Annotated in this window: 99 protein-coding genes, 1 pseudogene and 1 riboswitch (2 of these 101 running past the window's edge); of the genes and pseudogenes, 60 read left to right on the top strand and 40 right to left on the bottom strand. The window is 63.0% G+C overall.

The features are described from left to right. Nucleotides 1–422, bottom strand: partial view of an alkyl hydroperoxide reductase subunit C gene (ahpC, locus tag MJ606_RS07550; protein ID WP_243048874.1) — the 5' portion only. It extends 142 nt beyond the left edge of the window; 422 of the gene's 564 nt are visible here — the first part of the coding sequence; it begins with the start codon at nt 420–422; the stop codon falls past the left edge of the window. Nucleotides 423–615: 193 nt separating this feature from the next. Continuing rightward, a riboswitch (cobalamin riboswitch) is annotated at nt 616–850 on the top strand. Between the two features lie 208 nt (nt 851–1,058). On the opposite strand from ahpC, the gene metE reads away from it, so the two are divergent. The 12 genes from metE to MJ606_RS07490 all read left to right on the top strand — a co-directional run bounded on the left by metE (nt 1,059) and on the right by MJ606_RS07490 (nt 15,067). Beyond that, the gene (gene metE / locus MJ606_RS07545) at nt 1,059–3,350 is read left to right on the top strand and encodes a 5-methyltetrahydropteroyltriglutamate--homocysteine S-methyltransferase (protein ID WP_243048873.1); all 2,292 of its coding nucleotides are present in this window, start codon (nt 1,059–1,061) and stop codon (nt 3,348–3,350) included. 264 nt (nt 3,351–3,614) lie between these two features. Continuing rightward, nucleotides 3,615–5,924 carry a TonB-dependent hemoglobin/transferrin/lactoferrin family receptor gene (locus MJ606_RS07540; RefSeq protein ID WP_243048872.1) on the top strand — a complete coding sequence of 770 codons (2,310 nt, stop codon included), beginning with the start codon at nt 3,615–3,617 and terminating at the stop codon, nt 5,922–5,924. Nucleotides 5,925–5,937: 13 nt separating this feature from the next. Next, on the top strand, nt 5,938–7,026 hold the full coding sequence (locus MJ606_RS07535) for a ChuX/HutX family heme-like substrate-binding protein (protein WP_243048871.1): 1,089 nt from the start codon (nt 5,938–5,940) through the stop codon (nt 7,024–7,026). Then, nucleotides 7,019–7,876, top strand: coding sequence for an ABC transporter substrate-binding protein (locus MJ606_RS07530; protein ID WP_243048870.1), 858 nt, complete (start codon nt 7,019–7,021; stop codon nt 7,874–7,876). Before MJ606_RS07535 ends, MJ606_RS07530 begins: the two co-directional genes overlap by 8 nt. Further along, nucleotides 7,873–8,934, top strand: a complete 1,062-nt coding sequence (locus MJ606_RS07525; RefSeq protein ID WP_243048869.1) for an iron ABC transporter permease — start codon at nt 7,873–7,875, stop codon at nt 8,932–8,934. The genes MJ606_RS07530 and MJ606_RS07525 overlap by 4 nt, the downstream gene beginning before the upstream one ends. Continuing rightward, nucleotides 8,931–9,749, top strand: a complete 819-nt coding sequence (locus MJ606_RS07520) for a heme ABC transporter ATP-binding protein (RefSeq protein ID WP_243048868.1) — start codon at nt 8,931–8,933, stop codon at nt 9,747–9,749. The genes MJ606_RS07525 and MJ606_RS07520 overlap by 4 nt, the downstream gene beginning before the upstream one ends. 77 nt (nt 9,750–9,826) lie before the next feature. Continuing rightward, nucleotides 9,827–11,029 (top strand): molybdopterin molybdotransferase MoeA, encoded by a 1,203-nt coding sequence (locus MJ606_RS07515; protein ID WP_243048867.1) that lies wholly within the window; start codon nt 9,827–9,829, stop codon nt 11,027–11,029. 1 nt (nt 11,030) lies between these two features. Beyond that, entirely contained in the window at nt 11,031–12,086 is a 1,056-nt protein-coding gene (gene moaA / locus MJ606_RS07510) for a GTP 3',8-cyclase MoaA (RefSeq protein WP_243048866.1), read from the top strand. 101 nt (nt 12,087–12,187) lie between these two features. After that, nucleotides 12,188–12,688, top strand: a complete 501-nt coding sequence (gene moaC / locus MJ606_RS07505; protein WP_343214802.1) for a cyclic pyranopterin monophosphate synthase MoaC — start codon at nt 12,188–12,190, stop codon at nt 12,686–12,688. Next, a complete protein-coding gene (locus MJ606_RS07500) occupies nt 12,685–13,278 on the top strand; it encodes an NTP transferase domain-containing protein (RefSeq protein WP_243048865.1) in 594 nt (197 codons plus the stop codon). Before moaC ends, MJ606_RS07500 begins: the two co-directional genes overlap by 4 nt. Beyond that, nucleotides 13,275–13,517: a MoaD/ThiS family protein gene (locus tag MJ606_RS07495; RefSeq protein ID WP_243048864.1), complete on the top strand. Its 243-nt coding sequence runs from the start codon at nt 13,275–13,277 to the stop codon at nt 13,515–13,517. The genes MJ606_RS07500 and MJ606_RS07495 overlap by 4 nt, the downstream gene beginning before the upstream one ends. Next, a complete protein-coding gene (locus MJ606_RS07490) occupies nt 13,514–15,067 on the top strand; it encodes a ThiF family adenylyltransferase (protein ID WP_243048863.1) in 1,554 nt (517 codons plus the stop codon). The genes MJ606_RS07495 and MJ606_RS07490 overlap by 4 nt, the downstream gene beginning before the upstream one ends. Before the next feature lie 6 nt (nt 15,068–15,073). On the opposite strand, the gene MJ606_RS07485 is transcribed toward MJ606_RS07490, so the two are convergent. The 6 genes from MJ606_RS07485 to MJ606_RS07460 all read right to left on the bottom strand — a co-directional run bounded on the left by MJ606_RS07485 (nt 15,074) and on the right by MJ606_RS07460 (nt 21,914). After that, the gene (locus MJ606_RS07485; RefSeq protein ID WP_243048862.1) at nt 15,074–15,682 is read right to left on the bottom strand and encodes a nucleotidyltransferase family protein; all 609 of its coding nucleotides are present in this window, start codon (nt 15,680–15,682) and stop codon (nt 15,074–15,076) included. Further along, on the bottom strand, nt 15,679–16,773 hold the full coding sequence (locus MJ606_RS07480) for an XdhC/CoxI family protein (protein WP_243048861.1): 1,095 nt from the start codon (nt 16,771–16,773) through the stop codon (nt 15,679–15,681). The genes MJ606_RS07485 and MJ606_RS07480 overlap by 4 nt, the downstream gene beginning before the upstream one ends. 37 nt (nt 16,774–16,810) lie before the next feature. Beyond that, nucleotides 16,811–19,114: a molybdopterin cofactor-binding domain-containing protein gene (locus MJ606_RS07475; protein ID WP_243048860.1), complete on the bottom strand. Its 2,304-nt coding sequence runs from the start codon at nt 19,112–19,114 to the stop codon at nt 16,811–16,813. Continuing rightward, a complete protein-coding gene (locus MJ606_RS07470) occupies nt 19,107–19,580 on the bottom strand; it encodes a (2Fe-2S)-binding protein (protein ID WP_243048859.1) in 474 nt (157 codons plus the stop codon). The genes MJ606_RS07475 and MJ606_RS07470 overlap by 8 nt, the downstream gene beginning before the upstream one ends. 38 nt (nt 19,581–19,618) lie before the next feature. Next, on the bottom strand, nt 19,619–20,929 hold the full coding sequence (locus MJ606_RS07465) for a cytochrome c (RefSeq protein ID WP_243048858.1): 1,311 nt from the start codon (nt 20,927–20,929) through the stop codon (nt 19,619–19,621). Nucleotides 20,930–21,134: 205 nt separating this feature from the next. Beyond that, on the bottom strand, nt 21,135–21,914 hold the full coding sequence (locus tag MJ606_RS07460; protein ID WP_243048857.1) for a LytTR family DNA-binding domain-containing protein: 780 nt from the start codon (nt 21,912–21,914) through the stop codon (nt 21,135–21,137). Between the two features lie 233 nt (nt 21,915–22,147). On the opposite strand from MJ606_RS07460, the gene MJ606_RS07455 reads away from it, so the two are divergent. From MJ606_RS07455 to MJ606_RS07405, 11 genes are all read left to right on the top strand, one after another. Next, nucleotides 22,148–22,747 carry an OmpW family outer membrane protein gene (locus MJ606_RS07455; protein WP_243048856.1) on the top strand — a complete coding sequence of 200 codons (600 nt, stop codon included), beginning with the start codon at nt 22,148–22,150 and terminating at the stop codon, nt 22,745–22,747. A 198-nt stretch (nt 22,748–22,945) separates the two neighbouring features. Further along, nucleotides 22,946–23,815 carry a xanthine dehydrogenase family protein subunit M gene (locus tag MJ606_RS07450; protein WP_243048855.1) on the top strand — a complete coding sequence of 290 codons (870 nt, stop codon included), beginning with the start codon at nt 22,946–22,948 and terminating at the stop codon, nt 23,813–23,815. Nucleotides 23,816–23,834: 19 nt separating this feature from the next. Continuing rightward, entirely contained in the window at nt 23,835–24,374 is a 540-nt protein-coding gene (locus tag MJ606_RS07445; protein WP_243048854.1) for a (2Fe-2S)-binding protein, read from the top strand. Nucleotides 24,375–24,395: 21 nt separating this feature from the next. Further along, nucleotides 24,396–26,804 (top strand): aerobic carbon-monoxide dehydrogenase large subunit, encoded by a 2,409-nt coding sequence (locus tag MJ606_RS07440; RefSeq protein ID WP_243048853.1) that lies wholly within the window; start codon nt 24,396–24,398, stop codon nt 26,802–26,804. A gap of 3 nt (nt 26,805–26,807) precedes the next feature. Further along, nucleotides 26,808–27,434 carry an SRPBCC family protein gene (locus MJ606_RS07435; RefSeq protein ID WP_243048852.1) on the top strand — a complete coding sequence of 209 codons (627 nt, stop codon included), beginning with the start codon at nt 26,808–26,810 and terminating at the stop codon, nt 27,432–27,434. A 26-nt stretch (nt 27,435–27,460) separates the two neighbouring features. Then, the gene (locus tag MJ606_RS07430) at nt 27,461–28,339 is read left to right on the top strand and encodes a MoxR family ATPase (protein ID WP_243048851.1); all 879 of its coding nucleotides are present in this window, start codon (nt 27,461–27,463) and stop codon (nt 28,337–28,339) included. Next, nucleotides 28,333–29,529, top strand: a complete 1,197-nt coding sequence (locus MJ606_RS07425; RefSeq protein WP_243048850.1) for a VWA domain-containing protein — start codon at nt 28,333–28,335, stop codon at nt 29,527–29,529. Before MJ606_RS07430 ends, MJ606_RS07425 begins: the two co-directional genes overlap by 7 nt. 9 nt (nt 29,530–29,538) lie before the next feature. Next, nucleotides 29,539–30,573 (top strand): XdhC family protein, encoded by a 1,035-nt coding sequence (locus tag MJ606_RS07420; RefSeq protein ID WP_243048849.1) that lies wholly within the window; start codon nt 29,539–29,541, stop codon nt 30,571–30,573. Beyond that, the gene (locus tag MJ606_RS07415; RefSeq protein ID WP_243048848.1) at nt 30,570–31,214 is read left to right on the top strand and encodes a nucleotidyltransferase family protein; all 645 of its coding nucleotides are present in this window, start codon (nt 30,570–30,572) and stop codon (nt 31,212–31,214) included. The genes MJ606_RS07420 and MJ606_RS07415 overlap by 4 nt, the downstream gene beginning before the upstream one ends. A gap of 107 nt (nt 31,215–31,321) precedes the next feature. Continuing rightward, complete coding sequence (locus MJ606_RS07410) at nt 31,322–32,116, top strand: TOBE domain-containing protein (protein ID WP_243048847.1); 795 nt, start codon at nt 31,322–31,324, stop codon at nt 32,114–32,116. A gap of 151 nt (nt 32,117–32,267) precedes the next feature. Then, the gene (locus MJ606_RS07405) at nt 32,268–33,596 is read left to right on the top strand and encodes a hypothetical protein (protein WP_243048846.1); all 1,329 of its coding nucleotides are present in this window, start codon (nt 32,268–32,270) and stop codon (nt 33,594–33,596) included. Nucleotides 33,597–33,661: 65 nt separating this feature from the next. Here the strand turns inward: MJ606_RS07405 and MJ606_RS07400 are convergent, their stop codons facing one another. Next, complete coding sequence (locus tag MJ606_RS07400; RefSeq protein WP_243048845.1) at nt 33,662–34,306, bottom strand: 2OG-Fe dioxygenase family protein; 645 nt, start codon at nt 34,304–34,306, stop codon at nt 33,662–33,664. Between the two features lie 179 nt (nt 34,307–34,485). Continuing rightward, the gene (locus MJ606_RS07395; RefSeq protein WP_243048844.1) at nt 34,486–35,631 is read right to left on the bottom strand and encodes an NADH:flavin oxidoreductase/NADH oxidase; all 1,146 of its coding nucleotides are present in this window, start codon (nt 35,629–35,631) and stop codon (nt 34,486–34,488) included. Nucleotides 35,632–35,874: 243 nt separating this feature from the next. Between MJ606_RS07395 and poxB the strand changes: the two genes are divergently transcribed. Continuing rightward, nucleotides 35,875–37,596 (top strand): ubiquinone-dependent pyruvate dehydrogenase, encoded by a 1,722-nt coding sequence (poxB, locus tag MJ606_RS07390; RefSeq protein ID WP_243048843.1) that lies wholly within the window; start codon nt 35,875–35,877, stop codon nt 37,594–37,596. Nucleotides 37,597–37,909: 313 nt separating this feature from the next. Continuing rightward, nucleotides 37,910–38,587, top strand: a complete 678-nt coding sequence (locus tag MJ606_RS07385) for a molecular chaperone (RefSeq protein WP_243048842.1) — start codon at nt 37,910–37,912, stop codon at nt 38,585–38,587. An 85-nt stretch (nt 38,588–38,672) separates the two neighbouring features. Here MJ606_RS07385 and MJ606_RS07380 read toward each other — a convergent pair whose 3' ends face one another. Further along, nucleotides 38,673–39,005: a hypothetical protein gene (locus tag MJ606_RS07380; protein WP_243048841.1), complete on the bottom strand. Its 333-nt coding sequence runs from the start codon at nt 39,003–39,005 to the stop codon at nt 38,673–38,675. A 380-nt stretch (nt 39,006–39,385) separates the two neighbouring features. On the opposite strand from MJ606_RS07380, the gene MJ606_RS07375 reads away from it, so the two are divergent. The 7 genes from MJ606_RS07375 (at nt 39,386) to MJ606_RS07345 (ending at nt 50,406) form a co-directional block, all read left to right on the top strand. Next, on the top strand, nt 39,386–41,023 hold the full coding sequence (locus tag MJ606_RS07375) for a Na+/H+ antiporter (protein ID WP_243048840.1): 1,638 nt from the start codon (nt 39,386–39,388) through the stop codon (nt 41,021–41,023). 441 nt (nt 41,024–41,464) lie between these two features. After that, complete coding sequence (locus MJ606_RS07370; protein ID WP_243048839.1) at nt 41,465–42,010, top strand: fimbrial protein; 546 nt, start codon at nt 41,465–41,467, stop codon at nt 42,008–42,010. A 133-nt stretch (nt 42,011–42,143) separates the two neighbouring features. Then, nucleotides 42,144–42,893 carry a fimbria/pilus periplasmic chaperone gene (locus MJ606_RS07365; RefSeq protein WP_243048838.1) on the top strand — a complete coding sequence of 250 codons (750 nt, stop codon included), beginning with the start codon at nt 42,144–42,146 and terminating at the stop codon, nt 42,891–42,893. Between the two features lie 201 nt (nt 42,894–43,094). Further along, entirely contained in the window at nt 43,095–45,782 is a 2,688-nt protein-coding gene (locus MJ606_RS07360) for a fimbria/pilus outer membrane usher protein (RefSeq protein WP_243048837.1), read from the top strand. A gap of 155 nt (nt 45,783–45,937) precedes the next feature. Then, nucleotides 45,938–46,915, top strand: coding sequence for a fimbrial protein (locus tag MJ606_RS07355; RefSeq protein ID WP_243048836.1), 978 nt, complete (start codon nt 45,938–45,940; stop codon nt 46,913–46,915). A 194-nt stretch (nt 46,916–47,109) separates the two neighbouring features. Continuing rightward, complete coding sequence (locus tag MJ606_RS07350; protein WP_243048835.1) at nt 47,110–48,171, top strand: fimbrial protein; 1,062 nt, start codon at nt 47,110–47,112, stop codon at nt 48,169–48,171. Between the two features lie 1,890 nt (nt 48,172–50,061). Continuing rightward, on the top strand, nt 50,062–50,406 hold the full coding sequence (locus MJ606_RS07345; protein WP_243048834.1) for a hypothetical protein: 345 nt from the start codon (nt 50,062–50,064) through the stop codon (nt 50,404–50,406). 136 nt (nt 50,407–50,542) lie between these two features. On the opposite strand, the gene MJ606_RS07340 is transcribed toward MJ606_RS07345, so the two are convergent. Further along, on the bottom strand, nt 50,543–51,751 hold the full coding sequence (locus tag MJ606_RS07340) for a M23 family metallopeptidase (RefSeq protein ID WP_243048833.1): 1,209 nt from the start codon (nt 51,749–51,751) through the stop codon (nt 50,543–50,545). Nucleotides 51,752–52,103: 352 nt separating this feature from the next. Between MJ606_RS07340 and MJ606_RS07335 the strand changes: the two genes are divergently transcribed. The 4 genes from MJ606_RS07335 to MJ606_RS07320 all read left to right on the top strand — a co-directional run bounded on the left by MJ606_RS07335 (nt 52,104) and on the right by MJ606_RS07320 (nt 57,659). Next, complete coding sequence (locus tag MJ606_RS07335) at nt 52,104–53,378, top strand: serine hydrolase (RefSeq protein WP_243048832.1); 1,275 nt, start codon at nt 52,104–52,106, stop codon at nt 53,376–53,378. Nucleotides 53,379–53,875: 497 nt separating this feature from the next. Continuing rightward, complete coding sequence (locus MJ606_RS07330) at nt 53,876–54,829, top strand: hypothetical protein (RefSeq protein WP_243048831.1); 954 nt, start codon at nt 53,876–53,878, stop codon at nt 54,827–54,829. A gap of 128 nt (nt 54,830–54,957) precedes the next feature. After that, nucleotides 54,958–55,671 (top strand): DUF4124 domain-containing protein, encoded by a 714-nt coding sequence (locus MJ606_RS07325; RefSeq protein WP_243049190.1) that lies wholly within the window; start codon nt 54,958–54,960, stop codon nt 55,669–55,671. Between the two features lie 905 nt (nt 55,672–56,576). Further along, nucleotides 56,577–57,659: a fimbrial protein gene (locus MJ606_RS07320; RefSeq protein ID WP_243048830.1), complete on the top strand. Its 1,083-nt coding sequence runs from the start codon at nt 56,577–56,579 to the stop codon at nt 57,657–57,659. Nucleotides 57,660–57,731: 72 nt separating this feature from the next. On the opposite strand, the gene MJ606_RS07315 is transcribed toward MJ606_RS07320, so the two are convergent. The 3 genes from MJ606_RS07315 to MJ606_RS07305 all read right to left on the bottom strand — a co-directional run bounded on the left by MJ606_RS07315 (nt 57,732) and on the right by MJ606_RS07305 (nt 60,266). After that, nucleotides 57,732–58,196: a hypothetical protein gene (locus MJ606_RS07315; protein ID WP_243048829.1), complete on the bottom strand. Its 465-nt coding sequence runs from the start codon at nt 58,194–58,196 to the stop codon at nt 57,732–57,734. Between the two features lie 672 nt (nt 58,197–58,868). Continuing rightward, nucleotides 58,869–59,090 (bottom strand): TonB-dependent receptor, encoded by a 222-nt coding sequence (locus tag MJ606_RS07310; protein WP_243048828.1) that lies wholly within the window; start codon nt 59,088–59,090, stop codon nt 58,869–58,871. Nucleotides 59,091–59,225: 135 nt separating this feature from the next. Next, nucleotides 59,226–60,266 (bottom strand): LysR family transcriptional regulator, encoded by a 1,041-nt coding sequence (locus tag MJ606_RS07305; RefSeq protein ID WP_243048827.1) that lies wholly within the window; start codon nt 60,264–60,266, stop codon nt 59,226–59,228. Between the two features lie 22 nt (nt 60,267–60,288). Between MJ606_RS07305 and MJ606_RS07300 the strand changes: the two genes are divergently transcribed. Then, nucleotides 60,289–60,849: a lipocalin-like domain-containing protein gene (locus tag MJ606_RS07300; protein ID WP_243048826.1), complete on the top strand. Its 561-nt coding sequence runs from the start codon at nt 60,289–60,291 to the stop codon at nt 60,847–60,849. A gap of 190 nt (nt 60,850–61,039) precedes the next feature. Here the strand turns inward: MJ606_RS07300 and MJ606_RS07295 are convergent, their stop codons facing one another. From MJ606_RS07295 to MJ606_RS07285, 3 genes and pseudogenes are all read right to left on the bottom strand, one after another. Next, nucleotides 61,040–61,438, bottom strand: a complete 399-nt coding sequence (locus MJ606_RS07295) for a VOC family protein (protein ID WP_243048825.1) — start codon at nt 61,436–61,438, stop codon at nt 61,040–61,042. Between the two features lie 144 nt (nt 61,439–61,582). Next, a pseudogene (locus MJ606_RS07290) lies at nt 61,583–61,910 on the bottom strand (IS5/IS1182 family transposase); the annotation flags it as partial. Nucleotides 61,911–61,985: 75 nt separating this feature from the next. After that, nucleotides 61,986–62,651, bottom strand: coding sequence for a TetR/AcrR family transcriptional regulator (locus tag MJ606_RS07285; RefSeq protein WP_243048824.1), 666 nt, complete (start codon nt 62,649–62,651; stop codon nt 61,986–61,988). 125 nt (nt 62,652–62,776) lie between these two features. Between MJ606_RS07285 and MJ606_RS07280 the strand changes: the two genes are divergently transcribed. From MJ606_RS07280 to MJ606_RS07270, 3 genes are all read left to right on the top strand, one after another. Further along, nucleotides 62,777–63,556 carry a class II aldolase/adducin family protein gene (locus MJ606_RS07280; protein ID WP_243048823.1) on the top strand — a complete coding sequence of 260 codons (780 nt, stop codon included), beginning with the start codon at nt 62,777–62,779 and terminating at the stop codon, nt 63,554–63,556. A gap of 39 nt (nt 63,557–63,595) precedes the next feature. Beyond that, the gene (locus tag MJ606_RS07275; protein ID WP_243048822.1) at nt 63,596–64,192 is read left to right on the top strand and encodes an HD domain-containing protein; all 597 of its coding nucleotides are present in this window, start codon (nt 63,596–63,598) and stop codon (nt 64,190–64,192) included. Between the two features lie 449 nt (nt 64,193–64,641). Then, nucleotides 64,642–65,127, top strand: coding sequence for a hypothetical protein (locus tag MJ606_RS07270; RefSeq protein WP_243048821.1), 486 nt, complete (start codon nt 64,642–64,644; stop codon nt 65,125–65,127). Nucleotides 65,128–65,168: 41 nt separating this feature from the next. Here MJ606_RS07270 and MJ606_RS07265 read toward each other — a convergent pair whose 3' ends face one another. The 5 genes from MJ606_RS07265 to bla all read right to left on the bottom strand — a co-directional run bounded on the left by MJ606_RS07265 (nt 65,169) and on the right by bla (nt 70,595). After that, on the bottom strand, nt 65,169–66,179 hold the full coding sequence (locus MJ606_RS07265; protein ID WP_243048820.1) for a hypothetical protein: 1,011 nt from the start codon (nt 66,177–66,179) through the stop codon (nt 65,169–65,171). 467 nt (nt 66,180–66,646) lie between these two features. After that, nucleotides 66,647–66,976 carry a nucleotide pyrophosphohydrolase gene (locus MJ606_RS07260; protein ID WP_243048819.1) on the bottom strand — a complete coding sequence of 110 codons (330 nt, stop codon included), beginning with the start codon at nt 66,974–66,976 and terminating at the stop codon, nt 66,647–66,649. Between the two features lie 189 nt (nt 66,977–67,165). Next, complete coding sequence (locus MJ606_RS07255; RefSeq protein ID WP_243048818.1) at nt 67,166–67,936, bottom strand: TIGR00266 family protein; 771 nt, start codon at nt 67,934–67,936, stop codon at nt 67,166–67,168. Nucleotides 67,937–68,117: 181 nt separating this feature from the next. Beyond that, complete coding sequence (locus MJ606_RS07250; RefSeq protein WP_243048817.1) at nt 68,118–69,191, bottom strand: hypothetical protein; 1,074 nt, start codon at nt 69,189–69,191, stop codon at nt 68,118–68,120. Nucleotides 69,192–69,710: 519 nt separating this feature from the next. After that, the gene (bla, locus tag MJ606_RS07245; protein WP_243048816.1) at nt 69,711–70,595 is read right to left on the bottom strand and encodes a subclass B3 metallo-beta-lactamase; all 885 of its coding nucleotides are present in this window, start codon (nt 70,593–70,595) and stop codon (nt 69,711–69,713) included. 866 nt (nt 70,596–71,461) lie between these two features. Here bla and MJ606_RS07240 point away from each other — a divergent pair. Together MJ606_RS07240 and MJ606_RS07235 are read left to right on the top strand one after the other, a co-directional pair. Beyond that, nucleotides 71,462–74,149, top strand: coding sequence for an ATP-binding protein (locus tag MJ606_RS07240; RefSeq protein ID WP_243048815.1), 2,688 nt, complete (start codon nt 71,462–71,464; stop codon nt 74,147–74,149). A 53-nt stretch (nt 74,150–74,202) separates the two neighbouring features. Further along, nucleotides 74,203–77,598, top strand: coding sequence for a hybrid sensor histidine kinase/response regulator (locus tag MJ606_RS07235; RefSeq protein WP_243048814.1), 3,396 nt, complete (start codon nt 74,203–74,205; stop codon nt 77,596–77,598). A 36-nt stretch (nt 77,599–77,634) separates the two neighbouring features. Here MJ606_RS07235 and MJ606_RS18395 read toward each other — a convergent pair whose 3' ends face one another. Beyond that, entirely contained in the window at nt 77,635–78,303 is a 669-nt protein-coding gene (locus MJ606_RS18395) for a response regulator transcription factor (RefSeq protein ID WP_243048813.1), read from the bottom strand. A gap of 137 nt (nt 78,304–78,440) precedes the next feature. On the opposite strand from MJ606_RS18395, the gene MJ606_RS07225 reads away from it, so the two are divergent. Further along, entirely contained in the window at nt 78,441–79,130 is a 690-nt protein-coding gene (locus MJ606_RS07225) for a response regulator transcription factor (protein ID WP_243048812.1), read from the top strand. 646 nt (nt 79,131–79,776) lie between these two features. After that, on the top strand, nt 79,777–80,001 hold the full coding sequence (locus MJ606_RS07220) for a hypothetical protein (protein WP_243048811.1): 225 nt from the start codon (nt 79,777–79,779) through the stop codon (nt 79,999–80,001). A gap of 233 nt (nt 80,002–80,234) precedes the next feature. Here the strand turns inward: MJ606_RS07220 and MJ606_RS07215 are convergent, their stop codons facing one another. After that, nucleotides 80,235–81,416: a linear amide C-N hydrolase gene (locus MJ606_RS07215; protein ID WP_243048810.1), complete on the bottom strand. Its 1,182-nt coding sequence runs from the start codon at nt 81,414–81,416 to the stop codon at nt 80,235–80,237. Between the two features lie 281 nt (nt 81,417–81,697). On the opposite strand from MJ606_RS07215, the gene MJ606_RS07210 reads away from it, so the two are divergent. Beyond that, the gene (locus tag MJ606_RS07210) at nt 81,698–82,462 is read left to right on the top strand and encodes a hypothetical protein (RefSeq protein ID WP_243048809.1); all 765 of its coding nucleotides are present in this window, start codon (nt 81,698–81,700) and stop codon (nt 82,460–82,462) included. Between the two features lie 330 nt (nt 82,463–82,792). Here MJ606_RS07210 and MJ606_RS07205 read toward each other — a convergent pair whose 3' ends face one another. From MJ606_RS07205 to MJ606_RS07195, 3 genes are all read right to left on the bottom strand, one after another. Next, entirely contained in the window at nt 82,793–83,626 is an 834-nt protein-coding gene (locus tag MJ606_RS07205) for a hypothetical protein (protein WP_243048808.1), read from the bottom strand. Nucleotides 83,627–83,764: 138 nt separating this feature from the next. Further along, nucleotides 83,765–84,544, bottom strand: coding sequence for an EAL domain-containing protein (locus MJ606_RS07200; protein ID WP_243048807.1), 780 nt, complete (start codon nt 84,542–84,544; stop codon nt 83,765–83,767). Nucleotides 84,545–84,821: 277 nt separating this feature from the next. Then, on the bottom strand, nt 84,822–85,607 hold the full coding sequence (locus MJ606_RS07195) for an alpha/beta hydrolase (RefSeq protein WP_243048806.1): 786 nt from the start codon (nt 85,605–85,607) through the stop codon (nt 84,822–84,824). Nucleotides 85,608–85,750: 143 nt separating this feature from the next. On the opposite strand from MJ606_RS07195, the gene MJ606_RS07190 reads away from it, so the two are divergent. Continuing rightward, nucleotides 85,751–86,176 (top strand): helix-turn-helix transcriptional regulator, encoded by a 426-nt coding sequence (locus tag MJ606_RS07190; RefSeq protein ID WP_243048805.1) that lies wholly within the window; start codon nt 85,751–85,753, stop codon nt 86,174–86,176. Here MJ606_RS07190 and MJ606_RS07185 read toward each other — a convergent pair. The 4 genes from MJ606_RS07185 to MJ606_RS18285 all read right to left on the bottom strand — a co-directional run bounded on the left by MJ606_RS07185 (nt 86,173) and on the right by MJ606_RS18285 (nt 89,611). Continuing rightward, entirely contained in the window at nt 86,173–87,372 is a 1,200-nt protein-coding gene (locus MJ606_RS07185; protein ID WP_279236718.1) for an MFS transporter, read from the bottom strand. The genes MJ606_RS07190 and MJ606_RS07185 overlap by 4 nt on opposite strands. A gap of 296 nt (nt 87,373–87,668) precedes the next feature. Beyond that, a complete protein-coding gene (locus MJ606_RS07180; RefSeq protein WP_243048803.1) occupies nt 87,669–88,427 on the bottom strand; it encodes an SDR family NAD(P)-dependent oxidoreductase in 759 nt (252 codons plus the stop codon). A 16-nt stretch (nt 88,428–88,443) separates the two neighbouring features. Next, entirely contained in the window at nt 88,444–88,845 is a 402-nt protein-coding gene (locus tag MJ606_RS07175) for a nuclear transport factor 2 family protein (protein ID WP_243048802.1), read from the bottom strand. Between the two features lie 22 nt (nt 88,846–88,867). After that, nucleotides 88,868–89,611 carry an alcohol dehydrogenase catalytic domain-containing protein gene (locus tag MJ606_RS18285; RefSeq protein ID WP_279236717.1) on the bottom strand — a complete coding sequence of 248 codons (744 nt, stop codon included), beginning with the start codon at nt 89,609–89,611 and terminating at the stop codon, nt 88,868–88,870. A 142-nt stretch (nt 89,612–89,753) separates the two neighbouring features. Here MJ606_RS18285 and MJ606_RS07160 point away from each other — a divergent pair, with 142 nt between their 5' ends. Further along, nucleotides 89,754–90,386 carry a TetR family transcriptional regulator gene (locus MJ606_RS07160; protein WP_243048801.1) on the top strand — a complete coding sequence of 211 codons (633 nt, stop codon included), beginning with the start codon at nt 89,754–89,756 and terminating at the stop codon, nt 90,384–90,386. A 5-nt stretch (nt 90,387–90,391) separates the two neighbouring features. On the opposite strand, the gene MJ606_RS07155 is transcribed toward MJ606_RS07160, so the two are convergent. Next, on the bottom strand, nt 90,392–91,288 hold the full coding sequence (locus MJ606_RS07155; protein WP_243048800.1) for a LysR substrate-binding domain-containing protein: 897 nt from the start codon (nt 91,286–91,288) through the stop codon (nt 90,392–90,394). Nucleotides 91,289–91,468: 180 nt separating this feature from the next. Here MJ606_RS07155 and MJ606_RS07150 point away from each other — a divergent pair, with 180 nt between their 5' ends. The 13 genes from MJ606_RS07150 to MJ606_RS07090 all read left to right on the top strand — a co-directional run bounded on the left by MJ606_RS07150 (nt 91,469) and on the right by MJ606_RS07090 (nt 104,254). Then, on the top strand, nt 91,469–92,317 hold the full coding sequence (locus MJ606_RS07150) for an alpha/beta hydrolase (protein WP_243048799.1): 849 nt from the start codon (nt 91,469–91,471) through the stop codon (nt 92,315–92,317). Nucleotides 92,318–92,389: 72 nt separating this feature from the next. Beyond that, a complete protein-coding gene (locus tag MJ606_RS07145) occupies nt 92,390–92,788 on the top strand; it encodes a DUF427 domain-containing protein (protein ID WP_243048795.1) in 399 nt (132 codons plus the stop codon). Nucleotides 92,789–92,826: 38 nt separating this feature from the next. Beyond that, nucleotides 92,827–93,573 (top strand): SDR family oxidoreductase, encoded by a 747-nt coding sequence (locus MJ606_RS07140; protein WP_243048793.1) that lies wholly within the window; start codon nt 92,827–92,829, stop codon nt 93,571–93,573. Nucleotides 93,574–93,649: 76 nt separating this feature from the next. Then, complete coding sequence (locus MJ606_RS07135) at nt 93,650–94,774, top strand: alkene reductase (protein ID WP_243048792.1); 1,125 nt, start codon at nt 93,650–93,652, stop codon at nt 94,772–94,774. A gap of 20 nt (nt 94,775–94,794) precedes the next feature. Next, entirely contained in the window at nt 94,795–97,038 is a 2,244-nt protein-coding gene (gene egtB, locus MJ606_RS07130; protein WP_243048790.1) for an ergothioneine biosynthesis protein EgtB, read from the top strand. 108 nt (nt 97,039–97,146) lie between these two features. Further along, entirely contained in the window at nt 97,147–99,150 is a 2,004-nt protein-coding gene (locus tag MJ606_RS07125) for a M13 family metallopeptidase (protein WP_243048789.1), read from the top strand. A 68-nt stretch (nt 99,151–99,218) separates the two neighbouring features. Beyond that, entirely contained in the window at nt 99,219–99,713 is a 495-nt protein-coding gene (locus tag MJ606_RS07120) for a DUF3237 domain-containing protein (protein WP_243048788.1), read from the top strand. Between the two features lie 39 nt (nt 99,714–99,752). After that, nucleotides 99,753–100,973, top strand: a complete 1,221-nt coding sequence (locus tag MJ606_RS07115) for an MFS transporter (protein WP_243048786.1) — start codon at nt 99,753–99,755, stop codon at nt 100,971–100,973. 367 nt (nt 100,974–101,340) lie between these two features. Then, nucleotides 101,341–101,523 (top strand): hypothetical protein, encoded by a 183-nt coding sequence (locus tag MJ606_RS07110; RefSeq protein ID WP_243048784.1) that lies wholly within the window; start codon nt 101,341–101,343, stop codon nt 101,521–101,523. Between the two features lie 179 nt (nt 101,524–101,702). After that, on the top strand, nt 101,703–102,338 hold the full coding sequence (locus tag MJ606_RS07105; protein WP_279236716.1) for a response regulator transcription factor: 636 nt from the start codon (nt 101,703–101,705) through the stop codon (nt 102,336–102,338). A 170-nt stretch (nt 102,339–102,508) separates the two neighbouring features. Then, a complete protein-coding gene (locus tag MJ606_RS07100; protein ID WP_243048783.1) occupies nt 102,509–102,898 on the top strand; it encodes a tautomerase family protein in 390 nt (129 codons plus the stop codon). A gap of 91 nt (nt 102,899–102,989) precedes the next feature. Next, on the top strand, nt 102,990–103,844 hold the full coding sequence (locus MJ606_RS07095) for an alpha/beta hydrolase (protein WP_243048781.1): 855 nt from the start codon (nt 102,990–102,992) through the stop codon (nt 103,842–103,844). 122 nt (nt 103,845–103,966) lie between these two features. Then, complete coding sequence (locus MJ606_RS07090; protein ID WP_243048774.1) at nt 103,967–104,254, top strand: alpha/beta hydrolase; 288 nt, start codon at nt 103,967–103,969, stop codon at nt 104,252–104,254. Between the two features lie 94 nt (nt 104,255–104,348). On the opposite strand, the gene MJ606_RS07085 is transcribed toward MJ606_RS07090, so the two are convergent. The 8 genes from MJ606_RS07085 to arsH all read right to left on the bottom strand — a co-directional run. Next, the gene (locus MJ606_RS07085) at nt 104,349–105,842 is read right to left on the bottom strand and encodes an MFS transporter (protein WP_243048773.1); all 1,494 of its coding nucleotides are present in this window, start codon (nt 105,840–105,842) and stop codon (nt 104,349–104,351) included. Nucleotides 105,843–105,880: 38 nt separating this feature from the next. Continuing rightward, nucleotides 105,881–106,720: a GDSL-type esterase/lipase family protein gene (locus MJ606_RS07080; protein ID WP_243048770.1), complete on the bottom strand. Its 840-nt coding sequence runs from the start codon at nt 106,718–106,720 to the stop codon at nt 105,881–105,883. A gap of 122 nt (nt 106,721–106,842) precedes the next feature. Then, nucleotides 106,843–108,078, bottom strand: a complete 1,236-nt coding sequence (locus MJ606_RS07075) for a family 1 glycosylhydrolase (protein WP_243048766.1) — start codon at nt 108,076–108,078, stop codon at nt 106,843–106,845. Continuing rightward, a complete protein-coding gene (locus MJ606_RS07070) occupies nt 108,075–108,782 on the bottom strand; it encodes a TetR/AcrR family transcriptional regulator (RefSeq protein ID WP_243048765.1) in 708 nt (235 codons plus the stop codon). Before MJ606_RS07070 ends, MJ606_RS07075 begins: the two co-directional genes overlap by 4 nt. A 78-nt stretch (nt 108,783–108,860) precedes the next feature. Beyond that, nucleotides 108,861–111,257, bottom strand: coding sequence for a TonB-dependent receptor (locus tag MJ606_RS07065; protein ID WP_243048760.1), 2,397 nt, complete (start codon nt 111,255–111,257; stop codon nt 108,861–108,863). Nucleotides 111,258–111,314: 57 nt separating this feature from the next. Then, the gene (locus tag MJ606_RS07060) at nt 111,315–114,275 is read right to left on the bottom strand and encodes a Tn3 family transposase (RefSeq protein ID WP_243048759.1); all 2,961 of its coding nucleotides are present in this window, start codon (nt 114,273–114,275) and stop codon (nt 111,315–111,317) included. A 192-nt stretch (nt 114,276–114,467) separates the two neighbouring features. Next, nucleotides 114,468–114,887 carry an arsenate reductase (glutaredoxin) gene (arsC, locus tag MJ606_RS07055; protein WP_243048758.1) on the bottom strand — a complete coding sequence of 140 codons (420 nt, stop codon included), beginning with the start codon at nt 114,885–114,887 and terminating at the stop codon, nt 114,468–114,470. Between the two features lie 11 nt (nt 114,888–114,898). Then, nucleotides 114,899–115,343 carry the 3' portion of an arsenical resistance protein ArsH gene (gene arsH / locus MJ606_RS07050; RefSeq protein WP_243048757.1) on the bottom strand. Its footprint extends 383 nt past the window's final position, so the window shows 445 of its 828 coding nt (coding positions 384–828); the start codon falls outside the window, past its right edge; its stop codon occupies nt 114,899–114,901.

Genomic DNA, 115,343 nt, shown 5'->3' with positions numbered 1-115,343 from the left:
ATGCCGTTGTCGTGGATTTCGCACAGCTTGATCTGGCCTTCCGGGTTGATCAGGAAGGTGCCGCGCAGGGCCAGGCCTTCTTCCTCGATCATCACGTCGAAGTTGCGGGTGATGGCGCCGGTCGGGTCGCCGATCATGGTGTAGTTCACCTTCTTGATCGCGTCCGAGGTGTCGTGCCACGCCTTGTGGGCGAAATGGGTGTCGGTCGAGACCGAGTAGATCTCCACGCCCAGCTTCTGGAATTCGGCGTAATGGTCAGCCAGGTCTTCCAGTTCGGTCGGGCACACGAAGGTGAAGTCGGCGGGGTAGAACACCACCACGGACCACTTGCCCTTCAGCGTGGCGTCGGTCACTTCGACAAACTGGCCTTCCTTGAAGGCCTGCGCCTTGAACGGCTTGATTTGGGTATTGATCAGCGACATCGATAGGTTTCCGTCTGTTGTGGTTGGTGGAGAGCAAAGAGTAAAGCTTCCATCGCGATAGGGCCAATTGATTGTTAGCATGAACATCATTGGCTTTGACTATCAATAGGTGGCCAGCGGCGCCCGGGGCCGGCCTTCCTGAAGCGTAAACCGCCCACACGACCATTGCTTGACGGCGGTCACCGTGGAGCGGCAAACTCGTGCCGCCGACGGTATCCATCTCTTTATCTCGATAAAGGGATGGATTTAAAAGGGAAGCCGGTGCGGCCCTCTGGGCCTATTCCGGCGCTGCCCCGCAGCGGTGTGTGGAAACGACCTTCGTCATCAGCACTGGCCCGAACGGCCGGGAAGCGGCGAACAGTAGGCGAGGTGCCAGTGGCATCTCATGTCCACGAGCCCGAAGACCTGCCCCGGCCAGGGCGATCCATGCCCTGCCTGACCTGGCGCTTCCGCGGGGAAGCGGCTGGAACTCGCGTCGCGCATCGGCCGTGACGCGCGGCTCCGTGCGCGTCCCCGTGGCAGTTCCGGTTCGCCCGCGGGGGCGAAGGTCGCTGGCGTGGCGGCAGGTGGCAGGCATGCCCCGGCCGTGCGCGGTTCCTTCGTTCCTCATTCATCACGAATCGAGGAATTGCATTCATGACTACCGTTACCAACCTGGGCTTCCCCCGCATGGGGGCCAAGCGCGAACTCAAGCAGGCCCTGGAAGCCTTCTGGCGTGGCGAGGTTTCGCCACAGCAACTGCAGGACACCGCGCGGCACCTGCGTGAGCGTCACTGGCGCCTGCAGCGCGAGGCCGGCGCCGAGGTGGTGCCGTGCAACGACTTCTCGCTGTACGACCATGTGCTCGACACCGCTTTCCTGTTCGACGCCATTCCGGATCGCTATCGCGTCCTGGCCGATGCCGACGCGCTGGCCGGTTATTTCGCGCTTGCGCGCGGCACCCAGCGCGATGGCTTCGACCTGCAGGCGCTGGAGATGACCAAGTGGTTCGACACCAACTATCACTACCTCGTGCCGGAGCTGACGCAGGGGCAGGTGTTCCGCCTGCGTGGCGACAAGCCGGTCGCGGAATTCCTTGAAGCGAAGGCGCTGGGGTTGCAGGCCCGGCCGGTACTGCTGGGGCCGGTGAGCTTCCTGCTGCTGTCCAAGACCGTGGATGGCAGCGATCGGCTCGCGCTGCTCGATCGCCTGCTTCCCGTCTATGTCGAGCTGCTCGGCAAGCTGAAGCAGGCCGGCGCCGAGTGGGTGCAGATCGACGAACCGTGCCTGGTGCTCGACCAGGATGGCGATGACCACGATGCCTATCGCAAGGCCTATGCCGCCTTCGCCGCCGCCGGGCGGCCCAGGCTGTTGCTCACCACGTACTTCGGTGCGACGGGTGACAACCTGGCCCTGGTGAACACGCTTCCCGTCGATGGTTTGCACATCGACCTGGTGCGTGCGCCCGGCCAGCTCGACGCCGTGCTCGACGCGCTGCCGCCCGAGCGGGTGCTGTCGCTGGGCCTGGTGGACGGGCGCAATATCTGGCGCACCGATCTCGACCGCGCCATGGCCCTGGCGCGCCGCGTGCAGGACCGCATCGGCAACCGGCGCATGCAACTGGCGCCATCCTGTTCATTGCTGCACGTGCCCGTCGATGCTGCGCTGGAAACGGCATTGCCGTCGGATCTGCGCAGCTGGCTGGCGTTTGCGCGGCAGAAGCTGGAAGAGCTGCGCCTATTGTCCCACGCGTTGAAGGGATTGATGCCGGCCTATACCGAACTGGACCGGGCACGCGAAGTCATCGAGGCGCGGCGTGCCTCGGGCAAGGTGCATCGCGCCGAGGTCGCCGCACGTGTCGCGGCCATCGACGGCAGCGCGGTGCGGCGCCACTCCGGGTACCCGGCACGACAGCGGGCGCAGCAGGCGCGCTTGAAGCTGCCTTTGTTTCCCACCACCACCATCGGCTCGTTCCCGCAGACCCGCGACGTGCGCGAGGCGCGTGCGCGCCACAAGTCGGGCAAGCTTCCCGTCGAGGGCTACGACGCCTTCATCGCCGCCGAAACCGAACGCTGCGTGCGCTTCCAGGAAGCGCTGGGCATCGATGTGCTGGTGCACGGCGAATTCGAGCGCAACGACATGGTGGAGTACTTCGGCGAGCAGCTCGACGGCTTCGCCTTCACCCGGCACGGCTGGGTGCAAAGCTACGGCTCGCGTTGCGTCAAGCCGCCCATCATCTATGGCGATGTCCAGCGCCCGGCGCCGATGACGGTGCGCTGGTCGCAGTACGCCCAGTCGCTTACCGAGCGTCCCATGAAGGGCATGCTGACCGGGCCGGTGACGGTGTTGCAGTGGTCGTTCGTCCGCGATGACCAGCCGCGCTCGGTGACGTGCCGCCAGATCGCCTTGGCCTTGCGCGACGAAGTGCTGGATCTGGAGGCCGCCGGTATCGGCGTGATCCAGATCGACGAGCCGGCGCTGCGCGAGGGCTTGCCGCTGCGGCGCCAGGACTGGCGCGCCTATCTCGACTGGGCGGTGGAGTGCTTCCGCATCACCTCCGCGGGCGTGGCGGACGATACCCAGATCCACACCCATATGTGCTATTCGGAATTCAACGACATCATCGATGCGGTGGTGGCGATGGACGCCGACGTGATCTCCATCGAAACCTCGCGCTCGCGCATGGAACTGCTCGATGCGTTCGTAAAGTTCCATTACCCGAACCAGATCGGCCCGGGCGTCTACGATATCCATTCGCCGCGCGTGCCTGACGTCGGCGAAATGGTGGCGTTGCTGCGCAAGGCGAGGGCAGTGCTCAAGCCCGAGCAGCTGTGGGTGAATCCGGATTGCGGCTTGAAGACGCGCGGCTGGCCGGAGACGCACGCGGCCTTGCAGGCGATGGTGGAGGCCGCACGCATCCTGCGCTACGAGGCGACTGTCACCGCATGATGCGTGGCGTGACGCGCGCCGGCCGTCGGTGGAGCGATGGCTGGCGCGCGACATGTCCGCTCGGACGCGCACCGCGCCGCAGGTTTTCGGCGGCACGGCTATGGACTTCGCAAAAACAAATGAGATACATTCGCATTTAGTTGACGGCCGGGGAGGTATGCGGCCGCCATCATCTCCACATCGGCCGCCAGCTCGGGCATGCAGTAACGCCCCCCTTTGCCAGCCAGCCGCGTGATCCCACGCTTGGCAAAGGAATGGTTTCCCATGTTGCGCATGTTGCGATTGACCCCGTTGGCCGCCGTGATCGGCGCGCTGCTGACCCTGCCTGTCCTGGCCGCCGAAGCGGCCGCCCCGCTTGCCGCCGATAACGCGACCGACCTGCCGCGCGTGCAGGTCACCGCCCTGGTGCCCACCGTACAGCTGAACACGCCCGGCACCGTGTCGGTGATCGATCGGGTGCAGATGGATCGTCATCTGGTGCTCAATATCCGCGACCTGGTGCAGTACGAGCCGGGCGTGTCGGTGATCGGCACCGCCGGCCGCTTCGGGCTGGACAGCTTCAATATCCGCGGCCTGTCCGGCAACCGTACGCGCATCGAGATCGATGGCGTGTCGATGCCCGCCTCGTTCGGCGCCGATGTCGCCGGCGGCAGTTTCCGCGCGGGGCGCAATTTCATCGACCTGGACGACATCAAGCAGGTGGAGATCCAGCGCGGCCCGGCCTCGGTGCTGTATCCCTCCGACGCGCTGGGCGGCGTGGTGAGCCTGACCACCAAGGATCCCACGGACTACCTGCGCGACGGCCGCGACCGCTACGTGTCGTTCAAGCAGCAATACGACGGCAGCGATCGCAGCCTTTCATCCACCGCCACCATGGCCGGCGGCGATGCGCGCAACGGCGTGCTGTTCGTGTTCAATCATCGCGAAGGGCATGAAACCGGCAACGAAGGCGATGTCGGCGGCACCGGCGCCACGCGCACGCGGCCCGACCCGCTCACCTATGGGCTGGACAGCTTCCTCGGCAAGTACGTGCATACCGCCGACAGCGGCCGCGTCGATCGCGTGACGGTGGACGGTTCGCAGACGCGCACGCGCACCGACTCGCTTTCCAATCTCTCGCCCAGCGTCCATTACTACGAGTCGCAGGACGAGGACATGCGCGTGCGGGCCAGCGTGGGCCAGTGGTTCCCGCAGCTCAACGGCGTGCTGGCCGATACGCTGGACTGGAACGCGTACTGGCAGAAGAGCCGCACGCGCACCAACACGCAGACCGAAACCGCCACGGTGGCGCGCTTTTTCGAAAGCCTGCCGCTGCAGGAGAAGGTCGCCGGCGGCAAGCTGGTCGCGGTGAAGCAGCTGGGCGAGGGCAGCGACGTCACCCAGGCCATCAGCTACGGCGTGGAGCTGTCGCGCACCGATGCGCAGTCCTATGCCGGCGGCTATGGCATCAGCAAGCGTACGGGCGCCACCGGCAGCAACAAGGCGTTCCTGCCCGGCAACTACCCGTTGCACCTGATTCCCGACAGCACCACCGACCGCTATTCGGCCTTCGGCCAGGACGAGATCGGCCTGCTGGATGGACGTCTCGCCATCACGCCCGGCGTGCGCGTGGATCGCTACGAGTACAAACCGCAGCAGGACGCGCTCTATGCCGCCTACAACCCGGGCTATGTGCGCGAGAACTACGAGAAGACCCACGCCTCGCCCAAGCTCGGCGTGCTGTGGCATTTCAACCAGACCCTGAGCGCGTACATCGATTACACGCAGGGTTTCCGGCCGCCGCTGTACAGCGAGATTGCCGGCGCCTGGAACGAGCAGCCGATCCCCGGTTTCAACATCGCCTTCCTGCCCAACGACAAGCTGAAGGCGGAAACCAGTCGCGGCATCGAGCTGGGCCTGCGCGGCAAGGGCGACGCGGGTTGGTTCAATGTGGCCACCTACTACAACCGTTATCGCGATTTCATCTGGTCGGGTTATGCGCTGAGTCCCTCGCAGGTGCCCAGTTGGGTGCAGGTGATGCCGGGCATGAACCTGTTCTACCAGGCGGTGAATGCGCCCAAGGCCTATATCAAGGGCGCCGAAGCCAGCGGTGCGCTGCGGCTGGGGCGTTTCAGCGACGCGCTGGATGGTTGGTCGTTGAAGGGCAGTGCGGCGGTGACCACCGGGCGGCTGATCCAGCCGGGCGATAGCGGCTACAGCCCGCTCAACACGGTGGACCCGGCCAAGCTGGTGCTCGGCGTGGGCTACGACGCCACGAACTGGGGCGCCGAGTTGATCGGTACCGCCGTGCGTCGGCACACCCAGTTGAGCGATCCCACCGCATTCCGCCCGGCCGGCTACGGCACGCTGGATCTCTACGCGCACTACACGCCCATCGACAACCTCGAACTGTATGCGGGGGTGAGCAACCTCACCGATCGCAAGTACTGGGACTGGGGCAACTTGAACGGTGGCGCGCTGGGCAACCTGGTCACTGGCAATGGCCTCAACGATGCCGGCACCGGCGGCATTCCCGCCGATCGCCTCACCATGCCCGGCCGCACCTTCAGTGTCGCCGCCAAGATCGCCTTCTGAAGGGAGCGCCCTCATGTTGAACGACAACCCGACCGTATCCGCACCTGCCCAGTCCTTGCCCGAATTGCTGGAAGCCTGGCGACGCCTGCGCGAGGACGAGCCCGCCTTGCGCGCGCGTGACCTGGCCGAGCGGCTTGGCGTAAGCGAAGGCGAACTGGTGGCCAGCCGCTGCGGCGATGGCGTGACCCGGCTCGACGGCCCCTGGCCCGCGCTGATCCAGGCGCTGCCCGAGCTGGGACATGTCATGGTGCTCACGCGCAACGACAGTTGCGTGCACGAAAAGAAAGGCAGCTTCGCGCACATCGAGATCGCTGGCGCGATGGGCCTGGTGCTCAACGATGCGATCGACCTGCGCCTGTTCCTCAAGCATTGGGTGTTCGGCTTTGCGGTGCGCGAGGAATCGCGCGGGCGCTGGCTGCAGAGCCTGCAGTTCTTCGACGGTGACGGTTGCGCCGTGCACAAGGTCTATCTCACCGAGCGCAGCCACCACGATGCCTGGTCGGGGCTGGTGGGGCGCTTCGCTGCGGCGGTGCAGTCGCCGCTGCTGGCCATCCAGGCGGTGGCCGATCCATTGCCGTTGCAGCTGGGCGACGAGGCCGTGGATGTGGCCGCGCTGCGCGATCGATGGCGCCATCTGCGCGACCCCCACGATTTCTTCGCCATGCTGAAAAAACACCAGGTCACCCGCACGCAGGCTTTGCGTCTGGCGGGCCGCGAGTTCGCTCGACCGGTGCCGAACAGCGCCATGCGCACGGTGCTGGAATCGGCGGCGCAGAGCGGCTTGCCGATCATGGTCTTCGTGGGTTCGGCGGGCGTGGTGCAGATCCACACCGGCCCGGTCCGGCACATCAAGGTGATGGGGCCGTGGCTCAACGTGCTCGACGAGGATTTCAACCTGCATCTGCGCGAGGACCACGTCGCCACCAGCTGGGTCGTGCGCAAGCCATCGCCCGAGGGTCATGTCACCTCGCTGGAGCTGTATGACGCGGGCGGACGACAGATCGCCCAGGTGTTCGGCAAGCGCAAGCCCGGCATCCCCGAACTGGAGGCCTGGCGCGCGCTCGCCGATGGCCTGCCGGATGCGGAGGTGCATCATGCATAGGCCGGCACGACGTTGGCTGGCCGGCGCGATGGTCGCGCTGGCTTCCATCAGTGTTGCCGCGGAGGCGCCGCCACCGCGCGTGGTGGCGCTCGGTGGCGACATCACCGAAATCGTCTATGCGCTGGATGCGCAACAGGACCTGGTCGGCGTGGACAGCACCAGCCTGTGGCCGGCGGCGGCCCGGCAACTGCCGGATGTCGGCTATGTGCGCCAGCTCGCGGCCGAAGGCGTGCTGGCCTTGCGGCCGCAGTTGATCCTGGCCACCCGCGATGCGGGGCCGCCGTCGGTGATCGCGCAACTGCGCGCGGCCGGCGTGCGCGTCGAAACCATGCCCACCACGCATACGCCGGCCGCGGTGGTGGCCAAGGTGCGGCAGGTCGGCCAGCTGTTGGGTCGCGAGACGGCCGCGAATGCGCTGGCGCGCCATCTCGACGATGACTACGCGGCCCTGGCCAAGACGGTGGCGGCGATGCCGCGTCATCCGCGCGTGGTGTTCCTGCTGTCGGCCGGTTCCGGCAGCCCCATGGCGGCCGGGCGGGATACCGCCGCCGACAGCGCCATCGCCTTGGCGGGTGGTGCGAATGCGGCGGCGGACTTCAGCGGCTACAAGGCGGTGTCGCCCGAATCGCTGGCGGCGTTGGCGCCGGAGGTGATCGTGCTGATGCGCGAGCGTTCCGAGGCACTCGGTGGCGTCGATGGCGTGCTCAAGTTGCCCGGCGTGGCGCTGACCCCGGCGGGACGTGCGCGGCGCATCGAGTTTGTCGACGGCCAGGCCTTGCTCGGTTTTGGCCCGCGCAACGCCGAGCACGAGCGCGAGTTGCAGCGCACGCTGGCCGCCGCGCAGCCATGAGCAGCGTGGCGTTGCCGCAACCTCGCGTGATGGCCGGTCGCTCCCTGGCCCTGGGCGGTTTGACCCTGTTGCTGCTGGCGATGGCCGTTATCGGCATGGCCAGCGGCGCCATGCACCTGGGTGCGGGGGACGTAGTAGGTGCCTTGCTGCGCTGGCTGGCGGGCCGGCCAGCGCAAGGCGATGACGCGGTGGTGTTGATGTTGCGCCTGCCGCGCGTGCTGATGGCCACCCTGGTGGGCGCGTCGCTCGCCTGCAGTGGCGCCACCATGCAGGGGCTGTTTCGCAACCCGCTGGTGGAGCCGGGGCTGGTGGGCGTTTCGGCGGGCGCGGCGCTGGGGGCAATCGGCATGATCGTGCTCGGCAGCGGCCTGTTGGCCAGCGTGCCCGGAATATGGGGTTCGTTCGGCATTGCCGGGGCGTCGTTTGCGGGCGGCTTGCTGGCCACTTTGCTGGTGTACCTGTGCGGTCATCGGCGCCCCGGCGTGGCCACCTTGCTGCTGGCCGGCGTCGCCATCAATGCGGTCGCCATGGCGGGCGTGGGCCTGCTCACCTGCGTGGCCAACGAGCACCAGCTGCGTGACCTCAGCTTCTGGACGCTGGGCAGCCTCGGTGGCAGCGACTGGACCCGGCTCGCCGCCGTCGCCCCGTTGATGCTGGCGCCGCTATTGCTGTTGCCGCGTCACGCGCGGGCGTTGAATGCGCTGCTGCTCGGTGAGCGCGAAGCGGCGCTGCTGGGCTTTGATCCCATCCGGCTGCGACGACAACTGATTGCGCTGGTGGCGCTGGCGACCAGCGCCGCGGTGGCGATGTGCGGCGTGATCGGTTTCGTCGGCCTGCTGGTGCCGCATGTGCTGCGCATGATCTGGGGCCCCGACCATCGACTGTTGCTGCCGGCATCCGCCTTGGCGGGTGCCTCGCTGTTGATCGGCGCCGACGCCGTGGCGCGCGTGGTGGTGGCGCCCACCGAACTGCCGATCGGCATCATCACCGCCTTGCTCGGCGGCCCGTTCTTCCTGTGGCTGCTGTTGCGGCTGCGACTTGCGGAGGTGTCACCATGAATCTGGCCTTGGATTGGCTGTCGCCGCCGAGCGCCCACGCGTTTGCGCTCGAAGCGCGGGACGTGCACCTCAGCTATGGCGGCAGGCGTGTGTTGCAGGCGGTGAACCTGGCCGCCCGCCCGGGACGCCTGCTGGCCTTGATCGGCCCCAACGGCGCCGGCAAGAGCAGCCTGCTCAGCGTGATGGCGGGCCTGTGCCGCCCTTCGCTGGGCGAGGTGAGGCTGGATGGCAAGCCGCTGGCCGACTGGCCCGCGCACGAGCTGGCACGCCGGCGCGCGATGCTGTCGCAAAAGGTCCGGTTGGGCTTTGCGTTCCGCGTGGAAGAAGTGGTGATGCTGGGGCGAAGCCCGCACGGCGGGACGCCACGGGACCCGGATCGGCGCATCGTGGAGGCCGCCCTGCATGCGGCCCACGTCCATCACCTGGCTGGCCGCAATTACCTGGAGTTGTCGGGCGGCGAGCAGCAGCGCGTGCAACTGGCCCGCGTGCTGGCGCAGGTGTGGGAATGCGGCCCCGGGCCGGGCTGGCTGTTGCTGGACGAACCGGAGGCCGGCCTGGATGTCGCTCATCAGCACGAGATGTTGCGTCACGCGAAGGGCATGGCCGGGCAGGGTTATGGGGTCATCGTGGTGCTGCACGACCTGAATCTCGCCGCCCGCTATGCCGATGACGTGGCCTTGCTCGCACAGGGGCGCCTGGTTTGTCATGGCCAGCCCACCCATGCACTCGATACCAGCGTGCTCTCGCGCGTCTACGGCATGGCGCTGTGCCGCACGGCGACGGTGGATGGCCGCTGGCTGATCCATCCGGGTTGAATGCGCAACGCCTCGGGCGTTGTTAAGGGCGCGGGCTGTCACCATAATCCCGGGCGAAGCCACCCGCCGGCAGGCCCATGACCGAATTGATCAGCGTCGCTGAAGCCCAAGCCCGGATTGCCGCGCACATGCCGTCATTCGGCAGTGAAACGGTACCGCTGGCCGAGGCCGCTGGCCGCATCCTCCGCCAACCCCTGCATGCCGAGCACGATCATCCGCCGTTCGATCGCGTGATGATGGACGGCATTGCCGTGCGCTGGCAGGCGCCGCTACCGCGTGCGTTTGCGCTGGCCGGCACCCAGCTGGCGGGCATGGCGGTGCAGTCGCTGCAACCCGGCGATGTCTGCCTGGAAGTCACCACCGGCGCCATGGTTCCGCTGGGCTGCGATTGCGTGATCCCGGTGGAGCAGACCCGGCGCGACGGCAACCGCTACCTGCTCGCGGACGACTACCAGCCCCTGCAAGGCCAGTTCATCCATGCCCGTGGTTCGGATTGCGTGGCCGGTGCGCTGCTGCTCGAATCCGGCACCCGCATCGGCGCGCCGGAAATGGCGTTGCTGGCGGCCAATGGCGTGGCGCGGGTGACGGTGGGCGCCATGCCTTCCATCGCCATCGTTTCCACCGGCGATGAGCTGGTGGCGGTGGATGCGCCGCTGGGCGAGGGGCAGATTCGCCGCTCCAACGACGTTGCCATGGCGGCCGCGCTGCGCCTGCACGGTTTCGACCGGGTGGTGTTGAAGCATGTCGCCGACGATGCGGCGATGACGCGGGACATGCTGGCCGATCTGCTGGAAAGCCACGACGTATTGATCCTTTCCGGCGGCGTCTCGATGGGGCAGCGCGACTACGTGCCCGCCGCGCTGGATGCGCTGGGGGTGCAGCGGGTGTTCCATCGCATCGCCCAGAAGCCCGGCAAGCCCATGTGGTTCGGCGTGGGGGCGCGGCGGCAGGCGGTGTTTGCGCTGCCGGGCAACCCGGTATCGGCCCTGGTTTGCGCCGTCCGTTATGTCCGGCCGGCGCTGCTGGCGTCGATGGGCAAGGCCGTCGAACCAGGGGAAGTCGTCTGCCTGGATGCCCCTGCCGACACCCATCCCACGCTGACCTGTTTCGTGCCCGTCCATGTTCAGACCGACCCCTCGGGCCGCCTGCTGGCCCATCCGGTGCCGTCGCGTACCTCGGGCGATTTCTCGTCCCTGCCGTGCACGCACGGGGTGGTGGAGCTGTCGCCCGATGCCAGCCAGGCGCACGCCGGTACCGTGGCATCGTTGTATCGTTGGTGACATGACCGCCTTGCACGCTCTTGCCGATTCGACCGCCGTGTCGCTGCCGCCGCTCGATCAGCGTGGCCGGCCGCTGCACGACCTGCGCATCTCGGTGATGGATCGCTGCAATTTCCGCTGCCCTTATTGCATGCCCGAGGCGAAGTACGGCGAACACTTCACCTTTTTGCGCAACGATGAGCGCCTCAGTTTCGACGAGATCGAGCGGCTATGCCGGCTGGCCGCGACGCTGGGCGTGAGCAAGCTGCGCCTGACCGGCGGCGAGCCGCTGCTGCGCCCGCATCTGGCCGGGCTGGTGGCCCGGCTGCGGCGGCTCGATGGCATCACCGACCTGGCCATGACCACCAATGGCGTGTTGCTGGCGCGCCATGCGCAGGAGTTGCGCGACGCCGGGCTCGACCGCATCACGGTAAGTCTGGATACGCTCGATCCGGCGCTGTTCCACCGCATGAGCGGCGGGCGCGGCGCGCTGGACGACGTGATGGCCGGCATCGAGGCCGCGCAGGCGGTCGGCTTTCCGCAAGGCGTCAAGCTCAATACCGTGGTGCAGCGTGGCGTGAACGAGCACACCGTAACCGACCTGGTCGAGCGCTTTCGTGGCACCGGCATCGTGGTGCGTTTCATCGAATACATGGATGTCGGCAACCGCAACGACTGGAGCCCCGACGCCGTGGTGTCGTCGCGCGAGCTGGTCGAGCAGATCGATGCGCGCTGGCCGTTGCATGCGGTGCCGCCGCAGTATCCGGGCGAGGTGGCGTCGCGCTACCGGTTCCTCGATGGCGCCGGCGAGATCGGCATGATCTCCTCCGTCAGCCAGCCGTTCTGTGGGGGCTGTTCGCGGGCGCGTCTGTCCTCCGAAGGCGTGCTGTACACCTGCCTGTTTGCCACCGACGGCACGGATTTCCGTACGCCGCTGCGCAGCGGCGTGAGTGACGATGCCCTGGCGGCGCAACTGCGCGAGGTCTGGCTGCGTCGCGGCGACCGTTACAGCGAGGAGCGTGCGGAGCGGCGCAGCAGGCACCCGCACAAGATCGAAATGCACTACATCGGCGGCTAGAGGGTGTCCCCGTCCGTCATCCCCGTGGACGGTTTCTTAATGCTACTCGCGGCCATCCGGCCGATAATCGGCATGACAACATCACCACCCTGGAGTCTTTTGTGACCGCCCCCCAAGCCACGCTCTCGCACGTCGACGATACGCAGCAGCCGCGCATGGTCGATGTGGGCGCCAAGCCCGCGACCCATCGCACGGCGCAGGCGCAGGCGCGGGTGACGTTTCCCGCCGAGGTGGCGCAGGCGCTGCATGCAGCCGGTTACGTCACGCCCAAGGGCGCGGTGCTCACCGTGGCGCATATCGCCGGCGTGATGGGAGCCAAGGCGACGTCGCAACTGATTCCGCTTTGTCATCCGTTGAGCATCGATCGCTGCGACATCGCCATCCGCATGGAGCACAACGACGCGCTGATCGATTGCACGGTGTCGTGTCGCGGCAGCACAGGCGTGGAGATGGAAGCGCTTACCGGCGCCAGCATCGCCGCGTTGACCATTTACGACATGTGCAAGGCGCTTTCGCACGACATTGTCATCGGCGAGATACGTCTGGTGAAGAAGACCGGTGGCAAGCACGACATCGGCGCTGCCGCACGGGAGTCGGCATGAGCGTTGCTCCGCTTTACGGCTTGTTGTTGAGCGGCGGCGCCAGTCAGCGCATGCGCCAGGACAAGGCCGCGCTGGCCTATCGCGGCGAGCCGCAACTGCTGCGCGCCTGGCGCCTGCTGGGGGCGGTGACCGGGCAGGCCTTCGTCTCGGTGCGCGACGGCCAGCGCGACGATCCGCTGCGCGGTGCCCTGCCGCAGATCGTGGACAGCTACGATGCGATCGGCCCCGCGGCCGGCATCCTTTCCGCGCAGGATCGATATCCGGAGGTGGCGTGGCTGGTGCTTGCCTGCGATCTCCCGCTGCTCGATGCCGCTACCTTGCAGCAGTTGATCGCCGCCCGTGACGCAAGCGCCGACGCCACCGCGTTCACCAGCCGTCACGATGGCTTGCCGGAACCGTTGTGCGCGATCTGGGAGCCTTCGAGCCACGCACTATTGAAGCAGCGCTACGAGGCCGGCAGCTATTGCCCGCGCAAGGCGCTGATCCAGTCGCGTACCGTGCTGCTGCCAGCGCCTGGCGCCGCGCTGGACAACGTCAACACGCCAGAGGAACGTGAAGCGATGCAACAGCGCCTGGAGTCCCTGGCATGACGGTGGTGAACCTTCAGTATTACGCCCAATTGCGCGAGCAGGCCGGTGTCGGCAGCGAACAGGTGAGCACGGCGGCGACATCCTTGCGCGAGCTGTACGACGAACTGCGCGTGCGCCGTGGTTTCTCGCTGGCTGCCGATGCCCTCAAGGTGGCCGTCAACGCCCAGTTCAGTGCCTGGGATCGCCCGTTGCGCGACGGCGATACCATCGTCTTCATTCCGCCGGTGGCGGGTGGATGATGCGCTTCAGTCTCTCCAGCGATGCCGTCGATACGGCCGGTTTGCACGCGGCGCTACAGCATCCCGGCAGTGGCGGTTTCTGCGCCTTCGAGGGCTGGGTGCGCAACAGCAACGATGGCCGCGAAGTCGATGGGCTCGAATACGAGGCCTATGCCGAGCTGGCCCTGGCCGAGGGCGAGCGCATCCTCGATGAGGCCATCGCGCGCTACGGCGTCACCGATGCGCGCTGCGTGCATCGCAGCGGGCACCTGAAGGTGGGCGAGCTGGCGGTGTGGGTGGGGGTGTCCGCGGCCCATCGCGACGAGGCGTTCCGCGCCTGTCGCTACATCATCGACGAGATCAAGCACCGGCTGCCGATCTGGAAGAAAGAGCATTACCTCACCGGCGAATCGAACTGGGTGGCCTGTACCCATGTGTATCGCGAGCACGAACACGAGCACCATCATCACCACCAGCACGCCGTCCCCTTCACGCCGGACTATTCGCGACAGCTGCGCCTGCGCGAAGTAGGCGAGGCGGGGCAGGTCAGGCTGGCTGCGGCACGCGTACTGGTGATTGGCGCCGGTGGGCTGGGGTGTCCGGTATTGAGCTATCTGGCGGGTGCCGGCGTAGGCACGCTGGGCATCGTGGATGGCGACCGTCTCGATGCCAGCAACCTGCATCGACAGACACTGTACGACGCCCGCGACATCGGCGAGCGCAAGGTGGATCTGGCCGCGCGCCGCATCGCCGCGCTCAACCCGGCCGTCACGGTGCGGACGTGGACCGAGCCTCTGCACGCGAGCAATGCGGTGGAAGTATTCGGCCAGTTCGACCTGGTGGTCGAATGCACCGACGACATGCGCAGCCGCTATCTGAGCAGCGATGCGGCCGTGCTCAGCGGCACGCCGCTGATCCTTGCCAGCGTGTACCAGTACGAGGGTCAGTTGCAGGTGGTGGCGGCACAACCCGATGCGCCATGCCTGCGCTGCCTGTGGCCGCAGGAGCCGGCGCCGGAGGCGGTGAGCAGCTGTGTCCAGTCCGGCGTGCTCGGTCCGGTGCCAGGCGTGCTTGGCACCATGCAGGCCATGGAGGCGCTGAAGCTGTTGCTCGGCCTGCCGCATCCGGCGGGCCATGCGCTGCTGCTGGTCAATCTGTTGGATTTCACGATCCAGCATCTGCCGATCGATCCGGCCGAAGGCTGCGCGCTGCACGGCGGTTGCGTCGCGGTGGCGCGCGACGCGCTGGCCCGGTCGCTGGGCGATGACGATATCGAGCTTTCGTTCGAGCGTCTGGAGGACGCCATCGCGGCAGGTTTCCGCCTGATCGACCTGCGTGAGCCGGACGAGGTCGCGGCCGAACCGCTGCACGAGCTGCCAGCGCAACACATACCCTCGGCCCAGGTGGTCGCGCGCGCCGGCGAATTGCCCGGTGGCCGCATCCTGCTGATATGCGCCAGCGGGCGGCGCAGCGGCCATGCCGCACGCTTGCTGCGCGCGCAAGGGTTGCATCAGGTCCACTCGCTGGCGGGTGGGCTGCGCGCATCGCTGCGCGAACGGGAAAGCGGCTAGCCGCCACTAGCGGGGCGGATACCTCATTTGCTCGCGCACCTGCAGTAGATCGGCCGGCGTATCGACGTCGGTGAGGTCGCCGAAGGCGAAGGTTTCCACGCGGGTGGCTTCGCGTTCCAGCAGCGCCTGCGCGCCACGCGTGCCGGACCACGCGATCAGCGTGTCGAAGCAGTCGCTGGGAAACAGCGCGGGCGGCCCCATGGAAGCGCCATGACCGGTCGCGAGGATGCGCTCCGGCGCATCGTGGTGTCGCTGCAGCAGGCGGCCGAGCATGGCGGCGCCGACGGTGGGCTGGTCGGCCAGGCAGATCAGTACGCCCGTAGCCGACGGCAGCACGTCAAGCAGGGCGCGGATGCCGGCGGCCAGCGAGCTGCCCATGCCTTGCTGCCAGTGGTGATGATGCACGAGGTGCAGCGGCAGATCCTCCAGTACGGCCCGCACCGGCGCTGCATGCGCGCCAACCACCACCACCACGGTCGCGCCTGTCGCCAGCGCCGTGCGGGCGGCACGCCGGACCATCGGTTCGCCTTCGATGGAGGCCAGTTGCTTGATGTCGCCGTAGCGTTGACCTTCGCCTGCCGCGAGCAGCACGATGCCGGCGGATGACGCGTTCATCCGTGCAGGCTGCCGCTGCTGGTATGCAGCGGCCCGCCGCCACGACGGTGCAGCACGGCGAGAATCTCGGCGACCACCGCCAGCGCGATTTCCGTGGGCGTTTCCGAACCGATGTCGAGCCCGGCCGGCGCACGCAGGCGCAGCTCGCCGAAGCCGGCTTCCTCGCGCATGCGCAGGGCGCGTTCGCGCGAGGCGAGCGCGCCGATATAGGCCACCGGCGAATCGCGCAGCGCGGCGAGATAGGCGATGTCCTGTTCCACATTGTGTGTCATCACGATCACCGAGCTGTGCGCATCCAACGCCAGTGCGTCCCGGATGGTGGCAGGCCCGGCGCAAACGGTGGGCAGGTCCGGCGGGAGGTCCGCCGGCCGGAGGCGCTGCGGGTCCTGGTCGACCAGGGTGATGCGCCAGCCGAGCAGGTTGACCACCGGCAGCAGGGCGCGTGCGGCCGTGTTGCTGCCGATCACCACCAGTGCATGGATAGGCTCGACCGGTTCGATCAGCACATCGGCCAGGCCGCCGCGCGAAGGCAGGAGCTGCATGGTGGCGGGAGTGAAGTCGCCCGTGCCGATGGCGGCCGCGATCGCGTCGGCAAGCATGGGATCGCCGAGGCCATCGTAAAGCGTGGCCTGTCCGCAGCGCACCATGTGTGTGGGTGATACGACGGCACCATCGATGGCGAATACGGTCGCCAGCCATGCGTTGCGGCGCTGGTCCAGGCATTGGGCCAGCGCGTCGGCAAACGCCGTGGACTGCGGCGTGCTCAGCGGTTCGATCAGCACGTCCAGCTCGCCGCCGCAGCCCATTTCCATCAATACGTCCAGGCTCGATTCGGCGTTGTAGCCCACCAGTACGGGTTGGCCGGTATCGATGGCCTCCAGCGAGCGCAGCACGATGTCGCGCTGGGGGCAGCCGCCGGACAGCTCGCACACCACCTGGCCGTCGTCGTACACCAGCATGCGCGTGCCGGCGCGACGGAAGGTGGAGCCATGTGTACGCACGATGGTGGCCAGCGCGGCCGCGCGTTGTTCTTTGCCGTGCAGCTGGCGCAGCGCCTCGATCAGGATGTGCCATTCGGAAGCTGAATTCATCGATATCTCGGAAGCGGGCCTCGCACGACCTGGAAAACTAGGCTGGCTTCTTCAGCGCTTCAAGCACCGCCTCCGGTCGAATCGGAATATGCCGCACGCGTGCGCCGACGGCCGCGAAGACCGCATTGCCTATGGCCGGCGCCACTACCGTGGTGGCCGGTTCGCCCAGACCCACCGAGGCTTCGGTGCTGGGCATGAACTCCACCTGCAGCTCGGGAACGTCGGCCATGCGCAGCGGCGTATAGCTGTCCAGGTTGGTGTCGCGCACCTGGCCCTTTTGGAACTCGGTACCCTCGTGCAGCGCCATGCTCACGCCCCACAACGCCGCGCCTTCCATTTGTGCCAGGGCGCCATCGGGATGCACGATGGTGCCGGCGTCCACCACCAGCACCAGCTTTTCCACCTGGACAAGACCCTTGCCGCGATCCACCCGGACCCGCGCCACGCAGGCGACCCAGGTGGGCATGTCGCGTTCCTGGCCAAAGGTGGTGGCGATGCCCAGTCCGGTATCGGCGGGCAGGGTGCCGCCCCAGCCGCCCAGTTCGGCGGCGCGCTTGAGCACGGCCGCCTGGCGATGCGCGCCGCCCACTGCATTGGGCGAACTGCCCGCATTGGCGCCGCTGCCGTCGAGCAGGCTGAGGCGAAATTGCAACGGATCGACGCCGAGCTTGTGCGCGGCTTCGTCCATGAAACTCTCCAGCGCCCAGTTGGTCCAGCCGGGGCCGACCGAACGCAGCCAGCCGGGGCGAAACGCGCGGTTGGCCAGGTCGTTGGGGATCGCGCGCACGCGATGCGCGCCCACGTTGTACCAGTGGTCCGCGCCGGAAATGGCGAAGGGATCATAAGGCTGGCCGTTCTTGCCCTTGGGCATCAACGCCGCCGCCATCACCAGCGTGGGCCAGCCGGCGGTAGCGTCGTGCTGCATGGCAATGACCTTGCCATTGCCATCGAAGGCCATGCTTACGCGCTGCACGGACGGTGAACGGAACGAGTCGAAGCGCACGTCGTCGGCGCGGGTGAACATCAGCTTCACCGGCTTGCCCAGCGCCTTGGCGGCCAGCGCCGCCGGCACCGTGTAGTCGCCATTGAGGCGGCGCCCGAAGCCGCCGCCGAGCAGGTAGGTGCGCATCACCACCTTGTCTTCGCTCACGCCCAGCGCCTTGACCAGCGTGGGCAGGATCAGCGACTGCCACTGGTTGCCGGTGTGGATTTCCCACACGCCGTCTTTCTCGAACGCCAGCGCGTTGAGCGGCTCCAGCTGGAAATGCAGCACGCTGGCGGTGGTGTAGCTCTGTTGCAGCATGGACGCGGGCTTGGCGAAGGCCTCATCCACGCCTGCATCATCGACCACCAGCGAGCCGGCCTTGGGGTCCTTGATCAGCTTCAGCCCGTGGTCGAGCACGTCCTGTTCGGAGACGCTGGCGGTGTCGTCGTTTTGCCAGGTCACCTTGACCCGTTCAGCGGCGCGGAAGGCGGCGACGGTGGAGTCCGCCAGCACCACGACCCAGCCCGGCACGGTGTTGGAAGGATCGTCCAGCACGATGCTGCGCAGGTAGCCCTTGACCGCTTTCGCCGCCGAGTCGTCCACCGACACCACCCTGGAGCCGTTGCGGGTGGGCGGAATCTTTGGACGGCCAAACAGCATGCCTTCCACCTGGGCATCGATGCCGTAGATGGCCTTGCCGTCGGTCTTGTCGGGAATGTCGATGGCCTGCGTGTCCACGCCGACCAGGCGACGCTCCGCCGGGGGCTTGATCGGCAGCTTGGCCAGCTCGTCGGCCGAATAGCTGCGCGTGAGGTTGCCGCGCTGCACGATTTGCGCGTAGGTGATCGAGCGAGCGCCCGCACTGACCACGCTGTTGCGCGCGATGCATGCGGAGGCCGGCACGCCCAGCAGGCGGGCGCCTTCCTCGATCAAGGCGATGCGTCCTGCGGCGCCGGCCTGGCTGAGCACGGGGAAGCTCTGCCACACCGACCAGCTGCCGCCGGTGACCATGGTGCCCCACTTGGGATCGGTATCGACGTGCCGGATGCGCACCGCCGACCAGTCCGCCTCCAGCTCGTCCGCCAGGATGCGGGCCAGCGACGTACCCACGTGCTGGCCCATCTCGGCGCGGATGATGTTGACGGTGATGCTGCCGTCGACGTCGATATGCACCCATAGGTTGGGTTCATAGCGTTGCCCTGCGATCACCGATGACGGCGAGGTGGAAGGCAGCAACACCGAGGCGCGTGCAAAGGCCATCATGAAGCCGGAGCTGGCCGCACCGATGATGAAGGCGCGCCGCGAAGGCGATGCCGGGGCCAGATCCTGGTCGCGAAGCTTGCTGAACTTATTCATGGACGGTCGCGCCTTGTAGGTCCGCAGCGGCCAACTTGATCGCCTTGCGTATGCGCACATACGCCATGCAGCGGCACAGGCTGCCGCCCATCACCGCATTGATGTCGGCATCGCTGGGATTGGGAAAGTCCTTGAGCAGCGAGGCCGCCTGCATGATCTGGCCGGATTGGCAGTAACCGCACTGCGGCGCCTGTGCGGCGATCCAGGCCTTCTGCAGCGGATGCCGGCCATTCGGGTCCAGCCCCTCGATGGTGGTGATCGACTGGCCGGCAATGGCGCCCACCGGCGTGATGCACGAACGGATCGCCCGGCCGTTCAAGTGGACCGTGCAGGCGCCACACATGCCGATGCCGCAGCCGAACTTGGTGCCGGTGAGCTTGAGCGTGTCGCGAATCACCCACAGCAGCGGCGTGTCGTCATCGAGGTCGACCGTGACCGGACGTCCATTCAGTTGAAACTGGCTCATGGATCGTGACTCCGCGGATGGCGTTGACGAAAACCGGATCACTTCGACGTGTCGGGCGGGGATGGCTTGCGCAGTTCGGCCACCTTTTTCTCCAGGTCGGGCCACGGTGCCTGGTCGGTGCGGTTCTGCCGCAGCCAGTTGGCCAGCTCGGCCACCTGGGCATCGCTGAAGGAGTGCGCGAAGCCGGGCATCATCAGGCCGGGTAGGCCTTCGTCCGCATTGATGCCGTGCAGGATCACCTGGATCAACGTGGAAGGGTCCGTGCCGGTCAGTGCGCTGTTGAGGCCCAGCTCCGGGCGCACCAATAACGGCGTCGGTCCACGGTTGTAGTGGCACGAGGCACAGGCCGCGGCATAGATGGCGGCGCCTGGGGCCGTCTGTGGCAGGCTGCTTTGCGTGGCCGCCGTCATCACCTTGGCGAGTGCCGCGTCCGGGGCGGCGCCCTGGTCGCCGTGGCCCATGCGATCGGCCATGTAGACGGCGATGGCATGCACGTCCGCATCCGGCAGCTTGGACAGTCCTTGATGGATCACCTGCGACATCGATCCCGCGGCCACGCCATGCAGGGCAGTGCCACCGTTATGTAGATAGCTATATAGCTCGTCCACGTTCCAGGCGATCGGGGCCGGGTTGCTGGCGTTGAGCGGCGGCGCATACCAGCTGTCCACCACGGCGCCGCCGTAGCGGCTGCTGCCGGTGTCCTCCGCGCCCAGGGCGTTGCGCGGACTGTGGCAGGCGGAACAATGCGCGATGCCCTCGGCCAGGTAAGCGCCGCGGTCCCATTCGGGGCTCTTGCCGCTGATCGGTCCATACGCGTTGTCGCGGAAGAACAGCAGTTTCCAGCCCGCCTGCAGGGCACGCAGGTTGAGCGGGAAGGGGATGTCCGGCTGGCGCGCGGGCGCGTTCACCGGCGCACGCGTCATGAAGAACGCATACAGCGCCTTGATGTCGTCGTCGGTCACCTGGTTGAAGTGCTGATACGGAAAGGCCGGGAACAGGTGCGAGCCGTCGCGTGACACGCCATCGTGCATGGCGCGCCGGAATGCTTCTTCCGACCAGTTGCCGATGCCGGTGGCCGGATCGGGCGTGATGTTGGTGGAATAGATCGTGCCGAACGGCGTCACCATGGCATAGCCGCCGGCGTACGGCTGGCCGCCCTTGGCGGTATGGCACGTGGCGCAGTAGCCGGCGCCCGCCAATATCTCGCCCCGGGCCACCAGGTCCGGCGCGAACGCGCTGGCGACCGGCGGCGTCACGGGCGGAATGGCGCGGCGGTAGGCGAGGGCAAACAACCCCGCCACGGCCAGCACGATCAGCGTTAGCACGACCAGCACGATACGCTTGAACATGGTTCTTGAGCCCGCTCGACGTGGATACGTACGCGTGGGCCGCCGGGCCTTGCATGCCCCTGTCGCCTGCGGTTGGCGGCGGCTGCCGCAGGCAAGGCCTGGACTCTACGCCATTCAACGGCCAATTTCATGGGCGGTTGCCGGCGAAGCATGTCATGCCGGGAATAAGCAAGCCGTGATTGACCCGTGCAACGGCCGTGGGCTGCTACAGGCCCACCATTTCACGAAGTTCGCGCACATGCGTGCGACTCACCGGCACCCGCGTCAGCTCCGGACGGTCGTACACGATGTACATCAGTTCGCCATCGCGTTCGATCTCGCGCACATGGCGCAGGTTGACGATATGGCTGCGATGGCAGCGGAAGAACATGGCCGGGTCGAGGCGTTCTTCCAGGTCGCTCAGCGAGAGGTTGCTGAGGTAGCGATCGGTGGCGGTGACGATCCAGGTGTAGTGGTCGTTCGATTCCAGTCGCAGGGCGTCGTCCACCTCGATCAGCACCAGCCGGTTGGCGCGATAGACCGGAATCTTGTTCAGCCGGCGTGGCGGCTGGTGGAGGCGCGCATCGGCGAGGCTGCTTTCCTCGTGCGGCGTGGTGGTGAGTTCGGTAAGGTCGTAATAGACCATGCAGGCGCCGATGACGCCGTGGGCGTCGAACATCTTCGATACCTTGAGCAGCAGCACCCGGTCGGGAATATTGATCATCATGGTCATCGGCGGCGGCGAGCGCGCCGGGCAGCGGTCGATGTCCGCCGGGCCGTCGCCACCCAGCAGCAAGGCAATCTTGTCGCGGCTCTTGGCGGGATGCAGCCGCAGCAGGTCGATGCCGACCAGTTCTTCGCGCGATACGCCGAGCGTCTGCTCGCCGGCGGGCGCAAGCAATTGCCAGGCGACGTCGTTGAAGCCGATGACGCGGTTTTGACGGTCCACCCAGACCATGCCGAGATCGAGGCGTTGCAGTCGGTGCTGGAGTGTTTCGTTGTCCATCGCGTCCGCCTGAAGTGACGAGCCACGCGCCGTCCGCCATTGGCGCGCCGATTTCTTCCAATCGCGCTATAGGGACTCCATTGGCGAAGGCGGCATTGAATCCTGGCGGCAATTCCGCGCAGGGTTTCCTGGCATCGCCGTCCACTGGCGCAAAGCGGGATCACCAAGCGATGCCGGCTTCGCATCAGGAGATCTTACTCATGATACGGCAACGTTTCTTGTGCGTCGCATCAATGCTGGCGGTCCTCCTGCCAGCCACCGCAAGAGCCCAGGACGCAGGAACCAACGACTACCCCTGGCTGGTCAAGCTGGGTGTGCACGACGTTGATCCGAAGTCCAACAACGGCAGCCTGGCAGGCGGTGCGATTGCGGCGGACGTCGACAGTTCGGTGCGTCCCACCGTCTCGATCGAATACCTGTTTACGCCCCATATCGGTATCGAGGCGTTGGCGGCGTGGCCGTTCGAGCACGAGATCAAGCTCAACGGGGTGCGTTCCGCCAACACCAAACAGCTGCCTCCCACGTTTTCGTTGCAGTACCACTTCCTGCCGGGCAGCGTGCTGTCGCCGTATATCGGCGTTGGCGTCAATTACACGCGTTTCTTCCATATTCACGAGACCGGCCTGTTGAGCGGCGACCACCTCGACCTAGGCAGTTCCTGGGGCGTGGCCGCGCATGCCGGATTGGACTACCGCCTCAACGACCGCTGGCTGGTGGGCGTCGATGTGCGCTGGATCGACCTCGATACCCGGGTCAAGGTCAATGGCGCCCGCCTCGGCATGGTGACGATCAGCCCCTGGGTCTATGGCGCCTACGTCGGCTTTCGGTTCTGACGCCAGCATCTCGGCTACGCCATCGCCTGCGATGTGGCGAGTTGGGTCGCGCGCGGTGCTCGCGAGGCATCCATGGCCGTCGGCGCATGGTTCGCGTGCATTCGCGAAGCAGGCATTGCGGTCGTTGGGACGCTGTCGCCCCCTATCTGCAAGCCCGTGGCGTCACGGGCGGGCCATGTTGTGCGAGGAGAGGCATCGATGATCCCGCGTCTGTTCGATTACCACGCGCCAACCTCCATCGACGATGCGCTCAAGCTGCTCGGCGAGCTGGGCGAGGATGCCAAGCTGCTTGCCGGCGGTCACAGCTTGCTGCCGATGATGAAGCTGCGCTTTGCCGAACCGGGCCACCTGATCGATCTTGGCCATATCGCCAACCTCAAGGGCATACGCCTTGAAGGCAACGAACTGCGCATCGGCGCCATGACCACCGAGAATGAATTGATCTGGTCGCCGCTGCTGCAGGAACGCTGCCCGCTGCTGGTCGAGGCGGCGCGCCAGATCTCCGACCCGCAGGTGCGCTACATGGGCACCATTGGCGGCGATATCTCTCACGGTGATCCCGGCAACGACCACCCGGCGCTGATGCTGTGCCTGGGGGCGTCGTTCGTGTTGCGCAGCCCCGCCGCCGAGCGCGTGGTGCATGCCGACGATAATTTCTTTCTCGGCACCTACGCTACCGCGCTGCAGCCGGATGAGATCCTCACCGAGATCCGCATCCCGCTGCCTGCGGCGGGCAGCGGCTGGTGTTACGCCAAGCTCAAGCGCAAGACCGGCGATTTCGCCACGGCGGCGGCCGCCGTGCTGCTGCGCATGAAGGGCGACACCGTCGAGGATGTATCGATCGCCCTGACCAATGTCGCCGACACGGCGTTGAAAGCGCGCGATGCCGAGGCCTTCCTGCGCGGGAAACCACTGGACGAGCCGGCCATCGCCGAAGCGGCCCGCCTGGCCATGGCCATCTGCCAGCCGGCGGAGGACCTGCGCGGCGACGCGGACTACAAGACCGCCATGGCCGGCGAGATGACCCGACGCGCCTTGCGTACCGCCGCCATGCGCGCCGCGCATTGACCGTCTCGGGAGCCCGGACATGAGCAAGAAGATCATGGTGAGTTTCAAGCTCAACGGCCTCGACACCGATGTGGTGGTCGAGCCGCGCGAGTTGCTGATCCACACGTTGCGCGAGCGTTGCGTGCATACCGGTCCGCATATCGGTTGCGACACCTCGCACTGCGGCGCCTGCACGGTCGACATGAACGGCAAGTCGGTGAAGTCGTGCACGGTGCTCACCGTGCAGGCCGAGGGTGCCGAGCTGCTCACCATCGAAGGCATGGCACAAGGCGGCGAACTGCATGCGCTGCAGGAAGCTTTCATGCAGGAGCATGCGCTGCAATGCGGCTTCTGCACGCCGGGCATGATCACGCGCGCCTACCGGCTGCTGAAGGAAAACCCCAACCCCACCGACGAGGAAGTGCGCTACTGGATGGCGGGCAACCTGTGCCGCTGCACGGGGTACCAGAACATCGTCAAGGCCGTGCAGTACGCGGCGCGCAAGCTGCGCGGCGAGGCGGTGGAAACCTCGCACCCGCTGCTAGGCGCGGAGCAATCCACCGAGCCGGTGACGGCCTGAGCCACGACGAGGACACCGACCATGGGTCTCGAACCGAACATCGAACGACTCACCCAGCTCGAAGGCATCGGTTGCGCGCGCAAGCGCCGCGAGGACCCGCGCTTCATCCAGGGCAAGGGCACCTACGTCGATGACGTGAAGATGCCGGGCATGTGCTTCGGCGCGATGGTGCGCAGCCCGTATGCGAGCGCACGCATCAAGCGTATCGATGCTAGCCGCGCGCTGGCCTTGCCGGGCGTGATCGCGGTGATCACCGCCGAAGAACTCAAGCCGTTCAAGCTGCACTGGATGCCGACCCTGGCCGGCGACGTGCAGGCCGTGCTGGCCGACGGCAAGGTGTCGTTCCAGAACCAGGAAGTGGCCTTCGTCATCGCCGAGGATCGTTATCTCGCCGCCGACGGCGCCGACCTGGTGGAAGTGGAATACGAAGAACTGCCCGCCGTCGTCGATCCGAAAAAAGCGCTGGAACCCGACGCGCCCGCAGTGCGCGAGGATCTCGCCGGCAAGACCGATGGCGCCCATGGCGCCCGTCGCCACCACAACCACATCTTCAACTGGGAAGTGGGCGACAAGGACAAGACCGCGCGCGCGTTCGAGCAGGCCGAGGTGACGGTGAAGCAGGACATGCTGTATCCGCGCGTGCATCCGTGTCCGCTGGAAACCTGCGGCTGCGTCGCCTCCTACGACAAGGTGAAGGGTGACCTCACCGTGTACATCACCTCGCAGGCGCCGCATGTGGTGCGCACCGTGGTGGGCCTGCTGTCGAGCATTCCCGAGTCGAAGATCCGTATTATCTCGCCGGATATCGGCGGCGGTTTCGGCAACAAGGTGGGGGTGTATCCGGGCTATGTCTGCGCCATTGCCTCATCGATCGTGCTGGGCCGGCCGGTGAAATGGATCGAGTCGCGCAGCGAAAACCTCACCACCACCGCGTTCGCCCGCGATTACTGGATGACGGGCGAACTGGCCGCAACGAAAGAGGGCGTGATCAAGGCGCTGCGCGTGCATGTGTACGCCGACCACGGCGCGTTTGATGCCTGTGCCGATCCCACCAAGTGGCCGGCCGGCATGTTCCACGTCTGCACCGGCTCGTACGCCATTCCCCATGCGTTCGTGTCGGTCGATGGCGTCTACACCAACAAGTTCCCGGGTGGCGTGGCATATCGCTGTTCGTTTCGGGTCACCGAGGCGGTGTACCTGATCGAGCGCATGATCGACGTGCTGGCCCAGCGGCTGGGCATCGACAAGGCCGAAATCCGCCTGCGCAATTTCATCAGGAAGGAACAGTTTCCCTATCAGACGCCGCTTGGCCTGGAATACGACTCGGGCAACTACGAGCCGGCCCTGCGCAAGGTGATGGATGCGGTGGACTACCAGGCGCTGCGCCAGGAGCAGGCTGAGCGCCGCGCCGATCCGAATGCCGAATGGCTGATGGGCATCGGCGTCACCACCTTCACCGAGATCGTCGGGGCAGGGCCGTCCAAGATGTGCGACATCCTGGGCGTGGGCATGTTCGACTCGTGCGAGATCCGCGTGCACCCGGATGGCTCGGCCATCGCGCGCATGGGCACCATCACGCAGGGGCAGGGGCACCAGACCACCTATGCCCAGATCATCGCCACCGAGGCGGGCATTCCGGCCTCGGTGATCCAGGTGGAAGAGGGCGACACCTCCACCGCGCCCTATGGCCTGGGTACCTACGGTTCGCGTTCGACGCCGGTGGGCGGCGCGGCCACGGCGCGCTGCGCGCGGAAGATCCGCGAGAAGGCGCGCCTGATCGCGGCGCATCTGCTGGAGGTAAGCCCGGACGACCTGGCCTTCGATCTCGACCGCTTCGTCGTCAAGGGCTCGCCCGAACAGCTCAAGACCATGAAGGAAGTGGCCTGGGCCGCGTACAACAACGTACCGCCGGGCCTGGAAATGGGGCTGGAAGCGGTGGAGTACTACGACCCGCCCAACTTCACCTTCCCCTTCGGTTCCTATGTCTGCGTACTCGACATCAATCGCTACACCGGCGAAACCCGGGTGAGGCGTTTCTACGCGCTGGATGATTGCGGCACGCGCATCAACCCGATGATCATCGAGGGACAGGTGCACGGCGGCCTTACCGAAGGTTTTGCCGTGGCCATGGGCCAGCAGCTGCCTTACGACGAACAGGGCAACGTGCTTGGCGGCACCTTGATGGATTATTTCGTGCCCACCGCCGTAGAGACGCCGGTGTGGGAAACCGACTTCACCGTCACGCCCAGCCCGCATCATCCGATTGGCGCCAAGGGCGTGGCCGAGTCGCCGCACGTGGGCTCCATACCCTGCTTCTCATCCGCCGTCACGGACGCCTTCGCCCACCTGGGCGTTACCCATATGGACATGCCGCACAACGCCTACCGCATCTGGCAGCAATCGCATGCGCTTGGCCTGGACAGGCATTGAGCGATGAAGCTTGAACTGGAAAAGACCTTTCCCATGCCCGGTGGCAGCGACACCACCTGGACCTTCCTGCAGAACATCGAAGGCGTGGCGGGCTGCATGCCGGGCGCCAGGATCACCGAGCGCATCGATGAGCGCCACTACAAGGGCACCGTGTCACTGAAGGTGGGCCCGGCCAGCCTCACGTTCAAAGGCGATATCGAAGTAGTCGATATCGACACGCCCAACCGCACCGTGCACCTGGTGGGCAAAGGATCGGATTCGTCGGGAACCTCGGGTGCTTCGATGGATCTGGTGGCGCGGGTGGAAGCGGGCGACGCTCCCGGTGCCAGCCAGCTGGCAGGCAAGAGCGAGGTGTCCGTGAGCGGCAAGGCGGCGGCCTTCGGCGGGCGCATGATGGGCAGCGTCACCGAGCAGATCCTGCAGCAATTCGCGGCCAACTTCGCCGACGAAGTGCGGCGCCTGGCTGTCGCCGCCGGCCAGCCCGATGCGGCGGCTCCTTCCGGCGCACCGACTGCGCAAAGCCCCGCCGCCACGCCAAGGCCAAGCAAGGAGCTGAGCGCCTTGCGGCTGTTCTGGGGCGTGATCCGTGACTGGTTCCGTGGCCTGTTCGGCCGCAGCCGGTCGGCCTGATCGCGGACGCCCAGGCCATGGACCGCATGAGCGACGTCATCGCCCTGCAGCAACGCCTGCTGGCGCTGGGCTACGTCGCCGAGCGACCATTGGCCACCGTCCTGTTGCTGATGAACGAATTGCGCCGCCCCTTGCTGCTGGAAGGCGCCGCCGGCGTGGGCAAGACCGAAGTGGCCAAGGTACTCGCGCGCCTGCAAGCGACCGATTGCGTGCGCCTGCAATGCTACGAGGGGCTCGATGCGCATGCCGCCATGTACGAGTGGAACTACCAGCGCCAGTTGCTGGCGATACGCCTGCTGGAGCAGGACGACCGGCCGATGGCGAACAAGGAGCAGGACATCTTTTCCGAGCGCTACCTGCTCAAGCGGCCGCTGCTGGAGTCGATCACGCGCGAGCAGCCGGTGGTGCTGCTGATCGACGAGATCGACCGCGCCGACGAGGCTTTCGAAGCCTACCTGCTGGAGCTGCTTTCCGACTTCCAGCTGTCGATTCCTGAACTGGGCACCATCGCGGCGCGCTCGCGCCCGTGGGTGGTGCTCACCAGCAACGGCACGCGTGAACTGTCCGACGCGCTGCGGCGGCGCTGCCTATATCACTACCTTGAATACCCGTCGTTCGAAAAAGAACTGCTGATCGTCGAGACGCGCGTGCCGGCCGCGCCGGCCGCATTGGCACGCCAACTGGTGGAGTTCGTGCAATCGCTGCGACGGCTCGATCTGCAGCGTCGGCCGGGCATTGCCGAAACCCTGGACTGGGCCGCCGCGCTGCTGCGCCTCCACGTGGAACGGCTCGACACCGCCAGTCCCGAGGCGTTGCTGGACAGCCTTGCCGCGCTGCTGAAAACCCGCGCCGATTGTGCCGAGGTCAGTCCCGACGTGATGCGACGGCTGGTGGCGTCATGCTGACCCGTCGCGCCGATGCCAACCCTGCGGCACCGGTAACCCTGCAACGGGCGCTGTGCGTGCGCTTGACCGGCTTCGTTTCCTTCCTGCGCGCCAACGGTTTCGCGGTGGGGCTGGACGACGCTGCGTTGCTGGTCGAGGCGGCCAGTCGCATCGACCTGCTTGAACCGCAGCTGCTGCGCTGGTCGTCCCGGGCGCTGCTGTGCCGCCGTGCCGGCGATCGTTCGCGCTTTGACGAACTGTTCGATGCCTGGTTCCTGCCGCCGAACCGGCAGCGCCTGGTGGCGAGTCAGTCATCCAGCGCGGGCGTGCTGGACACGTCGCCTGCGCCGCTAGCCGGAGCCGGCGATGGCAGCGAGGGCATGCCGCAGGCCGCGGCCAATGATGCCTCCATCGGCAGCACCGATGGCGCCGCGTCGCAGCGTGGTGCCAGCAGCGAGGAGGCGCTGGAGCAGGCCGACTTCCGGCATCTGCATCAGCCCGACAGCATGCGCGCACTGGACACGCTGATGCGTCGCCTGGCCCGGCGTCTGCGCCGGTTGGCGATGCGGCGCGAACGGTCGGGTGGCATGCGCCGTATCGACTTGCGCGGAACGGCGCGACGCAGCGTTGCGCATGGCGGCGAGCCGATCGAACTGGCGTTCCGCGAGCGCCACCGTGAACGTCCGCGACTGGTACTGCTGCTTGACGTGAGCCGCTCGATGAACCTGTACAGCTTCTTCTTCCTGCGCCTGGCGCGCGCCCTGCTGGGTGCGCACTGGGACACTCACGTGTTCATCTGGCATACGCAGTTGAGCGACGTGGGCGAAGCGCTGCGCGACCCCGATCCGTGGCGCGCGCAGGAGCGCCTGCAATGGCTGTCGGCGGGCTGGGCGGGCGGCACCCGCATCGGCGATTGCCTGCGCCAGTTCGAACGCGAACACGCCTCGCTGCTGCATGCGCGTACCGCGCTGATCGTGGTCAGCGATGGCTACGACACCGGCGATGCCTCGCTGCTGGCCGGCACGCTGCGTCGCCTGCGCGGGCGCGCACGGCGGCTGGTGTGGCTCAACCCGCTGGCCGGTCGCGACGATTACCAGCCGCTGGCCCAAGGCATCGTGGCGGCCATGCCTTACCTGGATCTGCACGCACCGGCGCACGACCTGGCCAGCGTCGAGCGCGTGCTTGAGCCGTTGATCCGGGCCTTGCGATAGGAGACGGCCATGAGCACTCCTGAACTGCTCGATCTCGCGCGCGAATACCTGCGCCAGTCACGCCCGCACGCCTGGGTCACGGTGATTGCGGTGCAGCCACCCAGCTCGGCCTATGTCGGTGCGCAGGCCATCGTCGAGGCCGACGGCACCCTGCATGGCTGGGTGGGTGGCGGCTGTGTGCAGAGCGTGGTCAAGGCCACCGCCATGCGCGTCATCGCCACCGGGCATGCGCAACGGCTGCGCCTGAGCAACAGCGGCGACCCGATGGGCGATGTCGATGTGCAGCCCATGCAGTGCGCCAGCAACGGCGACGTGGAGCTGTTCATCCAGCCGGCGGCCGTTACGCCGCACCTGCGCGTGTACGGCAGTACGCCCGTGGCCCGGGCTGCCGCCTGGTTTGCGCGCGAGGTCGGCTTCGAGACGCTGATGGATTCGGCCGTGGCCGACACCGCCGAGTTTGCCGCGGCCCATGGCGTGCCTGCGGAGGCCGTGCACGTCTCCATGCTTGATCGTCCGGAATCCTATGCGCTGGTGGCCACCCAAGGGGATGGCGATGAAGCGGCGCTGGAAGACGCCCTGCAATCGTCGGCCCGTGCCGTGCTGGTGATTGCCAGCCGCCGCAAGGCCGAGCGCCTGCGCGCGGCCATGGCGTTGCGCGGCATCGGGGAAGAGCGGCTTGCCGACATGCACGCACCCGCCGGGCCGGATGTGGGCGCGATGACGCCGCATGAGATCGCGCTGGCCGCAGTGACCGGGCTGGTGGCCTTGCGGCATGGCCGGCGCGAGGCCGCCACCGGAGGCGCCTCGGCGATGGAGAAGGAAGGTTCGCCCGGTGCCGGCAAGGCGGTCGCCACCGGCTATGTGAATCCGGTATGCGGTGCCGTGGTCGATCCCGCCACGGCGCTCAGCAGCCTGACCATGGAAGGGCAGACCCACTATTTCTGCTGCACCGGGTGCCGTGCGGAGTTCGAGCGCAACCCGCGCAAGTACCTGGATATCGGCGCGCGCATGCGTCAACCCGAGCCGCAGGGCGCCGGCACATGAGTGCGGCGCCGTTCTCCGTGGTGCTGCTGGCCGCCGGGGCTTCGTCGCGGATGGCGGGGGCATTCAAGCAACTGCTGCCGCTGCCCCATGGCGATGGCGAGATGGCCGCAGTCCGTATCACCGCCAGCGCCTTGCTCGATGCCGGTCCCGAGGAAGTGGTGGTGGTGACCGGCCACCGCGGGCGCGAGGTGATGGCCGCGCTGATCGGCTTGCCGCTGAGCTTCCGCCACAACCCGCGCCATGCGGAAGGCCAGATGACATCGGTGGTCGCCGGCCTCGCGGCGCTCGCTCGCCCTTGCATGGCGGTGATGATCTGCCTCGCCGATATGGTGCTGCTCCGGGCCGATGACTACCGGGAACTGGCGCAGGCGTTCCTGGCGTTGCCGCGCGATGCCATCCTGGTGCCGTACCATGACGGCCAGCGCGGCAACCCGGTGGTGTTCGCCGCCAGCCGCGTGCCCGAGGTTCTCAGTGGACAGGTCAATCCGGGCTGCCGCCACCTGATCGAGGATCACCCGCAAGACGTCGTTCGCTACGAAGTGGGGCACGACCGCTGCACCACCGACATGGATACGCCGGACGACTACGCACGGATTCGCCGGCGCCTGGCCGGCCTTGCCTTGGCCTCGCAGGCTCCGTGAACAGGGCCGCCGTCGTGCGGCGGCTGTCGGCCCGGTCGCCTATTTCATCGACCGATGCCGCTAGACTCGGCATCAACATGATGACGTGCCGGGGAAGGGGGCGATCCATGTTCCAACTGACGGGCATGCTTTCATTGCAGGCGGGCGATCGCACGCTGGGCGGCCATGACCGCATCGAGCTGCTGGCCAAGATCGGTGAAACCGGATCGATCTCCGCTGCTGCGCGTGCCGTCGGCATGAGCTACAAAGGCGCCTGGGACGCCATCGACGCCATGAACAACCTGGCCGACGAGCCGCTGGTGGTCCGCGCCACCGGCGGGAGGTACGGCGGCGGCACCCGCTTGACGGCGTATGGCGAGCAGTTGATCAAGGCTTTCAAGCTGCTGGAGGCCGAACATCGGCGCTTCGTCGAGCAGTTCCGCACGCTGGATGAGGCATCCCTCCGCAACCTGTCACTCATGAGGCGCTTGATGATCAGGACCAGTGCACGTAACCAGTTTTCCGGCAAGGTGGTGGTCGTACGCAAAGGCACCGTCAACGATGTGGTGGAGCTGGAAATCGCCGGCGGCCAGCGCATCGTGGCCACCGTCACCTGCGAGAGCACGCAGCACCTGGGCCTGGTGCCGGGCAGGGAGGCGATGGCGCTGATCAAGGCGTCTTCCGTGCTGATCGGGCTGCCCAGTGAATCGATGCGACTGTCTGCCCGCAATCAACTGGCCGGCCGGGTAACCCGGATCACGCGTGGCGCAGTCAACGCCGAGGTGACGATCCAGCTGGATGGCGGCAGCGTCATCGTCGCCATCGTCACCAACGAAAGCATCGAGACGCTGGATCTTGAGGAAGGCGCGGCGGTGGTCGCCATCATCAAGGCATCGAGCATCATCCTGGGCACTACGGACTAACCGGACGTTGCCGGCCAGGCCTTGGCTGTTTCGCAAGTTCATGCGGGCTCGTGCGCCACCCATGTGGCAAAGTCGTATGGACGCCATTATGTAGTGACATATATAACGCCCACGGGGCCAGCCTTTTACATCACTAGGGGAGACGTCAGACATGTCAGTAAAACTTCTTGCCGCCGCCTTGGCAACGCTGCTCTGCACCTACTGCATGCAAGCCAGTGCCGACGACAACAGCTTCGATGACATCTTCACGCAGGGGCATGTCGATGGCGAGTTGCGCGCCTATGACTTCGCCCGCATCTACGACACCAACAAAACGCCTGACGCACACGCTTTCTCCCTGGCGGCATTGATCAATGCGCAGACGGGCGCATTCGCCGGTGGTTTCAGCTTCGGCGGTTCCTTCGTTACCGCCAACTCGCTGGGCACGCAGTCCGACACGGTGGCCAAGATCGACGTATCGCTGATGGGGCCGCACCAGTCGATCGGTGCCTTCAGCCAGTTGTTCGCGCAGTTCCAGCGTGACTGGGTCTTGGTGCGCGGTGGCTTCCAGTACCTCAATACGCCCTGGATGGGCGGTAATGATTCCCGTGTGATTCCCTCGTCCTACAACGCCATCCTGACCAAGTTCACGCCGGTGGATGGCTGGGATATCTATGGCATCCGCAGCTTCGACTGGAAGAGCCGTACGTCCAACGGCATGTATGCGGACAACCTCTACTACCCGAGCACCTATGACGGTGACTCGATGTATGGCAACAACGGCTCGCTACCGGCGGATGCACGTTCGGCCACGGGCACCTGGACCGGCGGCACCACGTATAGCGGCAATGGCATCAAGGCCCAGGCCTGGTACTACGACTTCATGCATTTCGCCCGCATGGGCTACGTGGAAGGCAGCTATACGCTCAAGACCGGCACGCCGTTCAATCCCTTCATTGCCGCGCAGTACGTGACCGAGAACACCGGCACCGACAACGTGTTGGTGAATACGCAGACCAAGTTGTTCGGCCTGCCGGGCACGCGCGTAAGCAACGATACCTGGGGCGCCGACCTGGGCACGTCGGTGTTCGATGGCCGTGTCGATGTGGCCTATAACAAGATGGCCTACAAGGCCGGGGCCGTGGGCGGCGGCGCGCTGATCTCGCCGTATACCACCAACTACGCTACCGACCCGCTCTACACCACCTCGATGATTCGCGGCCTGGTGGAAGAGGGCCCGGGACACGCGTGGAAAGCCAAGGCCCTGTACAACTTCTTCGACAAGAAGCTGCAGCTGGTGGCGGCCTACGCCAAGTACGATACCGACCTGCGTGGCAACAGCCACGACATCTACGCGGACATCATCTACAACTTCGATGGCTACCTGAAAGGCTTGACGCTGCGCGATCGCTGGGAGCGCTCCACCGGCGGCATCGACAACCTCAACCCGGGCAATGAGTCGTTTACCTATAACCGCTTGATGATCAGCTACAAGTTCTGACGCGCTGCGGCGTTCTTCTGGTCAGGCCCGGCGGCTGGACGGTCGCCGGGCTTGAAGCGCGGGCGTTACCCCTTGAACGTCACCACCAGCACATCACGAAACGCCGGCGCATCGGCCACGAGCGGCGTCACCGGCGTCACGCCGTGAAAGACGCTGGGGTCGTGAATCAGCGCCGCATCCAGTGGATGGGTCAGGGTGAAATCGCCCAGCAGTCGACCATCGGGGGCATGGATGGTGGTGGTGCCACTGGCTATGTTCTGGCGATTCACCAGCAGCACCAGCACGTAATCCACGCCATCGCGGTGACTGCCTTCCGGCGTCGGCTCGCCCGCCGCACCGGTGGTCGCTTCGATGCGAAACTGATGCACCTCGATATGCCAGCGTGGCACCGCAGGTGCCAGCGCGCCAAAGAACGCGTTGCAGAACTGCAGGATGGTGCGCAGGGTGGCGCCCGTCGCCACCGATGGACTGATGGGCTCGAACCATCGCTGGATATCGCCCTGCAACGCGTTGTACTGCAACGCCTGGAAATGCGCCTGATGCGGTTCGGCAACGACCGGGCCTTGCGCGACGGCAGAGAACGTCGCATGGCGTCTGCGCCGAAAACGACCCTTGGTCGCCAGGTACGGGTCGGGGCCCAGATGGTTCCAGCTATCCGCAAAGTCCGTCCAGTCGGACAACGGCCCCAGCGACGACAGCAGCGGCCGCATCGTGGCGGCTTCCACAAAGGCAAAACCATCGCGCCTTACTTCATGGAGAAGCGTCGAAGCCGCCGATTCAAGTTGATTGAGCATCGCGGAATTATGGGCGATGCGCATGGCCTTTGATACCCGCGGCGCGCGGATCGCGGCGCCGCGGGGCAATCATGGCATTCGATGGGGCTCCAGCATCACTCGCCGGGCAGCCACCATGGCTCCGGTTTCGTCGGGCCATGCACGTCGAACAGATGCTTGAATCGCGACGGTTGGCTGCGCAGGTACTGCTTGGGCGCGCGCACCTGCGCACCCAGTTCCGCCGCGGCATGCCAGGGCCAGCGCGGGTCATAGAGAATGGTGCGGGCCAGCGCGATCATGTCGGCATCACCGGTGGCGACGATGGCTTCGGCTTGTTCCGCTTCGGTGATCAGGCCCACGGCGACCACGGGCATATCCACGGCGGCCTTGACCGCGCGGGCCAGTGGCACCTGATAACCGGGCCCGACAGGAATCTTCTGCGCCGGATCGAGGCCGCCGCTGGAAACGTGGATGGCATCGCATCCGCGCGCCTCAAGCGCCTTGGCAAACGCGACGATCTGCGTGACATCCAGGCCGCCAGCCACCCAGTCGGTGGCCGATACGCGCACCGTCACGACCTTTTCCGCAGGAAACGCCGCGCGTACCGCGTCGAACACCTCCAGCGGGAAGCGCATGCGGTTTTCCACCGAGCCGCCATAAGCGTCGGTGCGCTGATTGGACAGTGGCGAGAGAAACTGGTGCAGCAGATAACCATGCGCCGCGTGCAGCTGCACCACATCGATGCCAAGTCGCGCGGCGCGCCTGGCCGCGGCGGCAAAGGCCTCGCGCACGCGGGCCAGGCCTGCGTCATCCAGCGCCACCGGTGTTTGATAACCCTCGGCGAACGGAATGGCAGAGGGCGCTTCGACCTGCCATCCATGCGGATCGCCCGCCGGCAGCGGGCCGCCTCCCGCCCAGGGCACCTCGGTCGAGGCCTTGCGGCCGGCATGATTGAGCTGGATCGCGATGGGCATGTTCGACCAATGCCGCACGCCATCCAGCACCCGGCGCATGGCGGCCTCGGTTTCGTCGTTGTACAGGCCCACGTCCCCATAGGTGATGCGGCCCTCCGGCGACACGCCGGTGGCCTCGATGGTCAGCAGCGCCGCGCCGGACAGGGCCAGCTGGCCCAGATGGATCAGGTGCCAATCGTTCATGCAGCCGTGCTGGGCCGAGTACTGGCACATGGGCGCAATGATGATGCGGTTGGACAGTTCGAGGTTGCGAATGCGGATGGGCTTGAACAGGGCGGGGTGGGCCATGTCGATCTCCTGGGCTCCGACCAACAGAGTAACGATCCATGCCGGACGGGTAAGCGCCAACGGCACGGCCGAAAGCCGCATGCTATCAGTGCCGATGGTTGCGTCGCGTTGACGCCTCTGGGGTCGCGCAATTTCTCACGAGCAACTCCGGGCCGCAGCCTCTGATGGGTGGCAGTGGCGTTCTCTTCGCCATCACCATGGCACTGGGATTATCCGGGCCTTCCTTTTTACAGAGAGGCGATCATGACGACCGTAGCCGAGAGACTGGTTGAAACCCTGGAGGCCGCTGGCGTGGAGCGCATTTATGGACTGGTTGGCGATTCCTTGAATGGCATCACCGACTCGCTGCGGGAACGCAAGCGTACGCAGTGGATACCCGTCCGGCATGAAGAGGTCGCCGCGTTTGCCGCCGGCGCCGATGCGCAGCTGACCGGAAAACTGGCGGTATGCGCCGGCAGCTGCGGCCCGGGAAACCTGCATCTCATCAATGGCTTGTTTGATTGCCATCGCAATCGCGTGCCGGTGCTGGCCATCGCCGCGCAAATCCCCAGTACGGAAATCGGTTCGGGCTATTTCCAGGAAACCCATCCGCAAGTCCTGTTCAAGGAATGCAGCCATTACGCGGAACTCATCAGCGACGCCGACCACGTCCCGCGCATCGTCGAAACGGCCATCCGCGAGGCTGTCAGCAAGCAGGGCGTCGCCGTCATCGTGATCCCGGGTGACGTGGCATTGCGTGAGGCCGGCACGCGCAAGCCATCGCCGCAACTGATTCCCAAGCTGCCCAAGATCGTCGCGGAAGACGCGGACATCGATGAGCTGGCGGCGCTGCTCAATGGCGGCAAGCGCGTCACGCTGCTGTGTGGCGCGGGCTGCGCGGGCGCGCATGATGACGTGGTGGCGCTGGCTTCCCGGTTGAATGCGCCGGTCGTGCATGCCTTGCGCGGCAAGGAGCACGTCGAGTGGGACAACCCGTTCGACGTCGGCATGACGGGGTTGATCGGCTTCTCCTCGGGTTACTACGCCATGCTGGCATGCGATACCTTGCTCATGCTGGGCACGGATTTTCCCTATCGCCAGTTCTATCCCGAGCAGGCGCGCATCGCCCAGGTCGACAACCGCGGCGAGAACCTGGGCAAACGATGCCGGCTTGACCTGGGCGTCATCGGCGACGTATCCGACGTGCTCAAGCGCCTGCTCGATCGCGTGTCGCAAAAATCGGACGACTCGCACCTCAAGACGGCCGTGGAGCACTACAGGAAAGCACGCGCCGACCTGGATGCCCTGGCCGTGGGCCACGCATCCCAGCGCGCCATCCATCCGCAACTGGTGGCGAAAGTGGTCAGTGACCTGGCGGCGGAAGATGCCATCGTCACCTGCGACGTCGGCGAACCCACGGTGTGGGCCGCGCGCTATTTACGGGTCAATGGCAAGCGCCGCCTGCTGGGTTCCTTCCTGCATGGCTCGATGGCCAATGCCGTGCCCCAGGCCATTGGCGCGCAGACCGCTTACCCGGGCCGGCAAGTCGTTTCCATGTCGGGCGATGGCGGCTTCAGCATGCTGATGGGCGACCTGCTTACCGTGCGGGCGTCCAAGTTGCCGATAAAGATCGTGATATTCAACAACGGCCTGCTGGGTTTCGTGGATATCGAAATGAAGGCCGCTGGCTTTCTGCCCATGGGCACGCACCTGGACAACCCGAACTTCGCCAAGATGGCGGAGGCGGCGGGCATCTATGGCGTTCGGGTGGAAGACGCCGCGCAGCTTGCCGACGCCGTCAGGCAGGCGTTCGCGCATGATGGTCCGGCGGTCATCGACGTGGTCACCGACCCCCTGGAGCTGATCTTGCCGCCCAAGATAACGCTGGAGCAGGCCAAGGGCTTCAGCATCTGGATGATGAAGGCCGTGCTCAACGGCAAGGCCAACGAGATCGTCGAGCTGGCGCGTACCGCTTTCGGACGCTGACGGGCGGGGCGAGGGAGGGTCAATCGATACCGTATCGTCGCAAGAAAGCTGCCGCTTTCGGCTCTTGCTGCTTTTAAGCCTGGTCTTAAATCCGTAGCGGCTGCTTTCCGAAATCCTGACTGGCGCTGGACGTGGAGTGCGTCATCGACGCACCCGACACCTCGCAGCCCAACCACTTGTGTCCCGGGTACGCGTCAGTCCGCATGATGCCGCGTTTCCCAGGGTCTCTCTGGAGGATTTCATGCCATCGGTGCCGTATATCCGTCATCTTTCCGCTTGCGTGATGGTTGTGGCCACGCTGGCATGCGCAACAATGGCGAAGGCCGCCATCTCGTTGAGCAGCACGCGCATGGTCCTCGATGATGCGCACAGAAGTGCCTCGATCCTGGTGCACAACGGCAAGTCGAGGGTGTTGATCCGATCATGGATAGAGCGCAACGCACCGGGCGATACGCGCGATCTCCCGCTGGTGGTCAGTCCGCCCCTGGCGAAGATGCAGCCCAATGCGCAGCAGCGTTTGCGCGTTCAGTACGCGGAGAGCGGGGACGCCCTGCCCAAGGACAGGGAGTCCGTCCTTTGGTTGAACGTGCAGGAGATTCCCGAGGCCGCCAAAGGAGGCAAGGCGCCGCAAGTGGCGGTTCGCCAGCGCATCAAGCTGTTCTTCCGTCCCGCCGGCTTGAAGGGTTCGGCAGCCAACGCGCCGACCGAACTTGAATGGACCATCGGCCGGGAGGGTGGCGTACCTGTGCTCAAGGTGGTCAATGCCAGCGCATATAACGTGTCCATCAACCGCATCGCCCTGGGCGGCGCCAGCATCGCCAAGCCGACCATGCTGGCGCCGGGAGAATCCACCCGTTTTCCGTTGAAAGACGCTTCGCCCGCCACCGATGCGCCGTTGACGTTCCAGAGCATCAACGACTACGGCGGCGTCAATACCTATCGGGCGAAGCTATCCGGAGCAATGGCAGTCAGGGCGAAAGTGGTTCATTAGCCATCGCACCTGCTTTCGGGGCAGGGCATTGCGCATGGCCGGGGCGGAACAATGAAACATCCGCCCCGGCAGGTTCCTTGCCGCATCAGAAGTAAGACAGGGTGATGAGATGGTCACCCGAGTCGGCATGTTCCATCTCATGCAGCGTGATGCCTTGCTCGCCGTGCTCGGGTTGGCTCCAGACGGTAAGGTGGCTATCCACCTGGGTCGTGACGCGGGACGCGAGCTGATCGCGCCCGCATACGACGGCGAGGGAGGGCTGGGCGTTGCGCGACGGCGTGGCGGGCAGGCATTGGGCTGCTTCGACAATGGCGCCGCGGAAGTGAATGGTGTTGTGGGAGGCAGAAGCCTGCTCGACCAGGGACGTGCTGATAAGCAACGCCAGTAACGCCGTGAGTTTGCGCTTGGAGATGTTCATCGCTTTTTCCTTTCGGTTTGTACGGTCCATCAATGGGACCACGGTGCCGCAACTGCATATCCGGCAAAGCGCTCTTTCCAAGAGTCTGGGAACGTGTCGACCCCACGGCGTCGACGGCTGCCTTGCAGTTGTTGCCATGCCACTTTCTCGAAGCGGTTGTAGCGATGATGTGTAATGAGAATTAATGCTTTGTATCCCGATATCGATTCAGCTTACGCCTACAAGAAGAAGCGATTAACTCGGTATCGGCGGCGCATCATTGGCCCCGGCATGGGGCGTTCGCTACCATCGTTCCGCAAGATGGCATGGGCGATTGACCATCGCCCCGACGCGCGCCGCGGGCTCGCCTTCGACGCTTCGACTACACGGGGTGGCTAACGTTGGATACTTTCACCGTCATCATCGCGATGCTGGTAGCCGTCTTGCTCAGTGGCATGCTGGTTCGCCTGCTTCCCGTGGCCATTCCACTGCCGTTCGTACAGATGGCGCTCGGTTTCGTCATCGCCGCCGTGTTGCAACGTGGCGTGGTGCTCGAACCGGACATCTTCTTCCTGCTGTTTCTGCCGCCACTGCTTTTTCTGGATGGCTGGCGAGTATCCAAGGTCGCCGTGCTGCGGGATTCATCGGCCATCCTGCAATTGGCCTTCGGCCTGGTCTTTTTTACGGTGATCGGCGTGGGCTACCTGATTCACTGGAGCATTCCCGCGGTGCCGCTTCCGGTGGCATTCGCGCTGGCCGCCATCGTGTCGCCCACCGATCCGGTGGCGGTCGCCGCCATTGCCCGCAAGGTCGCCATACCCAAGCGGATGATGGCGATACTGGAGGGCGAGTCGCTGTTCAATGACGCCAGCGGGCTGGTGGCATTTCGTTTTGCCGTGGCGGCGGTCATGACCGGCACGTTCTCGCTGCGGCAGGCAGCGCTGTCGTTCTTGTGGGTTGCCGTGGCGGGCATGGTGGTGGGTGCCGGTCTTACCTATCTGGTGGCGAAGGCGCGCAAGTTCATCACCCGTCGCCTGGGCGAGGATCAGGGCACCGAAGTGCTGTTGAGCCTGTTGACCCCATTCTTTGTCTACTACGTCGCCGAGCGCGTGGGCGCCTCGGGCATTCTCGCCGTGGTGGCGGCGGGCATCGTGATGAGTTATGCCGAGATGTCCGGCGGCGTCCTGGCGGAAACGCGCATGGCGCGCCACGCGGCGTGGAGCATGGTGCGGTTTCTGCTCAACGGCGTGATATTCGTGCTGCTCGGCGAACAAGTGCCCACCATTCTCGCCGGCCTATCCGAGGCCGCCCATGAAAGCGGCGCTCACTCGCCGCCCTGGTTGCTTGCCTACGGCGTGTTGATTTGTGTTGGCCTGGTGTTCCTCCGATTTTTGTGGGTATCGGCGTCGCTGTGGATCAACGTGAAGCGCGCCAGGCACAGGGGAGACGATGTGCCGCCTATCGGGCTACGACTTGTGCTTGCCATGTCGCTGGCGGGCGTGCGCGGCGCCGTTACGCTGGCCGGTGTCTTGACGCTGCCGTTGGCCTTGCCGGACGGTTCGCCGTTTCCGGCGCGCAACCTGGCGATTCTGCTGGCTGCCCTGGTCATCATGCTGTCGCTGCTGCTGGCCAGCATCGCTTTGCCGCGCCTGTTGCATGGCCTGCAATTCCCGGATAGCGGGCGAGCGGAGCAGGAGCGCGCGCTTACCCAGGACGCCATGCTCGAAGCGGCGCTGCAAAGCATTGCGCGTCAACAAGCCGAAAGCCCGGTGAGTGATGCGGGCTTGTATGCCAGGGTGGCGGATAGTCTGGCCCAGGTCTTGCGCCAGCGCGCTGGCGAGCCCGACGAAGGTGTCTCGGTGGACGAACTGGCGCGACAAGCCGAGATCGAGCGTCGCATGCGACTTGGCGCCATCGTGGCATCACGCGAAGCCGTTTTTCATCTCGCGCGTACTCACCGTATTTCCGATACGTTGGCTCGTGAGCAAGTTCGATTGCTGGATATGCAGGAAGCTCGCATCCGCTCGACGGCGGGTTGAGCGTTACCGCTGTCGAAGCGGCTTGCCCCGGTTGCTGATGGCATCCGGTAGCGCGCCATGAACTGCCGTTCTTGCGCGCGAGCGTTTTGCTCAAACACTTCTTGTCCATGATCTGGCCACGATCCTTCTTGCTGATTCGGGAGGGTTTTTGCGGCAATGCCTGGATTTTTAGGCATCGTCCGATCTTCTTGGGGCTCACCGATCTTTAACCTTCTCGTTGGGTAAGTCGAACGTTTCACACGTCGATCCATCTGGCAACCCTCGCTGCGGTGCGGGTCTGCGATATGGCCTCCTTGGGGGAGCGCTTATCCGATATCCCGCCTAGGGAATGGCGTCCTGGAGTGCAGTGAATTCCACGCTGGTTGGGTGGTGTGGCTGTGCTGCGGCCCATTTCATGGGGATAACCCGTCCAACCATCAACTTTATAAAGTGAGTACATCCATGAAGAAGCTTCTCCTCTCCGCCATGATTGCCGCTGCAGGTGTTGTCGCCCTGGCGCCAGCCGCTTATGCGGCTGACGGCACCATCACCTTCAACGGCTCGGTCACCGCCAATACCTGCACGATCAACGGCAGCGTGTCACCGGCCTCGCAGAGCGTCCAACTTCCGGTGGTGTCGGCCACTACGCTCAACGGCGGCGCTGGCAAGACCGCTGGCCAGACCGCATTCCAGATCGCCCTGGCCAACTGCGGGGGCAGCGGCAGTGTCCGCGCGCATTTCGAAGGCCCGAACGTCGACACGTCCAATGGTTACCTGTTGCTCTCGGGTACTACCGGCGTGGCCTCCAATGTGGAAATCCAGCTGCTCAACAGTTTGTCCCAGCCTATCCTGGCCAACGCAGTTGACGGCAGCCAGAACACCGACCTCGTCCCGATCTCCGGCAACAGTGCCACGCTGCATTTCTATGCCCAGTACATCTCCACCGCCGGCACGGTTTCGGCGGGCTCGGCAAATTCCAGCGTGCTTTACACCCTGTCGTACCAGTAAGCCTCAGGCAGGCGTCTCCCCGGCAACGGGGAGGCTCCTGCGGCCCGGACTGGCCTTTGGCTACCTCACCGCATCGGTGACTCCACCTGGCAGGTCTCTATGCCGCTGATGCCTTTGATTGGAACTCTTAAAGATGAAACACGTATTTCGAAAGCTATGTCTGGTGGGTGCCCTGGCAGCGGTTTCTGTCGCTGGCGTCGCCCAGGCGAGTGTCGTGATTGAGGCGACGCGCGTGATCTTCCCCGCTCAGGAACGCGAGGTCACCATCAAGCTCACCAACGATGGCAAGACACCCGCACTGGTGCAGACATGGCTGGACAAGGGTGAGGCGAATGCGTCGCCCGACAGCATCGACGTGCCCTTCGTGCTGGCGCCTTCTGTATTCCGGCTCGATCCGGGCAGGGGCCAGACCTTGCGCCTGATCTATTCGAAAGAGCCGTTGGCGCAGGACAAGGAAACCATGTTCTGGCTCAACGTGCTTGAAGTGCCGCCGAAGGCGCAGACCTCTGCCGACAGCAACAAGCTGCAGCTGGCGTTCCGCTCGCGCATCAAGGTGATGTTTCGCCCCCAAGGGCTGGAAGGCAAGCCGGACGAGGCGCCGGGCAAGGTCAGCTGGGCCGTGGTGCCTGGCGAAAGCGGCAAGGGCTACGCCTTGAAGGCAAGCAACCCCACGCCTTACGTCGTCAGCTTTGGGCAAGTGAATTTGAAGGCGGGCGGCAAGACGTACGACGCCGGCAGCAATTACGTATCACCCGGTGACACCCGGTTGTTCCCGATCGCAGACCTGCAAGCATCGCCAGGTTCGGGTGCCCAGGTCGAGTACACCAGCATCAATGACTACGGTTCCGGCGTAACCGCTACCCGTGCACTGGGGGTGCCGTAGTCGAATGCGTTAGCGATGGGTCATCCTCATCGGCTTTGTTACCCATTGCTCGACGGCATGTCGCCCCGAGCGACCCCGTAAACCAGCAGAAACACCGCGTTGATCGCAACACGAATCCTGCGTCGAAACAGGGTCGTCAGGGTTCGTTTGCTTCCAACTTTTGTTCGCATCCAAAACGAGGGCACGTAGGTGCTTGAGGCCATGCAGAATACGTTTCGTACCAACAACACGTACAACTTGCCGCGCCGCAAGACGCTGTATGTTCTTCTGCTATCGGCCTTGTCCGGAATGCCGTTCATGGCGCACGCCGCCGCTGCCGTCGCTGTTCCCAGCACGGGCGCGGACGCTTCTGCGCCGGGTGGCGAAGTGGAGTTCGAAAGCGGGTTCATGCTTCAAGGCAGCAGCAAGGCCGTCGATCTTTCCCGCTTCGAGAAGGGCAACGTGGTGTTGCCCGGCACCTATAGCGTGGATCTCTACGTCAACAGCTTGTGGATTGGTCGTGCCGACATGCCGTTCAAGCTGGCGGAGCATGCGCCGGCCAACGCCAACGCACTGGCTTGCTTCGATCGCCAGGCGCTGACGCTTGCCGGCGTGGACGTGGCCAAGCTGTCGCCCGAGGTGCAGTCGAAGCTCGACGAGTCGGACGCTTGCCTGACCATCGACCAGGCGGTGGATGGGTCTAGCGGCACGTTCGACTTCGGCGAACAGCGCCTGGACCTTAGCATTCCCCAGGTCTCGCTCAAGCGGGCACCACGTGGCTATGTGAGCCCGGAGCACTGGGAACAGGGCGTGGATGCGAGCTTCCTCAACTACAACGCCAACGTATTCCGCTACAAGACCAACGGTTCGTCGGGCAGCACCACCACGTCCGGCTATCTGGGCCTCACTGGCGGCCTCAACGTGGACGTCTGGCATCTGCGCCACAACGGCGCCTACACCTGGTCTTCGAAGGGTCATCAGAAATACCAGAGCATCGCCAGCTATGTGCAGCGCGATATTCCCTCATGGACGTCGCAGCTGATCATCGGCGAGTCGTCCACCTCGGGCGAACTGTTCGACTCGGTCAATTTTCGCGGCGTGCGCATCGCCACCGACGATCGCATGCTGCCCGACTCCATGCGCGGCTATGCGCCGACGGTGCGTGGCGTGGCCAACAGCAATGCCAAGGTCACCATCACGCAGAACGGCATGACCATCTACGAGACCACGGTGGCCCCGGGCTCGTTCGAGATCAACGATCTCTATGCCACCGGCTATGGCGGCGACCTCACCGTGACGGTGACCGAGGCTGACGGCAGCATCCATACCTACAACGTGCCCTATGCCGCCGTGCCGCTGTCGCTGCGTCCCGGCGTGAACCGCTACAGCGTCACGGCCGGCACGTTGCGCATGGCCAACTCCAATGATCCGGTCTTTGCGCAGGCCACCTGGCAGCATGGTTTTTCCAATCTGGTGACGGGCTATGCAGGTGCCAATGCCGCGGAAGGCTATGGCGCGGTCATGGGCGGCGCCGTGCTCAACACCAAGCTGGGTGCGTTTGGCCTCGACTACACGCAGGCCGCCACGCGCATACCCGGCCAGGGCCGCATGGATGGCGGCAGCACGCGCGTCAGCTACTCCAAGGACGTGGTGGAAACCGGCTCCAACATCGCCGTTGCCGCCTATCGCTATTCCACCGGCGGTTTCTATGACCTGGTGACCGCAGCGCAGGCGCGCGACATGGATCGCCGGCTGCCCGGCAGCGACAGCACCAGCGTATGGCGGATGCGCAACCGGGCCTCGGTAACGTTCTCGCAGCAGCTGGGCAGTGGCTCGGGCGGACAGCTGGCCCTATCCGCGTCCACCGTGGACTACTGGAACCGCAGTGGTTCGGACGTCGATTTCAGCCTGGGCTACAACAACAACTTCCGCAGCATTGGCTACAGCGTACAGGCCACGCGCCAGCGCAATGCCAACGGCAGGATGGATACGCAGTACTACGCCAGCGCCACCATTCCGCTAGGCGAAACCAGGCCCATGTCGCTGTCCACGGGCATCACCCATGCCGGCGGCCAGAACGCGCTGCAGTCCAGCCTGTCGGGCACCACGGGTCAGAACAACAGCCTGTCTTACGGCATTTCCGCTAATCATTCGTCAGGCGGCGGCAATTCCAATACGGGCGGCAGCGCCAACGTGACCTATCGCGACTCCCATGCGGAATTCAACGGCAGCATCGGGGCGGGCAACGGCTATTCGCAAGGCTCCCTGGGTATCAGTGGTGCCATCGTTGCGCACCCCGGCGGCATCTCGCTGTCGCAGCCGGTGTCGGAGACCTTCGGCATCGTGCAGGCGCCAGGTGCGGAAGGCGCCCAGGTGCTCAATCAGCCGGGCCTGAAGATTGACGGCAACGGCTATGCGGTGGTGCCCTACCTGACCCCGTATAGCGCCAATACGGTAATGATCGACCCCAAGGGCATTTCGACCGACGTCGAGCTGCAGTCCACCAGCCAGCAGGTGGCGCCGCACGCGGGCTCGGTGGTGATGATTCCGTTCGCCACGGAAGTGGGGCGCTCGGCGGTGATCAAGGCGCTGCAGGCGGACGGCTCGGCCCTGCCGTTCGGTGCGGATGTGCTGGACGAAAGCGGCAAGGTCATCGGCGTGGTCGGCCAGGCCAGCAAGATCCTGGCGCGCGGCCTGAACGACAAGGGCCAGCTGACGGTGAAGTGGTCGGACGCCGCGCCGACGGAGTGCCGCATCGACTACGAATTGCCTGTCCGCGAAAAGGGTCGCAAGGCCGACTCGTACCAGCAGATCAAGGCGACCTGCGTGGCAGGTCAATGGCACAGCCCCGTGGCCGTCAAGGCAGCGGGGCAGGGCAGCCAGTCCGCCGCATTGGCATCCGAAGGCTAAGCGGTGCTCGCCATGAACACGCTTACGTCAACTTATTCCCGTGACCTGGTATCGGACCGCCGATACCGCATGCGTCCGGCCCACATTCGGCACGGCCAACAGCACAGGCAAGGCTTGCGTCGAACGCCGGTGGAATCCATGAGGTTTTATTCGCTATGAACAGGTATTTTTCCGCATTGCGCTGCGCATGGACGGTGATCGCGCGTCAATCACGCACGAGGCGAACCGGTTTCGGTGTCGCAGCGGTACTGCTGATGTCTACGCTGTCGTCGCCGGCATTTGCCGCCTATGTATTCGGCCAAGGAACGATCAATGTGCCGTCGACTGTTGCTCCTGGCACAGTGGTCGCGCGCGACTACGTTACGACGCAAACCATATGCGGCTCGACGCAATGCCCGTCACAGCGTCTGGAGTTGTGGGACTACGGCGGAAACGATCGAGTTACTAGCGGGTCGGATGTCAAGACTAACGTCAAAGGCCTCACGACTCGAATGCTCATTAATGGGCAACCGGCGGTTACGGGTTATACAGCTGTCATCACTCGTCCCGTTGAGATTCAATTGGTGGCCACCGGCGAGACTATTACCGGAGGCTCCTTGAAGGGGCTGTCCGGCACATCAAGCAGTTCTCCCGCTTACTTCACTTTTAATTTGGGCAATATTACTGGAGGAGGCCCTTTCTACCAGTTCTTTCTGGCCGCAACAGTCCAGGCCATCGCTGGAACCTGTACGGTTCCAGGTCAGTCCGTCACGCTGCCGGGGGTCAGTTCCACAAAATTTGCCGGCCCAGGCACCCCCGCAGGCGGCCAGAGTTTCAGCATCCAGTTCACCGGCTGCCCCGCGGGTTTCAATCGGGTGGGCTATACCTTGCAACCGCTCGGCAGTGCGGCGACCCAATATGCCGGCGAGCTGCCACTCAGCGCAGGTTCGACGGCGACGGGTGTGGGTATCCAGGTCATGAGCGGCGGCTCGGCGGCAACCTTCAATACGTCGCTGCCGCTGAGCGCCTATTCGAAGACGGCGCCCAGTAATTTGTACAGCCTTCCCTTCAGCGCGCGCTATATCCAGACCGGCAGCACGATTACGCCCGGCACGGTGAACGGCCAGATGCAGGTGTTGATGGATTACCAGTAAGTGGTCGATGGCATCGCGCGGCCGTGTCGATGATGCGGCGTGCGATGGGCATGGCTTCCAGGACCAACCATCCTCGCCTTCATAAGGTAAATCGCGATGGGGCATCGACTGGCCGATGTGCTTCGCATCAACCCAGGCTTGGGTGAGATATCAGTAAGACGCTTGATGCCAACAGGCATGAGGAGTGACTTGATATGAACAAGTGTTCTTTCGTGGCGACATGGCGGCTGTCTCGACCACGCTTACGCGGGCGGCGATGGTGGGCCTTGGCGGGCCTCCTGGCGGCCTTGTCGGCGCCATTGCATGCCGACCAAAACAGTTTGAAAGGTGGTTGGCATTTTTTCACGAATCAAACTGGCAACCTCAATATTCCGCAGGCGTCGGCGGGCACGGTGCTGACGCGCGACTACCTTACGCCGCAAAACCTGTGCGGTGCCGCGCAATGTAGCGTGGCGTCTTTCTGGCAGGTTCAAGCCGGTTCCTCCAGCCCCAACACCACTGGACCGACCTGCACGCCAACCACCAACCCCGGTCTCTGTACGCAAGTGGTCATCAACGGGCAGCTGTCGGCGGGTTTCGCCTGGTCCGGCCAACCCGTGATCATCAATCAACCCGTGGAATTTCAGGTTGTTTCCAATGGAAAACCGCTCACCAGCCAAAACATGGGTCTTTGCTGCTCCGAGGGCGGTAGAAACTATCAATACTGGTTCGTCGACGCGAGTGCGACAAACGCCCTGCCGACCCAGAGGAATGGTTTCAGGGTGGGGATATGGAACTCCGTTCTTGTCATCCAGGGCACATGTACGGTGCCAGACCAGACCATTACCCTGCCTCCGGTAACGTCGAACCAGTTTAACGGCGTGGGCAGCACCACGGGCACGCAGCCCTTCACCTTGTTTCTCAACAACTGTCCCGCCGGCTGGGGCCGGCTAGGCTATAGCCTCATCCCCGTGGGCGCGGCGGTTTGCCCCACGACATCGATACCCAATCCTTGCGCCATTACCAGCACCAGCGCCAATGGCGTGCTGCCTCTGAGTGCAAGCTCCACCGCTTCTGGCATCGGTATCCAGGTGACCGATACGAGTGGATCACCCTTGCCGTTTCGTTACTCGATCACCGCCGTGGGGATAACCTCGTCGCTTAAGCCGGCCGGTTCGTGGACCGTTCCCCTTATCGCCCGATATATCCAGACCGGAAGTGCCATCACGCCTGGATCGGTAAGCAGTCAGATGCAAGTGCTGCTGGATTACCAGTAATGCAGTGATAAGGCTGGCCGCCTTGCATCCAAGACCGCTGGCACCGGACTAAGGCGGCCGCGTTAGGGCGTATTCCAGTCAGGTTGAACACCTGTTCCAGTGAGCGCTAAACACCTCGCCGGTGCTGACCAGCGGGTGTCGGCGGTCTCTTACGGCTATATTCTGTAAGAGACCGCTTTCGACCTGGAGCAGACTCTTACTGCTATCGACTATCGGTCGTTTAATGACCTATGGGGAGCCACTGATGAGATTGGTCCCGTGCGTGTTGGCCATCGTTGTGCTCATGGCAGGTGCATTACTTCTAGCCGTCTACTTCGATGACTTTGTACTCCGGTCCTTGGGAGTCCTTCTGTGCATAGTCGGCGCCTACCTAGTCCGAGCTTCTAAGGTCCGTGGACTGAAAGTGCCATCTAGTACGGATAGCCAAGCTTCAAGCCTTGAGATGCCCAGCCGCCCTGGGCGTTTGGCATGGGCCTTGGGTGTGGGCTCGGCCGTGATGGTTGGAGTTGCATATTTCTATTTATATAAGGATGCACTTGGCGGCTACCATCAAGTCTGGCCCGTTCGAATATTTGCAGCCAGTGCGATGTTTGGCGCCTTGGTTTGGAGCTATCTGGGTGCCAGGCTGATGTGAGGAGGCGACCCCATGAAAAGTCCGCTTCCGACCCATAACGGACATTGTCGGGGTTGGCTTCAAAGGGGGGGGCACTCTTCGGCACCTATGGCGCGTTGGCCTGTTTGTGACTGGGCTGGCATTCCTGAGCGGTGGTTCATGGGCTTCGACGCCCGAGTCGAAAGCGACCGACACCGTGAAAAGGCTTTACCGGGACTATTCATGGGAGGCAACCATGATTGACGGGCCAGGGCCTTGGATCGGGGACGCGCCAAAAGCAGTACTCGAGCAATATCTGGACAGCGATTTGTCCGCCATTTGGGTCAAGTCCAGGGCATGCAAGGGGAGTGATTGCGCTGTTGACTGGGTGGGTTACGACCCGCTTTGGGACAACATGGATCCCTCCGGGTTCTATAACGTCAACATCGAAGCCACGGGTGACCCGTACGTTGTGAGGGTCGAAATGGATGCTGCGTGCGTGCCGGCGCAGCCGTGCAAGCCAGTGGCTGAGACACGGGTTCGCCTCACCTATTTTCTAGAGCGGACAGCAATGGGATGGCGCATTTCGGATATACAGAGCGAAGTGCACGGCTCACTAAAGGCGGATCTTCTGAGGGCGCTAAGCGAACATTGACGTGTCCGCTTTCGACCCGGAACGGACATCGGCCTAAGGGATGCCAGGGGGGGCAAATGGATACGCGGGAACTCGTAGTACTTCTGGAATCACCGCTGGAAAGGACCGCCTAGATGTACAACCTCGGGCGCGCTCGCATCTATCAGGTAGCTAGGCTCAATTGGGGGAAGGTATGAGGAGCATCGAGGAATATTCCGAGGTAATCACTCGGCTGGTCACTGAGGTCATCTACTGTGTTCCGGCAGAATGGGCGCATGGGACTCTCACGATAGAGTCGGACGGTATGCAGATAAATTACCGTCTAAAGGCTGAGGATCAGCCCGGAACGGCAACGATCTCAGAGAAGCTCCGCGACCTGATCGATGAGCTATACGTCCGCATGGCGCACCAAGGTAATGCTTGGTCCGAGGCGACCGTGAGCTTTACCCATAAAGACGGCAATGTGTCTTTCAAGACATCGTTTAAGCACAACGACCCTCCTGCATCACCGGTGCCCACTAAGAGGCCATGGTGGAAGTTCGGTGCGAATCGAGATTAGTTCTTATTTAAGGCGACCAGATTTGTCGCGCTTAACGGAGGCGTTGCATGTCCGCTTCCGACCCGGAGCGGACGCTACACTGGCCGGAGAGGCAGGGGGTCCTTGATGACCGAAAAGACAGTTCAAACCGCGCTTGTCGAGGACGAAGGTCCATCCTTTCCGACCGGACGCACCTTGCTATGCGCCGCGCTGGCAGTCGGTGGCATCTACCTGAGCGGTAAGAAGGCCGATGTGGCCTCGCAGGAGTGGGGTTGGTTGCTTATTGGCCTCGCGATTCTTCTGTTCACAATCATGGATGCCAGAACAGGGTGGACGTTCCTTTGCCATCGCCCAGTGAGCCGCTCGAGGCAGCCAGGGCTTTTTTGGGCGTGCATCGCCACTGGGAGTGTTCTCGGTGCAGGTCTTATAGGCTTTTCTATCGGGGCGGTGCTGGGCTACTGGAGCCCGTGAGCACAGCTCAGTGCATTGCGTTCGATCTCGCAAGACCGTGCTCCTGAGGGTCCGCTAGCGACCCAAAACGGACATTGCAGAGCATCACCTATAGGTGGCATATCCCGTCAAAGTCGCCTATCTATAGCTACTTCGCCTAGGGTTGTCCGAACTCCACAATCATTCCCCGAACGGGCAGTTCTCTGTTCCGCTCGTCCCAGCCGTGTTCCGTCTTTACCTTGTAGTGGTCGATGACATAAGGCACACCCTCCGAATTGAGGATGTCGGTGCTAGTTTCCAATTGGAAATGCAGATGGGGTTCCCGCGCGTCGCCGGAGTTTCCGATGTTTGCGAGCAACTGCCCGCGCCTCACGTGATCGCCCACCTTGACGCGGAGACTGCCGGCCTTCAGGTGGGCGTAGTAGCCAAACTGCCCGTTGCCAAGGTCGAGAACTACGGAGTTCCCGGCCACCGTTTCCATGGTGATGGGCACGGCTGTATTGAATCCCGCCGGCGTGCGCGGAACGTTGTCCGGAAGGCCATCCTTGATTCCAACGACTACCGCATCGGCAACGGCCAACACGTCTTGGCCATAGGCATGGTAAGCATGCACATCACGGGGATCACCGGAGAACGATGAGCCGTTCTTGATCTGCTTCCAGTCGATGGCGTAGCGCCTCGAAACCTGAGCGGCGCCGCCGGCAACGAACAGACCAAGGCGATGATGGGATTCATTGCTAGGGCCATCGGCAGCCGTCCAGTCGGTGCCGGCAACGGGTGCGGATAGGACCGGCAACGGGCCTGGTGCAACGTGGATGTCCGGGCCGCTGGCTATGGCGTTGTGCAGGAAAACGCGATGGCTGATCCTGGATGGCAACGCCGTTTTTCCATCGAACGCCAGGCAAAGGAAGGCAACGACTGTCCGGCCTTCATCAAGACTGTATCCGTGTGTCGTGTCCTTGGGGCGCGGTGCAGCACCCACCGGCTGCAATACGGAGCGCAGCTCATGCGGTTGGATGCTGGTTACTTGTTCATGGGACGCCGTGCTCGCATCGATCACGTCGATACCCATGATGTCCATCGACGTGTCCGAGAAGTTCTGGATATGCAGTTCGTAGATCAAGTATTGCCGCCCACCACTGGGGAAGTAGGTCGGTGCGTATGGAGTGAGTATCTGTAGCTGCGGAGGTGGAAACGCGGGACCGGCTTCGACGGGTGGTGGATTCGTTCCCTGGCCTTGTCCGGCCACGATGCAGCCATCCGCGGGTTTACCGATAAGGGTGTCTGCATGGCTATCCATGGCCATGAAAGTAGAGGCGGTCGACATGACCAGCAGCGCGATATGGTTGCGAATCCACAGGGGCATTGACACTTCCTTGTGATGTTTTGCGGCGCAGACTTGGTGCGCCGCAATCAATTCATGCGGCCCGCCCTTGATTTGGGCTGGCAAGCCGTATAACGAGTGTTAGTTGCTTCTGACGATACCAGTGACCCTGCCCAATCCAGCATAGGTCTCTTGGCACTCTTCTGCGTCCGGTCGGTGCGGAATCGTCACGTGCTATAAGTTGAAAAGGTCTGCTTGCGACCCGGAGCGGACCTGGCCTGAGCTCCCTCTTTGGGCGCGAGACGGACGTCCGGCGCTGAATGACGTCCGGCAGGTACTAACGATTCGGGGAGGCACCTATGATGGGTTCTCCATCATTGATCAGGGAGGAGTCATGAAGGATTTCACACACCGGCTAATTGCGTGGGCGGCACTGCCTTGCACCAACACCCTGCTTGCCACCACTTTGTTAGGCCTTCTCGCTGCTTCGTCCGCGATTGCCGCACCGCTATCGCCTGTACACGACGGCGCGCTCAAGCAACTCCTCGACCGTGGCGCTCCCACAAAAAGCGACGCCATTGTCATCTGGCAGGCCGATCGCGAGCTCGGCCACTATTACGCCAACGGGAAGGTGCCAGGGCCCATTGAGCTGATGTCGGTGACCAAGTCAATCGTGGGGTTGGCCATCGGCCCTCTGCTCGCCGATGGACGGATCAAGTCGTTGGACCAGCCAGTCGCCGATTTCTACCCAGAGTGGCGTCAAGGGCAAAAGGCCAAGGTGACGATCCGGATGATCATGAACCACACCTCGGGCATGCAGAATGTTCCCCGGACCGACGTGGAAATCTATCCCGCGCCGGATGCCATTCAATTGGCTCTGGCGGCGGAGCTTTCCAGCAAGCCGGGTGATGTGCCCAGTTACAACAACAAGGCCGTCAACCTGCTTAGCGGCATCATCGAGAAAGCTGCTGGCAAACCGATGGATGCATTTCTGCGCGATGGCCTCTTCAAAGACATGGATATTCACCCAGGCCCCTGGGAAAAGGATAAGGCTGGACATCCGTACGCCATGGCCGGACTGTCTCTGACGGCTGCCGACCTCGGCAAGCTCGGCGAGCTCGTGTTGAATAAAGGCAGCTGGCATGGCAAGCAGCTACTCTCCACGACGTACATTGATGCGCTCATGCAACCGCAGTCAGAGGACAGCATGGGCTTGCTCTGGTGGATTGCGCCGCAGTATCGGCATTTCACCACCGATCCGGCAGCCTTTGCGATGTTGAGAAAACGGGGCGTGCCTGAGCCGACCGTCGCCGCCCTGGAAAAGGGCCTGCAAGGCGCACACTTCGACGACAACGGATCAATGATGGAGGGCATCAAGCAGGCACTCGGTCCGAATTGGCGATCAATGTATGAAGGCGACCTTATCGGCCGCGGCATCGGCCCTTATCGCCTTTTCAAGGTCACTACCGGTCCCGCCGCGGCGTATTTCGGCAATGGTGATGGCGGCCAATACCTCGTGGTGGTGCCATCTGCCAAGATCGTTGCCGTTCGGCAAATCAATGCTGATGGCGACAGCGAGCAGGAGGGCCAAGGCTTCGACGATTTCTTGGACAGGGTGCTTGCAGTTGCCAAGGATTTTTCAGCCCAAGCACCGGATGCAACGCACTGACCAAGGGGGCGCATCCATTAATCCGACCATCGTCAGTCCTCATCGGCCGGCGCTGCGAGGACCGGGTACCCCAAGGCAACAGGTGTTCCGTAAGATGATCTAAGGTCTGCTTCCGACCCGGAGCGGACGGAATAGTTGAGGATGTGAATAATGGACGTCGTTTCCTTTACGGAGCAAACATGCATGCAGTTCGTTTAGTAGCGCTAGCTGTGATCGCGATCACCGGTGCATATAGCAACATAGTCGTATTTCGCTTCAGGAAGCTTTGGGGTGCCGAGATGGGGGCCGTTGCGATCAATAGGCGCCTTTGCAGGGAGCAACCTGCCATTGGCTGGAGCTTGGTTGCCTCTCAGGGCATCACGATCCTCTCCGCTCTGGTGCTCTTGGTGATGATCTTCGGGGTCATCCGTTAGGTCAGCTTCCGACCCAAAGCGGACTTTCTTAACGGAAAACGAGACAATCCAGTAAATCGCATCGACTCTTAGGGGAGGGTGGACGTGGATACCGTATGCCAGGCCTGTGGTTATCAAAGAAAACCCACCGACCAAGCGCCTGATTGGGAGTGTCCTTCGTGCGGCAAGGCGTATGCGAAGACCTCGCACGCATCGCCCAGTCCCTTGGTGATCTACACCGATAGCCTTCCCGCCAAGGAAGGGAGCGGCGCGCAAGGCGGCGCTTCGTACCAGTTCACACCGAGTCGCTCGATTTTCAATGACGACGAAGCCGGCATGAACAAGGTCACCATGGTGTTGGGCCTGCTGTGGGGACTCTTCTTTATCGTTGGTATCCCAGTACTTACCGATCCGTCGTCGGCGTACGCGATCATTTTTCACGGCGACGTCGGATTTGTGCTGCTGCTCTTTTTGGCACTGATGGCGGTGGTGGCGGTTTTCAAGCGCACGGGCGCAGACGTCGACGCCAATGACCCCAAGGCGTCATTTGCATTTGGCGCCAAATTCTTCGGGGTTGTTTCGGCCGTGCTGTTTATTGCCTTCGCGATGTGGTCACGCAATCAGGACCATATCGACACCAAGATCCAGCAACACGGCGTGCGGGAAATGGCGGACGTCGTGCGCATCTATAACGGTGGCTGCGGAAAGCGATCCTGCAGCATCGACGTGGAGTATGCGTTTGCGCCTTCGTCCGGAGCAGAGGGCACATGGCAACTCGTGCACGGCTATGCGCATCTTGGATCGACCGATCGATCCAATGATCCCGAAGTCGTTTATGCCCGCACCCATAGGCAGGTGCCCATCGCCTACGAAGTTGGCCACCCCGACATTTCCGCGCTGAACTTCAACGACGACATTTTTCGCGTAGATCATGGCGAGCGATCGCGCAGTACGACCGTTTTGTTGGGTGAACTCTTCTTTGGCGTCTTTGCGCTGGTACTTGCGATATCGGCTGCCATCTTCTGGTCGAAGTCACGCAGAAAGTCACAGGACGGGTGAGCTGAATGCCCGGGACGGGTTGTCATGTCCATTGGACGGGAAGGCGAGCAGGCCATCACGACAGCCTGACCGCAGGCAGGAGAAACCATCGGCTCACGTTTTCGGCACGGGAGGGTGCGGTGAAAAAGATGTCATCAATGACGCGCATGATGGCGCTGCTACAAGGAGCAGTGATACTGCTTGCCAGTCCGGTCATTGGCCATGCGCAGGCCATCTACAAGTGCCAGGGTAAGAGTGGTGTGGTGGTTTATACGGACACGCCTTGCGACAACTCAGCGCTGGCGGTCAAGGGGACGCCAGGACAGGTAGTCGAGATACCCACCGAACAGAAAATCGCCACACTCAAGAACTTGTTGATCGACCATCGTGGCGTCGATGCCAAACGCTATGCCGCTGAGAACGGGCTCTCGGACATGCTTCCGGCAGTGTCGAAGGCTGCCGCGCAGGAAGGCCAGCACCGAGAGATGCAAAAGGCCCTCGATCAGCAGCGTCAACTACAGTTGCGCAACCAGGTTGCCCCAAGGGGTTGGCCGCCCCAGGTTCGCCTCAGTAACGAAGAAAATGTACGGCTAATGCAGCAGAACGCTGTCCTCCAGCATCAGATTGTGAATGCGCAAATGCGCGTGGCGCTGGCCGAGCAGCAGGCACAAGCTGCGCAGAACGCGCAGCGCAAGCAGAACGCCCAGAACGCCCAAAAAGCTCAGGACACTCAGAAAGCCCGGGACGCGGCGCGGACGAATGCAAAAGCAGAGGCGGCGAAACCCCAGGTAAAGACTCCACCGGCCAACCCGTCAACACAGGAACGGTGCGAGGCCAGAGACGGAACCGTGTTCTGCCACTGATCATCCAATGGCTTTCGACGGCGTATCGTGGACCGCTGGGCAAACGCAGCATTGATCAAGGATGCAGGGTCGGCGGTCGAGCCAGTAAGGGGACCTTCCAAAGTTCAAAAGCGTCCGCTTTCGACCCAGAGCGGACATCGGTGGATAAGAGATGAGCGCATTTCAGACGAACACGCCCGGATGCCGAAAATTTGAGGCTGCGCTCTCGCCGCAAATGGCTGGGCACCTTGCTCGGTATTCGATGAGGCAGCTCGGGGATGTGCGCTGCTACGGTGCAGATCCGAAGGGAGGGTATCTGTACCTCGTGTTCTTTGAGGGCCCAAGCTGTTTGATGCAGGTGCGAACGGTTGACGGGGCGGCCGAGGTTCTCGTTGGCCCATTGTGTGCTCGGTGCGAATGGACGGACGAAGGTTGGTATTGGCCAAATTCGATCTGCCAGATGCCCAACTATGGCGGGCCAGGCACAGGTGAGCTGAAATTACTGCAAGGTCAGATCACCGAGTTGATGTGGTTGTAAGGTCCGCTTCCGACCCATACCGGACCTCTTGGGACGGCCAGATTGGGCAACAGCAGTACGAGGATCAACACCAGCGCGTTGTTCAGTCCGTGCCGGAACGCTGTTCAGCGGTCACCGTAACTCGCACGTCAGTTCCGGGCGCTCATCCGAACCCTCAATGTTGGTGCCAGGCAAACGGATTAAGCCGGGTCCTATAGGTCGAGGGCGATGCCTAGACTTAACCTATGCGCGTGGGCTTTGTAAGGGTCTGACCATTTATTGGGACAGCTTGGGTAGATACCGTAATCAGGTAATGCCGGCAGTGGATGCCATTCAGGGCACGGCTTACGGAAGCGAGCGCCTTGCTTCCCACGTGTCTTGCCGCTTCCTGCTGAAAAGGTGACCGGATATGAGCAAGTGTTGTTTCGCGGTGGCATGGATGGTCGCCGCGATCGCCCGATTCGCGCACCGTCGATGGTGGATGAATGCGCTGGCGGCAATGGGCTTTCTGGTCGCCTTGTCGGCGCCCTTGCATGCCGCGCCCAACAGCTTGATCGGTGGCTCGTACACGTCGGTGAGTCAAGGCGTCCTTTACATGCCGCAGGCGACATCGGCGGGCACGGTGCTGGCGCGCAATTACCTTACGCCGCAAGCCCTGTGCGGTGCCGCGCAATGTAGTGTGGCGTCTTTCTGGCAGTGCGGTTTTGTGACGAGTGCAAGCACCTGTGCCACCAGCGGCCCAACCTGCAACCCCACCCAAGATCCCGGTGTCTGCATACAGGTGGTTATCAACGGGCAGGTGACAGCAGGTTTTGCCTGGCCCGGCGCACCCGTCACCATCAATCAGCCGGTGGAATTTCAGTTTGTGTCCACAGGAGCGGCCATCGCTGGCAACACCATCGGTTATGGCTCCACGCCGCCCTTCAACAGAGCCACTATCTATTGGTTCACCGATGCCAGCGCGGCCGGCAGCCAGCCGAGCGCGGCGAACGGTTTTCAGATTTACATGAAGGATTTCCTTACCCCTGTCGCGGGTACGTGCACGGCGCCAAGCCAGACCATTACCCTGCCTCCGGTCATGTCAATCGTGTTCGGTGGCGCGGGCAGCACCGCGGGCGCACAGAGTTTCAACTTGTCGCTCAACAACTGTCCCGCTGGCTATAGCCGGATAGGCTATAGCCTTATCCCCGTGGGCGCGGCGGTTTGCCCGACCACGCCGGTGCCGATGCCTTGCGCCATTACCAGCACCAGTGCCAATGGCGTGCTGCCACTGAGTGCAAGTTCCACCGCCAGCGGCGTGGGCATCCAGGTAACCGATACGAGCGGATCACCTGTGCCGTTCCGTTACTCGATCGCCGCTGCTCCGCTGGGTTCGGTTAAACCGGCCGCTTCGTATACCGTTCCCCTGGTCGCCAAATATATCCAGACCGGAAGTGCCATCACGCCTGGATCGGTGAACGCCCAGATGCAGGTGCTGCTGGATTACCAGTAGCGGCACAAGCGGGATGTGGAAGCAGGATAGGGCTGTAGGGCAGGGCACTTCGACACCGCTTCGTACTGGCACTCAATCATTATCGTGAATGTCCAGTTGGTCGGGTCGCTCACGGTACAGGGCCTCGATCAAATCGCGGGCTTTCTTCAACCAGGAGTCGGTGCCGCCCCCTGCCGCCTCGATAGTCTTGGGGCCGAGTGGAAGATGCACGACGCCGGTCCGATGGTCACCCACGATGTCGTACCTGTGTGCGTAGCGAATGCCCTTGTATTCGCCGTAGTGCACGTCGTGCGGGGCGCGGCGATAAGCCGCGAGCGCCTCGGCAGGTACTTCTCCGGTATCGGATGCCAAGCCGGCATCGTCGCAAAACTTCAGGAAGTGAGCGCTGCAGGCTTCACAGCCACACTCGCCGGCGCAACGTGGCCAGCATGTTGGTTGGCAGGTGCACGCGATGGGGTGTGGCAGCTCGGCGTTGTACCCATTCGTTTGCGGGTAGCGCTTATGGCCTTCGGCTGTCGGCTCGGTGGGCGTAACCATGGCTCAACGATAGTCCTGTGACTCCGTGTCCGCTCCTGTTCGGAAGCGGCTTTCGCTCCCTTGCCGCATGCTTGGCAGGAGGCGGTGAGCGAGTCGCCTGCTTGCCTGTATCACCTGCGACAATCGCCCTGTGGGGCGCTGACGCCTTAGATACAGCTCTTCAATGGACGGCGCGTGGCAATAAGCGCCCTTGCGGAAGGGGCGGAAGAAGAACACGAGTCGATTGAAGGCATTGACTATCATCGCGGTCGCGCTCGCCTGGCTGCGTCCACCACGGCGGCAAGCTGCTGCCTTCGCGACAGGATGGGAAGCGGCTGCATAGGGGGTGTCCCCATAAGGGGATGCAACATCCCACGCATGGATGCGACGAACTTGCCAAGTATCGAGATGGGTGGTGAGGCGAAGGGACGGTGGTTAGCCATGATGATTGCCTCAATGCTCGACCCTATGTGCGCATGGATGGCGGTCTGGATCTTGCGGCAGCCAGCAAGTAGTTCGGGCAAGCTACCTGCGGCTATTACCGTGCGCCCTTGGCGGTTATCCGTGAGTTAAGGCACCTTGGCGGCAACTAATGCGCCACCGGATCACCGTACCGGCCTGTGTCGCCAGGTGTGCTGCGATGGATGGCGTTCCATCCCACCCATTGCGGGCAGGCGGGGTTCGGGTGACGCATCAGTGCTCGTTCACCCAGGCATTCTCGATATCGCTCTGGACCGCCAATGCCAGCTCCATGTTTGTCAGTTTGGAAACGGCGAACACCCTTCCGTGGCGCACGCCTCGGTAGATTCCTGCCAGGCGATAGGTTGCGGCCCAGCAAACACTGTCACTGACGGCGCTGACGTATTCCCCCGTGTAATCGAAGCCATTGCTCGTTTTACCTGCGACATCAGCCATGGCCGAGCCCTTCACAGACGAGGCAATGACCCCAGGAAGGGCACGATGCGCCATGGATCGATTGACATCTGTACGATGCGCAACATAGCTGGCCTGTTTGTTGTTGCTGCCGGCTGCAAGGCTGCGACGGCACAATCACCTCGCCGAAGAAAACCCGGTTGCCTCATCAGCATGTGACCGAAGCCGAAGCGCCAGCTCGGCATGCAGAAAATCGACGAACTTACGTACACGCGGCGGCTGAAAGGCGTTAGGGTGGTACATCGCGTGGATTGGACTGGGTGCGGACCACGCTGGTGCGTTGACGAGCATCAACCGGCCTTCGCGCACGTCCGTTGCCACCGCCCAAAGCTGTCGATAGGCGAACCCGCGACCGAGAACAGCCCAGTTGCGTATGACTTCGCTGTCGGTGCATTCGTGATATCGCCGAACCCGCACGACGACTTCTCCCAGGCGCCACTCATTTCGTGGGCCGGCATTCGTGGTTAGCACCAGTGTCGGCAATTCGGCGAGATCCTCGGGATGCTTTGGCATCCCATGGGTCTTGATGCATGTGGGCGAAGCGCAGACCACGCGCCAGCTATCGGCAAGGTGACGCGCGACCAGGTCGCTGTTCTCCAAGGGTCCGACGCGGATGGCCACGTCGATATCGTCCGGTACGAAACGAGAGAGCGAATCCGATAGCGTCAGGACAATGCGCACGTCCGGATGGAGGGTCATGAAACTGTCGAGGATGTGGACCAGTACGTTGCGCCCTAGATCGGAAGGCGCCGAGACACGTAGCGTTCCGCTCACCCCATCGGTGCCGCTGCGAACCGCGCGCTCGGCTTCCTTCATGGTCTCGATCGCGGCCCGACAGGAGGCGATGTAGATGCGCCCCTCATCGGTCAGACGCAACTGACGCGTCGTACGTTCGAAGAGTCGCGCGCCGAGCATGGTTTCGACCCGCTGCAAACAGGCGCTGGCGGCGGCAGGCGAGAGCCCCAATCGACGCCCGGCAGCCGACAGGCTGCTCAGGTCGGCCGCATCGACCAGTAGTTGCATGTCGCTGAGGCGATTCATGAGGTCCGGTCCTGGGGCGAAAGGTGCCGGTGAGATCATCTTCAAATGCCATTTGAAGGTCAATAAAGACCGCGGCCCATTATCAAAATGATCGGCCGGGGTGACGATGCCTTCCACCCCACACTCCCAAGGTGTCGCCATGTCACGCGCAAAACGCTTAGTGCTCGCTGCTTGCCTCGCCTCGACGATCGCATCGCCGATCCTGGCCGCCGCGCCCGCCCAGGATGCGGCGATGAAACCCAGTGAAAGCACCCATGGCGGCGCCATGGTTCCGAAGGAGCTGATTGGCGCCTGGGCTCTCGTCCGCTGCGACAATGTCTACCCCGATGGTCACCGCGTGGAGCTGTATGGCCCAAACCCGGAGGGCATGTGGCTTATCGATGCCCAGGGCGACTACATGATGCAGATTGTGCGAGCCAAGCGAATGCCATTCGCGGTGAACGACAAATCCAAGGGAACGGCCGAGGAGTACCGCGCCGCCTCGATGGATAGCAATGCTCACTACGGCCACGTCAGCGCCGACGCCAACCTCATGCACAGCCAGATCTTGCACGCATCGTTCCCGAACTGGGACGGCAAGAGCGGCGATTCGAGTTACACCATTAATGGCGACGAATTGACCTATCGCGTCGCCAAGCCGTCGAGCGGTGCTGCCGAGGGCGCCCATGGCGAAGTCGTGTGGCGGCGCGTTCACTCATAGGGACATGTGGGGAGAGCTTGAGAAGAAATGCCGGGAAGGTCGGCTTTGGGTTGCGGATTCAGCCGGTGGAGGCAACACTTCCGCCGCTCGCGCAGTCTTCTAGTGTGCCGCATCTACCGACTGAATCCGCAGGCGGAGCAGGCATGTTTCCTATGAAGAAGTCGCCACATCCCGCGCCATGACTTTTCGACTAACGCGAACCAAATCGTTTCTTGGCTGCTTCGGTTATCGGTGTGTACAAGCCGACGATGGTGCCCTCGGGGTCCCGAAACTGCGCCGCAAGGTTGCCCCAGGGCATCATCTTCGGCCCAAGGACCACCTCCAGCTCATCCTTGAGTCGTGCAAACTGCGCCTCTACATCGTCCACCTGAAACTCAATAATGGCCGTGCGGTTGGCTGCTGGCTCAACCGTGCCTTCTTTGAATAGCGCAACTGTTTCAGCGCTGCCTATCGCAAGCGTGGCGCCCGTCGTTACGATCTCGGCAAATACAGGCGCAAGCCACTCCGCCTTTCGGTCGGTCAACTTCTCATAGAAACCGACGACGGCCTGAATGTCCCGGGCGATTAGCCGGGTGGATGCGAACTTCATGGAACTTCTCCTTTTCGATCTCGGTAGGAATCGCAAGGAGGTTTTGTACAAGAGGACTACTGCCAACGTCCTGTCAGGAGTCGCCATTCAGATATCGCCAACTAGCGGGCATGGCGTTTAGCGGGTTCGCAAGGTCCGCTCATCGTTCTCAAGCGTGCTTATGCGCCGCGTGGACATTTCATCGGCAGGACAGCGATAGGTATCGGTGTCGGCGTGATAGCGGAAGTCCTGCTTGCTGAAGCGTCCCGCGGAGGCGCTGGAGGAGGTTTGCGTCATAGCGTCGCGCGCGCACGGCCATGGCGGCAAGTTGGTGGCGGTCGTGCCCCTCGTTGATGACCGCGTGGGGTACGATCAGATGGTGTTGCGCATCGATGGCGGCCTGCACGCTGTAGCCAACGACGCCCGAGCCGCGACCGTGCGTAGCCATGGATCGCGCATCGGGATCGGTCAGCAAGAGCTGTTGGTCCTAAGAAATCGAATCAACCAACTGATGGAAGTTCGGGACGGTCATCTGCTTTGGCGATCGCCGAATAGGTTTCCTGGCGTCTCACGTCACCCGCGATGCCGGCGCAGCGGGCTGTTGCAGGCCGCCAAGCACCATGCGCAGCATCCGGTCGATCATGTCCTCGACCGTCAGGTGAGCGCGTGGAATGTTGTCGAGCACCAGCATGGTCAAGCCGTGGGTGGCGGACCAGACCGAAAGCGTGGCCAGCTCTCGCTCCTGCGAGTTATCAGGCGAGACGGCGAAAGCGCCAGAACGGGCTCCTTGCAGGATGACGTCGTCCAGCACCGCCCTGGCGCGGTCGCCGGCCGATCGGGCCACCTTGGGGCGATCGTTGGCTCCGGTATTGGAAAGTACCGGTCCGAACATCAGTCGGTAGAGGGCGGGATTTTCGAGCCCGAGATGCACATAGGTTCGGCCGATCGCCACGAGCGACGCTTGCGGGTCGTCCACGCCGGCAACCGCACGCTGCAGGCCATCCCACAGTCGGTCGAAGCCTATCGCGGCGACTGCGGCAAGCAGATCCAGCTTCTCGGGGAAATGATTGTAGGGCGCACGATGGCTTACGCCGGCGCGGCGCGCCACTTCTCTGAGCGAGAACGTCCAGTCCTGTTCTTCGGTGACCAATTGCAGCGCCGTTTCGATCAGCGCGCGGCGAAGGTCGCCGTGGTGGTAAGGCTGCGGTTTAGCTTGCTGAATTTTGGCTGGCACGGCGGCGGCTCATCTATTGACTGTGATTATATCTGGATGTAGTCAGTGACTACATGATGTGCGCGTAGATGTCGATACACCGTGTGGTGACCCATCCAGGCTGTTCGAAAACCGAGGACAAAGCCATGCTTGCTCAAGAAAGTACGCGAGATCAAAGCAGCGTTCATGATCTTGTAACGGCGGAAGAATGGGAGCAGCGGGTCGCCCTGGCGGCAGCTTTCCGTTTGGTCGCTCACTTCGGCTGGGACGATCTGATTTTCACGCATCTGTCGGCGCGCGTTCCGGGCCCGGAGCATCACTTCCTGATCAATCCCTATGGCATGACCTTCGATGAAATTACCGCCTCCAGCCTAGTCAAGGTGGATCTGGACGGGAACAAGGTCATGGCGTCGGCGTACGAGATCAATCCAGCCGGGTTCACGATTCACAGTGCGATTCATGCCGCCAGAGAAAACGCCAAGTGCGTGCTGCATGTGCACAGTGTCAACGGCACCGCCGTGTCGGCGCAGAAAGAGGGATTGCTGCCCATATCGCAGCAATCCATTTTCGTGCTGTCGTCGCTGGCGTATCACGATTATGAAGGCGTGGCGCTGCGCGAAGACGAGCGGCCGCGGCTGGTGCGAGATATTGGCGAGAAGCATTTCTTCATGCTGCGCAACCACGGCCTGATCACCGTGGCCGACAACGTACCTGATGCCTTCCTGCTCTTGTACACGTTCGAAGCCGCCTGCGCGGTTCAGCTGCGGGCGCAAGCCGGCGGTGGGGAACTTATCCCGATCGATCCGCAGATCCTCGCCACGGCGCAGCAACAAATTGAAACGTTAACCCATGCGATGGGGGGTGCATTGGCCTGGCCGGCGCTGCTGCGCAAGCTGGATCGGGTCGATGCTTCCTATCGTCACTAGACCAGCGCCGCATGCCACATGGTGGAGGAGACAAAACTTATGGCCACGGAACACATTGGGCACAAGTACGCCGGGTTCCGCGCGATGACCGAAGGCACCGACGATGACTGGCGACTGATCGGCGGCGAACTGCAGCGTTTCGCGAACGAGCTTCCCCATCGCCTGATTGCGAGCCTCCAACTGCTCCGTGGCGATCATTGCGGATTTCCAATCGATCGCCTAGAGCACTGCCTGCAAACTGCGACACGCGCCTGTCAGGCGGGACGGGACGAGGAATATGTCGTCTGTGCCTTGCTGCACGATATCGGCGATACGCTGGGCCCTTACAACCATGCCGATGTCGCGGCCATCATCGTGCGGCCCTTCGTATCGGCAGAGAACTATTGGATGGTCAAACATCACGCGATCTTTCAAGGGTATTACTTCTTCCACCACCTCGGCCTCGATCGGGACATGCGCGAGAAATTCCGCAGTCATTCGTGTTTCGAGCGGACGGAGGAATTCTGTCGCGTATTTGATCAAGTTGCTTTCGATCCGGATTTCAAGTCGATGTCGCTCGAAGCTTTCGAGCCGATGCTCCGCAGGGTATTCCGCCGGCCGCGCAAGTCGATCTATGTTAGTGAGGCGGCAACGTAGGAATGCTCTGATCCATTGTTTAGGCGGCAATTGGCCCAATCGAAGGAACGGGGAGACTGTGAGGCTGATTCAATAATCTGGGCCATTCAGAAGTCGAAACTTCCGCATGAAATCCATCGTCAAGGCCCACGTCAACAGGTTCTTTCGGTAGGTCGTCATTGCATTACCTGCCCCTCCGACTGCCCGCTTTGGGTCGGAAACAGACGCCCGCCATTCTCGTCCGGCTTGTATGGCGTTGGAAGCCCGAACGGCCAGTGCGCAACTGGATCGAAAGAACATGCGCATACACGGCGGCTAAATCCTATGCATTGACAAGACCCGCAGCCTCCGGCGATCGTCATTCGCCCAAGGCGGGCGAGCTAGGCAGTGCTTAGCGTGGAAGTCTGTTCGATCGGCCCTTGTCATCACTTAGCCACGACCAACGCGATTTGCTTGGGGGACGTCCGCTCATGAAGCAGGTAGCCGGGGCAGGATTCGTGATGGCGTGGATGCTTGGGGCAACCGTGACCGCAAGCGCCCAATCATCATGGGCGACCAACGATCTCGCCCAAAGAGCAGCTTACTGCCGGGAAGCGACCGGTAAGCAACTCGGCACCATGTTGGCTATTGAAGTTGCTCTGCCGCCGAATACTCCGCCGAATGAACGAGCCGCACTCAAAGGGGCGATTCAGACGCTCTCCCGAGACCTCAAGTATTTTCAGTCGTATCTGGATCAGAGAGCGGAGCGGATCGACTCCACAACTCTCGCGAAAACGAATGCGCAGGCCGACGCCGATGTCGATGCCGGAATGAAGGCAGTGCGAGATTGCAGGGCTGCAAACCCCGCCAATCCAGATGCTGCGGGTGCTTGCTTGATCGGATCGCCCGCCAGGGCCAGGGTCCAATACTGCAAGGGCGCGGGGTTCCTGCCATTGACGATTGAACAGGTCAAATAGTGCTACTACGGCGTCCGCACGTTACATGTGGTCGACAATGGTCAGTGTGTGCCTGGGCTCGGGGCATCCGCTTGCGTCGACGACTCAGCCGCCGCGCGCTTGGGCGTATCGAGAGGGCACCATGTCTTGAGGCGCTTGCCCGCACGAAACAGATCTATGCATTCACGCATCTCGGCCTTGAAGGCCAGGTCAGGCGTTTCCACCGGGCAGCCGTACGACAGAGGCTTGCCTGCCCTGTACTCGTCAATGCAGCTCGAAAGTGGCGGCGCCTTGGGCGGATTCGGATTGTTGGCCAGGGATGGCGGCGGCAGGTTGAGGCGCTCGTCGCTGTCCATGGGCGAAGCGGGTGGGGGCGGTGCGCCGCATAGCAAGTTGGAAGCCGTGCTGCTCTTGGTGGGATCGCAGACGCTTTTGGCAATTTCCTTGATCGCATCGCCTATATGGCGTCCCACTGCGCCACCGGCGGTCTCGTTCGGTGGCGGGAAATATTTTTCGAAACGGGTGGCCTTGTAGTGCATCCGGTTGCTGTCGTGCTGCATGATCTGACGATCATCCACAGGCTTGGACGGTTCGGCGTTGGCGCTTGCTGTTGCCGAGGTAGCCTCTGTCGTGGACGGTAGTCGCACCGAACCGTCTTTCGCGAACAAACTTATGGCAGATGGCGTGGCCACGGAGGCTGCCAGGGCAGGGGGCGCTGCATGGTCCTGCACGACCATGGCGTCGCGACGGGACTGCTCGTGCGTGACTGGGCTGGTGTGGGTAGCCGGTACTTGCCGTGAAGGCGGCAGCTTTTCGGGCAGCGAGGGTGGCTCAGGTGGCTGTGCGGCGTGCGGCTTGCTGGAATGATCGATCAGACGCACTATCAACGCCTTATCGATATTCACCGCCGCCAGATGCAGTGGCTTGGGTCGCATCTCGTACCATAGTGCCAGCGCGAACAGTACGTGCAGCACCGCTACCAAAGTCAGAGCCAACGCCAGCGTCGGGCGCGTTAGCGGCGGCTGCCGCCAGCGCCTGCGACCCAACGTCTCGCGCGTTTCGCGGTCGAGCAATGCCAGGCCGCGCGTACTATCCCCCTCCTGTCGAGGTCGAACCTGCCTGGAACGCTCCATCACACCCCTAATTTAAGCCCATTACCCACACTAAACATGCTTATGCCGTCAGTGCGTGTCGCTGCAGGCCCGTGGTAGACAGCTTCTTTCGTCCAGGGTTCCCCTGATCCGAGGCAGTCAGAAGCCGATAGGGGTATCGGGATATCTGAATTGACCCGTCGGGCAGAACGTGGCGGCGGGAATGGCTAACCAGGTAAAGGAAAGTATGGAGGTGGTCGGTGCGGATGGTGTATCCATTGGCACGGTTGATCGCGCCGAAGGTCAAAGAGTCCATCTTTCTGTAAGGGCCGCAACTGTCGAACGCTTTATGGCTACCATTTAAAATCCCAAGAAATGACAAGTTTAAGTGTCCGCCATGGACTGCGGACACTTAAAAGATGGCATCGATTTAGTCGCTGCGGAACCTTCTATTGTGTGCTCAGTTCGCCAGATACGTATTCGACTAACTCTCTGGTGTTTCTGACAAACTCCGCCTCCAAATCAATGCCGCACTTGTTTGCAAGAACAATAATCGACCATAGACAATCCGACAGTTCATGACCAAGTTTGGCCTTGCAGTCATCAATATCTCGGACACCAGCGTTTGCCTGGATCAGTTTTGCTAGATCTCCTACATCGCCCACGAAACCAAGCGCAAGCTCCCCCGTGGTCCAGATGCGCCCATACCTTTTGATCTCAAGCTGTTCGTAGAGATCGTTCAGCTGTAGAGCTGACTTTTCAAGATCACTGAGTTTCATGTTGATGGCACCTGACACAGGTTATGGGGCGCGATGATGACGGTGCTCACCAGCGCCCGCTTCGGATCGAAAGCAGCCATCGCTGCCCACTGAATTGAAAACCGCGTTGCCGGTCTATCGCCCGCCGACGAAGCGTCTTCAGAGGAGCGAAGGCGAAAATTGCCTCGCTCATCCGTTTCCTGCTTCAAATCAGTTGTCATCGTTGCTCAGCAGGGAGCCCACGATCCCTCCGAGTAGCGCGCCGCCGACGGTCGCTCGTCCGCCGCCGCCCTCGTTGCTGGGCAGGTATTCGGCAACCTGGTGCGCCAGGCGCGAGATGGGCAACGTCTGCAGCCACACCGTGCCTGGACCGGTAAGCGCCGCCAGGAAAATGCCGTCGCCGCCGAAGATCGCGTTTTTGATGCCGGGAACTGTGGTGATCTGAAAGCTCACCGAAGCCTGGAATGCACCGACGTGTCCTGGATGAACCCGCAGGGTTTCGCCGGGCGCCAGATCCTTCCGGATAAGTTCGCCAGAGAGTTCGAGCCACGCTGTGCCCGTGCCGCCCAGTTTTTGCAACACGAAACCATTGCCGCCGAAAATGCCGGCGCCCAGTGACTGTTGAAAGCCTACGCCGATGGTGACTTGCGGCGTGGCACAAAGAAAACCATGCCGATGTACAAGGTATTCATTGCCCGGGCTCACCGGTACCGGCACGATGTGGCCAGGCACTTTGGTGGCGAAAGCCACTTCTCCCGGTGCCTGTACGGCTCGGTACTCGGTCATGAACAGGCTGCCGCCGCTGACCACGCGCTTGAACATGCCCAGCAGGCCGCCACCGCCGCCCATCTGAGTGTGTGTGGTCATCTGGATCGAGCTGGTCATCCATGAAAGCTCTCCGCTCTCGGCGAAGACGCTGTCGTTGGGTTCAAGCCGTACTTCCAGCACGGGCATCACCGTGCCCTGGATGCGTGTCTGCATTTGGTGTTCTCTTGATGGTGGATGGTCGCTAGAGAGTTTTCGAAAGAACGTGCCTGTTTTGGGGCGGAAGTGGACACCCGCTCCAACTGGCAAGTTTCACTACGAGTGGCCGCACGCTCACATCGCCAGGGTCGATGTCTGCTGAGCACCGCCAGCTTGGCAGTGGGCCAGTCCCGCTCAGCTATTTGTCTTCTTCCAGCTTGACTGTATGCGTTGGACGGCATCGACCAGTGTCGCAGTCGATATAAACGCCGTAGGAGCCGCAAGCTGCGACATAGCCTCCTGTGCCGCTAGCTTTCACCGAGCCGCATCCCAGTTGGTTGGCTACGCCTTGTGCTTGCGATGTCGTTGGCGAATCCACCATGGCCACGGTGGCTACCGGCGATATGGCTGCTGCCGGCGCAGCGACCGTCGCGCCATGCGCCGGTCCGGTCGCGGTGTGAACCTCTTCATCCACATCGGCTCGCATTGTCGCCATCTGCGTGGTGGAAGCGGTGGGCGTGGCGGCCGCGACATTCGGGCTCGCCGCTTGCCCTCGCTCTGTCATGGCCACCTTGTCGGTGGCCAGCGCCCTGATCTTCTCACCGGCCTGGCTTTCCAGCTCCGGGCCCGGCACGATCTCGCCGGCCTTGCTGTTCTCGATCGCACCGACGATCAATCCACCGATCAAGCCGCCAATCAGTCCCACGCCGGCAGCCTGCCCATAGCTGGCATGCATTTGCGGGTGAATGGAGCGGCTCACGGCCATGCCCGTCGCGGCTCCGATACCGGTGGCCGCTCCCACAGCCCACACATTGACCTTCTGGGTGTTGGGGTCACGCGTATAGGTGAGCGTTGAGCAGTCCGTATTGTCCGGCGCGGATCGCGTTGCCACGGTGTCCGTCGCATAGTATTTGTAGAGCGTCGGTGCGCTGGCAGGGTCGTTGGGGACATAAATGCCGCCCTCGAAGGTCATGCGGCGTCCCGCCCTCGACGTTTCCTTCTCGTCCGCACGTCGCTCGGTAATCGTTCCGGCCGGCGCCCGGTAGTAGACCCCATGGGCGTCTTCGTGTTCGGAAACATACGCCCCGCGCCCAAGCTCGATGTCCCAGGGAATATGCACAAGGCCTCTGGTAACCGTATAAGGAATGGCCTGCTTGATTTGCAGGCAGGCCATGTTCTTCGGTGCTGGCAACTTGTCCGCACGTACAGTGGCGGCGTGCGATAGCGGAGCAGCGGCTGCCAGCAGGCATGCCATCGGCAACATCCATTTCATGTTCGAATTCCCCTGAAGACGTCTTCTCCGCGAAACCTCTCGGTTGCCGGAGCCATGCCTATCTCGCGGCTAATCCTGCAGGGTCGAAAAGGCGAGGGTCAAGATGCCGACGTGAGGGAATGTCCGCATGAGTAACCAAGTGCTTCGTCGTGCGCGCGGGGCGAAAGAAATTACGCCGGGCGGACGCCGGGCAACATGGCCTGAGGATGGATGTTGCAGATCGGTTTGGGGCTGGAAGCCGGCGTCATTCTTAGGGGCTAGAGATTGCGGGCCTTGGCCACATGCCATGCAAAGCAGGCAGCCAAGTCAGGCGGTATCCCCGGTGCATTTTGATAGCCCATGCTCGGATGCTTGCTTCCTCATCAGGGCGTGCGTCACTGCTCCAATAGCGATGAACGCATGGTTCTCCCTGCTTGGGTGCCCGGGCAAGGTCCGCCTCGGCTTGAACCCGTCGAAGTGACGCCATCCCAGCAAACGGCATCGGCGCGAGTGGAGCAATGACATTTGATGGTCAGGCCATCATCCATTGGCACCTTTGTGGTTCGCGACAGGTTTCGCGGCTTCTTCTTTCACGCGCCGCTCAAGGTTGGCTTGCGCTTGATCGGCATAAGCTCTGCAGGCGTTGGTGTCCAGCCAGGGATTGGGTTTGTCAGGCTGCAGCTGTGGAAGCTTGCCCAGAAAATCGATGGCATCGGGGTGCGGCACCATCAGGATATCGCAGGGCAATTGGCGCAACGTGGCGATGGTCGTGCGATATCCCGCCAGGCGTTCGGGCTGAGTCGGGTCGGTGTAGCGGTAGGTTTTATTGCTCAACAGGGAAATGCTGTCGGCATAAACCATGTTCAGGCATCGACCCTGCTCACAGGAACGCCAGGTCCAGCCGGTACCACCCGGGGTATGGCCCGGCATCGCATGCATGTATAGGGTTTGCGATCCCAATGTCACCGTGCCGCCATCTTGGACCACGGTTACCTTGGTGAGTTTGGGGTAGGGCGCGTTCATGCCGTATTGAGGGTCATTGGGATTATCGCCGCCATGTTCCAAGGCCCACGCTGCCTTGGCACTGGCCATGACCTTGGCGCCACTGTCACCAGCCAGCGCGGCAATGCCCCCGGCATGATCGCCGTGAGGGTGCGTGTTGAGAATGACCTTGATGTCCTCCACCCGAAAGCCCAGGGCGCGGATATTCGTTTCGATCAGCGGCACGTTCTGGGGCAGGGTGCCGTCGATCAACACCAGACCATCGGAAGTGCTGATCAAGATGGCGCTCAAGCCCATAGTGCCAACGTAATAAGTATTGCCGTAAATGCGAAAGGGTTTTTGGGCTTGAGTCCAGGCGGCCGGGTCGGCGTGTACAGTCGCGGTGAACGAGGCGGTGAGGGCAATGGCGACCCATGCTTTCATGGACACTCCTGATCGAAGCAGCAACGTGCACTATGCTGGGACGAAAAGGCTGTGAACGGCGCATGGCATGTCAATTTCCTGCAGAAAATGTCCATGCACGGAAGGATCTTCGGTTGGCGCAGTGGGTGACAAGATTTATAGATTGTTGCAATTGCGTAAGAGTGCAGCGGACCGAGAGTTGCACGCGGCATTTCGATTCCGCTCCCGGCGTCCCATGCGGTAACAAAAAAAAGCGCCTTGGTTGCATTGATCGGTTGATCCTGCAATCGGGAGCGGACATTTTCAGCATGCAGGCAACACCTGTTTGCTGATAACCCTGGTTCTCCCGGCAGCATGGGTCAATCCTGGCCGGAATCGGTGTTCAGTCCGACCGGAATCCGCACCCGTGGATTCACGTAGAGCCCATCGGCACCCACGCGGCCGGTGGGCTTTGTCGCATCTGGCCTACGGCGCCCGTCGTGTTGTCGTTTCGGTTCACCCTGAGGCGCACAGCAGAAAATAGGCCGTGTCCGATATTTCGATGCACGGCCTCGACCTAGCCTTCGCCCTACGCTCGCGGGCTTTGTCCGGGTCTATCCATCCACAGGGACGGCCTGGGCAGATGCCATAGATCAGGGAATGCCGGCAATGGACGCCATCTAAGGCAGAGATCGTGGAAGCGAGCGCCTTGCTTTTCATATGCCTTGCCGCTTCATACCGGACAACGATCCATGACGGGGTGAGCTCGCCAACAGTCAGGCGGCTCAATACACCGACAGGTCATGGTCCATCCATAGCGCAGTCACCGCGGCAGCACATCGATGCGGTGGGGCTGGCGTGCGCTTTTATGCGACGTGCAAGGCCGGCTGAAGCCCATTGGGTCTGTCATGTTTAACCTATTGCACAAGCTGCATCACCTTGTCTGTGCCCATGCCTCCCGGGGCGGCGAGCTTATTGGCGATCGCGATCTGGCGGCGCTGCGTCGCCACCAGCGCCGGCTGCTGTTTGGCGGCGGCGGTCTGCTGAGCGCGGTGATCCTTGGCGCGCTGTTGGCGGTGGCGGCTTTGCGTGTGCAGGATTTCCAGGCCGGCAGCGTCGATGAGTTCGATAGTGGCCGGCTGGCGCTCGATGCGCTGCTGGCCCATCGCGCTGCCGATTACGAGCGTTCGCTCAATATGACGGAATACACCTGGCGCCATCGGCGTGAGGGTGATCGCGAGGCATCCCGTGCCCAGCGGATGCGCTTCCTGACCCAGCAGGAGCGCGCCCTGATCAGTGCCGACGGCAACAGCACGCCGCAGTTGGCTCTGGGGTTGCATACGGATCGCTGGACCGAATCCAGGCTGGAGTACTACCTGGACCTGACCGATTCGTTGTCGGCCATCGCCCCCGTGTCCAGCAGGGAAGGGGAGCCGGGCTTGGGCGATGCCTCCTATTTCTATGATCCCAGTGGTCAGTTTTTCGTGCTCAGCCGCGGCTTCGATGAGCAGTCGCTGCGGCAGGGCGTGGGCGCAAACGATCGCGCCGGGCTGTTCGCCAAGCTCAAGGCGATGGGCGACAAGTCGGTCACGGGCGACAGGGGTGCTTCCGATATCAGGACGTTTCATGGCCAGCGCCCCGATACCGGCGAGCCGGCTATCGTGTCGGCGTTCGAGGGTTATGACGACGGCAAGCTGTTTGGCACATTCGTGACCTTCGATTCGACCGAGCGTCTGGTGCGGATCTTGCGCGAGGCAAGCGACGACACCTTCATGCTGATCTCGCGGGATGGCCAGCTCATCCTCAGCACCCAGCCCATTACCGATAGCACGATGGACATCACGGCCCTGGCGACGGCGGGCGCACGCACGTCACGGCGCAGCGGGCTCGGCGATCATTGGCTGCGGGGGCGCTTCTTCATTACGCAGACGGTCGGCGGCACCGACTGGCTGCTGGTGCTCACCTACACCTGGCGGGACATTCTTCGCGAGATCTGGCGGGGCATGGTGTGGGATAGCCTGATTGCGGCCATGACGCTGATCGGTTTGTGGTCGCTGCTGGTACGCATGGACCGGCACGTCTTCGCGCCGGCCATCGCCAAGGCGAGCCGTGTCTACCAGAGCGAAGAAGTCAGCCGGACGCTGGTTGAAATGGCGCCGGTAGGGCTATGCCTGATCGATGCGGATGATGGCAGCGTGGTGCTGGAAAATGACCTGGCGGGCCGCTACGCCGCCGACGTCGAGCGCGAGGGCGGTTGTCTCCACCGCTATCTGCTGGACGATTTCGCCACGGCGCTCAGCATGCCGCCGGGCTTGCCCCAGGCACGGGAGTTCGAACTGGTCATCCCAGGCGCGGAGGAAGGCGTGGAGCGCGAGCTGAGCGTGGTCATGGCACGCGCGATCTACCAGAACCGGCCGGTGTTCCTCTGCGCCATGCGCGACCGCACCGCCCGTGCCGAACTGGAGCGCCAGCAGCAGCGTGCGCGCCAGGAAGCGGAGGCGGTTGCTCGCGCCAAGTCGACCTTCGTGGCCGCGATGAGCCATGAGATTCGCACGCCGTTCCAGGGCATCATCGGGCATCTGGAGTTGCTTGGGCTCTCTCGCCTGGACGATGGGCAGCGCGAGCGGCTACGGCATGTGAAGCAGTCGGCCGATTCGCTGCTGTCGATCATCAACGACATCCTGGATTTCTCCAAGATCGAATCGGGCCAACTGGATATCGAACGCGTGCCGTTCGAGCCGCGTGCGCTGGTCGAGCGTGTGGCACTGCTGTTTGCGCCGCTGGCGCAGGCGCGGGGACTCGATCTCGATTTCCGACTCGATGCGTCGGTGGGCCCGTGCTACGAGGGGGATATGACGCGGATCGAGCAGGTGCTGCGCAACCTGGTCAGCAACGCGCTCAAGTTCACCCCCTCGGGCCGCATCGCCGTTCGCGTGGCGCCCGAGCGCCTGGATGCCGGCGAAGCACTGCGTTTCGAGGTGGTCGATTCAGGGGTTGGCCTGCTGGAGGAGCAGCGGCAGCGGCTGTTTGAGCCTTTCGTGCAGGCGGACGGCACGGTCAGTCGTCGTTTCGGCGGCACCGGGCTTGGCCTGTACCTGTGCCGCCGTTTGTGCGAATTGATGGGCGGCAGCATCGAGGTGTCCAGCACCATGGGCGTGGGCAGCGCGTTTTCGTTCGAGGTGCCGGTGACGCGGCTGGAAGCCTCGCCGCGACAGGCGCCGCTGCTGGGCTTGCGGGCCGTGGTGGTGTCGAGCGCCACCAAGTGGCGCGATGAGCTTGGGCAGCGCCTTGCCGGCTGGGGATGCGAGGTGCGGTTGGCCGCCGATACCAGTGAGCTGGAACCGCAGGATGTCGAGCATGCGGCCGTGCTCGTCGCTTTCGAACGCTCAGGGCAGGATTGGGACCCCGACGGTGCGTGGCGGCCACTGGTGCGTCAGCTGATCCGGGTGCGCGGCGACGGCCCGTTGAGCCCGGTATGGATGGGCAATGCGACCGTGGTCTCCTGCTACAGCGGCGAGGCGCTGCTGCAGGCCTTGCAGCAGTGCATGGCAAGGCAGGCCTCGTGGTGCATGATGAACGAACAGCCGATCGGCTAGATTCTTACTGGGCCATCCCGATGGCCCGTCAAAAACTGACGGAGGGAGAGCCCATGGATCACCGTGACGCCCCGTTGACTCGCGCAGCTTCCCCGGCCGATCAGCTGGCGGCCTTGCGCCGTCATCAACGCAGGCTTCTGTTTGGCGGCGGCGGCCTGATCACGTTGCTGGTTCTGCTTGCGGCGTTGTTCAGCGCGTTTTCGGAGATCAACGATTTCCACGTGGAGCAGGCGGAGATCTTCAGGGATCAACGGGCCACGGTCGACGCCTTTCTTTCCTATCGCGATCGTCTCTACGCCAATAGCAGCGCAAGCAACGACAGGCTCTGGGCGACGCGGCAAGCAATGTTGATCCAGAACGGCACGCCGTTGGCGCAGGCATTCCGGGCCCAGGGCGAGCAATTGCTGATCCGCGCCGAGGGCAAGGTTTCCGTGCCCTGGCTGGTGTTGGGACGTGAGACGGCGAGCCTGGCACCGGACCAGCTGGCGGCTTATCTCGGTATGGTCCAGGAGTATTCCGCCTATGCCGCCACCATCATCACGTCCAGCGAATTCAAGGGCTCGGTGACGATCTACGGCTACGAACCTAAGGGCAGCTTGTTCGCGTTTACCGGCGTGCGCGATGAGGGCGAGCTGCTTCGCGCGCTCAAGGTGAGCACTCGAGACGAGGCGTTTGCGTTACTTCGTTCGCAGGCGGATCGCTGGGATGGCGCCCACCCCATGCAAGGATCGGCCGGCGACGGCTGGACCCGCTTTGCCTACGGCGTCAATCCGCTGGACCTGCAGCCGTCGCTGGTAGGCGCGTCATTGCTGGCAGTGGACGGCAAGCCCTATTTCCGGCGGGTAACGTTCGAGCCCATCGCCAACCTCAAGGCGCGCCTTGCCGCCACCTCGTCCGGTGCATTCGCCATCGTCACCACCAAGGGTGACCGCGTGGCGGAGAGTGGTTCGTGGCCGGTGGCCCCGGAAGCCCTGCTGGCCCATCTGCGTCTACCGGCGGACGCCGGTGCGTCAGTGCGCTTTCGCGAGGGGGGAAGTTACCTGTTGATAGCGCCACTTCCACAGGTGGACTGGAACCTGGTCTATCGCTATGGCTGGCGTGACTTGCTGGCCCAGACCGGTGGCCGGCTGGCCATCAGCGCGGGCATCACGCTGATCACCCTGGCCCTGCTGTGGGTGGTGTTGTGGCGGCTGGACCGCCGTGTCTTCGAGCCCGCCCTTGCCGATGCCTCGCGCGTGTATGAAAGCGAGGAATTGAGCCGGATCATCATCGAAACATCCCCGGCGGGGCTGTGCCTGCTCGATCCGGACACCGGCACGCCGATACTGGAAAACGAGGTGGCGCGGGACATGGCCGGCGATGGTGGCGCCGCGGCCATGGCTGAGCTGTATGCGCAGCTGGCCGTGCACGCCAAGGCAAAATGGCCGAAGACACAGCAGGAGTTCCAGTGGGTGGAAAAGGGCGAAGGCAAGCGCCCGCGAAGCCTGCAGGTGTCCATGGCGCTTGCCGCCTATCGAAAACATCCCGCCTGGGTCTGCGTATTGCGCGACGTGACGATACAGGCCGAGCTGGAGGAGAAGCTGCGGCGCGCGCGACAGGATTCGGAGCGCGCGCGTCTTGCCGCCGAATCCGCCAGTCGGGCCAAGACAGCCTTCGTGGCCACCATGAGCCACGAGATTCGTACGCCACTCAACGGCGTGCTGGGCCATCTGGAGCTGCTGTCGCGATCGAAGCTGGATCTGCCCCAGCGCGAACGTCTGGATCGTATCCGTTTGTCGGCCGATGCCTTGCTGGCGACCATCAGCGACGTCCTGGATTTCTCCAAGATCGAGGCAGGCCAGCTCGATATCGATCTGGTGCCGTTCATGCTGCGGCCCCTGGTGGAACAGGCCGCGTTGCTCTATGCCCCGGAAACGCAGCGCAAGGGGGTTCAGCTCTATTACGCGATCGATCCGGCGCTGGAAGAGAGCTACGTCTCGGACGTTCACCGCATCCGCCAGATCATCCACAACCTGTTGAGCAACGCGGTGAAGTTCACCGATTCGGGGCGTATCGTGTTGTCCGTGGCTGCGGGTGAGGCGAGTGCCGAGCATGCCTTGCAACTGCGCTTCCAGGTCGTGGACTCGGGCATCGGCATGAGTGAAACGCAGCTTAGCCAGTTGTTCGAACCCTTTTCGCAGGCCGATGCCAGCATTTCCCGCCGCTATGGCGGCAGCGGGCTTGGCCTGGCTCTGTGCCGTCAACTGGCGCAGCTTTTGGGTGGACAGATCCATGCCCAGAGCACCCAGGGCGTGGGCAGCGTCTTTACCCTGGATATCCCGGTGACGCCTGCCGAGGGCGAGCATCCGCGCACCAGGCCGCTCGCCGGATGGCAAATCACCCTGCTGTCGGCGGCAGCGGAATGGCGTTCCGAGATCGGTGCTCTGCTGAAAACATGGGGCGCATCGGTCACCGTCATTTCCCAGCCTGCCGACCTGCAGGGCGAGGCGAAGCGCCGCCTGCTGCTGATCATCGGTGAGGCGCGATCCTGGCCGCTGGAAGACGAGGGCCGATTGCTTGCGCTGCATGAGCGAGTCATCCGCGCGCAAGGCAACGGGCCGCTGATCCCGGTGATGCGGGAGGGCCAGATGGTGGTGTCCTGCTATGCCAGCAAGGCGCTGCTGGCGGCGATCCAGGAGATGCCGCTGGCCCCTGCGTTGGCGGAACTGCCGCCGCAGGTCACGCCCGGCAGCAGGGGAGCGGTGCTGTTGGTGGAGGACAATCCGGTCAATCGCGAGTTGATCCAGCAACAGTTGGAAGCACTGGGCTTTCGCGTGGATGCCGCCGAAGATGGCGCCGTGGCCCTGCGCAAGTGGCGGCCGGATACCTATGCGGCGGTGCTCACCGACATCAACATGCCGGCGATGAATGGTTACGAGCTGGCCATGGCCTTGCGCGAGCGCGGAGTGGCGTTGCCCATTCTTGCTATCACGGCCACGGCGCTGGCTAGTGAAAAAGTGCGATGCAACGAAGCAGGCATCGATGACCTGCTGCTCAAGCCGCTGACGCTGGAGCGTCTGGACGAAGTACTTGGTCGCTACGCCCACGATACGGTCAAGGTCGCTCCGCCACCCGCGTCAACGCCAAGGGGGAATGAGCAGGCCGCCGCGCCGGAGCGCCGCTTGTTTTCCGAAAAGGTCAGGCGGGTATTCGTGGAAAACGGGCGGCATGACCTGGCGATTCTTATCCAGGCCATGGAGCAAGGCGACCGGAAAGTGCTCATCGACAAGGTGCACGCTTTCAAGGGCGTGCTGTTGATGCTGAAGGAAACCCAGGAGGCCGAGGAATGTTCCACCTTAGAAATCCTCCTGATGGAGCACGCTGTCGACGAGCTTCAGGACGACCTGCGCCATCTCGTGTCGGTGCTGGATGCGGTGCTTGGCCGCTACGAGCGCGAATTGGGTCCGTGACCGGATCTTGCCGCGCTACGGTTCGGCGCCGAGCGGCTAGCCGGTGGTATCCGTATCGTCCGGGTCAGCCATGAGCCCCAGTTCCGTCGCATGCCTGAAAAGGTCGGCGTCCTTTTCGATGCCAAGCTTGGCCATGCCGCTGATTTTCTGGGTGCTGACGGTCTGCTTGCTGCGTTGCAGGCGCTCGGCGATTTCCGTGATGGTGGCGCCTCGCACGCACAGCGATAGCACTTCCCGTTCGCGAGGTGACAGCCTGGGCAACGCCCGTGTCCGCTTGGCCGGCGCGGCCCATGAGGCGAGGGCAGGGGACAAGTAGCGCCGCCGCACATAGGCCGCATGCACCGCCGTGGCCAAGTGCGTCATATCGTCAGCCTTGCTCACGATGTTCACGACGCCTTGAGATAACAAGGCCTGTACGACGGCGGGGCGATCGATACCCGTCAGCACCACAATCGCCATGGCCGGATAGCGATGCTGCAAAAAGGTAATAAGCTCGAGTCCATCGCCATGCTCGCCGCCGGGCATGGCATAGTCGGTGACCAGGACGTCGCAAGCTTTCGTGTCCAGCAGCGCTATCAGGTCGGTCGAGTTGCTGCAGGCACCCACCAGGTGCAGCATGGGTATGTCGGCCAGCGCCCCTTCGATACCGAGCCGAATTACCGGATGGTCATCGGCAATGGCGACCCGGATATGTGAACTTTCCACAAGCCCTCCCGAAGGCTGCTGGTCACGACGTGCTGCTGGTCGATGGCTGTCGTGGACGTATTATAGATACTAGCGTGTCGCGCATGGCACCATCGTCTTGGTGTCTTCCTTTGCCAGCAGTCTGCGGAGCAGCTCCCTTGAGCATTCGAGTAGCGATCGCCGATGACCATCCCGCCTTGTTGGCCGGCGCAGAACAGGTGCTTGCCAAGGTGCCGGACGTCACCATCATGGGGCTGGCCAGCGATTCCACTCAGCTGGTGGAACTGCTTGGCCACCAGGTGGTCGACGTTGTGGTTGCGGACTTCTCGATGCCCCAGGGGCGCTATGGAGATGGCATCACGTTGTTGCGCTTCCTGCGCCGTCGCTTTCCGCAAGTGCGTTTGGCGCTGCTGACCAGCGCCGAGAACCCCCAGTTGCTTCGTGGTGCAATGGACGTGGGCGTATCGGCCATTGTAAGCAAGGCCGATCACTACGATTGCCTTGAAGAGGCGATTCGTGCCGCCTACGCCAATCGCACTTACCTTTCTCCGCATGCGCGGCAATTGGTGGATCAGGCCGAGGTGGAAGACGCAAAATCTGGCGCGGCCCACTTGAGCAAGCGCGAGAGTGAAGTGCTGCGCATGTTTGCCGAGGGGCTGTCGCTGACGGAGATCGGTGAGCGCGTTGGTCGCAGCCCCAAGACCATCAGTACGCAAAAGTTGTCCGCCATGAAGAAGCTTGGTCTGCGTGGCGACCGGGATATTTTTCAGTACGCCATTACGAACGGCTTGATCCAGGCATCGCAAGCTTCTCGCAAGGACGCGACCAGCGCCGATGAAGACGAATGAGGTGGGCTGGATAGGCCTGATGCCAACATTGTTGCCGGCGATGTGCACTGCATCACATTTAGCGTGATGCGATATGCCGCGCCGCATTCCATCAGCCTTGTCCTATGATGTTTCGCCCTGCTTGTCCTTACGCTCACGTGCAGATTGTGGTTGGCGTCTGACCACACGGTGAATTTAGGGAAGTGCAGGGATATGGAAAGGTCGATTGGTAACAGGGTCAGCAAGATGCTTCTTGACTTCAGCGCACTGAACAAGGAGCAACAAAGCAGATTCCTCGATGCGCTCAATCACTACATCTTCTCCTCTCCTCGGCGTCGCCAGGAACTCCGCCTGAAATGGAGGATGTCTCATCAGGCCGAAGGGAAAGCGACGGAGACGTCATCCATCTGAATCTTGTTCGACGGATTGGCGATGGTGATGCAGCGTTTTTTGCACGCAGGACGAGGCCATCTTGTCGTCACAAATGCGTCGCGTCCGATATGTGTGCTGTGCGGCGATTCCTATGCTTCGCTAGTCAGCTGCGTCCACGGTGGGCCACGGCGGCAACGCTTGTTTGCAAGGTCGACCTATCGTCATGCCAAGATCGACACTCACTCCCGCGCCTTCTCTCGGATGGGTTGGAGCGTTCCTCGCTTATCTTGGCGTTGTGCCACTGCTGATCTTTCTTGGTCGATTGCTGATCTACCAGAGTAATCGGTACAAGGATGTCGACTATGTCTATTCCGTCCTGCTGATTGGACCCATCGTGGCCGGAGCGGTCATCATCGGCTGCGTGATCATCAGCTCGCGGACCAGGACGTTCACCACTTGCCTTGCCGGGCTCGGCACTGGGTCGTTGATCACGCTGCTGCTGATGCTTGTCCAAGGGTAGATTGAGGTCATTGAAGGCATGCCCGGCGGTCAAGGCACGGGCTGCTTCCTCGACGGTTGATGCCTGGGTTGATGGATGCCCATGGATACGCCGCATCGGTCGGCGCAGACATGTGACCGCCCTCGCAGCAGATATTGGCTATCTTCAACTTGGTCGCCCGCGGCGCCAATTGAACCAGGGGCGCCGTGGGCGACGCGGGTGACGTCCGCAGGTAGGAGCCGGAGTGGATTGCCTCAGGGGACCTGGGCGGCGATGAGTTGATCGGTTGCATCAAGAACGGAAAGCTGTCCGACGTCCGCCAGCGGTATCAACCTCACCTCCTTAAGTGCCGCCAGTCGCGTCAAGTCAAACTTGACGTAGTTGGTACCGTCGTAGGTGCGAATGAGAAGTAGCCGACTGTTGAGATCAGTCAGCGATGTCCACGACGTATATTCGGTCGTGTAGTTGGCGGCTGACTGTGGCGACGCGCCCTCGACCTCAAGACCGCCGGAGCCACGCGCATCGATGGTGATGTTCTTGGGGCGATCGAAGTTGTTCATGATGTGGGCGAGGGTGCTCATGGCGGCTGGCGGCGCCACTTTCTCCGCGTACTCGGCATAGTAGGCGGCGCGAACAAATCGGCCGACGGAAGTATTGGATGAGGGCAGGCCTGCGGTGGCAATGCCGGAGTCCGGCTGTCGCACCGAGAGGCTACCGAATTTTCCGGTCGACTTGTCGACATTCGTCAGGAATGAATAATTGTCCATGTTGGTCAGGTGCCACGAGAACTCGGGGCCGTTGGTCATCACGCCAAGCGGATTGTCGTAAATGGTCTGCTTGCCGTCGGCGAACTCGATGACGATCGACGCGCCAGTGCGGTCGTGCACCACGAAATGAAATGGCGTTCTTGCACCGCCCAATGCCCGCAGGGCGGACAGAACGACGGTTTGCTTGGTCAGGGAGGACTTTACATCCGCAGCGGTCTCGAACTGACCCAGGGTCCAGGCGCCAAGATCAATCGCCGCGAGCGCGGCCTTGGTCTTGGCGGCATTGTCGGCGGGGCCTGCCGCACCAGCGAAGGCCAGCAAGCTGAAGGTGAGGCCCTTCTCGTTGACGCCCTCGACGATCTTCAGGTCTTTCACTGAGCCATTGGGAACCGTGATGGCGAGAATGCCGAACTTCGTTCGAAATCGAAGCGGATCACGTCCGGCCACGTGGGACGCTATCTCCATGCCAGGCGGAAGATAAGACACGAGGTAGGGCAGCTCCATCGGTAATTCCAGCGTTCGACCGGCATAGGTGCCACCGGCCGTGTCACGGTAGACCAGCGACGTGCATGCCTTTGCTGTTTCCATGCCGCCGAAAGTCGTCAGCAATGCAAGCACCGCAGCCGCCAAGGCATGCCTTGTGATGATACGGGACGTTGTTTTAAGCATGTTCTGAGGTCCTTCCCTGGTAGGTAAGCTCGATCTGACGAGCGGCTTGGGTCACCCAGTGCGAACCGTCTTCGCGCGCGTCGAGGTGGCTTGGTGCGCGGATTTCAGCAAGGGGGCGTTGACTATGCGCCTCATCGGCTAAGTCTGCTTTCGGACACGTCCTATATTTTCACTGCCGCGCTGGATGGAGGATTCATGCTGACCATCACGGGTTTCCATGGAGTGCCTCAATGACATGCCAGCGGCGTTTTCTCCCCAAGCGAATGAGGGCGGTATGCACGATGGTGGCCGCATGCCTCTCCCTTCTTATGGTTTGTGGCACTGCCGCCGCGGAAGAAGCCAGTACCCATCTCAATGAGTCCTTGACGGCGACCGCCGAGGCAAATAAATGGGAATGGACGATTGCCCCATACTTCTGGGCGCCATCCGTATCCAGTGACGTCGGAGCAGGGCCGGGCCTCAAGCTTCACGTGAAGGCTGGATTTTCGAGAATCTGGGATGTCATCGACTTTGCCGGCATGGGTGTCGTTGAGGCACGCAATGGCAGGGTTGTTCTGTTTTCCGATCTGGATTACGTCAAGTTCTCGGACAAAGTGACGGTGCAGCCCGGCTTGAGCGCAAACGCCGGCGCAAAAGTCTGGCAATGGACGCCGGCCGTTGGCTATTCGGTGTATTGGAGCGACGCATCGAATATCGATCTTATGGCCGGTGCCCGGCTCTGGTCGGTAAGCACGTCCGCCGACGTTTTCCTCGGCGCACAGGAGTTGCTTGGCTTCCACGGCTCCAAGACTTGGGTGGATGCGATAGCTGGCGCCAAGGCGCAGCACGCGTTCACTCCGGAATTTTTCGTGAGCGGATGGGTGCTCGCTGGGGCTGGCGGCTCCGACTACACATGGGACCTGATGGCAGCGGCGGGCTACAAGTTCAATCCGCGTTTTTCGGTGATGGCTGGATACAGAGCTGAGAAGGTCAAGTATTCAAATGGCGGTTTCATCGCCAATCCCAGCTTCCATGGCCCCATCTTGGGCGGACTGTTCAAGTTCTGACGTGAAATTATGGGTCGCTTGACGTTTTTCTGGCCGCCCGGTCCCTGGCGGCTTTAGCCGCAGCCATCGCCCACATCTCTGGGCCGATATGGACTGCGGATGGCACGAATTGGGTTGCCTCGTCGCATTGGCAACTGGAAATCGCCATCTTCGATATGTTTGCCGCGGCGGTATTTACCTGAGCTGCGGCGCAGGGGCGGATCGAGTTGAAGATCAGGGTGACCACTGCGCTATGCGGCCTTTCTTTTTCTCGGCCTGAATCATATGGCTGAGCATCCCAGATTCCGGTGTCTTGACCGAGCGAGCGTGACTTCTTGCCAGGCTCGAATGTTATGCGCCTTGTCTCGTACGAATGAGCTCCAGGTTGGCTTGCATGGCTCTTAGGCTTTCCGGGCGCACGTGGATGAAGCCGGATACCGGGGAGCTAAGATCGGCCATCAGGCACAACGCCGTGGCGATCATCAGGGCCGGTATCAGCCCGGAAATCAGCATGCGACGTTGTTCGCCGTAACCTGAAACGATGGAAATCATGATCGATAACAGGCTCAGGAGTATCCAGATGTCGAGGGGTACCCTGTTGTGGGAGAGCGCATTCTGGGCCGCTTCGTGGCCGAACATCTGCTTCAGCGCCTCGGCATAGCCGGCGACAATGGGCGATGGATGAAGGGGTGCCTGCTGCATGAGGCCCTTCCACATCAGGCGCTGGATGCGCATGGACTGGCTGATTGACTCTGTTCGATCGGCCAGGGGCGTATCTTCGTCAAGAGCCGCGATGCGCGTTTTCAGGTATTGGTCGAACAGCGATGCCGACTGAAGCCGGACGGCATCGTCCTGCAGCGTGGAACTCAAGTAGGCCGACTGAATCGCACCGGCTTCCTCGACGATGAGCTGCTCTCGTTGATTGTAGATGGTCAAGGCCATCGACATCGCGAAGCCGATGAGCAGGCTGAGAAGAAGCCCGATGAAATTGCGGATTTCGCGGATCTGGTCCATCCATACGGCGTCGCGCCCCTGGATGCCTGGCCGTGCCCGATAGCCCGCTTCGTGCGCGATGAGAAGCACAAGTATCGTGGTGATGAATACCGCGACGGGATAGTCGAAGAGCGGCATTGTTACCCCCGGTAGGCCATCGTTCCAGCGTAACGGGAACGAGTCGGCAGCCATGGCTTGGTCGTACGAAACGACGATGTGGTTTCAAGTGTACGGCAATGATTGGGGGCTTGTGGTGCTTTAACTGCCTCGGCGTTGCGGGCGAAAACAGGCTTCTTGAGGGTGGCGATCGTTTCGGTAGGCCTCTTCTTTTCACGCCGCTTGCTGGCTACCGAGCAGCAAATCGTGTGATGACATCGGGCGCGCCAGGATGAAACCTTGAAGGTGCACGCGCGGCGACTTGATATGGGAAGTCCATGCAAGATCACTGCGCTCCTCAAGCCCTTCCAGGACCGTGTCCATGCCGAGTTGCTCAGCCATCGCGATGATGTTTTGGATAAGAGTTGCCTTTCGTGCATCCTTGCCCACGCCCTTGACGAAGTAGCTGGCGATCTTGACCTCGTGCGCCTCAAAGTCGACCAGGCGACGCAAGCCCGCCGTGCCCGTGCCGAAGTCATCGATGGAAATGCGGAAACCTTCCTGGCGAAATGCTTCCAGCGCCGCGAGAAACGTGTCCGTGGGCTGCTCCAGCGCATCCTCCAGGATCTCTATGATGATCTGCTGATGGCTGACACCGTGTTGCCGCAACGTCTGTCGCAGATAGTCCAGGACAATGGCATTGACACAGTGCGGCGGAAGATTGATGGCCACGCTCAGCGGCGCTCCTTGCCGGGCTTGCCAGCAGGCTGCCGTGTGAATGGCCTGAAATGCCATGGCCTGGGTCAGCGCCATGGTCTGCCCTAGATCGATACATGCCGGAAGGAATTCACCGGGAGTCAACAGGCGACCATCCTTGCGATGCCACCGCGCAAGCGTCTCAACGCCTGCCAGCCGATAGTCCCGCGTGAATTTGGGTTGAAAGTAGGCTTCGAAGTGGCCTTGGCCCAGGATGGCGGAAAGCGGCTTCGACAGGTGGGGCGGGTACGTATGCATGCTGGTCCTCCGGCGCACCCGCCGATACGTCTCGCAACCTACGGGTGATGGGCTATCAGGTTTCCTTGTCCATGGTGTTGGGTGGCAGTGCCCGCCGGTGATCGTCAGTCATTGACAACACTGTGGTTGGCATGACGACAGTGTCTTTTAATCGCTGATTTCAGGACATAGGACGCGGCCTAAATGCGTATTGCCTTTTGCCTGGCCGGCTGATGCATCAAGGTGTTGCGGAAGGGGCACGGCAGCCGCATTGCACGGCTGCCGGTTCCTGGAGCGATCAGCGCGCCTGTTCGGCGGCCTGAATGATCGCATCCGCCACTACGCGTGGCTGGCTGACCATGGCGACGTGGCTGGCGTTGGTGCGCACGACATGCGCGCCGATGGCGGTTGCCATTTTTTCCTGAAGTGCAGGTGCGATCATGTGGTCCTTCTCGGTGACGACAAACCAGGATGGACGGGTCTTCCACGCAGCCTCTGAAACCTTGTCGGTCTGGCAGCGTGCAGCCCACGGGCCTTGCGTGACGGCAATCAGGTCGGCCTCCTGGGGCGTCACGTCCTGCGCAAAATCGGAGTGGACGAGCGCCGCGGGAAGCGTCAGGAAGTTGCCGGAGTCCTTCTGAAGCTGCGATGCCCATGCGGGGGCGGGAAGGCCCTGAAGCATATCGCTGATCGATTGTCCTGAAGCAGGGGCAAAGGCTGCGACATAGACCAGTGCCGATACCTTCTTGTCGTTGCCTGCCTGCGTGATGACCACGCCGCCCCACGAGTGGCCGACCAATACGACCTGACCGGGCGCCTGCTCAATGGCATGTTTGGTCGCCGCCGCATCGTCTTCAAGCGACGAGAGAGGGTTTTGTACCGCGACGACATGAAGCCCTCGGGCTTCGAGCAAGGGGATGACTTTCGACCAACTGGAGCCATCGGCAAAGGCACCATGGACCAGTACGACGGTCTTGTCGTGAAGATCGTTGCTTTGGGTTTCCGATGCCGAGGTGGCCAGGGGGGAAAGCAAGGATGCTGCGCCAAGGATCGTGACTCCGAGGGCCATGAGTACATGTTTCATGTAAATGTCCTGTTGCATGAAGTGGTGGATGTTTCGAGCTACCGGGTGTTTTCTGGTAGCCGGGATCATTCGCTTCACCTGCGCGCAGGGTTACCCAGTCGCTTGCCCCGTACTTCGGCGATGCCGGGCATGCCAATGGGCCGGTGGTCGACTATCTGCTGCTCGCCTTGCGCGGCCATCTGGCGTTGACTTACGGCGGTGTGTCCAGCGTAACCAGGATCAGGCGTTGCGGCCTGGCGCCATGGCAGCAGCGCATCGCCAAGGAGCTTATGCGCGAACATCTCGCCGGAGGTATTTCGCTGCAGCAGGTATCAGCCGCCTGTCGCCTGTCGCCCAGTGCTTTCGTCCGCGCATTCAAGAAGAGCCTTGGAATCACTCCGCACCAGTGGCTGCTTTCACGCCGCATCGAGTATGCGGACGACTTGTTGAGCGACGGAAGCCTGTCCCTGGTGGAGGTTGCGCTGGCCGCGGGCTTCGGCGACCAAAGCCATTTCACGCGTATCTTCACCCGCAGGGTCGGTGTCAGCCCAGGCGCTTATCGGCGCGCGCACTGCACGCAAGCGGCCTAGGCGTTGCCGCTGGACTCGGCCGGGGCGCCTGCTTCAGCCCTGCTGAGCCATGTCATCAGGGCCAGGGCGGCCAGCTCGAATGCCGCGGCACCCCAGCCGAGATTGGCGGCGTGGCTGTACAGCATGATCAGCGAGCCCATGCCGGCGCCGAGCGAGAAACCCAGGTACATGAAGGACGCATTGAGCGACAGCGCGATCGGGGCCAGATGCAGGCCGGCGATACCCATGAGGCGCGCCTGCTGGCCAGGGTAGAAGCCCCAGTGAGTGAGGCCCCACACCACCACGGCAAGCACGACCGGCGCCAGGGCATAGGCCGTCGGTACGAAGTGCGCGGTGGCCGACAGCACTACAAACGAAAGCCCGCCCAGCAGCAGGCACGGCAAGATCACGACGCGTGCGCCAAGGCGATCCACCAGCTTGCCGCCGTACAGCACGCCCACGCCAGCCGATACGCCCCAGGTGAACAGGATGTAGCCCACCTGTGCGCCGTGGATGCCGGTGACTTCGCGCAGAAAGATCGCCAGGTACGTGTACATGGTGTAGGCACCCGTCGCCCATAGCGTGGTGACCAGCAAGGTAGCCAGCACCGCGGGACGACGCGCGACGTTGAAGCGCTCGCGCAGGCTCGCTACCGGCAGGTGCGCACCGATGTCCTTGGGCAAGCCGATCCATAGGCCGGTTAGCGCGATGGCCGAGAGCACCGCCACGCCGACGAAAGTCATGCGCCAACTCAACACGGTGGCAACCAGCGTCCCCAGGGGCACGCCCAGGGCAATCGCCACCGTGAGCCCCGCGTTGATGATGGCGATGGCAAAACCCCGGCGATTGGGTGGTACCAGCGCGCCGGCCAGGGCGTTGGCACCCGGTACATACAGGCCGGCGGAAAAGGCCAGCAGCACGCGTGCCGCCATCAGCCAGGGGTATCCCGGCGCGATGGCCGCGAAAAGGTTGGCGGCCACGAACATGCCCATGGCGCCCACCAGCACGGTGCTGCGCTTCATGTGGCCGCTCAGCGCCGTGAGGATGGGCGAGCTGAGCGCATAGGCAAAGGCGAACACGGTGACCAGCTGGCCGACCGCCGTCGCGGTGACCGCCAGGTCGCTGGCGATCCTGGGCAGGATGCCGGCGATCATGAAACCCTCCGTGCCTACCGCGAAGGTACCCAGGGCAAGGAGGTAAAGTGATCCGCGATGCATGGCCGCCGAAGCAGCCGGAGACGTCGAGCCGTCCATAGGGGATGACCTGCGTAGTGGATTGAAGGAAGGGATGCCCGGCGACGCCGGGTGGCGCATCCGGTGCAAGGCCATGTTGCGGGTGCGCAAGCTACGCCGGCCTGGCGATCAACGAAAAGACTTTGTAGGCAAGCCACCATGCCTGACAGGCATCGCCATGCTGGTGCGCGTGCTACATGCCAACGCGCAGGCGGGTGGCGCCACGTCAACCCTTGGGCACCCTGCCGGCGATTTCGCGCGGGCAGGGTGCATGCATGGCGTCATGCGGCAGCCAGCTCCTTGGTCATGAAGGTGTTGAGCTCGGTGACGAAGGCGTGTTCCTTGGGGCCCGGGTTGTTGCGGTAGACCAGCGCTTCGTCCACCAGTACTTCTTCCGCATCGGTCTCCAGCGCGGCGAGCGTGCCTTCGACAAAATGGTCAAGGCGCATCGCACGCGGGTCATTCGCGTCGCCCACCAGGCCGGTGGCCACCCACGGTGGCGCGATCTCCTGCACCTTGACCGAGGTGTCGCGCAGCAGGAATCGCTGCGACATCACGAATGAATGCAGCGCCGCCTTGGTGGCGGAATACACCGCGAACGGCGCCAGCGGCGTGAAGGCCAGCGTGGAGGTGTTGTACAGCAGGGTGGCCTGCTTCTGCTGCTTGAGATGTTCGATCAAGGCCGAGGTGAGGCGAATGGGGCCCAGCAGGTTGATGGCGATATGCGTCTGCAGCGTCTTTTCGTCCATCACGCCAGCGGCGTTGTCCATCAGCATCACGCCCGCGTTGTTGAACAGCACATTGAGGGTGGGATACCTGGCGATCAGGTCGGCGGCCACGGCCTCGATGCTGGCCGGGTTGGCCACGTCCAGTTCCACGGCATCGATCCCGGGGTTGGCCGCCACCACCTCGTCAAGCTGGGCGCGGCGGCGGCCGGCGATGATGATCTTGTTGCCGCGTTGGTGCAGTGCCTCGGCCAGGGCGCGACCGATGCCCGAGCCGCCGCCAGTGATGAAAACAGTGTTGCCAGTGAGCTTCATGACAGGTTCTCCGGATTCAGGAAGGAAAGTGCGTGCCGAACATCGGCAGGCCACTCTTGGATTCGGCTTGAGTGGCTTCGTCTTGCAGTACGTCCCAGTGCTCGGCCAGTACGCCGTTTTCAATGCGCACGACGTCGGCCGCAATCCACGCCGCCGGTCGGCCGTTGCCCGAGAAGCGGCCGTGCACGATCACGTAGTCGCCTTCGGCAAGGATCAGGCCGGGCTCGTAGCGCAGGCTGGCCGGCGCGCTGCGAATCAGGTTGAACAGGCCTTCGCGACCCGGCTCGATATGCGCGCTGTGCTGGATGTAGCGATCGGACCAGAACCGGGCCGCCGCTTCGTAGTCGCGCTGGTTGAACAGCGTGTCGAAAGCCTTGAGCACGAGCGCCTTGTTTTGTTCGGGAGTGGTCTTGGACATGGGAAACCTCGGAGGGGAAGGGTCAGGCCGCCGCGCGTGCAAGCACGGGGTAATCGGTGTAACCGGCAGGGCCGGAGGCGTATACGGTGGGCCAGTCGATGTCGTTCAGCGGCGCACCGGACTGCAGGCGCTCCACCAGGTCGGGGTTGGCGATGTATGGACGTCCAAACGCGATCATGTCCGCGAGGTCATCGGCAATCAGCCGCTCGGCGCGCCTGGCGTCCATCTCGACATTGGCGATCAGCGTGCCCTGATAGAGCTTGCGGAAATGCGCGAACATGCCGTCGCCCGCCAGGTGCTCCAGGGGGCTGCCGGTGACATCGGTATTGGTACCCATCAGCAGCAGGTGCGACAGGTCGTAGTCGTTCAGGCGGTTGATGACGTATTCGGCGGTTGGCAGGGTTTCCTCGTCGCGCACCGAGTCGGGTATGCGCACCAGTGAGCGCGCGGGCGCCAATGACTGCTCGCCATACAAGGCGTATCGCGCGGCGTTGAAGGCCGGGATCACCGCCACGCGCTCGCCCACCGCAAAGCCCGTGACGCCGGTGCCCAGCGCATCGATCTCGCCCGCCGCCTCGAACCCGATCTTGGAGGGCAGCGGCGGCCGGGCCGGCAGGCGGCCGGAGCGCAGGGTGGCCTCGGTGCGGTTGAGGCCGATGGCGCGGATGCGCAGGCGCACTTCGCCTGGGCCGGGGACTTCCGGTGGCCGTTCTTCCAGGCGCAGCACCTCCGGCCCGCCCCACGAGTGAATTCGAACTGTGCGCATAGTCATGGGTCCTCAGGCGGCTAGCGCTGGACCTGGGCCGGTCTTGCGCTAGAATGGAAACACGATGGTGATCACCATCGACGGCATCAGCATGGCGTTGCGCTGATGCAATGTCAATGGTGATCGACATTGTGATGATGCGGTGCCCGCCGGGCGCCGCCATGAAGGGAGCCGTGCCATGGGTGTTTCCAAGCAGCAAGCCATTGAAAACAAAAAGGCTATTGTCGCCGCTGCGGAAAAACTGTTCCGTGCCCGGGGCGTGGAGGCGGTGGGTCTGGCAGAGCTGACCAAGGCCGCCGGGTTTACCCAGGGCGGCTTCTACAACCACTTCAAGTCCAAGGACGCCCTGGTCGCGGCCGTGCTGGAAAAGGCGATGGAGCAGGGCGGGCAGGAGCGGGACGCGGCCATTGCGGCATCCCGTGAGAAGGCGCTGGACCCGATGGCGCGCCAGATCGAGTGGTATCTATCGGCCGATCATCGCGCCGATATCGAAGCCGGCTGCCCCTTGACGGTTTTCGCGGGCGATGTGCGCCGGCTGGGCAGGGATGCCCGCGAAAGCTACGCCCGAGGACTGGCGCATAACTTCGAACAGCTCGCCGACATCGTCGAAGGTGCCGATGCGGCGGACAAGCGCAAGAAAGCCATTGCGCTGTTCAGCCAGATGGTGGGGTCGCTGCTCCTGTCACGCGCGGTGGTGGACGTCGACGCCGCATTGGCCGATGAAATTCTTCGCGACGGGCGCGAGGATCTGCTCGCCGCCATCGGCAAGGCATAGCGCGATTACGCCTTGCCGGCGACGCGTGCCATAAGTTCGTCCAGGTGCGTCAAGAACATCTTCAGGATGGGCGAGGGGTTGGCCTTGCTGTAACCCACCGCAAGATCGATGGTCGGCACCTGGCCGGCGAGCGGGCGGCTCACCACCGACCACGGCATGAGGTTTTGCGCATAAGCGGGAATCAAGGTAACGCCTCGCGTGGACGCCACCAGCGACATCACCATGGCCGGGTTGTCCACCACTTGCCCGGGCGTGATCGCTACGCCGGCCTGCTCCAGGTAGGCGTCGATCACCGCGCGCAACACCGTGGCCTTGTTGCCCATGCCGATGAACGGTTCGCCGACCAGGTCCTGCGGACGAATCGTCTGGTGCGATGCCAGGCGATGGTCGCTCGGCATCAGTACGACCAGGGGTTCTTGCATCACCGGTTGGTAGGTCAGGTCGTAGTCCGGCTCGGCGCGCAGGAACGCCAGGTCCAATTGCCCACGTGCCACGGCATCGGCCAGATCCGGCGAATAGTCGCTCGACACGGTGACGTCGATGTTGGGCAACTCGGCGCGAAGAATATGCATGGCTTCTGGCAGCCATGACATTTCCTGCCCGGTAAGAAAACCCATCGCAAAGCGCTGCTTGCCCGGTTGTGCCGCCTTGCGGGCCGCGGCCACCGCCGCATCCACCTGGCTCAGTGCCAGTCGCGCGTGATCGAAAAACACCTTGCCCGCTTCGGTGAGCGTGACGCCGCGTGCACTGCGCACCAGCAGATCGGCGCCAACTTGGTCCTCCAGGTCCTTGATCTGCCGGCTGAGTGAAGGCTGGGAGGTATGCAGGCGGCGCTCGGCGGCCACCGTGAGGCTGCCGGTCTCGGCGACGGCGACGAAATACCGCAAATGGCGCAATTCCATGGCTGGCTCCGTGGGGCATGCCTGGCAGGCATGCCATCCAGCTTACAAAGTCTTTTTCAAGCGCGCCACGTGAGCCTAGATTTCGCTCCGAAGCAACACATGGCCCTGGCGACCGATGCCTTGCAGGACTATCCAGGCGAAGGGCCCCATCCTGGTTCGCATCCACCCGGAGTTACCCTCATGACCACGTATACCCACCAAACCGCGCCGACCCAGTACGTCCAGGCCAACGGCATCCGCTTCGCCTATCGCCGCTTCGGCAAGGCTGGCGGCGTACCGCTGGTGCTCAACATGCACTTCACCGGCACCATGGATCACTGGGATCCGCTCATCACCGATGGCCTGGCCAAGGACCGCGAGGTGATCCTGTTCAACAACGCCGGCATCGCCAGTTCCTCCGGCGAGGTGCCCACCACCATCGAGGGCATGGCGGCGAATGCGGCGGCCTTCATCAAGGCGCTGGGCTTGACCCAGGTCGATGTGCTGGGTTTCTCGCTCGGCGGCCTGGTGGCGCAGACGTTGGCCATCGACGAACCGCGGCTGGTGCGCAAGCTCGTCCTGGTCGGCACCGGGCCGCGCAGCGGCGAGGGCATGGCCTCGCTCACGCCCGAAGCGCAGCGGATCTTCGGCGCCACCTACGACGAACCCGATCACCTGTGGCTGAAGGTGTTCTTCACCGACTCCGCGGCCAGCCAGGCGGCCGGCCGCGCCTTCCTCCAGCGCTTCCGCCTGCGCACGCAGGACCGCGATCCGGAGGTGAACGAGAAGGTGGCGCCGGCGCAGATCGAAGCGCTGGGCAAGTGGGGCGCGCCGCGCGAGAACCCTTATGACTACCTCAAGCAGCTGCACCAGCCCACCCTGGTGATCAACGGCGGAACGGACGTGATCATCTACACCATCAACTCCTACCTCCTGCAGCAGCACATTCCCAACGCGCAGCTGATCCTCTATCCGGACGCCAACCACGGCTCGCAGTACCAGTATCCGGAGCTGTTCGTGCAGCACGTCAGCACGTTCCTTGGGCAGTAACGCACAGATCCGCCTTTTTTTCACAAGGCAGCCCGCGTCACCCTGGCCACACTTGCGAAAGGAGATACCGTCATGACTTCCACCCAAACGTCATCCACCCGCACCGTCAAGCAGCCGGGTCCCGATCACCCCATCACGATCACGCCCAATCCGCGTCGCGTGGTGGTGAAGGTGGCCGGACGCATCGTGGCCGACACGCGCCGCGCGCTGACCCTGCAAGAAGCCAGCTATCCCGCCGTGCAGTACATCCCCCGCGAAGACGTGGACGTGTCGCTGCTGCAGCGTACCGATCACGCTACCTACTGCCCGTACAAGGGCGAGTGCGCGTACTACAGCATTCCCGTCGGCGGCGAACGCACGGTCAATGCCGTGTGGACCTACGAGAACCCGTATGAAGCCGTCGCCGCCATCAAGGCGCACCTGGCCTTCTATCCGGATCGCGTGGATGCCATCGAGCAGCTCGACGCCTGAACCCCTATCTCTCCCTCTTTACGATTTGGAGCACGATCATGAGCCACCTTACTGGTAAAACCGCGCTGGTCACCGGCGCATCCCGCGGCATCGGCCGCGCTGCCGCCCTGGCGCTGGCCAAGGCCGGTGCGCAGGTACTGGTCCATTACGGCAATTCGCAGCAGGAGGCGGATGCCGTGGTGGAGGAAATCCGCAAGGCCGGCGGCCGCGCGGAAAAAGTCGGCGCCGACCTTGGCGCGTCGAACGGGCCGCATGAACTGGCGCGCAAGGTTCGCGCCATCATCGGCGATCGACTGGACATCCTGGTCGCCAACGCCGGCATTTCCCGGGCCGCCACCATCGAAGACACCACCGTTGCCGATTTTGATGAGCAGTTTGCGGTGAATGTGCGCGCGCCGTTCTTCCTGGTGCAGCAGTTGCTGGGTGCCATGTGCGAGGGAAGCAGCATCATCTTCACCTCCTCGCTGGCTGCGCGCACGGCGGTGGGCAATCTTTCCGCCTACGCCTCCACCAAGGGTGCCATCGACACCTTGGTGAAGCACTTCGCCGCCGCCCTGGGCTCGCGCGGTATCCGCGTCAACGCCGTGGCGCCGGGCGTGGTGGAAACCGACATGTCCAACTTCACCAAGACCGACGAGGGCCGCAACGTCACCCTGGCCATGCAGTCGATCAAGCGCATCGCCCAGCCCGACGACATTGCCGGCGCCGTCACCTTCCTGGCTTCCGACGATGCCCGCTGGATCACCGGCGACACCCTGCGGGTGGATGGCGGTTCCAGGGTGTAACCGATCGCTGCGCGCCTTCGCCAGCAGGCGGGCGCGCCGCTCGGGCCATGACTCGTACTTTTCAAGGATTAGAACCATGTCTTCCTCCCAAGCCATGAAACTCTTTTCGCCTTTTCGCCTGGGCCGTTACGACCTGGACCATCGCGTGGTGCTGGCGCCGATGACGCGCCTGCGCTCGGAGCCGGATGACAGCCCCAGCGCGATGATGGTGGAGTACTACCGCCAGCGCGCGTCGCAGGGCGGCTTGCTGATGACCGAAAGCGCCCATCCGTCCTACGACAGCCGCGGCTACATCGGCGCGCCCGGCATCTATACGGATGCCCACGTCGAGGCGTGGCGCAAGGTCACCGATGCCGTGCATGCCAAAGGGGCGCGCATCTTCATGCAGATTGCGCATGACGGTCGCCAGTCACACGTGGACCTTTCGTGGGGCCATCCGCCCATCGCGCCGTCGGTGGTGCCATTTGAAACCCAGGTGTTCACGCAGGACGGCTGGGTGCCCAATTCCATGCATCGCGCGCTGGAGATCGGCGAGATTCCCGCCATCGTGCGCTCGTTCAAGCAGGCCGCCGAGCGCGCGAAGCAGGCTGGCTTCGACGGCGTGGAATTGCACAACGCCAACGGCTATCTGGCTGACACCTTCCTGCAGGACGGCACCAACAAGCGCACCGACGCCTACGGCGGCTCACTGGAAAACCGTGCCCGTTTCTCGCTGGAAGTGGTCGAGGCCTTTGCCGACGTATGGGGTGCCGATCGCGTGGGCGTGCGCGTGTCGCCCAGCGGGCAGTGGGGCGCCATTTCCGACAGCAACCCGGAGGCCACGTTCGGTTACTTTGCCGATCGCCTCAATGCCTATGGCCTGGCCTACCTGCATGTGATCGAGCCGCGCGTGAAGGGCACCGAGACGCTGGTGGAAGGACAGCCGCCGGTCGCGTCGTCGTTCCTGCGCAAGGTATTCAAGGGGCCGATCATCGCCGCCGGTGGGTTCAGGCGCGACGACGCCGAAGCCATCCTGCAGCGTGGCGATGCGGACCTGGTGGCGTTCGGCCGCTGGTTTGCGTCCAACCCCGATTTGCCCGAGCGCTTTCGCCGCAACCTGCCGCTGACGCCTTATCACCGCGAGGCCTTCTGGGGCGGGGACGAGCGCTACTACATCGACTACCCCGCCTACGACGAACAGTCCGCCACGGAAGTGGCCTGATTTACCCAGGGAATAACGCCATGTCCACGTCCAGCCAAAGCCTGAGTATTGCGCGTCCGCATGGAGTGGCCTCGCCAGCCAGCGACGCCAGCGACCTGCCGGGCGACGACGCGCGTCGCCGCCTGCTGGAGGCATACCGTTCGGTGCGCACGCGCACGCAGGCGTTGATCGCCACGCTAAGCGCCGAGGACATGACCGTGCAGTCCATGCCCGACGCCAGTCCGGTGAAATGGCATCTCGCGCACACGACGTGGTTTTTCGAAACCTTCGTGCTCAGGCAGGCCAGGGCCGACTATGTGCCATTCCATGCGGACTTCGGCTTCCTGTTCAACTCCTACTACAACGCTGTGGGCGCCCGGCACCCGCGCCCGCAGCGCGGCCTGCTGACGCGCCCTGGCATCGACGAAGTGCTGGCCTACCGCAAGCACGTGGACCAGCACATGCGCGCGCTGATGATTGCCGATGCCGCCCTGCGTTGGCACGACCTGATCGTACTGGGCTTGGCGCACGAAGAGCAGCATCAGGAGCTGATCCAGATGGACGTGCTCCATCTCTTCGCGCAGTCGCCGCTGCGGCCGGCCTACCTCGATGCGTCGCCGTGGCCGGCGCGGTCATTGGCGCATCGTTTCAAGTCCTACGAGGGCGGGTTGGTACGCATAGGGCATGACGGCGACGGCTTTGCCTTCGACAATGAAGGGCCGTCCCACCCGGTCTGGCTGGAGCCCTTCCAGATTGCCGAGACCCTGGTCACCAATGGCGACTGGCTGGCCTTCATGGCCGATCTCGGCTACCAGCGCCCGGAGCTGTGGTTGTCCGACGGCTGGGACCAGTTGCAATCCCATGGCTGGGAAGCACCGCTGTACTGGCAGCGCACGCACGACGGCTGGGAGTACATGACCCTGTATGGCATGCGGCAGGTCGATCGCCGCGCGCCGGTGCAGCACGTGAGCTATTACGAAGCCCAGGCGTATGCGCAGTGGGCCCATGCGCGACTGCCCACCGAGGCGGAATGGGAGCATGCCGCGCGCCAGGGCGGCATGGCGCAGCTGTTCGACAGCGCCTGGCAGTGGACGCAGAGCAGCTACATGCCGTATCCCGGTTACCAGCCCGCGCGCGGTGCCCTGGGTGAATACAACGGCAAGTTCATGGCCGGTCAAATGGTGTTGCGCGGTGGCGCCCAGGTGACGCCTCCCGGACATACACGGCCCAGCTACCGCAACTTCTACCGGCCCGAGCAACGCTGGATGTTTGCCGGCGTGCGGCTGGCGCGTGATGTCGCCGCCACGGCGCCGCACGAGACGCGCGATGCGCCTTCGGACTTCGCCCGCGATGTCATTGCCGGCTTGAGTGCGCAACCCAAATTCCTGTCGCCCAAGTATTTCTACGACGCGGCAGGCTCGGCGATATTCGAAGCCATCTGCCAGACCCCGGAGTATTATCCAACGCGCACGGAAACCGCCTTGTTGGCCGATATTGCCAAGGACATCGCGGCGGATATTCCCGGGCAAGCCGTCTTGCTGGAGCTGGGCAGCGGAGCGAGCACCAAGACGCGCCTGCTGCTCGATGCCGCGCCGCAGCTGGGGGCCTATGTGCCGGTGGATATTAGCCAGAGCGCGCTGGACCAGGCCGTGGACCGATTGGCGCGCGATTATCCCGCGCTGCCGGTGTTGCCCATCACCGCCGATTTCACCCAGCCCTTCGATCTGCCGCCGGCCTTGCTCGAGCGGCCGCTGGTGGGCTTCTTCCCCGGTTCCACCATCGGCAACTTCACCCACGATGAAGCCATTGGCTTCCTGCGTTTGCTGCTCGATCGGCTCGGCCATCGCGCCCGCCTGATCGTTGGCGTGGACATGGTGAAGGACGAGCGTACGCTTATCGATGCCTACGACGATGCCGGCGGCGTCACCGCGCGCTTCAACAAGAACCTGCTTGCGCGCATCAACCGCGAATTGCATGGAAATTTCGACCTGGACACGTTTTTCCATAACGTGCGCTGGAACGCGGCCCGCCAGCGCATCGAGATGCACCTGGTCAGCCGCATCGACCAGACCGTTTCGGTGGCCGGCCGCTGGATATCGTTTGAGGCGGGCGAATCCATCCATACCGAAAACTCGCACAAGTTCACCGAAAGCGCGTTCAGCCGCCTGGCCGGCATGGCCGGCTGGCTGGTGCGGCGCACATGGGTGAGCCCGGCGCCATCGTTTGCGGTATTCGAACTGGAGCCGGCCATGACCACCGACGCGGAGAATCCCTCTTTCGAGTAATACAGCCGGCACGCGGCGGCCGCCATGCTGCGAGCCCCACCAACCTGGCACCGGCGACTGACACCACAGCCGCGGCGCTGCTTGCTCCCCGACATGCATCTTCAATCTATGAAACGTACTGTTTACACCAAGGCGGTGACTGGCGTGCTCGCGCTGCTGGTCTGCGCCACCGCCGCAGCGACGGCTGCCATGGCCACGCAAGGTTCAGGCATTGACCGTTCCGGCATGGATGCGCACGTGCGCCCCGGCGACGATTTCTACCGGTATGCCAATGGCGCTTGGCTGGACCAGGCCCGCATACCGCCGGACGACATCGACGTGGGCGTGTTCTCGCAGTTGAGCACGCTGGTCTTGCAGCGCCAGCGCGACATCCTGGAACAGCAGATGCGCGACCCCGCGTCCAGGCTTGGCATGTTCTACGCGAGCTTCATGGACAAAAGCACCATCGATGCCAAGGGCGCGACCCCGATCATGCCGGCGCTGGATGCCATCATGCACGCACCGGACGATCAGGCTTTGATGCGCGTGATGGCTGGCCTGCAGCAGCGCGGCATCGATGGCCTGGTCGATGTGGACGTAAGCGTCGACGACGGCAACCCGACGGCCTATACGGTCATGCTTCGGCAGGCCCCGCTGAGCCTGCCAAGCCCGAATTACTATCTTTCCGGCGACGCGCACCTGGCCGCCGTACGGGTTGGCTACCGAGATTACCTGGAACGCTTGCTGGGACTGGCCGGCCAGGGCAATACCCGCGCGCGTGCACAGGCCGTGCTGGCCCTGGATGCGGATTTTGCCGCGGTGGAGCTGGATCGCGGCGCCGCCTTCGATGCCACCACTACCTACCACCCCATGACGGCCACCGCGCTGGCCCGGCAGGCGCCAGGCATCGATTGGCCCGGTTACCTGCAAGCGCTGAAGTTGGACGCGGCGGGGACGCTGGTGGTGCGCCATCCGGCGCCGATTGCCGCCATCGTCAAGCGTTGGTCGCAAGCGACGCTATCGGTACACAAGGACTGGTTGTTGCTGCGGACGCTGGATCATTACGCGCGCTATCTCTCGGCGCCTTTTGACGACGCCCAGTTTGCCTTCTACGGCCGGGCGCTGCAGGGCACCAGTCAGCCTTCACCGCGCTGGCGGCGTGGCGTATCGCTGACTGCCTGGCGCATGAAAGACGCGCTGGGCAAGGCTTATGTGGAGCGTTACTTCCCACCGGCCTCCAAGACGGCGGCCGAACGCCTGGCCCAGTCCATCCTGGCGGCCTATCGCGTGCGCATCACGCAAAACAGCTGGATGGCGCAGGCCACCAAGGCGCAGGCGCTGCAGAAGCTTGCCTCGATCAAGCCACTGGTCGGTTATCCGGATCATTGGCAGGACGATGGCGACCTGGTGGTCGCGCGGGACGACCTGATCGGCAATATCGACCGCGCCGAACAGCTCGACTACGAGCGCAGCCTGGCCAAGCTCGGCAAACCGGTGGACCGTGGCGAATGGTTGCTGTCGCCCACGGTGACGGTGGGCTGGTCCAACCCTGTCACGCGTATCGTGGCATTTCCCGCCGCCTTGTTGCAGCCGCCGCTGTTCGACCCGCAGGCGGACGCGGCCGTCAACTATGGCGCCATCGGCGTGTTGATGGCGCACGAGTTTACCCATCAGTTCGACAACAACGGCCGCCATTACGATGCGCAGGGCCGGGTCAGCGACTGGTGGACCAAGGACGATTCCGCCCGCTACGACGCGCAGGCCGACAAGCTGGTCAAGCAATACGACAGCTACGAACCACTGCCGGGCCTGCACGCCAACGGCAAGCTCACGCTATCGGAAAACATCGCGGACCTCGGCGGGGTGGTGATCAGCCACGATGCCTACCGGCAATCGCTGGGCGGCCGGGCGGCGACGGTGATCGATGGCCTGAGCGGCGAACAGCGGTTCTTCCTGGGCTATGCGCAAATGTCGCGCGAGGTCATGCGCCGACAAGTGCTAAGCAATGAACATTCCCTCAGCGCCCTGCGGGTGGACACCGTACGGAACCTCGATGCGTGGTATCGCGCCTTCAACGTCGCGCCAGGGGAAAAGTTGTACCTGTCGCCGCCGCAGCGCGTGACCATCTGGTAAGGGCAGGGGACTTTGTGTCTGGCGGCGCGCCTTGATCTTCCATCGACGTCCACTGACAGGTGAATACGATGACTACTCCCCGTTTCGAGACACTGCCTGCCGCGCTCAAGAGCGTGCATACCCGCCCGTTGTTTGTCATGCACCTGGACGTCAAGCCGATCGTGACGCTCGGCGCGACGCCCGGCCTGTTCCGCCGCCTTGGCATCGTGCCGTCGGGCGAATTTGCCGGCGAGCGGCTGTCGGGCAAGGTGCTTGACGGTGGCAGCGACTGGCAGGCGGTGCGCAACGACGGCAGCGTCGCGCTGGATGTGCGCCTCACGCTGCAAACCGACGACGGCACGCCGGTTTTCATGTCTTACCGCGGTCTTCGCCATGGCGAACCCGACGTCATCCGTCGGCTGGAGCAGGGCGAAGAGGTGGATCCGGCCGACTACTACTTTCGCATCAATCCGATCTTCGAAGCACCCGCCGGTCGCTATGCATGGTTGAACGACGTGCTGGCCATCGGCGTGGGCCATCGCTTTGCCTACGGCCCGGTGTACAGCGTGTTCGAAGTGCTCTGACGTTGCCACGCTGCCTTGTCGAGGTATAACGGAGTTTCCATGTCATCCTTGTCCAGCCCCCGCCATGTCGTGTCGCTCGCCGCCTTGCAATTCCTCCTGGCGGCGGCCTGCGGCATGATCGTGGCCAACCTGTACTATGCCCAGCCGCTTACCGGCTTGATAAGCGCGGCGTTCGGCATGCCACGTTCCGCCAGTGGCCTGCTGGTCACCTTGCCGTTGACCGGCTACGGCGTCGGCCTGTTGATGATCGTGCCCCTGGGTGACCTGTTCGAGAACAAGCGCTTGGTGCTGGCGCTCGCCACGATCGAATTGCTGTGCACGCTCGCGTTGAGCCTCACCACCCTGGCCGGCGCGTATTTGGTGATCGCTTTCCTGATTGGCCTGGTCGCCTCCGTGGTGCAGGTGCTGGTGCCGTACATCACGTATTTCGTCGCGGAAGAAGTGCGTGGCCGCGCGGTCGGGCGAGTGGTCAGCGGCGTGATGTTGGGCATCATGCTGGCGCGACCGGTGTCGAGCATCATCGCCAATGCCTGGTCGTGGCGCGAAGTATTCCGCTTGTCGGCGGCCCTGATGGCCGCGGTCATCGTGGTGCTTGCCTTTGCGCTGCCGCGGCGCACGCCCACGCAGCCACTGACTTACGGCAGCCTGCTCGGTTCGCTCGGGCGCATTTTCCTGGACACGGCATTGCTGCGTCGGCGCGGTTTCTACCAGGCCGCCATGTTCGGCAGCTTTAGTGTGTTCTGGACCGCCGTGCCGCTATGGCTCAGTGGCGAGCCGTTCGGCATGAGCCAGCAAGGTATTGCCTTCGTGGCACTGGCTGGCGTGGCCGGCGCGATTGCGCCACCGTTTGCCGGACGCCTGGCGGATCGTGGTTTCAGCCGGCAGGGTACCGCGGGCGCCATGCTGCTGGCGTCGCTGGCGTTTTTGCTTACCAACGCCGTGCCGCATAACTCGCGCTTTGCGCTTGGCATGATTGTCGCGGCGGCGGTTCTGCTCGATTTCGCCGTGTCCGCCAACCTGGTCTTCAGCCAGCGTGCCATCTATTCGCTGGGCGCCGAGCAACGTAGCCGCATCAACGGGCTCTTCATGGCGACGTTCTTTGCTGGCGGCGCGATCAGCTCGGCGTTGAGCGGCTGGGCGTTCGCGCGGCTCGGCTGGGCCGGCGTTTCCGCGCTGGGAGCATTGCTTCCATTGCTGGCGCTTGGGTATTTCGCGACCGAGAAGCGGCGCGGTGGCGTCATCGTTCCTAACTCGCCCTAGGCGATGTTTTCACCTGGGCCGACCAGGCTGTTCCCTGTTGCCCGCGAAGCGGCTAACCGGGATATCTGCCGTGCTGAGGCTGCATCACTCAAGGATCACCCGTAAAAGCCTGTTCACGCTCTTGGGCGCGCTGACAATTTTGTGAAAAGAGAGCGCAGTCGTTCTATCGCCGGCGAGGCGCGTTGCCGATCATCCAGCGGCGAGCCTTTGAAAGGTAAGCCATGGGCCGCGAAGCCGGCGCAAAGCAATAGAGGTGATCATGCCGAGCAATATAGTGTCCATGGGCGTAGCGCCCAGTCGGCGACCACTCCTCGCGAAAACCGGAGGCAGGGTCGCCAACAGCTATGAATTGCGCAAATCCCTCATCATGCTTGTCGCCTCCCGCATCGAGCCCGACCATGGGGTGCTGGAGCACTGGTTTAGCCGCGAGCCGATTGTGACCCTGGACAATCGAACCGCCAAGGAAATGCTCATCCTTGGCCTGGACGATCTGGTGGTGCATTTTCTGCTGGGGATCATCCACGGTGAGCGGCGTAGCCATGGACGCTAGCCGCGTCCCGCATGCCTTCCCGCCGCCTCAAGGCGTATCTGCCATGCCTTCGCGCGAATACCACCCGGAAGGGTTATTGCCTGGCGTGCTGATGCGTATACGATGACCAGACCTCATCGTCACCGCCCGTCACCCTAGGCGGGCGCGTTCGCCACGCCCAGCAGCCAGAGTAGTTCACCTTGGGGACCGAACAGAAGAAGCCGATCCGCGTCCTTATCGCCGATGACCATCCCATGATGAGGGACGGCTTACGCGCCGCCATTCAGTTGGAGGAGGGCATGGAGGTCGTGGGCGAGGCCGTCGATGGCGCCCAGGCGATAACCCTGTTCGAATCCTTGCAGCCCGACGTGACGCTGATGGACCTGCAGATGCCCCATGTCGACGGCTTGCAGGCCATTACCGCGATACAAAAGCTGTCGCCCGGTGCAGGCATCGTGGTGTTTACGATCTATCCCGGCGATGCGCGGGTGACCCAGGCCCTGACCCTTGGCGCTACCTCCTATTTACTGAAATCGGCCAGTCGCGAAGAGATTGTCGAGGCGGTGCGGGCCACCGCTGAGGGGCGACAGGTGATGGCCGCAGAGATCAGTCACGACCTGTCGGCCCATCGGGGAACCGCCGGACTCACCGTGCGCGAGTTGAGCGTATTGAGGCTGGTCAAATCCGGCCTTAGCAACCGGGCCATCGCCGACTCGCTGTTCGTGACCGAGGATACGGTCAAATCCCACATGAAGAACATTCTGTTCAAGCTGGGGGCATCGGATCGAACCCATGCGGTGATCATCGCCGTGCGCCGAGGATTTATCGACCCCTAGCGAGGGCATGGCGCACCTGTTGCCGCATCATGGAAGGTGCGGACCAGCCCAGGCGCTGCATAAATTGGCCAAAACCTGCAAGAAAGTTCAAGGCTTCGGCGGCGCGAATTTCTATCATCCGGCATGCTCGATACTGTCTTCATCGACAGACGCGATGGAGGTTCCACATCATGCCGTTGATACGAATCGATATACGTAAAGGCCGCACGGCTGGCGAGATCAAGGCGCTGTGCGATGCCGTGCATGCCGGCATGCTGGCGGCCTTTCATGTTCCCGAGCGGGACCGCTATCAAATCGTCCATGAGCACGATCCTCACACGATGTTCATTGAGGATACCGGCCTTGGCCTTCGACGCACCGACAAGCTGGTCGTGATAAGCGTGGTCAGTCGTCCGCGGCCGGTGGAAGCGAAGTTGGCGTTCTATCGCCAGGTATGCGAACACCTCGGCAGCAAGTGCGGCATCGAACCATCCGACGTCATGGTCAGCATCAGCACGAACTCCGATGCCGACTGGAGTTTTGGTTTGGGAAAGGCCCAGTTCCTGACTGGTGAGTTGTAGCCGCCGCCAAGCTCGCCAAGCCGGCCAGCACTCTGTTTTCATCGTTGGCGTGCGTGGCGCCTGGCCATGCAAGAAAACCAAGGACATCTCGATGACGCTTCATACCCATCAAACCGCGCCGACCCAGTACGTCCAGGCCAACGGCATCCGCTTCGCCTATCGCCGCTTCGGCAAGGCTGGCGGCGTACCGCTGGTGCTCAACATGCACTTCACCGGCACCATGGATCACTGGGATCCGCTCATCACCGATGGCCTGGCCAAGGACCGCGAGGTGATCCTGTTCAACAACGCCGGCATCGCCAGTTCCTCCGGCGAGGTGCCCACCACCATCGAGGGCATGGCGGCGAATGCGGCGGCCTTCATCAAGGCGCTGGGCTTGACCCAGGTCGATGTGCTGGGTTTCTCGCTCGGCGGCCTGGTGGCGCAGACGTTGGCCATCGACGAACCGCGGCTGGTGCGCAAGCTCGTCCTGGTCGGCACCGGGCCGCGCAGCGGCGAGGGCATGGCCTCGCTCACGCCCGAAGCGCAGCGGATCTTCGGCGCCACCTACGACGAACCCGATCACCTGTGGCTGAAGGTGTTCTTCACCGACTCCGCGGCCAGCCAGGCGGCCGGCCGCGCCTTCCTCCAGCGCTTCCGCCTGCGCACGCAGGACCGCGATCCGGAGGTGAACGAGAAGGTGGCGCCGGCGCAGATCGAAGCGCTGGGCAAGTGGGGCGCGCCGCGCGAGAACCCTTATGACTACCTCAAGCAGCTGCACCAGCCCACCCTGGTGATCAACGGCGGAACGGACGTGATCATCTACACCATCAACTCCTACCTCCTGCAGCAGCACATTCCCAACGCGCAGCTGATCCTCTATCCGGACGCCAACCACGGCTCGCAGTACCAGTATCCGGACCGCTTCGTGAAACACGTCAGTGACTTTATTGCCGAGGCCAACTAGGCGCAGAAACTGGCGCCCGCCATCTTGGCACGCCATCGCCATCGAGCCAGGCAGCTGGCCGAGCCTTTCTGGCGCGCTATAGGCAACGCCAGGTCAACCGTGACCCAAAGGTCAGCGCCAAGGTGGGCCCTGCGCAAATCGCCGCGCTGTCGGCTTCCGGTGCGCCAAGGAAAGATCCTTACGCCTATCTGGGTGCGATAAAGCAACCCACGCTGGTCGTCAACAGGGGCAAGGACGTGATCATCTACCCGATCAATTCGTTCCTGCTCCAGCAGAATCTGCCAGACGCCAAACTCATTCTCTATCCCGACGCGGGCCACGGGTCGCTGTTTCAGTATCCGCGGGAATTCGTACGGGATGTTTCGCAGTTCCTGGAATCGGGCGGGTCATCGCACGGGGCGACGTCATAATCCGTGGCCAGTGCAAGGCCTGGAGAATCCAGCCTTGCAGTTGTCGCATTCCATTCAATGGGCGGCCTGCCTCGCCAGCGCCACTGACTATTAGTTAGTTAGCTCTCATCTCGGCCACACCGACGCGTCGAGCACGCAAAGTTGCCAGGATGAGGGCATGTCTTGCACGGTCGAGTTTGTACGGAGCCAGCACGAGCAAGCCCGCCGCCGACAGGAGCGCGGCCGCGGGGCCGTGGAAAAAAGCCAATATGTTGGCCGTGTGCGGGGTGACCGCGAGCGGCGTCACGTCCCGAGCCAGCGGATCCTTGACAGCGAACCCGCTCAGCGCGAGTGCAAGCCCCGCCAGGAGAGCGCCGCCGCCACTGGCGGACTTGACGGCGAATGCCCAGCCGGCGAAGTACAAACCCTCCCGGCGTTCCCCGAATAGATATTCGTGCTCGTCAGCGGCATCGGCGAGCATCGAATTCGCGGCAATGGCGGCAGTGGAAAGCGCAAGCCCGATCAGGAAATTGTCGCAGACCAGCGTGGCGGCCAGCACCTGGCCTTGCAGCGGGAACAGGCCTGCGAGCCGAAGGCCGCCAGGCGCCGCCTGCGCCAGGGTGAGTATGCCTATGCTGGCCAGCACGAGGCTCTTTTTCTCCAGCCTCCGCGCGATCGTGCCGATGATCGGCGCACCGATGACAAGGCCGAGAAAAAATGCTCCCGTGACAAACTTGATATCCCGGGCCGACAGTTTCCAGAAGTACGTATTGACATGCAGGCCCAGGGAAAGCGTGGCGCCTTCCGCCACGAAGAAAAGCATGGTCGATAAGAACAGCACCCGAAATGACCGGTTCCTGATGATCTCAGCCGTGCCTTTGAGCAGGGTTCGTAATATGCCCCGTGATGGCACGGAAGTGGCGTGCGCACGATGACGCAGGCGAAAGGTGGCCCAGAGCGAGGCCAGGGCGCCCACGGTTGCTATGGCGCCACAGCAGGTGGCGAAATGGGCATAGGCGGAAGCGTGCAGAAGGCTGTCGGTATCCTTGAAGAAGACGCCGAAGCCCACGGCAACGACGATGATCCCGCCGAACATGCCTGCGCCCCAGCGCCAGGCGGCTATGCTTGATCGTTCCGAGTAATCGTCGGTGAGTTCGGCGCCGAAGGCGAGGAACGGCAGGTTGAACAGCGACACGGAGCTTCGCAGCATGATGGAAAGCGCAAGGATGTTCCAAAACGCTTGCCTGCCGGTTGGAGCGGCCGATGCGGAAAAGAACAGTTGGAAGGCGATGACGGCAAGCGGCAAGCCGAGCAGCATGAAGGGAAGCCGCCGCCCCAGGCCTGACGTCCATGAGTCGGATATCGATCCGATCAGCGGGTCAAAGACGGCATCGATAAAAAGCCCCGCCGATAGCGCAAAACCGGCAAGCGCACCGGGCACGCCCAGGACCGTTGTTATATAAAACAACCCGAACGTGTGGACGGCGTTGCTGGCGATGCCGTCCACCCACGCCCCTGCGCTATAGGCGATCTTCGAAAGCGGCCGAATGGGGCTGAGCCGTGAATATTCTGGATCAAGCGCCAGCGGCTCCGGATATGCGTCGGTCATGTTGGCTCGTTGCGGGGTTGACGATGGCGTGAAGGCGACTACTGGCGTGGGGACGCATGGTCCACCGGCTGCAGCCTTCGGGCCGCGGCCAGGCTGGACCGAATGGCTGCCAGGGCGAGCGGGCGCATGACCTCGTAGCCGGCGGCATTGGGGTGAAGTCCGTCGTTGGAATACTTCGGTGGCAACGACCCGTCGATGTCCGTCAGGGCCGAAAAGTAATCGACGTATGTCGCTCCCCGCTTGCCGGCGATTTCCCGCAGCCATGTGTTGAGTTCGGCAATTCTTGCCGCCGGGTGCATCTCGGGACGGTGATTGAATTGATTGGACGGGGGGATGCTTCCGATCACGACGGCCATGCCGTTGGCAAAGGCCAGGTCCATCATCGCCATGATGTTGTTCTTGTAGTCCTGAGGCGTGCAAGGCCCCGTGTTCCCTGCGATATCGTTACTACCGCAAAGGATATGAACTACCTTGGGGCGCAGTGCGACGACATCGGGATAGAAGCGGAGGAGCAACTGCTGCGATGTTTGCCCACTGATCCCGCGCCCTACGATTCCATTGGAAAAGAGCGACGCATCGCCGTGCTGCCAAATTTCGGTGATGGAGCATCCGATGAAGACGACGTCCGGACGGACATGCAGCGAAGCATTTTCACCGCGATACATGCCAAGGTGCGGCCAGTCCGTTGCGCGGCGTTGGAGCTCAGCCGCCTCGTAGGCCGTTCGGGTCTGCGGATCGGTGATTCGCGCGTACATTTCCATGTCGCGAGGTCCGGTCTTGAGAATGTAGTCGAGGACGGCCCGTTCGAAAGGCGTATTCGTGCGCGGAGTGGGTTCGAGTTCGTCCACCATGCCCTGGGGAATCGTTTTCTGTGACATTGTGCTGGTTCCTCGTAAAGATCAAAACGCAGTGGCCCGCTGGGTTCCAGGCGAATGCCCGTCCTTCCTGGTCATTGCTGGCAGGCACCCACAGGTGGCGAGGGCAGGGAATCCTGCCCGGTTCATAGGCGGCCTTCGCGCGCCATCGAGCCAAGGTGGAATATGCTTGGCTTGGGCGTGCGCTCGAATGATTCAAAATCCACCTCGACCAGGCCGAAGCGTTGCGTATAGCCGGCCGTCCATTCGAAGTTATCCAGCAGCGACCAGTGAATGTAGCTGCGCACATCGATGCCTTCGTCGAGGCAGCTGCGGACTTCACGGAGCGCGGCATTGATGTACGCGATGCGAAGCTGGTCATTTCCGGTGGCGATACCGCTCTCGGTGACATAGACCGGGCGCCCGGTACGAGCGGCGGCGAGGCGAATGGTTCCACCTAGTGCTTGCGGGTAGAACTCGTAGCCTGCATCGGTCATGTCCGCGTACTTGGGCGGGGGGAGCGGTCCGCGCAAGCCGATTCTTGCGCGGGTATAAGTCTGCACGCCGATGAAGTCCGCTTTGGCCGCCTCGTCAAGCCATGGGCCATAGAGCTTGGCCATGACTAGCCTGGCGGCGTTGACCCAGCCAACGCCCTGGATGTCCTGCATGGTAAGGGTAAGGCCGACCGGAAACTTCCCGGGCCCGGCCTTCATGGCCGCCATGGCCTTGCGGTGCGCATCGAGCAACACGGGTTCCGTCTTGCGGTAATCGGTGAACAGCAAGGACGAGAAGTTCTTTGCCCCGGTCTGCCTGGCGCATTCGGCCATCATGCGGCGACTCATCAACTGGTCCCTGGGCGAGCGAATGAGCGACAACAGGCGTTGAATGTTGGCCTCGTTGAAGGTTGTTGCCGCGGCCAGGCGATCGCCCAGGCGCCGGGTGACCTTTTCGGCAAAGCGCGCAAACAAGTCGGCGCCATCCGCCTTCTCGAACCCCCCGCGCTCGGCGAACCATCTCGGTACCGTGAAATGGCTATAGGTCACCATGGGGGCCAGGCCACGCTCCAGGCAAAGGTCCACCATGCGCGAATAGCGGTCCAGCTCCGTTTCGGAAAACGTGCCCGGCTGCGGTTCGATGCGTGACCATTCGATGCCGAATCGATAGCAGTTGAATCCTGCGCCGGCCGCGATGGCGATGTCTTCGGCGTAGCGATGGTAGCTGTCGCAGGCAAGGCCGGATGGCTGGCGAAATAGCGTAGGCGTCACGTTCTCCGCCAGCCATACGTCCGAGTTCTGATTGCCTCCCTCGCTTTGGTGCGCAGAGATTGCCACGCCCCAGAGGAATCCCTCCGGGACGGCGCGTCGCGTCGTGATGTTGATCATGGTTTTTTGCGTGACTTCGGAAGTTTTGTCTTCAAGGCGGGGTACAGCAGGTGCAGGATTTCCCCAAGCACGGCCACCGATTTTTGGACGCCGGCCGGATCGCGACGAAACAGGCCCTCCAGCGACAGCCCGCGCATGGCCGAGACGAACAGGCGATGGATGGCTTCGCCATCGGGGCGATCGCGCAGGCCCGCGCTGGCGATGCGATCGACGATCCATTGGTGCGCGCGCGTGTCGATGGCGGTTTGCATGGTCCGCAGCTTGTCGGCGAGCTCCGGATCGGAGCGCGACGCGAGCATGATTTCCATCACCGCGGTGCCGGAGGGCTGGCTGATGACGTCCCACATGGTGGACGGCAGGTCGGCCAGCCACTGCGCGGGAGGCGCCGCGGCCATGGTCCGGTTGTAGTGCTCGGCATCCTGCTCGTACACCGCCTGGACGACCGCAAGCATCAAGTCCGTTTTGGTCGGGTACTGGTGCGACATCGCGCCACGACTTACTCCGGCCTCATCCGCGACCATGGTCACCGTGGTCGCGGCGTATCCAGCGCGATGCAGGCACGCAATGGCTGCCTCAATGAGCTTGGCCTGGGTTTCGGCGCTGCGCTGCGCATGAGAGCGACGAGCGGCCAGCGGCTTGACCTGCGGCGCCTTGCTCTTGCTTGGGCGGTTCGATGCTTTGGGTGGCTGGCGTTTAGTAGTCAATGTCGGGTGTCCATGTCCTGTGATAGGGAGGCGCGTCTTCCCGATTGGCGGGTATTCGCCCTGAGCGGTTGGCCATCATCAGAAATTCAAGTCGAACGACACGCCAACGGTCCGGAACGAATCGGCACCGACGGTCTGGGTGTAGGTATTCCTGTCCCCCAGGACAATTCCCGATGGCGTGACAAAACGATACTGCGGCAGGAACTCGTTGGTCAGGTTCCTTACGTACAGATAGGCGCCCCAGCGACCGTCGTGGGCGCGCACGCCCACCTTGGTGCCCAGGGTCACATGGCTGCCAGTGGAGTCGGCCGGATCGTACGCCGGGTCGAAATAAATCCGGGAGGTGTAAAGGGCATCGCCCGAGATAAAACCGTCCAGCCTGGCGTTCAATGCATGGGTATAAGTGGCATTGAGCGTTACCTTGACCTTGGGGGCGCCGATCAATGGATGGCCGGCTGCATCCGTGGTGGTTGCGGTCACGCCCATGGCGTTGGTGAACGGCTTGCATCCTTCCGCAAGGGTTTGGTTCGGGGCACAGGAGACGTAGTAACCCGGGCCGTAGCGTCCATCGTTGTAAAGCAACCCCATGTTGAGGGTGAGGTTGGGATTCAAATGCCCAAAGGCGCTGACTTCAAACCCTTTGATGGTGACGGAAGGTGCGTTGCCGTAGACATAGGTCGCCGAGCCGGGATCGAACAGCAGCGACTGATAGTTTTCGTAACGCGTGTGATAGATCGAGCCATTGAGGCCAAGCCGGCCCTCCAGCCAGGTGGTCTTGAGGCCCGCCTCCCATGAAATCGGAATCTCCGGCTTGATGATCACCGGTACGTCGTTGGTCGTCGCCTGATCGTTGACGGCCGGGCCTTTATAGCCTTTGGTAAAGGTGACGTACGACATCAGGTTGTCGGCCAGGTCCTTCTGCAAGCCAAGCCGCAGAGAGTGATAGTCGTGATCGACGTGCCCGTTGATGGCGACGAGGCCGGTAAAGGGAGCGATCGCGCCCGGCGCCAGGGCACGATCCGTGTCTGCGGCGATGTCGTCGTTGCCGTAGCGCAGACCGATCACGCCACGGAACGTGGGCGTGAACTTGAGCGTGGCCTCACCGAATCCGGCGTAGCTCCTCTCGCGCGCATTGGTCAGCGACGATTGGCCAAGGACATACGGCAACGGCAATAGCGGCTGCCCTACCTGAAGGGTTTGATAGAGCTGCTTGCTGTGGAAGTAATACAAGCCGGCCACGTAGTCGACGAAGTCGTTGTCCGATGACGTCAGTCGAAACTCCTGGCTCTCATTGCGAAGGTCAGCGTTCCCCAGATTGATGTTGAGCAGGTTGATGGGTGTGCTGTCGGCATCGCCACCCGGTCCCCAGGTTCGCAGGCGTCGCAGTGAGCTGATGGACGTAAGCGTTGCGTTGCCAAGATCGTAATTGACCTCCGCCGAAACTCCGTCCGATTTGGCATGGTTATCGTTCGGACCGTCCTGGCACACGTGATTGTTGTCCTGGCTCGGCACGATGCCGCAGACAGCAAGCAGCTGGCTCAAGCGGCTTCCGGGCGTGGACTGGTAGACAGGCCAGTCGCCGCCGCCTGTCTCGCTGTATCGAGTGAAATCGCCGATCAGGTTGAACGTCAGTTTGTCCGTGGGCTGCCAAAGGTAACGCGCACGGAAACTGTCGTAGAACGAGTCGTTCCAGGAGTGTTGATAGTCGTTGTAGACCGTCTGCGGCTCCTTCGTGTTGGCGAATGAAAGCCGGAGGGCCGAGTAGGTGGAAGTTGGCAGGTTCAGGACCGCCGTGCGTGTGCCGCTGTCGCGACTGCCCTGATCGGCATGCAGGATCACCTGGGTCTTGCTGGGATCAGGCGCATTGGTGGTGATGTTGAGAAGGCCTGCCGATGTGCTGCGGCCAAACAGTGTCCCTTGCGGCCCTTCCAGCACTTCGATGCGCGCCACATCGAAAAGCTGGGGTGGCCCGGCCGATGCATTGCTGTCGAGCGCGACACCGTCCAGCACGATGCCCACGCTCGACTCGGCCGTGCGTGCATTGTCCGGCGTGCCAATGCCCCGGATCTGCAGCGTCTCCGATGAGCCTCCTTGCGCCGTGAGGCCGGGTACCGCATGGGTGAGGTCCTGCACGTCATTCAAACCCTGGTTTTGAAGCTGGTTGAGCGTGACGACGGTGACGGGAATCGGCACGCTTTGGATGGATTCGGTGCGCTTCGCGGCGGTGACGACGACTTGGGAAAGATTGATTGCCTTGTCGGGCGTGGGCGCTGGTGCCGCGGCCTGGCGAACGCCCGTGCTGGAGCGCGGTGCGTCCGGCGGCGAATGCAGCGGAGGTACCGCTGGTGTGGCGCCTCCGGGCGGTGTGTCCTGTGCGTACGATGCCGCCATGGTGGCCAGGCCGCTGCCGCATGCGAGCATGATGAGATAGGGATTGAGCCGAGATACGTGTAATTTTGATAAGTAGAACGCCAATTCATTACATGGATCAATGACTTGCTGGCCTTTTGGTGGGGTCCACTGCCCCTCCCGTTAGGCGGCCAAAGCTAAGTCGCTCTCGTACGGGTCCGGGATGGCATCCATGTCGATGAGATAGTCACCGAAGCGCTTGATGTGCGCCGTTACGTAGGGGCTCAAGGCTGCAACATCCTCTGCCGTGATTTTCCAGCCATCCCGCATCAAGGATTTAATGATGCGGGTCTGCTCCACGACGTTATGGAAGATCACCGCGTTGGCGACCAGGTCGTTATATTTGACGGCCTTTTCTTGCTCGACGGGATCATTGTCGGCAATAACCCCCTCCCCGCCGAAGAAGAAGTGCTTCGAGAAGCCATTGTAGGCCTCGACCTTGTTGGTCGACGCGGTGATCTGCTCGCGCAGGTCCTGATCGGAGATGTACTGGAGCAAGAACAATGTCCGCACTGCGGACCCCAGCGCGCGAAAAGCGTGATACAGCCGGTTCTTGCGACTGTTGTTGCCCAGCCGTCGCAGCAAAGTTGATGCGGCGATCTTGCCTGCCTTGATCGACAGAACGACCCGCATGAGATCCTTCCAATGGGTTTCGATGAGGTCCCAGTCGACGCTATCGCGGAACAACGCGTCGATATGCTCATAGGTCACATCGGCTTCTGGTCGGAAGAACCGATAGTCCTGCCAGTTGCGAATACGCGGCATGAGCTGGATGCCCAGCAAGTGGGACAAGCCAAACACGGGCAATGACTGGCCCTGCGTGTCGGCATGCACGATGTCTGGCTGGATATCGGACGTGTTCTTCAGTAGTCCGTCGATGATATAGACCGCCTCCCAGACGCCACACGGGATGAAGTGACTGAAGAGCGCCACATAGGTGTCAGAGACGTGGTGGTAGGCAATGCCGCCATAGCCGCCGTAGCGAATGTGATACGACGCCAGCGTGTTCTGGTCGTACATCTCGTACTTGGTACCATCCGCCGCCGCACGCTTGCCATCGCCCCAATGCTTGGGGAGCTGCAGGTTTGCGTAGCTATTGATGATGTCCCGGCAGGCAGCTGACAACTTGTTGGCATCAATGTGCCGGCGATTGACGAACGAGAGCATGTGCGCCGACACCGCACCCCGGAAATGCCGGGCGGCCTGGTTCGGGCCCAGGTTGCATCCGTAGGTAAAGGCCGTCAGTACATAGCGTTCGGCCGGCTGGTCGATCTTAGGATCGGAGCCCGACAAGGGGCCGAAGTGACGGTGCCAGTTGGTCCAGTGCCCGACGTCGCACAACACATCAATGACACTGCGTTCTTTCAGGCGCTCATGGATGGCTGTTTCAAGGGCGCGTGCGCTGCCCGTCATTTCCTTGGCCTTGTTGCGCTTCAGGACGGGCATACCTTGATCGTCGATCACGACCTGGCCGTTGTCGACATATTCCTGATCGGTCTGCTCAGCCATCGCCATCAGGCGCGATTGCAGTGCATTGACGAACGCAACCGGGTTCGACGGCAGATCTAGTGTGCGGCAGTAGTCCTCCACTTGTGGCTCGCATTCTTCCCAAGTCAGCAGTTGCTCGCCCTGATCTGCATAGGCTTCCGAGCCGCGAACGGCCACGTCGCCTGACTTCAGCTCGTTGGCCAGCGATGAAAACACGCAGACCTCAAAATGGCGTCGATGGATCCGTTCCTCCCCCGACTCCATGCGGTGAATCAGTGTTTTCCGCCAAAGGTGTGTGGTGAACGAAAGGTCCACGGGCTCATCCAGCCATTCGCTGCGACTGCGCTCTTGGGCAAGCACGAGCTCCATCGCATCAATCAGCGATTGATCCTCTGTGGTCGACTTCATATCCAGCAGCCGCACCATGCGAAGAATGGTGGCGCGATGAGACTTGTAGTACGGCCACAGCAGCGGCAGATAGTTGTCGCCGCTGTGGGCTGCGATCGCGTTGCAGTCCTGCTGAAAGGTCTCGATGCTCCCGCGCGCCGTCACCAGGCGCCGTATCTCGCGCCCGGCTGTGGTGTCGCTGTGATGTTCGCTCAGTACACGGATGACATCGGACATGGTGGCCACTAACGTCTCTGCCTTTTCACGGTAGCGGCTACGCAGACGCTCCAGTTCTTCCTTGCCGTGGTTGTGGATCTTGCCGATCCGCTTGATGAACATGTCGGCGAGATCATCGCGCGCTTGGACGCGAGCACGATGGATTAGGCACAGCAGCAACGCGCGGCGTTTGGCGGGTCGAAAGTCCTTTAGCTCCGCCGCATCCAAGACTCGTGCTTCTGCGGCGAAATGCTTGCGTTTGAGTTCAGGAATGCCGGCCAGCGGCTGCTCCGTGGCAACGAGCTCGTCGAGCTTCGCCATGTGGTCGAGCAACTCTTGGAAGTGCTTGAGGGAGGATCGCTTGGGTAGCCGCTTCACCTCGTGGAGCGGGCTTTTGGCCGCCGATCCTTTCGACTGAACAAGCGCATCCAGGCGCTCTTTCTCTTCCGTGGTCAGGCGCCGTTCCATCTCGGCAAAGAAGCGACCGTTGACCAGGGTGCGAATGCGACGGCTAAGGCGGTCGAGTGTGCTGAACGCGGGAAGCTCGAAACGATCCTTGACCAGTTGTTCGATGCCGACGTTGATCAGGTCGGGCGGATTGTCCATGACCGCTGCGGCGTCTTGGATGGCGCGGGCGGCGACATCTAACCCGCCATGCTCGAACGCCTGAAACTGCAGATTTTTACGAACGAGCTGGTGATAGCGGTAGAGCGTGACGGTGCTGGGAGTCGCCGGCTTGATCTGCATCCTGAATTTCAAGGATGCCCGGATGTGGCGAATCACGGCGAGGGGTACATCATCCAACGCAGGAAAATATTTCAGGCGTTGAAAGCTTTTGAGCAAGATGGCCAGCGTTAGGCGGCTGGGCGCTTGTCGGGCATGTTGCGTGACGAACGCGAGCTCGGTATCAGAGAGCGTATAGAACGCGACGAGCTCGCGAACTACAGGATTGCGTTTGAATTGCGGGTACGCCGTCCGGTCAATCGAAGCCATGCCATTCCTCGATGTTGACTGCTAGGTTGTAGTGCGGCAGAACGGCAAGCGCGCGTGGCCAATGTTCTTGCGACCGTGCACCGCCGCCCACGGGGCCGACGATCGCGTCGAGCCCCACCGCCTTAAAGCGTCGGATCTTAAAACAGGAAGCGGCGCATGGTGGTGACAGAACGACCATCCGCCGGCGCCTCGCTATCGGACGCGCTGCCCCTGGGCATCGATCACCACTTCGCCATCCTCTTTGGTGAAGGGACGCGTGACCGGCGGCAAGATGTCCAGCACCACCTCGGACGGGCGGCATAGCCGCGTCCCCATCGGCGTCACCACGAAGGGCCGATTGATGAGGATGGGATGCGCAAGCATGGCGTCGATAATCATCTCATCGGTGACGCCAGGCTCGCCCAGGCCAAGCGCCGCGAACGGGGTCCCCTTTTCACGCACCGCCTCGCGCGGTCGCAACATGGCTTCGTCGATCAGCTGGATCAACCGTTCGCGCGTGGGCGGGTGCTGCAGGTACTCAATAACGGTGGGCTCGATGCCTGCATGGCGGATCAATGCCAGTGTGTTGCGCGAGGTACCACAGTCAGGGTTGTGGTAGATGGTGACCGGCATAGGCGTGGGCGTCATGAACAGGCCTCCGTGGTACTGCTGCAGCAGGCCGGACGCGTGGAAGGCTTGCGCGCTGTTGCGGAATCCGTCGCCGGCAACGGTGCGGGCGCGGAAGCAGCGATCACCTCCGTGACTCCCGCGGCGGCGGAAAGCGCGAGGGCCTCGGCCGCACCCTTGCGTTCACTGTAGCGGTCCACGAGATAGTCGCTGCGATCGCGCACCATCAGCGTGAACTTGAACAGCTCTTCCATCACGTCCACGACGCGATCGTAAAACGCCGACGGCTTCATGCGACCTTGGTCATCGAACTCCTGCCAGGCCTTTGCCACCGACGACTGGTTCGGGATGGTTACCATGCGCATCCAGCGACCGAGCACGCGCAGCGCATTGACCACGTTGAAGGACTGCGAGCCACCACTGACTTGCATCACGGCCAAGGTCCGTCCCTGGGTGGGACGC

This window comes from Dyella sp. RRB7 (assembly GCF_022761115.1).
Taxonomy (GTDB): domain Bacteria; phylum Pseudomonadota; class Gammaproteobacteria; order Xanthomonadales; family Rhodanobacteraceae; genus Dyella.
The sequence above is the reverse complement of the archived record's forward strand: the minus strand, read 5'-3'. Positions and strand labels throughout refer to the sequence as shown.

What these genes read in the sequence shown, in the direction of transcription:
- metE (WP_243048873.1), top strand. Translation starts at nt 1,059, where the DNA reads ATGACTACCGTTACCAACCTGGGCTTCCCCCGCATGGGGGCCAAGCGC.
- MJ606_RS07540 (WP_243048872.1), top strand. Translation starts at nt 3,615, where the DNA reads ATGTTGCGCATGTTGCGATTGACCCCGTTGGCCGCCGTGATCGGCGCG.
- MJ606_RS07535 (WP_243048871.1), top strand. Translation starts at nt 5,938, where the DNA reads ATGTTGAACGACAACCCGACCGTATCCGCACCTGCCCAGTCCTTGCCC.
- MJ606_RS07530 (WP_243048870.1), top strand. Translation starts at nt 7,019, where the DNA reads ATGCATAGGCCGGCACGACGTTGGCTGGCCGGCGCGATGGTCGCGCTG.
- MJ606_RS07525 (WP_243048869.1), top strand. Translation starts at nt 7,873, where the DNA reads ATGAGCAGCGTGGCGTTGCCGCAACCTCGCGTGATGGCCGGTCGCTCC.
- MJ606_RS07520 (WP_243048868.1), top strand. Translation starts at nt 8,931, where the DNA reads ATGAATCTGGCCTTGGATTGGCTGTCGCCGCCGAGCGCCCACGCGTTT.
- MJ606_RS07515 (WP_243048867.1), top strand. Translation starts at nt 9,827, where the DNA reads ATGACCGAATTGATCAGCGTCGCTGAAGCCCAAGCCCGGATTGCCGCG.
- moaA (WP_243048866.1), top strand. Translation starts at nt 11,031, where the DNA reads ATGACCGCCTTGCACGCTCTTGCCGATTCGACCGCCGTGTCGCTGCCG.
- MJ606_RS07500 (WP_243048865.1), top strand. Translation starts at nt 12,685, where the DNA reads ATGAGCGTTGCTCCGCTTTACGGCTTGTTGTTGAGCGGCGGCGCCAGT.
- MJ606_RS07495 (WP_243048864.1), top strand. Translation starts at nt 13,275, where the DNA reads ATGACGGTGGTGAACCTTCAGTATTACGCCCAATTGCGCGAGCAGGCC.
- MJ606_RS07490 (WP_243048863.1), top strand. Translation starts at nt 13,514, where the DNA reads ATGATGCGCTTCAGTCTCTCCAGCGATGCCGTCGATACGGCCGGTTTG.
- MJ606_RS07485 (WP_243048862.1), bottom strand. Translation starts at nt 15,682, where the DNA reads ATGAACGCGTCATCCGCCGGCATCGTGCTGCTCGCGGCAGGCGAAGGT.
- MJ606_RS07480 (WP_243048861.1), bottom strand. Translation starts at nt 16,773, where the DNA reads ATGAATTCAGCTTCCGAATGGCACATCCTGATCGAGGCGCTGCGCCAG.
- MJ606_RS07475 (WP_243048860.1), bottom strand. Translation starts at nt 19,114, where the DNA reads ATGAATAAGTTCAGCAAGCTTCGCGACCAGGATCTGGCCCCGGCATCG.
- MJ606_RS07470 (WP_243048859.1), bottom strand. Translation starts at nt 19,580, where the DNA reads ATGAGCCAGTTTCAACTGAATGGACGTCCGGTCACGGTCGACCTCGAT.
- MJ606_RS07465 (WP_243048858.1), bottom strand. Translation starts at nt 20,929, where the DNA reads ATGTTCAAGCGTATCGTGCTGGTCGTGCTAACGCTGATCGTGCTGGCC.
- MJ606_RS07460 (WP_243048857.1), bottom strand. Translation starts at nt 21,914, where the DNA reads ATGGACAACGAAACACTCCAGCACCGACTGCAACGCCTCGATCTCGGC.
- MJ606_RS07455 (WP_243048856.1), top strand. Translation starts at nt 22,148, where the DNA reads ATGCTGGCGGTCCTCCTGCCAGCCACCGCAAGAGCCCAGGACGCAGGA.
- MJ606_RS07450 (WP_243048855.1), top strand. Translation starts at nt 22,946, where the DNA reads ATGATCCCGCGTCTGTTCGATTACCACGCGCCAACCTCCATCGACGAT.
- MJ606_RS07445 (WP_243048854.1), top strand. Translation starts at nt 23,835, where the DNA reads ATGAGCAAGAAGATCATGGTGAGTTTCAAGCTCAACGGCCTCGACACC.
- MJ606_RS07440 (WP_243048853.1), top strand. Translation starts at nt 24,396, where the DNA reads ATGGGTCTCGAACCGAACATCGAACGACTCACCCAGCTCGAAGGCATC.
- MJ606_RS07435 (WP_243048852.1), top strand. Translation starts at nt 26,808, where the DNA reads ATGAAGCTTGAACTGGAAAAGACCTTTCCCATGCCCGGTGGCAGCGAC.
- MJ606_RS07430 (WP_243048851.1), top strand. Translation starts at nt 27,461, where the DNA reads ATGAGCGACGTCATCGCCCTGCAGCAACGCCTGCTGGCGCTGGGCTAC.
- MJ606_RS07425 (WP_243048850.1), top strand. Translation starts at nt 28,333, where the DNA reads ATGCTGACCCGTCGCGCCGATGCCAACCCTGCGGCACCGGTAACCCTG.
- MJ606_RS07420 (WP_243048849.1), top strand. Translation starts at nt 29,539, where the DNA reads ATGAGCACTCCTGAACTGCTCGATCTCGCGCGCGAATACCTGCGCCAG.
- MJ606_RS07415 (WP_243048848.1), top strand. Translation starts at nt 30,570, where the DNA reads ATGAGTGCGGCGCCGTTCTCCGTGGTGCTGCTGGCCGCCGGGGCTTCG.
- MJ606_RS07410 (WP_243048847.1), top strand. Translation starts at nt 31,322, where the DNA reads ATGTTCCAACTGACGGGCATGCTTTCATTGCAGGCGGGCGATCGCACG.
- MJ606_RS07405 (WP_243048846.1), top strand. Translation starts at nt 32,268, where the DNA reads ATGTCAGTAAAACTTCTTGCCGCCGCCTTGGCAACGCTGCTCTGCACC.
- MJ606_RS07400 (WP_243048845.1), bottom strand. Translation starts at nt 34,306, where the DNA reads ATGCGGCCGCTGCTGTCGTCGCTGGGGCCGTTGTCCGACTGGACGGAC.
- MJ606_RS07395 (WP_243048844.1), bottom strand. Translation starts at nt 35,631, where the DNA reads ATGGCCCACCCCGCCCTGTTCAAGCCCATCCGCATTCGCAACCTCGAA.
- poxB (WP_243048843.1), top strand. Translation starts at nt 35,875, where the DNA reads ATGACGACCGTAGCCGAGAGACTGGTTGAAACCCTGGAGGCCGCTGGC.
- MJ606_RS07385 (WP_243048842.1), top strand. Translation starts at nt 37,910, where the DNA reads ATGGCGAAGGCCGCCATCTCGTTGAGCAGCACGCGCATGGTCCTCGAT.
- MJ606_RS07380 (WP_243048841.1), bottom strand. Translation starts at nt 39,005, where the DNA reads ATGAACATCTCCAAGCGCAAACTCACGGCGTTACTGGCGTTGCTTATC.
- MJ606_RS07370 (WP_243048839.1), top strand. Translation starts at nt 41,465, where the DNA reads ATGAAGAAGCTTCTCCTCTCCGCCATGATTGCCGCTGCAGGTGTTGTC.
- MJ606_RS07365 (WP_243048838.1), top strand. Translation starts at nt 42,144, where the DNA reads ATGAAACACGTATTTCGAAAGCTATGTCTGGTGGGTGCCCTGGCAGCG.
- MJ606_RS07360 (WP_243048837.1), top strand. Translation starts at nt 43,095, where the DNA reads ATGCAGAATACGTTTCGTACCAACAACACGTACAACTTGCCGCGCCGC.
- MJ606_RS07355 (WP_243048836.1), top strand. Translation starts at nt 45,938, where the DNA reads ATGAACAGGTATTTTTCCGCATTGCGCTGCGCATGGACGGTGATCGCG.
- MJ606_RS07350 (WP_243048835.1), top strand. Translation starts at nt 47,110, where the DNA reads ATGAACAAGTGTTCTTTCGTGGCGACATGGCGGCTGTCTCGACCACGC.
- MJ606_RS07345 (WP_243048834.1), top strand. Translation starts at nt 50,062, where the DNA reads ATGACCGAAAAGACAGTTCAAACCGCGCTTGTCGAGGACGAAGGTCCA.
- MJ606_RS07340 (WP_243048833.1), bottom strand. Translation starts at nt 51,751, where the DNA reads ATGCCCCTGTGGATTCGCAACCATATCGCGCTGCTGGTCATGTCGACC.
- MJ606_RS07335 (WP_243048832.1), top strand. Translation starts at nt 52,104, where the DNA reads ATGAAGGATTTCACACACCGGCTAATTGCGTGGGCGGCACTGCCTTGC.
- MJ606_RS07325 (WP_243049190.1), top strand. Translation starts at nt 54,958, where the DNA reads ATGTCATCAATGACGCGCATGATGGCGCTGCTACAAGGAGCAGTGATA.
- MJ606_RS07320 (WP_243048830.1), top strand. Translation starts at nt 56,577, where the DNA reads ATGAGCAAGTGTTGTTTCGCGGTGGCATGGATGGTCGCCGCGATCGCC.
- MJ606_RS07315 (WP_243048829.1), bottom strand. Translation starts at nt 58,196, where the DNA reads ATGGTTACGCCCACCGAGCCGACAGCCGAAGGCCATAAGCGCTACCCG.
- MJ606_RS07310 (WP_243048828.1), bottom strand. Translation starts at nt 59,090, where the DNA reads ATGGCTGATGTCGCAGGTAAAACGAGCAATGGCTTCGATTACACGGGG.
- MJ606_RS07300 (WP_243048826.1), top strand. Translation starts at nt 60,289, where the DNA reads ATGTCACGCGCAAAACGCTTAGTGCTCGCTGCTTGCCTCGCCTCGACG.
- MJ606_RS07295 (WP_243048825.1), bottom strand. Translation starts at nt 61,438, where the DNA reads ATGAAGTTCGCATCCACCCGGCTAATCGCCCGGGACATTCAGGCCGTC.
- MJ606_RS07280 (WP_243048823.1), top strand. Translation starts at nt 62,777, where the DNA reads ATGCTTGCTCAAGAAAGTACGCGAGATCAAAGCAGCGTTCATGATCTT.
- MJ606_RS07275 (WP_243048822.1), top strand. Translation starts at nt 63,596, where the DNA reads ATGGCCACGGAACACATTGGGCACAAGTACGCCGGGTTCCGCGCGATG.
- MJ606_RS07270 (WP_243048821.1), top strand. Translation starts at nt 64,642, where the DNA reads ATGAAGCAGGTAGCCGGGGCAGGATTCGTGATGGCGTGGATGCTTGGG.
- MJ606_RS07260 (WP_243048819.1), bottom strand. Translation starts at nt 66,976, where the DNA reads ATGAAACTCAGTGATCTTGAAAAGTCAGCTCTACAGCTGAACGATCTC.
- MJ606_RS07255 (WP_243048818.1), bottom strand. Translation starts at nt 67,936, where the DNA reads ATGCAGACACGCATCCAGGGCACGGTGATGCCCGTGCTGGAAGTACGG.
- MJ606_RS07250 (WP_243048817.1), bottom strand. Translation starts at nt 69,191, where the DNA reads ATGAAATGGATGTTGCCGATGGCATGCCTGCTGGCAGCCGCTGCTCCG.
- bla (WP_243048816.1), bottom strand. Translation starts at nt 70,595, where the DNA reads ATGAAAGCATGGGTCGCCATTGCCCTCACCGCCTCGTTCACCGCGACT.
- MJ606_RS07240 (WP_243048815.1), top strand. Translation starts at nt 71,462, where the DNA reads ATGTTTAACCTATTGCACAAGCTGCATCACCTTGTCTGTGCCCATGCC.
- MJ606_RS07235 (WP_243048814.1), top strand. Translation starts at nt 74,203, where the DNA reads ATGGATCACCGTGACGCCCCGTTGACTCGCGCAGCTTCCCCGGCCGAT.
- MJ606_RS07215 (WP_243048810.1), bottom strand. Translation starts at nt 81,416, where the DNA reads ATGCTTAAAACAACGTCCCGTATCATCACAAGGCATGCCTTGGCGGCT.
- MJ606_RS07210 (WP_243048809.1), top strand. Translation starts at nt 81,698, where the DNA reads ATGGTGGCCGCATGCCTCTCCCTTCTTATGGTTTGTGGCACTGCCGCC.
- MJ606_RS07205 (WP_243048808.1), bottom strand. Translation starts at nt 83,626, where the DNA reads ATGGCTGCCGACTCGTTCCCGTTACGCTGGAACGATGGCCTACCGGGG.
- MJ606_RS07200 (WP_243048807.1), bottom strand. Translation starts at nt 84,544, where the DNA reads ATGCATACGTACCCGCCCCACCTGTCGAAGCCGCTTTCCGCCATCCTG.
- MJ606_RS07195 (WP_243048806.1), bottom strand. Translation starts at nt 85,607, where the DNA reads ATGAAACATGTACTCATGGCCCTCGGAGTCACGATCCTTGGCGCAGCA.
- MJ606_RS07185 (WP_279236718.1), bottom strand. Translation starts at nt 87,372, where the DNA reads ATGCATCGCGGATCACTTTACCTCCTTGCCCTGGGTACCTTCGCGGTA.
- MJ606_RS07180 (WP_243048803.1), bottom strand. Translation starts at nt 88,427, where the DNA reads ATGAAGCTCACTGGCAACACTGTTTTCATCACTGGCGGCGGCTCGGGC.
- MJ606_RS07175 (WP_243048802.1), bottom strand. Translation starts at nt 88,845, where the DNA reads ATGTCCAAGACCACTCCCGAACAAAACAAGGCGCTCGTGCTCAAGGCT.
- MJ606_RS18285 (WP_279236717.1), bottom strand. Translation starts at nt 89,611, where the DNA reads ATGCGCACAGTTCGAATTCACTCGTGGGGCGGGCCGGAGGTGCTGCGC.
- MJ606_RS07155 (WP_243048800.1), bottom strand. Translation starts at nt 91,288, where the DNA reads ATGGAATTGCGCCATTTGCGGTATTTCGTCGCCGTCGCCGAGACCGGC.
- MJ606_RS07150 (WP_243048799.1), top strand. Translation starts at nt 91,469, where the DNA reads ATGACCACGTATACCCACCAAACCGCGCCGACCCAGTACGTCCAGGCC.
- MJ606_RS07145 (WP_243048795.1), top strand. Translation starts at nt 92,390, where the DNA reads ATGACTTCCACCCAAACGTCATCCACCCGCACCGTCAAGCAGCCGGGT.
- MJ606_RS07140 (WP_243048793.1), top strand. Translation starts at nt 92,827, where the DNA reads ATGAGCCACCTTACTGGTAAAACCGCGCTGGTCACCGGCGCATCCCGC.
- MJ606_RS07135 (WP_243048792.1), top strand. Translation starts at nt 93,650, where the DNA reads ATGTCTTCCTCCCAAGCCATGAAACTCTTTTCGCCTTTTCGCCTGGGC.
- egtB (WP_243048790.1), top strand. Translation starts at nt 94,795, where the DNA reads ATGTCCACGTCCAGCCAAAGCCTGAGTATTGCGCGTCCGCATGGAGTG.
- MJ606_RS07125 (WP_243048789.1), top strand. Translation starts at nt 97,147, where the DNA reads ATGAAACGTACTGTTTACACCAAGGCGGTGACTGGCGTGCTCGCGCTG.
- MJ606_RS07120 (WP_243048788.1), top strand. Translation starts at nt 99,219, where the DNA reads ATGACTACTCCCCGTTTCGAGACACTGCCTGCCGCGCTCAAGAGCGTG.
- MJ606_RS07115 (WP_243048786.1), top strand. Translation starts at nt 99,753, where the DNA reads ATGTCATCCTTGTCCAGCCCCCGCCATGTCGTGTCGCTCGCCGCCTTG.
- MJ606_RS07110 (WP_243048784.1), top strand. Translation starts at nt 101,341, where the DNA reads ATGCTTGTCGCCTCCCGCATCGAGCCCGACCATGGGGTGCTGGAGCAC.
- MJ606_RS07100 (WP_243048783.1), top strand. Translation starts at nt 102,509, where the DNA reads ATGCCGTTGATACGAATCGATATACGTAAAGGCCGCACGGCTGGCGAG.
- MJ606_RS07095 (WP_243048781.1), top strand. Translation starts at nt 102,990, where the DNA reads ATGACGCTTCATACCCATCAAACCGCGCCGACCCAGTACGTCCAGGCC.
- MJ606_RS07085 (WP_243048773.1), bottom strand. Translation starts at nt 105,842, where the DNA reads ATGACCGACGCATATCCGGAGCCGCTGGCGCTTGATCCAGAATATTCA.
- MJ606_RS07080 (WP_243048770.1), bottom strand. Translation starts at nt 106,720, where the DNA reads ATGTCACAGAAAACGATTCCCCAGGGCATGGTGGACGAACTCGAACCC.
- MJ606_RS07075 (WP_243048766.1), bottom strand. Translation starts at nt 108,078, where the DNA reads ATGATCAACATCACGACGCGACGCGCCGTCCCGGAGGGATTCCTCTGG.
- MJ606_RS07060 (WP_243048759.1), bottom strand. Translation starts at nt 114,275, where the DNA reads ATGGCTTCGATTGACCGGACGGCGTACCCGCAATTCAAACGCAATCCT.
- arsC (WP_243048758.1), bottom strand. Translation starts at nt 114,887, where the DNA reads ATGCCGGTCACCATCTACCACAACCCTGACTGTGGTACCTCGCGCAAC.